At 45.4% G+C, this 99,611-nt stretch carries 83 protein-coding genes and 1 tRNA gene; 37 read left to right on the plus strand and 47 right to left on the minus strand.

Features of this window, described 5'->3' with window-relative positions:
* Window positions 1–103: 103 nt before the first annotated feature.
* From ABIX36_RS08455 to eat, 6 genes are all read right to left on the minus strand, one after another.
* A complete protein-coding gene (locus tag ABIX36_RS08455) occupies window positions 104–727 on the minus strand; it encodes a Crp/Fnr family transcriptional regulator (RefSeq protein WP_348081728.1) in 624 nt (207 codons plus the stop codon).
* Window positions 708–1,103, minus strand: a complete 396-nt coding sequence (locus ABIX36_RS08460; RefSeq protein ID WP_348081729.1) for a hypothetical protein — start codon at window positions 1,101–1,103, stop codon at window positions 708–710. Before ABIX36_RS08460 ends, ABIX36_RS08455 begins: the two co-directional genes overlap by 20 nt.
* A gap of 186 nt (window positions 1,104–1,289) precedes the next feature.
* A complete protein-coding gene (locus ABIX36_RS08465; protein ID WP_348081730.1) occupies window positions 1,290–1,793 on the minus strand; it encodes a hypothetical protein in 504 nt (167 codons plus the stop codon).
* A gap of 58 nt (window positions 1,794–1,851) precedes the next feature.
* Window positions 1,852–2,619: an ethanolamine ammonia-lyase subunit EutC gene (gene eutC, locus ABIX36_RS08470; RefSeq protein ID WP_348081731.1), complete on the minus strand. Its 768-nt coding sequence runs from the start codon at window positions 2,617–2,619 to the stop codon at window positions 1,852–1,854.
* Window positions 2,607–3,992 (minus strand): ethanolamine ammonia-lyase subunit EutB, encoded by a 1,386-nt coding sequence (locus tag ABIX36_RS08475; protein ID WP_348081732.1) that lies wholly within the window; start codon window positions 3,990–3,992, stop codon window positions 2,607–2,609. Before ABIX36_RS08475 ends, eutC begins: the two co-directional genes overlap by 13 nt.
* Window positions 3,993–4,095: 103 nt before the next feature.
* Window positions 4,096–5,442, minus strand: coding sequence for an ethanolamine permease (gene eat, locus ABIX36_RS08480; protein WP_348081733.1), 1,347 nt, complete (start codon window positions 5,440–5,442; stop codon window positions 4,096–4,098).
* A 174-nt stretch (window positions 5,443–5,616) separates the two neighbouring features.
* On the opposite strand from eat, the gene ABIX36_RS08485 reads away from it, so the two are divergent.
* Window positions 5,617–6,285 (plus strand): phosphatase PAP2-related protein, encoded by a 669-nt coding sequence (locus ABIX36_RS08485; protein ID WP_348081734.1) that lies wholly within the window; start codon window positions 5,617–5,619, stop codon window positions 6,283–6,285.
* Window positions 6,286–6,354: 69 nt separating this feature from the next.
* Complete coding sequence (treA, locus tag ABIX36_RS08490; protein WP_348081735.1) at window positions 6,355–7,929, plus strand: alpha,alpha-trehalase TreA; 1,575 nt, start codon at window positions 6,355–6,357, stop codon at window positions 7,927–7,929.
* 275 nt (window positions 7,930–8,204) lie between these two features.
* Here treA and ABIX36_RS08495 read toward each other — a convergent pair whose 3' ends face one another.
* Both ABIX36_RS08495 and ABIX36_RS08500 read right to left on the minus strand, forming a co-directional pair.
* Window positions 8,205–10,238 carry a glycoside hydrolase family 65 protein gene (locus tag ABIX36_RS08495; RefSeq protein ID WP_348081736.1) on the minus strand — a complete coding sequence of 678 codons (2,034 nt, stop codon included), beginning with the start codon at window positions 10,236–10,238 and terminating at the stop codon, window positions 8,205–8,207.
* A gap of 10 nt (window positions 10,239–10,248) precedes the next feature.
* Window positions 10,249–11,577, minus strand: a complete 1,329-nt coding sequence (locus ABIX36_RS08500; protein WP_348081737.1) for a vanadium-dependent haloperoxidase — start codon at window positions 11,575–11,577, stop codon at window positions 10,249–10,251.
* 204 nt (window positions 11,578–11,781) lie between these two features.
* On the opposite strand from ABIX36_RS08500, the gene ABIX36_RS08505 reads away from it, so the two are divergent.
* Window positions 11,782–12,720, plus strand: a complete 939-nt coding sequence (locus ABIX36_RS08505) for a GyrI-like domain-containing protein (RefSeq protein ID WP_348081738.1) — start codon at window positions 11,782–11,784, stop codon at window positions 12,718–12,720.
* Here ABIX36_RS08505 and ABIX36_RS08510 read toward each other — a convergent pair whose 3' ends face one another.
* The 9 genes from ABIX36_RS08510 to ABIX36_RS08550 all read right to left on the minus strand — a co-directional run bounded on the left by ABIX36_RS08510 (window position 12,721) and on the right by ABIX36_RS08550 (window position 30,826).
* Window positions 12,721–16,089 (minus strand): VCBS repeat-containing protein, encoded by a 3,369-nt coding sequence (locus ABIX36_RS08510; protein ID WP_348081739.1) that lies wholly within the window; start codon window positions 16,087–16,089, stop codon window positions 12,721–12,723.
* Between the two features lies 1 nt (window position 16,090).
* The gene (locus ABIX36_RS08515; protein ID WP_348081740.1) at window positions 16,091–16,456 is read right to left on the minus strand and encodes a cupin domain-containing protein; all 366 of its coding nucleotides are present in this window, start codon (window positions 16,454–16,456) and stop codon (window positions 16,091–16,093) included.
* A 16-nt stretch (window positions 16,457–16,472) separates the two neighbouring features.
* Complete coding sequence (locus ABIX36_RS08520; protein WP_348081741.1) at window positions 16,473–19,772, minus strand: FG-GAP-like repeat-containing protein; 3,300 nt, start codon at window positions 19,770–19,772, stop codon at window positions 16,473–16,475.
* A gap of 79 nt (window positions 19,773–19,851) precedes the next feature.
* Window positions 19,852–21,390, minus strand: a complete 1,539-nt coding sequence (locus ABIX36_RS08525; protein ID WP_348081742.1) for a RagB/SusD family nutrient uptake outer membrane protein — start codon at window positions 21,388–21,390, stop codon at window positions 19,852–19,854.
* A 13-nt stretch (window positions 21,391–21,403) separates the two neighbouring features.
* Complete coding sequence (locus ABIX36_RS08530) at window positions 21,404–24,430, minus strand: SusC/RagA family TonB-linked outer membrane protein (RefSeq protein ID WP_348081743.1); 3,027 nt, start codon at window positions 24,428–24,430, stop codon at window positions 21,404–21,406.
* Between the two features lie 450 nt (window positions 24,431–24,880).
* Complete coding sequence (locus ABIX36_RS08535; protein ID WP_348081744.1) at window positions 24,881–26,494, minus strand: DUF6377 domain-containing protein; 1,614 nt, start codon at window positions 26,492–26,494, stop codon at window positions 24,881–24,883.
* 244 nt (window positions 26,495–26,738) lie between these two features.
* Window positions 26,739–29,201 carry a glycoside hydrolase family 31 protein gene (locus tag ABIX36_RS08540; RefSeq protein WP_348081745.1) on the minus strand — a complete coding sequence of 821 codons (2,463 nt, stop codon included), beginning with the start codon at window positions 29,199–29,201 and terminating at the stop codon, window positions 26,739–26,741.
* Between the two features lie 252 nt (window positions 29,202–29,453).
* A complete protein-coding gene (locus ABIX36_RS08545; protein ID WP_348081746.1) occupies window positions 29,454–29,981 on the minus strand; it encodes an adenine phosphoribosyltransferase in 528 nt (175 codons plus the stop codon).
* A complete protein-coding gene (locus tag ABIX36_RS08550; protein ID WP_348081747.1) occupies window positions 29,978–30,826 on the minus strand; it encodes a helix-hairpin-helix domain-containing protein in 849 nt (282 codons plus the stop codon). The genes ABIX36_RS08545 and ABIX36_RS08550 overlap by 4 nt, the downstream gene beginning before the upstream one ends.
* A 60-nt stretch (window positions 30,827–30,886) precedes the next feature.
* On the opposite strand from ABIX36_RS08550, the gene ABIX36_RS08555 reads away from it, so the two are divergent.
* Window positions 30,887–32,641 (plus strand): lysophospholipid acyltransferase family protein, encoded by a 1,755-nt coding sequence (locus ABIX36_RS08555; RefSeq protein WP_348081748.1) that lies wholly within the window; start codon window positions 30,887–30,889, stop codon window positions 32,639–32,641.
* A 283-nt stretch (window positions 32,642–32,924) separates the two neighbouring features.
* Here the strand turns inward: ABIX36_RS08555 and ABIX36_RS08560 are convergent, their stop codons facing one another.
* From ABIX36_RS08560 to ABIX36_RS08610, 11 genes are all read right to left on the minus strand, one after another.
* Window positions 32,925–33,230 carry a GIY-YIG nuclease family protein gene (locus ABIX36_RS08560; protein ID WP_348081749.1) on the minus strand — a complete coding sequence of 102 codons (306 nt, stop codon included), beginning with the start codon at window positions 33,228–33,230 and terminating at the stop codon, window positions 32,925–32,927.
* A gap of 106 nt (window positions 33,231–33,336) precedes the next feature.
* The gene (locus ABIX36_RS08565; RefSeq protein WP_348081750.1) at window positions 33,337–33,840 is read right to left on the minus strand and encodes an Mpo1-like protein; all 504 of its coding nucleotides are present in this window, start codon (window positions 33,838–33,840) and stop codon (window positions 33,337–33,339) included.
* 83 nt (window positions 33,841–33,923) lie between these two features.
* Window positions 33,924–35,489: a ribonuclease Y gene (gene rny, locus ABIX36_RS08570; protein WP_348081751.1), complete on the minus strand. Its 1,566-nt coding sequence runs from the start codon at window positions 35,487–35,489 to the stop codon at window positions 33,924–33,926.
* Window positions 35,490–35,785: 296 nt separating this feature from the next.
* On the minus strand, window positions 35,786–36,079 hold the full coding sequence (locus ABIX36_RS08575; protein ID WP_128531644.1) for a cell division protein ZapA: 294 nt from the start codon (window positions 36,077–36,079) through the stop codon (window positions 35,786–35,788).
* Between the two features lie 21 nt (window positions 36,080–36,100).
* Window positions 36,101–36,391: a hypothetical protein gene (locus ABIX36_RS08580; protein ID WP_128531645.1), complete on the minus strand. Its 291-nt coding sequence runs from the start codon at window positions 36,389–36,391 to the stop codon at window positions 36,101–36,103.
* A 120-nt stretch (window positions 36,392–36,511) separates the two neighbouring features.
* Window positions 36,512–38,911 (minus strand): phenylalanine--tRNA ligase subunit beta, encoded by a 2,400-nt coding sequence (gene pheT, locus ABIX36_RS08585; protein ID WP_348081752.1) that lies wholly within the window; start codon window positions 38,909–38,911, stop codon window positions 36,512–36,514.
* Window positions 38,912–39,161: 250 nt separating this feature from the next.
* A complete protein-coding gene (locus ABIX36_RS08590) occupies window positions 39,162–40,217 on the minus strand; it encodes an acyltransferase (protein ID WP_348081753.1) in 1,056 nt (351 codons plus the stop codon).
* Window positions 40,218–40,360: 143 nt separating this feature from the next.
* Complete coding sequence (locus ABIX36_RS08595; RefSeq protein WP_348081754.1) at window positions 40,361–40,585, minus strand: hypothetical protein; 225 nt, start codon at window positions 40,583–40,585, stop codon at window positions 40,361–40,363.
* 597 nt (window positions 40,586–41,182) lie between these two features.
* Window positions 41,183–41,881: a DNA repair protein RadC gene (radC, locus tag ABIX36_RS08600; protein ID WP_128531648.1), complete on the minus strand. Its 699-nt coding sequence runs from the start codon at window positions 41,879–41,881 to the stop codon at window positions 41,183–41,185.
* A gap of 245 nt (window positions 41,882–42,126) precedes the next feature.
* Window positions 42,127–42,381: a 30S ribosomal protein S20 gene (gene rpsT / locus ABIX36_RS08605; protein WP_067190882.1), complete on the minus strand. Its 255-nt coding sequence runs from the start codon at window positions 42,379–42,381 to the stop codon at window positions 42,127–42,129.
* A 211-nt stretch (window positions 42,382–42,592) separates the two neighbouring features.
* Window positions 42,593–42,826, minus strand: coding sequence for a hypothetical protein (locus ABIX36_RS08610; RefSeq protein WP_348081755.1), 234 nt, complete (start codon window positions 42,824–42,826; stop codon window positions 42,593–42,595).
* Window positions 42,827–43,167: 341 nt separating this feature from the next.
* Between ABIX36_RS08610 and ABIX36_RS08615 the strand changes: the two genes are divergently transcribed.
* The 3 genes from ABIX36_RS08615 to ABIX36_RS08625 all read left to right on the plus strand — a co-directional run bounded on the left by ABIX36_RS08615 (window position 43,168) and on the right by ABIX36_RS08625 (window position 51,149).
* Window positions 43,168–44,133 carry a zinc dependent phospholipase C family protein gene (locus tag ABIX36_RS08615; RefSeq protein ID WP_348081756.1) on the plus strand — a complete coding sequence of 322 codons (966 nt, stop codon included), beginning with the start codon at window positions 43,168–43,170 and terminating at the stop codon, window positions 44,131–44,133.
* A 160-nt stretch (window positions 44,134–44,293) separates the two neighbouring features.
* Window positions 44,294–44,557 (plus strand): hypothetical protein, encoded by a 264-nt coding sequence (locus ABIX36_RS08620; protein WP_348081757.1) that lies wholly within the window; start codon window positions 44,294–44,296, stop codon window positions 44,555–44,557.
* 109 nt (window positions 44,558–44,666) lie between these two features.
* Entirely contained in the window at window positions 44,667–51,149 is a 6,483-nt protein-coding gene (locus tag ABIX36_RS08625) for an alpha-2-macroglobulin family protein (protein WP_348081758.1), read from the plus strand.
* A 58-nt stretch (window positions 51,150–51,207) separates the two neighbouring features.
* On the opposite strand, the gene ABIX36_RS08630 is transcribed toward ABIX36_RS08625, so the two are convergent.
* Entirely contained in the window at window positions 51,208–52,689 is a 1,482-nt protein-coding gene (locus tag ABIX36_RS08630; RefSeq protein WP_348081759.1) for a glycine--tRNA ligase, read from the minus strand.
* Window positions 52,690–53,047: 358 nt separating this feature from the next.
* Between ABIX36_RS08630 and ABIX36_RS08635 the strand changes: the two genes are divergently transcribed.
* From ABIX36_RS08635 to gldG, 5 genes are all read left to right on the plus strand, one after another.
* Entirely contained in the window at window positions 53,048–53,761 is a 714-nt protein-coding gene (locus ABIX36_RS08635; RefSeq protein ID WP_348081760.1) for an ATP-binding cassette domain-containing protein, read from the plus strand.
* Between the two features lie 162 nt (window positions 53,762–53,923).
* Complete coding sequence (locus tag ABIX36_RS08640) at window positions 53,924–54,418, plus strand: hypothetical protein (RefSeq protein WP_348081761.1); 495 nt, start codon at window positions 53,924–53,926, stop codon at window positions 54,416–54,418.
* Window positions 54,419–54,591: 173 nt separating this feature from the next.
* A complete protein-coding gene (locus tag ABIX36_RS08645) occupies window positions 54,592–55,077 on the plus strand; it encodes a hypothetical protein (RefSeq protein WP_348081762.1) in 486 nt (161 codons plus the stop codon).
* A 149-nt stretch (window positions 55,078–55,226) separates the two neighbouring features.
* Window positions 55,227–55,730 carry a hypothetical protein gene (locus ABIX36_RS08650; RefSeq protein WP_348081763.1) on the plus strand — a complete coding sequence of 168 codons (504 nt, stop codon included), beginning with the start codon at window positions 55,227–55,229 and terminating at the stop codon, window positions 55,728–55,730.
* 26 nt (window positions 55,731–55,756) lie between these two features.
* Window positions 55,757–58,159: a gliding motility-associated ABC transporter substrate-binding protein GldG gene (gene gldG, locus ABIX36_RS08655; RefSeq protein WP_348081764.1), complete on the plus strand. Its 2,403-nt coding sequence runs from the start codon at window positions 55,757–55,759 to the stop codon at window positions 58,157–58,159.
* 21 nt (window positions 58,160–58,180) lie between these two features.
* On the opposite strand, the gene ABIX36_RS08660 is transcribed toward gldG, so the two are convergent.
* Complete coding sequence (locus ABIX36_RS08660) at window positions 58,181–58,813, minus strand: hypothetical protein (protein ID WP_348081765.1); 633 nt, start codon at window positions 58,811–58,813, stop codon at window positions 58,181–58,183.
* Between the two features lie 152 nt (window positions 58,814–58,965).
* Between ABIX36_RS08660 and dnaN the strand changes: the two genes are divergently transcribed.
* The 6 genes from dnaN (at window position 58,966) to ABIX36_RS08690 (ending at window position 65,273) form a co-directional block, all read left to right on the plus strand.
* A complete protein-coding gene (gene dnaN / locus ABIX36_RS08665) occupies window positions 58,966–60,090 on the plus strand; it encodes a DNA polymerase III subunit beta (protein ID WP_348081766.1) in 1,125 nt (374 codons plus the stop codon).
* A 179-nt stretch (window positions 60,091–60,269) separates the two neighbouring features.
* The gene (locus ABIX36_RS08670; RefSeq protein ID WP_348081767.1) at window positions 60,270–60,941 is read left to right on the plus strand and encodes a DUF4397 domain-containing protein; all 672 of its coding nucleotides are present in this window, start codon (window positions 60,270–60,272) and stop codon (window positions 60,939–60,941) included.
* Between the two features lie 12 nt (window positions 60,942–60,953).
* Window positions 60,954–61,697: a DUF4397 domain-containing protein gene (locus tag ABIX36_RS08675; protein ID WP_348081768.1), complete on the plus strand. Its 744-nt coding sequence runs from the start codon at window positions 60,954–60,956 to the stop codon at window positions 61,695–61,697.
* Window positions 61,698–61,751: 54 nt separating this feature from the next.
* On the plus strand, window positions 61,752–62,408 hold the full coding sequence (locus ABIX36_RS08680) for a DedA family protein (RefSeq protein WP_348081769.1): 657 nt from the start codon (window positions 61,752–61,754) through the stop codon (window positions 62,406–62,408).
* A gap of 151 nt (window positions 62,409–62,559) precedes the next feature.
* A complete protein-coding gene (locus tag ABIX36_RS08685) occupies window positions 62,560–64,041 on the plus strand; it encodes a hypothetical protein (protein WP_348081770.1) in 1,482 nt (493 codons plus the stop codon).
* Window positions 64,042–64,157: 116 nt separating this feature from the next.
* Complete coding sequence (locus ABIX36_RS08690) at window positions 64,158–65,273, plus strand: AI-2E family transporter (RefSeq protein WP_348081771.1); 1,116 nt, start codon at window positions 64,158–64,160, stop codon at window positions 65,271–65,273.
* Between the two features lie 151 nt (window positions 65,274–65,424).
* Here the strand turns inward: ABIX36_RS08690 and ABIX36_RS08695 are convergent, their stop codons facing one another.
* From ABIX36_RS08695 to ABIX36_RS08720, 6 genes are all read right to left on the minus strand, one after another.
* Window positions 65,425–66,762, minus strand: coding sequence for a pitrilysin family protein (locus ABIX36_RS08695; RefSeq protein WP_348081772.1), 1,338 nt, complete (start codon window positions 66,760–66,762; stop codon window positions 65,425–65,427).
* 17 nt (window positions 66,763–66,779) lie between these two features.
* The gene (locus ABIX36_RS08700; protein ID WP_348081773.1) at window positions 66,780–68,162 is read right to left on the minus strand and encodes a pitrilysin family protein; all 1,383 of its coding nucleotides are present in this window, start codon (window positions 68,160–68,162) and stop codon (window positions 66,780–66,782) included.
* A gap of 64 nt (window positions 68,163–68,226) precedes the next feature.
* Window positions 68,227–68,808, minus strand: a complete 582-nt coding sequence (locus ABIX36_RS08705; RefSeq protein WP_348081774.1) for a DUF4230 domain-containing protein — start codon at window positions 68,806–68,808, stop codon at window positions 68,227–68,229.
* 78 nt (window positions 68,809–68,886) lie between these two features.
* Window positions 68,887–69,306 carry an OsmC family protein gene (locus tag ABIX36_RS08710; protein WP_128531669.1) on the minus strand — a complete coding sequence of 140 codons (420 nt, stop codon included), beginning with the start codon at window positions 69,304–69,306 and terminating at the stop codon, window positions 68,887–68,889.
* Window positions 69,307–69,616: 310 nt separating this feature from the next.
* The gene (locus tag ABIX36_RS08715) at window positions 69,617–70,684 is read right to left on the minus strand and encodes an NADH:flavin oxidoreductase/NADH oxidase (protein ID WP_348081775.1); all 1,068 of its coding nucleotides are present in this window, start codon (window positions 70,682–70,684) and stop codon (window positions 69,617–69,619) included.
* A gap of 135 nt (window positions 70,685–70,819) precedes the next feature.
* A complete protein-coding gene (locus ABIX36_RS08720) occupies window positions 70,820–71,203 on the minus strand; it encodes a hypothetical protein (protein ID WP_348081776.1) in 384 nt (127 codons plus the stop codon).
* A 145-nt stretch (window positions 71,204–71,348) separates the two neighbouring features.
* Here ABIX36_RS08720 and ssb point away from each other — a divergent pair, with 145 nt between their 5' ends.
* Window positions 71,349–71,687 (plus strand): single-stranded DNA-binding protein, encoded by a 339-nt coding sequence (gene ssb, locus ABIX36_RS08725; RefSeq protein ID WP_348081777.1) that lies wholly within the window; start codon window positions 71,349–71,351, stop codon window positions 71,685–71,687.
* A gap of 130 nt (window positions 71,688–71,817) precedes the next feature.
* Here ssb and ABIX36_RS08730 read toward each other — a convergent pair whose 3' ends face one another.
* The 4 genes from ABIX36_RS08730 to ABIX36_RS08745 form a co-directional block, all read right to left on the minus strand.
* Window positions 71,818–72,522 carry an SDR family oxidoreductase gene (locus ABIX36_RS08730; RefSeq protein WP_348081778.1) on the minus strand — a complete coding sequence of 235 codons (705 nt, stop codon included), beginning with the start codon at window positions 72,520–72,522 and terminating at the stop codon, window positions 71,818–71,820.
* Window positions 72,519–72,701 carry a hypothetical protein gene (locus tag ABIX36_RS08735; RefSeq protein WP_348081779.1) on the minus strand — a complete coding sequence of 61 codons (183 nt, stop codon included), beginning with the start codon at window positions 72,699–72,701 and terminating at the stop codon, window positions 72,519–72,521. Before ABIX36_RS08735 ends, ABIX36_RS08730 begins: the two co-directional genes overlap by 4 nt.
* 22 nt (window positions 72,702–72,723) lie before the next feature.
* Window positions 72,724–74,502, minus strand: coding sequence for an aromatic amino acid hydroxylase (locus tag ABIX36_RS08740; RefSeq protein ID WP_348081780.1), 1,779 nt, complete (start codon window positions 74,500–74,502; stop codon window positions 72,724–72,726).
* Between the two features lie 143 nt (window positions 74,503–74,645).
* A complete protein-coding gene (locus ABIX36_RS08745; protein WP_348081781.1) occupies window positions 74,646–75,599 on the minus strand; it encodes a lysylphosphatidylglycerol synthase transmembrane domain-containing protein in 954 nt (317 codons plus the stop codon).
* Between the two features lie 213 nt (window positions 75,600–75,812).
* On the opposite strand from ABIX36_RS08745, the gene ABIX36_RS08750 reads away from it, so the two are divergent.
* The 7 genes from ABIX36_RS08750 (at window position 75,813) to ABIX36_RS08780 (ending at window position 81,828) form a co-directional block, all read left to right on the plus strand.
* Window positions 75,813–76,682 (plus strand): carbon-nitrogen hydrolase, encoded by an 870-nt coding sequence (locus ABIX36_RS08750; protein ID WP_348081782.1) that lies wholly within the window; start codon window positions 75,813–75,815, stop codon window positions 76,680–76,682.
* 121 nt (window positions 76,683–76,803) lie between these two features.
* A complete protein-coding gene (locus ABIX36_RS08755; protein ID WP_348081783.1) occupies window positions 76,804–77,844 on the plus strand; it encodes an agmatine deiminase family protein in 1,041 nt (346 codons plus the stop codon).
* Window positions 77,845–78,018: 174 nt separating this feature from the next.
* The gene (locus ABIX36_RS08760; RefSeq protein WP_348081784.1) at window positions 78,019–78,852 is read left to right on the plus strand and encodes a LiaF domain-containing protein; all 834 of its coding nucleotides are present in this window, start codon (window positions 78,019–78,021) and stop codon (window positions 78,850–78,852) included.
* Between the two features lie 45 nt (window positions 78,853–78,897).
* The gene (locus ABIX36_RS08765) at window positions 78,898–79,233 is read left to right on the plus strand and encodes a DUF4288 domain-containing protein (protein WP_348081785.1); all 336 of its coding nucleotides are present in this window, start codon (window positions 78,898–78,900) and stop codon (window positions 79,231–79,233) included.
* Between the two features lie 20 nt (window positions 79,234–79,253).
* On the plus strand, window positions 79,254–80,288 hold the full coding sequence (locus ABIX36_RS08770) for a histidine kinase (protein ID WP_348081786.1): 1,035 nt from the start codon (window positions 79,254–79,256) through the stop codon (window positions 80,286–80,288).
* Window positions 80,285–81,031, plus strand: a complete 747-nt coding sequence (locus ABIX36_RS08775) for a LytTR family transcriptional regulator DNA-binding domain-containing protein (RefSeq protein ID WP_348081787.1) — start codon at window positions 80,285–80,287, stop codon at window positions 81,029–81,031. Before ABIX36_RS08770 ends, ABIX36_RS08775 begins: the two co-directional genes overlap by 4 nt.
* A 92-nt stretch (window positions 81,032–81,123) precedes the next feature.
* Window positions 81,124–81,828 carry a murein L,D-transpeptidase family protein gene (locus tag ABIX36_RS08780; RefSeq protein ID WP_348081788.1) on the plus strand — a complete coding sequence of 235 codons (705 nt, stop codon included), beginning with the start codon at window positions 81,124–81,126 and terminating at the stop codon, window positions 81,826–81,828.
* Window positions 81,829–81,955: 127 nt separating this feature from the next.
* Here the strand turns inward: ABIX36_RS08780 and ABIX36_RS08785 are convergent, their stop codons facing one another.
* From ABIX36_RS08785 to ABIX36_RS08800, 4 genes are read right to left on the minus strand one after another with little or no spacing between them, the layout of a single operon-like run.
* Window positions 81,956–82,843, minus strand: a complete 888-nt coding sequence (locus ABIX36_RS08785; RefSeq protein ID WP_348081789.1) for a flavin reductase family protein — start codon at window positions 82,841–82,843, stop codon at window positions 81,956–81,958.
* A 33-nt stretch (window positions 82,844–82,876) separates the two neighbouring features.
* The gene (locus tag ABIX36_RS08790) at window positions 82,877–83,263 is read right to left on the minus strand and encodes a four helix bundle protein (RefSeq protein WP_348081790.1); all 387 of its coding nucleotides are present in this window, start codon (window positions 83,261–83,263) and stop codon (window positions 82,877–82,879) included.
* A 38-nt stretch (window positions 83,264–83,301) separates the two neighbouring features.
* Complete coding sequence (locus ABIX36_RS08795; RefSeq protein ID WP_348081791.1) at window positions 83,302–84,300, minus strand: fumarylacetoacetate hydrolase family protein; 999 nt, start codon at window positions 84,298–84,300, stop codon at window positions 83,302–83,304.
* Window positions 84,297–84,587 carry a hypothetical protein gene (locus ABIX36_RS08800; RefSeq protein WP_348081792.1) on the minus strand — a complete coding sequence of 97 codons (291 nt, stop codon included), beginning with the start codon at window positions 84,585–84,587 and terminating at the stop codon, window positions 84,297–84,299. Before ABIX36_RS08800 ends, ABIX36_RS08795 begins: the two co-directional genes overlap by 4 nt.
* A 668-nt stretch (window positions 84,588–85,255) precedes the next feature.
* On the opposite strand from ABIX36_RS08800, the gene ABIX36_RS08805 reads away from it, so the two are divergent.
* From ABIX36_RS08805 to ABIX36_RS08825, 5 genes are all read left to right on the plus strand, one after another.
* Window positions 85,256–86,413: a homogentisate 1,2-dioxygenase gene (locus ABIX36_RS08805; RefSeq protein WP_348081793.1), complete on the plus strand. Its 1,158-nt coding sequence runs from the start codon at window positions 85,256–85,258 to the stop codon at window positions 86,411–86,413.
* A gap of 103 nt (window positions 86,414–86,516) precedes the next feature.
* Window positions 86,517–87,641: a 4-hydroxyphenylpyruvate dioxygenase gene (gene hppD, locus ABIX36_RS08810; protein ID WP_348081794.1), complete on the plus strand. Its 1,125-nt coding sequence runs from the start codon at window positions 86,517–86,519 to the stop codon at window positions 87,639–87,641.
* A gap of 129 nt (window positions 87,642–87,770) precedes the next feature.
* Window positions 87,771–88,232 (plus strand): YciI family protein, encoded by a 462-nt coding sequence (locus tag ABIX36_RS08815; RefSeq protein WP_348081795.1) that lies wholly within the window; start codon window positions 87,771–87,773, stop codon window positions 88,230–88,232.
* Window positions 88,233–88,355: 123 nt separating this feature from the next.
* Window positions 88,356–88,853: a TspO/MBR family protein gene (locus ABIX36_RS08820; RefSeq protein ID WP_348081796.1), complete on the plus strand. Its 498-nt coding sequence runs from the start codon at window positions 88,356–88,358 to the stop codon at window positions 88,851–88,853.
* 49 nt (window positions 88,854–88,902) lie between these two features.
* Window positions 88,903–89,442, plus strand: coding sequence for a hypothetical protein (locus ABIX36_RS08825; RefSeq protein WP_348081797.1), 540 nt, complete (start codon window positions 88,903–88,905; stop codon window positions 89,440–89,442).
* A 167-nt stretch (window positions 89,443–89,609) separates the two neighbouring features.
* Here the strand turns inward: ABIX36_RS08825 and ABIX36_RS08830 are convergent, their stop codons facing one another.
* Window positions 89,610–92,003, minus strand: a complete 2,394-nt coding sequence (locus tag ABIX36_RS08830) for a BamA/TamA family outer membrane protein (RefSeq protein ID WP_348081798.1) — start codon at window positions 92,001–92,003, stop codon at window positions 89,610–89,612.
* Here ABIX36_RS08830 and ABIX36_RS08835 point away from each other — a divergent pair.
* The 3 genes from ABIX36_RS08835 (at window position 91,994) to ABIX36_RS08845 (ending at window position 93,065) form a co-directional block, all read left to right on the plus strand.
* Window positions 91,994–92,743, plus strand: a complete 750-nt coding sequence (locus tag ABIX36_RS08835; RefSeq protein ID WP_348081799.1) for an RNA methyltransferase — start codon at window positions 91,994–91,996, stop codon at window positions 92,741–92,743. The genes ABIX36_RS08830 and ABIX36_RS08835 overlap by 10 nt on opposite strands.
* Window positions 92,744–92,789: 46 nt before the next feature.
* A tRNA-Cys gene (locus ABIX36_RS08840) sits at window positions 92,790–92,860 on the plus strand.
* A gap of 31 nt (window positions 92,861–92,891) precedes the next feature.
* Entirely contained in the window at window positions 92,892–93,065 is a 174-nt protein-coding gene (locus ABIX36_RS08845; RefSeq protein ID WP_348081800.1) for a spore protein, read from the plus strand.
* Between the two features lie 545 nt (window positions 93,066–93,610).
* On the opposite strand, the gene tnpA is transcribed toward ABIX36_RS08845, so the two are convergent.
* Both tnpA and ABIX36_RS08855 read right to left on the minus strand, forming a co-directional pair.
* Window positions 93,611–94,072, minus strand: coding sequence for an IS200/IS605 family transposase (tnpA, locus tag ABIX36_RS08850; RefSeq protein ID WP_348081801.1), 462 nt, complete (start codon window positions 94,070–94,072; stop codon window positions 93,611–93,613).
* A 2-nt stretch (window positions 94,073–94,074) separates the two neighbouring features.
* Entirely contained in the window at window positions 94,075–95,112 is a 1,038-nt protein-coding gene (locus ABIX36_RS08855) for a quinone-dependent dihydroorotate dehydrogenase (RefSeq protein WP_348081802.1), read from the minus strand.
* 94 nt (window positions 95,113–95,206) lie between these two features.
* On the opposite strand from ABIX36_RS08855, the gene ABIX36_RS08860 reads away from it, so the two are divergent.
* The 3 genes from ABIX36_RS08860 (at window position 95,207) to ABIX36_RS08870 (ending at window position 99,227) form a co-directional block, all read left to right on the plus strand.
* Window positions 95,207–95,974, plus strand: coding sequence for an SGNH/GDSL hydrolase family protein (locus tag ABIX36_RS08860; RefSeq protein WP_348081803.1), 768 nt, complete (start codon window positions 95,207–95,209; stop codon window positions 95,972–95,974).
* A 141-nt stretch (window positions 95,975–96,115) separates the two neighbouring features.
* On the plus strand, window positions 96,116–98,041 hold the full coding sequence (locus ABIX36_RS08865) for an ABC-F family ATP-binding cassette domain-containing protein (RefSeq protein ID WP_348081804.1): 1,926 nt from the start codon (window positions 96,116–96,118) through the stop codon (window positions 98,039–98,041).
* 451 nt (window positions 98,042–98,492) lie between these two features.
* Window positions 98,493–99,227, plus strand: a complete 735-nt coding sequence (locus tag ABIX36_RS08870) for a hypothetical protein (RefSeq protein WP_348081805.1) — start codon at window positions 98,493–98,495, stop codon at window positions 99,225–99,227.
* Window positions 99,228–99,611 lie beyond the last annotated feature (384 nt).

The following is a 99,611-nucleotide window of genomic DNA, read 5'->3' on the forward strand; positions in this document are numbered from 1 at the left end:
TAGAAAGGCCTGGAAAAATGAACTGAGTTTAAGAAAATGAATGAACACGAATTGAACGAATGGGGTGAATTACACGAATGGTAATATACTCCCAAATCTCCAATCACAAATCCTTAACCTCTTTCTTCGCCCTTAACCTGCTCAAAAACTGCGGCGTAAAGCCCAGGTACGATGCCAGCATATACTGCGGCACACGCTGCACAAACCCGGGGAAAAGTTTGGTAAAAAAACGATACCGCTCCTCATCGTTTTGGTTGAATATATACCCCACCCGGCGCTGTGCCGCTATAAACGATTTTTGCATCATAATGCGGAAATAGCCTTCCAAAGCGGGTATCATTTTAAACAACTCCACGCGGTCGCGCTCGTGCAAAAGCAGCACCTCCGTTTCTTCGATGGCTTGGATGTAGGTGGTAGCGGGGCTCTTGTTCAGCAGGCTGTCCTGATCGGCTATCCACCAGCTTTCCAGCGCAAACTGGACAATCTGTTCGTTCAGCTTTTTATTTACGATGTACTGCCTCAAAAGCCCTTTCAGCACAAAATAATTACCGGGGCAATGGTTGCCTGGCTCCAGTATCATCGCCTTCTTTTTAAATTTTTTCAACTCCATTCTGCCGCAAAACAGCTCTTCCTCTGCCGGGGTTAGCGTTACGTAGCGTTTAATATGGGCAAGCAATTCGGGATACATGGTGAACGAAGATACAAGATTAAGGCAGTTTATAGCCAAACCTGTACATCACCTTTTTGCCTGTTTGTACTTTCTCATCCACCACCACACCATCAATAGTTTGTACGGTAGTTAACTGGCTCGCCGGGTTGGTTTGCGGCAATTTTACATCTATCTTCAGCATTACCTCTTGTCCGGATGGCAGATCAACCACTTTTTCCCATTTGCCGGTCGCGCCTTTTACGGTTTGCATGGTATTGCCTTTATCGGTATAACTTATTTCGGCGGTGGTGCCAGCCGGGATTTCAGCTGAGTATTTTACGAGGTAAACTTCTTTTTTGGGGATCTTTAACAATCCCTTGTTCATGTCATAAACGGTATAGTTGCAGCCTGCCATCAAAAAAGCAAGCACACACAGGTAGATGGTGTTTTTCATACCAACTAAGATAAGCGCTCATCCCCTGCCATCAAAACTTATCGCAAAACATTACACCATGGATGGTGCCACGCCGAAAGCTTTTCTAAAGCGGTACGCAGCGGCCATAAAACAAATGTCGGGATAATTTAAGGGCAGCGTTTTGGCAGGAAGTTCAACTTTACTTTGGCATGAAGCTCAATTATTTTATTGCAGATACTCGTCGCGCCGATTAAAGGTTTGTTTTTCGGCGAATGTAAGTTCCAGTGTTTCTTCAATATTACCTTTTGTGGGCCTGATGTAGATAAAGTACCCTATCAGCACCACCGATATGAGCAGGAAAAAGAGTGAGCCGGTGAGAAAAAAGGCCACGATACCAAATAAGGAAGGCCCTTCAAGCAGGGCTAAACGTATGATCAGTGCGGTTTGGTACATCACCAATTTCCCCTTTAAAGTACTATCCGGCCTTATGCCGCCGCTCAATACTTTTTTATATAAAAACCCGCTGAGTATAAAGCATGTGATAGCAAGCGCGGGCACAGCATACACCAGGGGATCGCGCGTATCGCGGACGTTGATGATGATTCGCTTGTTTAACGACAGAACCACAATACCAAAAAGCACCTGTCCGGCAGCTAATGCCAGGTGTATGATAGTAATTGTGCGTAGATAGGTAGCAGGTGTTTGGGGCAAATTATTAGTAGAGGGCATGATAAGGTTATTGAAGCTGTAATATACAAATTTTATTCCCCATAGGATAGATACAAAGCTATTTATCCGAAAGCAGTCCCTCATTATCTTTTAAAGCTACGCCGGATATTTTCCTGGTTAATGCTTCCTGGATCAGGTAAAATAATTTATCCGCTGCAACGGTAACGGGTAGCCCTTCGGGGCGGATGTTAGAAATGCAATTACGGGAGTCATCCCGCAGGCCCGGTTTTGGGGCATAAGTAAGGTAAGCGCCCATGCTGTCAGCAGCACTAAGCCCGGGGCGTTCGCCTATGAGTATCACCGATAAGCTTGCTCCTAATTCGGCGGCTATACCATCGCCAATGGCTACCCGGCCCTGTTCTACCAGGCAAAGCGGCGCCAGTTTTACTTTGGCAGCGATGAGTTTGGGGATAAGCAGTTTTAACAGTTCGACAGCATTTTGATTGATGGCGGTTGCCGAAAGCCCGTCGGCCAGGATCAGCACTATGCCCTTGTTCTCTATCTGGTCGGCAAGGCGGTTTACGGATAACTCATCCAGCAGGCGACCCAGATCCGGCCGCTGCAGGTATTGCTCGCGGCTGCTTGCCTGGCTGTGCAAGTGCAGTACGGGTAGGTTAAACTGCATCAGCTCGTCTGCCAGAAATTCGCTATCCATCACCGAGTATACCGCGTCGCGCGCATGGGCATGCGCCAGTTTAAATGCCAACGATTGCCCCGTAGGGATACTGGTGCCTGTAGCTCCAATGGCTATTCGCGCCTGCGTAAACTCTTTTAAAAAGCTTAAAGGTTCGCCGGGACTTGGTTTATGCTTTATTATTTTAGCCACAGCGAATTGGTTTTGTTTAACAACGCTTCGGGGCCACCCTTTGCCGGATTGCCGTTCTCATCCATTATTCCCTGCCGCAGCAACCAGGCTTCAAACTCCGGCGCAGGCTTTAAACCCAACACCTTCCGCAGGTACAAAGCATCATGGAAGGAAGTGGACTGGTAATTCAGCATAATATCATCCGACCCCGGGATCCCCATAATAAAATTACAACCGGCCACACCTAAAAGGGTGAGCAGGTTATCCATATCGTCCTGGTCGGCCTCGGCGTGGTTGGTGTAGCAAATATCTACACCCATGGGCAAGCCAAGCAATTTGCCACAGAAATGATCTTCTAAAGCGGCCCGGGTAATCTGTTTGCCATCGTACAAATATTCGGGACCGATGAACCCTACCACCGAGTTTACCAGCAGTGGATTGAACTTCTTAGCCACCGCGTATGCCCTTGCCTCGCAGGTTTGCTGGTCTACCCCATAATGCGCGTTGGCCGATAAACAGCTGCCTTGCCCGGTTTCAAAATACATTACATTATTGCCCACCGAACCACGGTTAAGGGATAAAGTTGCCTGGTGAGCCTCTTCCAATAAAGCTAAACTGATGCCAAAACTTGTGTTGGCTTTTTGGGTACCGGCAATCGACTGGAAGCAGAGGTCGATAGGTGCGCTTTTGTTAACCAGTTCTAATGTGGTGGTGATATGGCTGAGCACACAGGATTGTGTGGGGATATCAAACTGCTGCCTTAGCTGATCTATCAGCATCACAATTTTCAGCACAGCTGCAGGGCTATCCGTTGCCGGGTTAATACCGATACAGGCATCGCCACTGCCATAAAGCAGGCCTTCAATCAAACTCGCGGCAATACCGCGCGGGTCGTCGGTTGGGTGATTGGGCTGCAGGCGGGTGGCAAAACGCCCCTTTAAGCCTATGGTATTACGGAATTTGGTAACCACCTCGCATTTTTTTGCTACCGCGATGAGGTCCTGGTTACGCATAATTTTGGATACCGCGGCGGCCATTTCGGGCGTTAAAGCATTTTCGATACTCTTAAGAATAAGGGTATCCGTTTCATCTAACAACAGCCAATCGCGCAGGCTACCAACAGTGAAGGAACTAATGAGTTTAAATGCTTCGGTATCGTGGGTATCTATGATGAGCCGGGTTACCTCATCCTCCTCGTAGGGGATAACCGCTTCGTTTAAAAAATCTGTCAGCAAAACATCCGCTAAGGTTATCTGCGCGGCAACTCGTTCTTCGTAACTCCCGGCACTTAACCCCGCCAACACATCACCCGTACGGTGCGGCGAGGCCTTCGCAAGCAGTTCCCGCAAGCTGTCAAACCTGTAAACTTTGCCGAGGATGGTGTGCTTGTACATTTTTAATGAGTGAGGGACTGAATTAGTGAATGAGTGATTTTTTCAGTAACAACTTTTGATTTTGATGACGGCAAACCGCGTACTGCCAACTGTAAACTGCCAACTAAATAACAATTGCCTGCGGTGCATTCAGCATTTCATCATCCATAATTTTGGTTTTGTGTTTGCCCATCAGCATAAAAATGCCGAGGGAAATGGCCAGGCCGGCATAAAATATCAGGCTCACCCAAAAATTGTAATACATAATGGCCAGCAGGCACACCGCCGATATCACCAGCGCTATTGCCGGGAAAACCGGGTAAAGTACAGCAGCAAAAGGGCGCTCCAAATTTGGTTCCTTTTTGCGGAGCCTGAACAAACTGATCATGCTCATCATATACATTACCACCGCCCCCATTACCGATAGGATGAGGATCTGGCTGGTGGTGCCAGTAAACAGCGCGATGAAGCTAATAACCCCGCCAACGATGATTGCCCAATGGGGTGTTTTAAATTTAGTGTTCACTTTTGCCAATCCTTTTGGCAAATAGCCGCTGCGCGCCATGGCAAATACCTGCCGCGATGAGGCCAGGATGGTGCCATGTATAGATGCTATCAACCCAAACAAACCAATACTGGCGAATAGCTGCGTTAGTCCGCTGCCTTTACCTAAAACTACGCTAATAGCCTCCGGCAAGGGGTAATCCAGTTTGCTGAGTTTGCGCCAGTCGGTAACGCCGCCGGTTAATATCATCACTCCCAAAGCCAAAAACACAAGAGTGGCCAATGCATAAATATAGCCGCGGGGGATGTTTCGTTTCGGGTCTTTTACTTCTTCGGCAACCATGGCTACCCCCTCTATCGCCAAATAAAACCAAACCGCAAAAGGCAGCGCTGCAAAAACGCCGCTCCAGCCAAAAGGCATGGGGTTACTTAAAAAATTATCCATTTTAAAATGCGGGCCAACCACGCCCATAAAAAGCAAGAGCTCGCCTACGGCTAAAATGGTGATGAAAACCGAGAACGTGGCTGACTCCTTCACCCCCGAGATATTCAACAGAATAAACACTACATTAAAAGTAAGCGCCGAAGGCAATACCCCAATGGCAGGGTGTAAAAAATGGACGTAGCTGCCCAAAGAAAATGCGATGGCTGGTGTAGCAAACAGGAAATCTATTAATGTAGCGTATCCGGCTATTAAACCGCCTATGGGGCCGATAGCGCGGTAAGCATAAGCAAATGCACCGCCCGCGTGGGGTATAGAAGTGGTAAGTTCGGTATAGCTAAAAATAAAGGTGATGTACATTAAGGTTACAATGAGCGTGGCTATCAGGAAACCAATAGTGCCGGATACTTCCCAACCCAAATTCCACCCGAAATACTCTCCGCTGATAACCAAACCCACGGCGATCGCCCATAAATGCACGGGTTTTAACACCCTTTTTAGTTGTGTCGAATCGATGTTTTCCACGGCGATAAGTTAATGTGCCTTTAAGGTACAGATTAAAAACGTGAGCTGAAAATTTTGCACTTCAAATAACCGAAACTGGCGCATCTGTTATCTTAATCTAATATTAAAATAACCATTATTTAATATTGAGCCGTTTTTTTAACTTTGCACCCCTAATTAATGTGATAAAAAATAGTGCCGCAAAATAATACCCGTACAATAAAGGAAATTTGGGTGGAAGCCCTCCAATCGCCCAAAACACGCTCAAAAATTTTGCTGGGTTCTGTTGTTACCATCGTTATGCTCTCCGGTATGCCATTCTTTTTTGGCCAAATCGAAAAAAGGAATGGTATTGTGTTAAACGATTGGGTGCTGGCCTATCTGCCTGCCTATAACGTATCCTTACTTATTTTCGCGCTCATCTGGGGCATGGCGATACTCATTGTTTACCGGGCGCTTTACAATCCTCATATCTACATTAAATACGCATGGACATTGTTTTTTGTGAATTTAAGCCGCATGATCACCATAATGGTTTTCGCACTTGACCCACCACGCGGTATGGTGCATTTGATCGACCCGATCACGGGCATTTTTTACGGTAACGCGGTAATCACCAAAGATCTTTTTTACAGCGGGCACACCTCCACCATGGTGCTCGTTTTCCTCTGCCTTGATAAACGCAACGACAAGATCATCGGCTTTATCGCCATCATTTGCGTAATGGTGCTACTGCTTATTCAGCATATCCATTACACCATTGATGTACTGGCCGCGCCGGTTTTTGTATACACTATCTATCTTATTACCAGCCATTTTCTAAAGCTGGATTCGCCCGACAAAATTACCGGCGACGAGGCTTAAAAAAGCTTGTGGTTAGCGCATAATATCTTAAATTTATAGTTCGTTATTACCACTATAAACGGCTATCCTATGCTCAAAAAACTCATCCTTATTGCTTTGGTATTTACTGCCACCTATACTAATGCCCAGCAAAAAACACCGCGCCAATTGTTCCCAGGCCTGTTCGAAGCGGTGCAGTCTTCTTATATCTTCCCCGATAATAAAACCTTTGTGGATTGTACGCCCAAGTATGAGCCGAGCCAAATCATGAAGTCGTTTAACGAGCAAAAAGGAAAAACCGGTTTCAACCTAAAAGAGTTTGTGCTTTTTAACTTTACGCCGCCAGCCTCGCCTACCCATGCCTTCCAAACCAATATAGAGGAGGGCATCCGCAAGCATATCGATACCCTTTGGCAAGTGCTGCAGCGCAAGCCCGATGCGGGTTCAAAGCTTTCCTCCCTCGCCGCTTTGCCCAACCCATATATCGTACCCGGCGGGCGTTTCCGAGAGATCTATTACTGGGACAGCTACTTTACCATGTTGGGCCTGCAGCAAAGCCACCAGGAAAAAGTGATTGGCAACATGATAGATAATTTTGCTTACCTCATAGATACTTACGGCTTTATCCCTAATGGTAACCGGGCTTATTACCTTACCCGCTCGCAGCCGCCTTTCTTCGCCATGATGGTGAACCTGCTGGCCAAAAGCGAAGGCAATGCCATCCTTTCCAAATACCAACCACAACTGATCAAAGAATATAACTACTGGATGCTGGGTGCTGCCACGCTTGCCAAAGGCAAAGCTACGCACCGCGCCGTGCGTATGCCCGATGGGACATTGCTTAACCGTTACTGGGATGAAAGCGACGAGCCGCGCGAGGAATCGTACATCAAAGATGTGGATGCCGCTAAAACCACCAAAAAGCCTTTGCCTGTTTTTTACCATCATGTTCGCGCGGCAGCAGCTTCGGGATGGGATTTTAGCAGCCGCTGGTTTACCGATCCGGCTAAAATTGGCACCATCCAAACTACCGACCTGGTGCCGGTAGACCTTAACTGCCTCATGTATAACATGGAGCTCACCATTGCCCGCAGCTACCAGGTAAAAGGCAATACCGCGCAATATAAACTATACACCGCCAAGGCCGCCACCCGTAAAAAGGCTATCCTTAAGTATTTTTGGGATGAAAAAAACGCCTGGTTTAACGATTACAACTGGACGAGCAGCCAGCGTAGTACCATACCAACCCTTGCAGCTGTTTTCCCGCTGGAGTTTAAAATTGCTACTGCCGCGCAGGCAAAAAAGGTTGCAGACGGCCTGAAAGCCAACTTCCTGAAACCGGGCGGCCTGGTTACTACCCTAAACTTTAGCGGCCAGCAATGGGATGCGCCAAACGGTTGGGCACCCCTGCAATATATGGCTATAGACGGTTTAGAAAACTACAACCACCACGAACTGGCCAAAGAAATAGCCATCCGTTGGATGAACCTCAACATCCGCGTTTTTAAACAAACCGGCAAACTGCTGGAAAAATACAACGTAGTAGATACCAGCCTCACCGCCGGCGGCGGCGAATACCCGCTGCAAGACGGCTTCGGCTGGACGAATGGGGTGTTATTAAAATTAATGAACCGGTATAATTTTGATGAGAAGAAGGGGGAGTAGGGATAGCGTAGTTGAAAGGGGTTGGAAGTTAAAGAGGAATGCTATTTCAGATGCCTTATTTTTAATTCTGTGAATTCTGATTCGGACAATGGCGATGCTTTCAGCCCGGGCTATGCACTGCAACTCCTCATTCCGCGCTGCTGATAGAAGCAGCACTCCATTCCGGGGTTTCCGCTTCTATCCCTATCGCCGCTTGGCGGTGAGGACACCGCCAACTGGGAAAGAAAATAAATAAAACTCCCCCGGTGCGGTGTCCTCACCGCAACCATATTGTCTTACTTCACTGTATAAGTCATCTTGCTAACGCCTACACCGGTTATTTTAAGCGATTTCCAATTAGCAGGCAGCTTGCTTTTTACCTGCACAATGCCGGTTGGTGTAATATCCAAACCGCCGAAACCCATTAGCATGGCCTGGATAATACCGCCTGCGCCGGTGGCAAAATATGGGTTGGTACCGCCTTTGGTTTCCGCAATCACGCGGAAGGGTGGGTTAAGATTTGGCTCGTAGGCATCTTTAAACCAATGGTAAGCTTTCTCTCCGTTGCCCAAGCGGGCGTAAATAAGAGCGAAAACGCCTTGCGTCATGGCCGGGGTGCCTTCATTGGGTACACGGGTTTCGTAGTATTCAAGGTCTTTTTTTATCTGTGCCGGGTCGGTGATGGTTTTTAGAGGGTATGCTAAAAGGTTTACGTCGGCTTGTTTAATGCCTTCGCCTTTATATTGCGCATGCTCCTGGGTTACACCATTGTCCATTTTGAGGATGGGGATGTTATTAGCCACGTTCATCCAATCGGGATTGGCAGTTATACCCAATATTTTAGCGGCAGCAGTGGCATTTTTTAAGTTAACCTGCGCTGCAGCGTTAGTGAAAGCGTTGTTATCGATATTCTCGGCCCATTCATCAGCTGCAACCACGTTTTTAATATCATAGTGCCCGGGGCCGTTGCGTTCTACACGGCTCGCCCAAAAATCGGCAGTGGCAGAGAGCACCGGCCAGCCTTTTTCGCGCAGCCATTCTTTATCCTGCGTTACACAGTAGTAGTTCCAGGCGGCGTTAGCCACATCGGCGGTAATGTGGTGCTCAAAGGGACCGCTTAGCGCCCAAACGGGTGTTTCCTCTACCCCGCTATCGGCACTTTCCCAGGGGAACATGGCACCTTTATAACCATGCGAGAAGGCATTTTTTCGGGCATTCTCCAGACGTTCAAACCGATATTCCACCATTGATTTCGCAATTTCGGGGTGCAGCACCAGCATGGCCGGGAACATCCAAAGGTCGGTATCCCAAAACACGTGGCCGTTATAACCCAAGCCTGAGAGACCCATCGGCGATGGCGATAAGGCCGTTCCTTCGCGTGAGAAAGAGTACAAATGATATAACATGCTGTGCACATCCTGTTGTGCCTGCGTGTCTCCTTCAATTTGGATATCGCTTTTCCAAAGTTCGTCCCATGCTTTGTTGTGGAATTGGATGAGCCTGTCCTTACCTTCCAGCAGGGCAAAAATGGTTAAACGCTCTGCTTCGTTCAAGGGATCGGCGTGGTGGGCGGAAGTAATGGACGAGCCCGTTACCCCATACGAATAGGTTTGCCCCGCGCCAATTTGATGACTGAACTTCATCAGGTGCATGTTGTTATCCCACATCTCATGGATCACGCGCGGCTCTTTGCCATGCTCTTCATTAAATAAAAACGAGGTGGAAGCGCAAAGCTGTAGCTTGCCGGTAGGGCTTTTCGCTGTAGAGGTTAACAGACTGATGGTTACGTGCGGTCGGTCTATCTCGTTGTAATAATTTTCCACCTGTTTTAAGGCATCCGGAGCTTCCATTACGCTGGCTGCGGTTATGTTGATAGGTTTTTTGGCGGTAACAGCTACATCCATCAATACGGTGTAAGGCAGTTGCCTCAGCGAATAATAAGTGTATTTAATACTCGCTTTATCTGCGTAATCAAACGTGGTGGTCATGGCTGCGTGCTGCATATCCAGCTCCTGCTTAAAGTTGCTCACCATTTTGGCATCCAGGCGTTTGCCATCAACCTCCAGGTACATATTCAGCAGGTTAAAGCTGTTTAAAAAATTGCTTACCCGGCCCCGGCCGTACAGGTCATACGCGCCGGCGAGCACCACATTTTTTACTTTAAATGGTTCGGGTGAGGATACGATACCGATCATCCCGTTGGCAACGGTGATGCCGTAATAATTTGCAGGATCAATTTTATCAGCCTTTATCACCCACGGGTTTTGTGCAAATGCCCCAACCGATGCAGACAGACTTACCAACAGGGTAAACAGCGTGATTTTTCTCATAAAATGCGGACTATTTTATCTTTAACTGCAATTTCTCGTTAACTAATTGCCCAATTTTACGGCCCTGAACGTTACCCACGTCGCAGGCAATTTTGTAGTGGATACCACCATAAACGCGCGACATCGCAGCCTCCTCGGCAGCAGCCCTGAATGAGGTAAACTTGCGCGGCGCAATGCCAAATTCAGATTCGGACGAATCTGTATAAGCAATATTATCTCCAAAATCATGCGTTAAAACTTCGGCGGCGGCAGCAGAAATAACGGCGTGCCCGCTAATATATTCGGGGAATGGGGGGGTTTGGATATACGGGCGCCATTCGGAATTGAGAACCTTGGTTATCACTGTCTCCGGGCGAACGCTGTTAGATTTATATTTCACATACCAGCAATTGATAAAGGCGTCAAATAAGGCGATAGAGGTTTCGGTGTAAGCGGCAACAGTTGTGCCGAAATCTGCTTTTTTGAGGGCCGAACCTACCCCGGCTATGTTCATCCAGTGGCCACCAGGTGAGAATTTCTTGGTAGCGAAGGACGCGTGGCCTATCACATTCAATTTAAAAGCGTTATCATCCCAAAAATCGGCCATGTGTTTTTGCTCGGCACTCAGACTGTCTACCAGCGTTTTAACTTCTATTACACTTTTGTAAAAAACACTGTTCTTATCGGTCATGTTATAAGGCGGTGGCTCGGGGGCAGCTATCTGCGAGGCAGAATCCAAAACCATCGGGCGGATCTCCCCCCAATGCGGCTCCAGCGCCTGGGCGTACATGGGCGGGGTGGGAATCCAGCGGCCATCTTTACGCGTAACGGTATATTTACTTGCCGATCGTGTTTGAGCGTAATGATCCTTCTTGCTCCATTTCATGATGTATTTGGCAACCGTATCCGAGTAGGCAACGGTATTCTCGAATACATCAGATGGCATACCGGCATCTTTGGCCTTTTGCTTCAGCTCATCTACATAGGTTGACATGCTGCCCTCAGGAAAAGTAACGGCATTGCCTACGAAGCAGAAAGATAATAACGATGCGAATTGAAAATCTATCACCTTGTCCTTTGGCGGGGCTGGCGCGGCGGGCAAGTGCTTTATCTGGCCGGATAAAGAGCGGAAATGTGCAGGGTCGCCGGCGGCAATTACCTGGTAGGCTGCAATATTTGCATAGACGTAGTTACGTGAACCAATAACGGGTGGAAAATTATTTTCGAGCACAATATCGTTCAGTTTTTTTACCGTGGCGCGGTACAATTCGGGGTCGTGGGTAACTTTTTGATAGTCAGCTTTCTTACAGGATGTAAAAGTTAAAATTGCACCGGCAAGTAATAACAGGAAACGGTTCATAATAGTGTATTGGTTTAAGAAAAACACCCGGCAAACACGTAGCGGATGTAATTGGTTTTTCTTTGTTTATAGGCTAATGTAGCGTTTTTATAGCAATTGGGAGGCATAAAAACTGTTTGATTTTAACTACCCGAATTAGTTACTTTTGCGTCACAAAAAAGCATATCCGCTTGTTGAATTTTATCTTTGGTTATTGATCTTTTTATGAAGAAACCGGCTCTGTTAGTACTCGGCATATTGTTGTTAGCCTTTATCAGTATCTATTTTATCATCCCGCAAAATATTACGGCAACAAGTACGGTTACGGTTGATGCTACCGATGGGAACGTGTTTAAGTTCCTGGTGAAAAAAGAGGCTTGGCCTAAATGGTGGCCCGGCGAACACGACCCGAAAGACAGCGACTTATTTGCATACAACGGCATGATGTACACTATCAAAAAGGATGCAAACAGCTATATAGAGGTAAATATTAATACCACCAAAGTAGAATTGGATAGCAAAATAAACTACCTGGCGGCAGACGACGGGGCCACAACAATAAGCTGGGAAGCCGTAAAACAAAGCAGCCTTAACCCATTTGAAAGAATATCAGAGTTTGTGCGGATAAAAGCCGAACAGACCGACATGGATAGCATCCTATCCCGCTTTAAACAGTTTATACAAAAGGACTCCAATGTTTACGGATTGGGTATAAAAATAAACAAGGTTAAAGACGGCATTATGCTGGCTACAAACGCGGTAACCAAAACCCCTCCTTCTGTAGAAATGGTGTATGGCATGGTAGCAGATCTGCGGAAACAAATAGCGGCCCAAAATGCCACCGAAACTAATAAGCCGATGCTGAATATCAATAAGGTTGATGATAGCGAATACCATGTTATGGTTGCGGTGCCTATTAATAAGGAGATAAAACCCGGTGCAAATTCGGTGGTTAACAAGATGGTAGTTGGGGGTAATATTCTTACCACAGAAGTAAAAGGCGGCAGGAATACCATAGACAATGCCATGGGGCAACTGCAAAACTTCCGCAAGGACTACAAGCTTACGGGTGTTGCCATGCCTTTTGAATTGATGATCACCGATAGAACCATGGAAAAAGATACCAGCAAATGGGTAACCCAATTATACTGGCCTATACTTTAGTTACCTGGTTACCAGCAGCACTTTCCCTTCGTAAGTAACTACAATATAACCTTCACCCGCAGCGGTTTTAACCGGTTGCGGGCCGGTCATCTCCTGGAAGTTGAACAGCGGGTTCACCCAGTATTCCGGCAGCGAGAGTTGTTTGCGCTGCTTATCGTAGTGCATGGTTACTATTCCCAAGGCATCATACTTGCCCTCGTAAGGCACCACACCCCAAAAATTCCCGTTCAACAAAACATCACCCTGTTTATTATTAAGCGGCAAGATAGAACGGATTGGCGCTTGTTGGTACAGGTACGGCAGCTCGGTTACGGCTTTAGCATGTAATACATCGCTGATAAAAACACTATTGAACTGGTTAGCAATCAAACGGTTATCGTCGCTTATATTGTCTTTAAAAATCTCGTCGGTTGTTTTATCAGCCATTTTTTGAAAGCTTAAAAACTCTTTCTTCAAATAAGGCAGCTCTTGCTCAAGGTCGTTCTTTGGCCGAAAGGGATAATATTTACCTTTATAAAAGTACGATAGCAAAAGATCGTTCTTGCCATCGTTATCCAGGTCCTGGTTGTAACCATAAAGTGGCTGCTTGGCCGCTACATTGTACTTATTGTTCTCACCCCAATTACCCGCTATCAGGTCAGCTTTACCATCACCATCCAAATCGGTAATGGCGGCAGATTGCCACCAGCCTTTTGCATCATCCAACACCGGCGATGAAAATTTCACCAGCTTTTTATTCTTGTTAAGGAAGATCTGTACCGGGCTCCACTCCGATGAAACGATGATATCATCAACACCATTATGGTCGATATCGCTTGCGGAAATACCTGTGATGTACGGGATGCCCGTGATTTGTGCGAAACTATTTTGGGATGCTATCGCGAAATTCCCGTTACCCTTGTTTAGCAGCACGCCGCCCTTTGCCGTTGTGGTATAATCTGTAAATGATACAGCTGCTGTAAAGAACAGGTCGTTTAGACCGTCGCCATCAAAATCATAAAGAAATATTTTCCCCGCCGAATTCTCGAGTTTTGGTAAGGCCTTGTAGTCAAACTTAAAGCCTCCCTTATTGATGTAGAGACGGGGTTGCACCCTTTTACCCGGATCGGCAAGCGGATGATTGGCGCTCATCACCAGCAGATCGGGCAGGCCATCGTTATTTACGTCGGCCCATTGCGCTTCGGTATCGCCATAATCTTTAAAAGCGGCAAAGGCGGCAACCGTAATTTTAGTAAAGCCGCCCGCTTTATTGCCGGCTAAAATGTATTTTTCGTCGCCTGCAATGCCGCCTAAGTAAATATCATCCAGGCCGTCCTTATCTATATCAGCAACTGCAACTGCGGGGGTATGTGGCAAATAAGTATGCGGCAACAAGTTATAATAATTAAAGTCGGGGGTATCGTATTGCTGCACGGTGGCCAGCACACGTGCTTTTACCTGTACGCTTGTAAATTGCGCGTCTCCTTTTATGTAGCCGGTGATCAAAGCCACCATATCTGTAGTGGATTGTGTTTGTGCTTTACTATAGATGATCAGCGTTTTTTTGTTAAGGCTGAAGTTCTTGATCACTTGATAGGAATTATCCGGCCAAACCACCAGCAGTTCCACGGGCTTATCGCCCGGTAAAAAGGTGAAGGTGAGATTGTTGTTTTGCGTGCTCTCGTAAGCGGTGCTGGTTTGGATCTCCTGGTGGTCGAGTTCTTTTGTAGAACGCAGGAAGAATTTTGTGCCGATACCATCCGGGTTTAAACCCGTGTATTTTACGCTAAAGTTGAGATACACTGGGGGCTTAGTTTCCTTTACCTTCTCCATGGTCATATTCTGATAAATGAAAGCAGGAGCATCCATATTGTTGGTCACCATATCCAAATCGCCATCGTTATCCAGGTCTATAGCCACCGCCCCGGCAGATACCGAAGTATCGCGCATATCGTTTCCTTCAGATATGTCGGTAAACTTTAGTTTGTCGCCGCCGTGGTACAGGTAGTTATGCACCTGCCCATCGGGCATCAGATTTATTTTCTCCTTATCAAAAAAGCGACTGGTCTTAAAATCTTTGATCACGTTAGGGTCGCCCAAATATTTAAGGTAATCCATATCGTTAAGGCGCTTTTTAATACCGTTGCTAAAAAACATGTCCTTGCGACCATCCATATCAAAATCCTGCACCAGCGGCGACCAGGTCCAATCCGTTGCCGACATGCCCGAATACAAGCTTACATCCACAAACTTATTGCCGTTCCCCACATTCAGTTGCAGGCTGTTTTTCGAGTACTGATAATAATACCCCGCGTTCACTTCCTGGTTGTAAATATCCAGTGGTTCATCATTGATGGTAGATTTCAGCACCTTCATCTCCTCGGGAAGCATATCTGTACTGATCACATCCAAATGCCCGTCCTTATTTACATCACTAATGGCGTTCCCCATCGAAAACAAGCTGGTGTGCCCAAAGGCGCTTTTCAGCTCCTCTTTAAACGTACCGTTACGCTGGTTTACATAATAGTAATCCTGCTCAAAAAAGTCGTTGCTTACGTAAATATCGTCCCAGCCATCGTTGTTCAGGTCGCCAATGCTTAGGCCAAGCCCGTAACCGATTGGTGCCGAATAGATGCCCGAACCCTGCGTTGCATCCACAAACTTCCCGTTATCATTCCTGAAAAGATGATCGCCGGCATCGTGGCTGTATTTAAAACGCTGGGTAGAATCACCGTAGGTATCGTTGCTGTGTACCGATGAGGTTAACAGGAACATATCCAGATCGCCATCTTTATCGTAGTCAAAAAAGCTTGCCTGGGTGGAGAAGCCCGAAAAATCGAGCCCGTATTTGGCCGCCGATTCGGTAAAGGTTAAGTCGCCGTTGTTAATGTATAGCTGGTTTTTACCTTTAAAGCCTTTAAAATTTGCTACTACGCAAACGTAAATATCTTTAAGGCCGTCGCCGTTGATATCTACTACGGTAACACCCGTTTTCCAGTTGCCGGTTCCCTTTAACCCGGCTTTTTTGGTAATATCTTCAAACTTTAGTCCGCCTTTGTTAAGGTATAGTTTGTTTTCGCCCTGGTTGCTGGTAAAATACAGGTCTTCCAGGCCATCGTTATTAAAATCGGCGGAGGCCACGCCGGCCCCGTTGTAGAAGTACAGGTAATCCAATATGTTAACCGAATCGCTTACAATGTTGTGGTTGATGAAATCGAGGTGGCTATCCTCTATCGCTACCAGTTTAAAAATACCGTCCCCGGCCTCTTTCTTCTCGCAGGAATTGAAAAAAGCCACGCATGCCAGTATAGCGCAGCAGATGGCCACGGTAGATTTTAATGCAATGCCCGAAGTATAAGGTAAGCGTTTCTTGCGCTTTGCTTTTTTCATTTTATAAATATTCCGGGGTTTCCACCGTTAGTTCACTCACTTTATCGCCTGTATTGAGCGTACCCGCGGGCTCAAACAACATTACATGCACCTCTTCTGCAGCTACCGGCTTATGCTCGGTACCTTTTGGGATGATAATAAAATCGCCTTGCTTTAGCTCTATAATCTTATCGCGCAGGTGCATTTCAAACGCCCCGTTCACCACCAAAAACATTTCATCCTCGTTATCGTGCTTATGCCAAACAAATTCACCGGCAAATTTCACAAGTTTAACGTGCTGACCATTAAGTTCCCCTACAATTTTGGGGCTCCAGTGTGTAGTAAATTGCGAAAGCTTATCGTTAATGTTTACCTTTTGTACGCTCATAACATGCCGCTAACACTTAATGCAATTTATATGCTTTAAGTTTATCATCGTTCAATCCAAATAAAAAGTATTTTTCGCCCCTGCTGTTTTTTATCATCAGCGATGAGCGTATTTGCCCGGTTAGGTTTATACCGCTTTGTGCAGGCGAAATATACACAAATCCGCTTTTAGTATACTTATAAATTTGCCCGTGGCTGGCATCTAATCGCCCTACCTCGGGTTTAAAGCCATAAAAGTTACCGCCTAAGATGATAGAAGGGGTGCCGCTATTGTCCAAATCATCGCATAAAATGGTGTTTACGTTTGATAGCTGTGCATTATAAGGCAATGCCTTCACCGTAAACTTGCCACCATCATTCATGAATACTGCCGAAGCAAGGTAATTCATCTCATGCGTCTCCGCTCCTTCCAATTGACCGTCGGGGAAGATCTCATTAAATGGTTTTCCGGCGTAATCGTCATACTTCAGGTATTTCTTTTTGAGGATCGGCATTTGGCCAACCAGGTCGGGCTTCATGTGGAATACGTACGGCACGTGGTCACTCTTGTACATAGAGGTAACACATTCCTTAGTGCCGTTCTTGTCAAAATCCTTCACGTATATTTTCATTGGCTCCTCAAACGTTGCCTTGAATTTTATATTGAGGCCAATGTTGCCTGCAATAATATCGGGTTTGCCGTCTCCATTTACATCAGCGATTTGCAGGCTGCTCCACCAACCTTTGTACCTATCCAGCTGCTTATCCTGGGCAAATTTGCCTTTATCGTTCTTAAATATTTTGATGCCCATCCAGTTGCCTGCTACCACCAGGTCGGGGTAGCCGTTGCCATCAATATCCGCCCATTGTGCAGCCGTAACCATACCAAGCCTGGTATCGGCGCCTAAAACCTGTGCCGATACATCGGTAAAATGCCCGTCACCATTATTATGGAACACATAGGATTTTGGCGACACTCCGTAAGTGCCGGGTACGCTCCTGCCACCTATAAACAGGTCGGGGTGCCCGTCTTTATCATAATCGCAGGTCATTACTACCGATGCGTTTACCGGGGCAGGGAGCGATTTTTGCGCATTGCGATGCAGGTTACCCTTACCATCATTTTCGTAGAAGCGCGGGAAGTAAACAGGCGTTTCGGCCTCATCTTCGTTACCCCCTACTCCTATGATAAGATCTTCGTCGCCGTCGCCATCAAAATCACCAAAGGCAGCGCCCGCGTTTTCCAGGTAGCTTTGCTTACCCAGATCCTCCGGCACGTATATATGGAAGCTTCCATTTTTTTGCTGGATGTAAATAGATGCCGGGTTATCTTTTGAAGCCCCGAAATAAAAATCTTCCAGCCCATCCTTATTAAGATCGCCTTTAGCCATATAGGGGTTATCGGTAGAGAGCATTTGCAGCATCAGCCGTTCGTTATCAAAATCGATAAAGCCGTTTTCGATGTGCGTGGGCACCGAATCGAAGAGCGTTTTAGCTACATCGGTAAACATGGGTTTCACCACCTTTTTGGCGAAATCATAAGTTAATTTGGCATCGGCAACTTTATAGATATAAACCTGGTTTACCTGCAGGTTTTTAGCTACCTGGTATTTACCACCCGGCCATATCACCTGTAAGGAGTCTACGCTGCTTTCCTTACCTAAGCCAATGGTGATCAAATTTGGCGATGTGCTGCTTTGGAAACCGCGGGTTGGCTGCTGGTAATAGGTCAGCGCCTCGCCCTTAGCAAATACTTTTATGGTACTGCCAACACCAAAACGGTTTTGTCCCTCGCCTTGCAGCTTGAGTTGTATAAAATTGTTCTTTAACGTTTCCGCATTGTTTTTGTAGATGAACAGCGGCGAGTTTACGTTATTTACAATAAGGTCGTTGTCGCCATCGCCATCCAGGTCGCCATATGCGGCACCGTTGCTGAACGATGGATCGTCCAAGCCAAACTCCTTTGCCTTATTGGTAAAAGTAAGGTTATGATTGTTGGAGAACGCGTAGTTGATAAGTGGTGTAGACACCATCTTATCGGTAAAATCTTTATAATCGAAACTTTTCTTTTGGGCAATCTTATCCATGTTTTCGCGATTGCCCAAAAATTCGATGTAGTCCTGGTCGGTAAGGTCCTTATATATGCCGTTGGATACAAAAATATCCTTCCAGCCGTCGTTATCCATATCAAAAAACAGGGTGCCCCAACTCCAGTCGGTTGCGCTTACGCCGGCATTAAACGCTACTTCAGAAAAAGTGCCGTCGCCATTATTTAGCTGCAGGCAATTTTGCATGTATTGGTTAAAATACCCATCGTGCTGTTTTAGTTTTATTACATCGAAAGATTCGAACGAGGTCATCTTTTTCAAACGCCTGTCGCCCTCGGGGAGCATCTCGGTAGTAAAAATATCCAGGTTGCCGTCGTTGTTTATATCCGCAATGTCCGACCCCATCGAAGCCAGGCTCAGGTGCCCGGTTTCGGCTTGTATGTCTTCTTTAAAGGTTCCGTCCTTTTGGTTGATGTAGAGGTAGTCGCGCTCAAAAAAATCGTTAGATACGTAAATGTCGGGGTAGCCATCGTTGTTTACATCGGCAACCGATACACCCAAACCAAAGCCAATATCGCTGCTGAAGATGCCTGCACCTTTGGTTACATTGGTAAAATGCCCGCCATCGTTGCGATACAGGCGTGCACCACCCAGTTCGTCCACCACCGCGCGCAGGTTTTTGCTAAAATCAAACGAGCCTATTGGCCTGAAGGAGTTGTTTAGGATAAAGCAATCCAGGTCGCCATCGTTATCATAATCAAAAAATATGGCCTGGGTAGACAATCCATTATCAACCAGGCCATATTTTGCGGCTTCTTCTTTAAAGGTGCCGTTGTGTTGGTTTATAAAAAGTTCGTTGCCTTTCCTATCTATAATATTACCACTATGGCAAACGTAAATATCCAGCCAGCCGTCGCCGTTGATATCAACCATGGTGATACCGGTGCTCCAGTATTTGGTGCCTTTTACGCCAGCCTTATCGGTAATATCTTCAAATTTCCAGTTACCCTTATTAAGGTATAGCTGATTGCCGCCCTGGTTTGATGACAGGTATACATCGTTTAGCCCATCGTTATTAATATCGCCAATGGCTACACCGCCGCCATTGTAATAATTACGAAACGTAAATACGTTGGTGCGATCCTGCTCATTTAACTTATTTACAAAGTTCACGCCTAAACTGCCATTGTCCTGCAGCGAAAAAAGCGGATTATCAACACCACTTTTGCGGCATGATAAAATAGATACAGTAATAAAAAGTAACAGTATCAGGGGTGTTTTTTTAACCATTGCGGGGCGCAGAAAAAACAAACGTAGCGAATTTCTTCGCTACGTTCAAAATCAAATATAAACCAAAAATCTATTTTAATTAATAACCCGGGTTCTGTTTCAAGTTAGGGTTGGTATCAACCGCACGCTGAGGGATTGGGTAAAGTGTTTTAGTTTTATCAGTGGCAGCAGGGCGCTGATCAACCGGATCGTTAAATTTCTCAAAACGGATCAGGTCATTCCTTCTCCAGCCTTCGTAATATAACTCGCGGCCGCGTTCTGCTAACATTACTTTGGCATCAACAGAACTTAAAGTACTTGCACCACGAGGGCTACGAACAGCATTAACAATGCTCAATGCAGTTTGACCAAGTGGATCGGTACCGCCACGCATAATTGCTTCTGCTTTTTCTAACAACACATCGCCATAACGTAACATTACATAATCATTATCCTCGCTGTTATCGGGCACGGTTCCATCTGTATTTGGATGTGGGAAGTATTTAAACACCCTGATACCTTGTGCTTCTGTAGAAAAGTTAAGGTTAACCGTCTCTGTAAATACCAATGGTTGACCACCACGTTGTTTTAGGGCAACGCCGCCCGGACCGTATTGCTGGCCAACTGCAAAACCTGCTCTTAAACCAACTTTATCAGTTAAGCCAGGGTAAGCAACGCCACGGCGCTCATCAGATGCTTCGAATGATTTATAGAAATCGGCAAGGGTAGTAAAGCCGTTCCAGCCATCCGGAGTTTGATTGTAGTGCAAGCCCATTTTCCAACGGTTTTTTGATGATCCCGGCACCCTTGACGGGATGTTGTAAATACCAAAAATGTTACCGTGAGATTGTTCTGAGTTATCCCATGCAAAATCCTGGAAGTATTTACCTGCAGGCTCTAATGTGTAACCAGCAGTGGTTATTTTGTTTGCGTATTCAATAACTTTATCCATATCTGCCTTAGCAAATGTGAATGGCCCACCCACCGTAGCAGAAGTATACACCGCTTTGTTTAGGTAGATCTTGGCTAACAATGCCTGTGCGGCAGCTTTGCTGGCAACACCAATGTTTGGCGCGGTACCCAATTTAGATTCTGCGAACTCAAGATCTTTGATCATGAAATTTGTAGCCTCTGTACGGGTCATTACGGTTGGGATAGAAGAGTTTGGCGCATCCGGATCGCGGAATGGTTGCTGGCCGTACAAATCTACCACCTGGAACATAAAGTAAGCACGTAAGAAACTTGCTTCTGCTTTAATTTGATCTGTAGTTGCCCTTGTAATAACCTGTGTTGCACGGAACACACCAATATTCAACTGATCCCAGGTATCGTTTATCTGGCCGTGTGATGCAGTCCAGGTGTGCGTGTGTAATTTACGCCATGCACCAAAATCTCCCCAGTCAGTACCACGGGTTGGGCCCATCATTTCATCTGTTGGGTGCTCTTGTAGAGCATACGTATTAGCCTGATCTGTTTGCCCGTTCAGTTGTGAATAAACGCCGTTCAAATCCGCCGCGCTGGCCACACCCCCTGCGTCTACGGATCTTGAGCCGTAGACCTTCTCATCTAATTTTGCACAACCTGTGGCAGCTAAAAATGCCATGCCACAAATTGTTGCCTTGAATGTTATATTTTTCATGCTCATATTTTTTTTAGAAACTTGCGTTTAAACCGAATGTGAATGTACGTGCGCTTGGGTATGATGTATAATCAATACCTCTTGAAGGCACTCCGTTTCTTTCTTTGTTTGTGTTAATTTCTGGGTCAAGGCCACTGTAACCGGTGATCAGTACAAGGTTTTGGCCGGTTACCGATACACGCAGTGTTTTAAACACGCTTCCTTTTACCGGGAATGTATAACCTATAACAGCATTTGATAACCTGATGAAATCACCTTTCTCAACAAAACGGCTTGATACCTCACCAGAGTTAAGCGCATTTTCATTTGTTACAGCTATATCCTGAGTTACGTTACGCCCGCTTACAAGGTTGCCTTTGTAGAAGAACGCGTTGGCAGTGTTATTATAGATATAAAAACCAGATGCTCCGTTTACGAAGAAACTCGCGTTCCAGTTTCCGTAAGTAAAGCTATTGCTTATACCTGCAAGGAAGGTTGGAAGCGGGCTGCCGTGCGGTGTTGCAGCATCAATACCATCAGGATAGATACCAAAACCATCTTTATCTAAGCCGTTATACTGAGATACGTTGAAGGTGTACAGTGGGTAGCCGTTTCCAATAAACTGTGAGTAAGCACCAGATAAACCCTGGCCATCAATGTTACCGGTGATTACGTTACGGTTACCAAAATTCTCGACACGGTTTTTAACAAAAGTCATGTTGTAATTGATATCCCAGGTAAAGCCTTTTGCGCTTGATGATTTCACAGCAGCAAAGTTTAAACCAAGCTCAACACCTGTATTTCTTACGTTACCAGGCAAGTTAACCCAGTACCTTGTATCGGCAGCCGGCTGCGCCAGATCCTGTAAGAACAGCAGGTCTTTTTGTGATTTATTAAAATAATCCAAAGTACCGCTTAAACGGCCACTAAGTATGGTGAAATCTAAACCTGCGCCATAAGCAGTTTGTGTTTCCCATTTCAGATCTGGGTTAGCTGCATTTAGCGGAGAACTTGAAGTACCGTAGTAGTTAAGTTGTTTTAACCTTAAAGAAGCATAAGACGGGTAATCCTGGTTACCTGTTTGGCCGTAGTTTAAACGTAAGCTCAAATCATCAAATACGCCTTTTGGAGCCCAGCTTTCGCTGCTGATACGCCATTTAGCTGCAACAGCAGGGAAGGTAGCGTACTGGTTGTTGGCACCAAAACGAGAAGAACCATCCCTACGTACAGTACCGGTTAAGATGTAACGATCTTTGTAAGAGTAGTTAACACGTGCAAAATATGATTGCAGTTTGTAGCTGCTACTATCACCCACAGGATAAGCTAAACGGTGGGTAAAGCCATCGTAATCGTAATAATCTTTAACGAATTCTTTTTTGTTGGCAGTACCCCATGCAAAATCATTGCGGTTGAAGCTTTTGTAAGAAGAGTAAGAGTAGCCAACCAATGCGGTAATTGTGCTGTTGTTAGCAAACTTCTTGTCGTAATTTAAGGTATGCTCCGTAGTGGTACTCCTTAATTCATTATGTTGTAAAATACCACGGCCATTGCCTGTTGCAGATGGGACGTTAAAATCCCTTATACCGGTTTGGTCAGTGAAACCAACAATAGTAGGATCGTAATAAGTTTGCCTCAAACCATCAGCTCTGTCAATACCAATGTTGCCTTTGTAAGATAATCCTTCAATCAACCTCAAAGTAAGACTTAAGTTGTTCAGGTAACGGTTAATGTTATCTGTGTCGTCAATCTGGTTCAATAACGAAACCGGGTTACGGAAACTGTTGCCATTTGGAAAACCGTTAGCATCGTAACCATTTAAGTTGTAATAACGGCCTTTATTATCGTATACTGGTATAGTTGGGTTAGTTTGCAATGCAGCACCTATTAAGCTACCATTAAAACCGGCGTTATTAGTGATAGGCGCAAACCTGTCTTTTACGTTTGAGAATAACGAAGTAAGGTCAAATTTAACCCTCTCGCCAAAAAACGATTGAGAAGCATTGATACGTGCGTTAAAACGACGAAGGTCTGTATTCTTAACAATACCTTCCTGCCTGTCGTAACCTGCAGATGCACGGTAGTTACCTGTATTGCTGGCACCACCAAAAGCTAAATTGTAGTTTTGAGATACAGCTGTTCTCAAAATTTCTTTTTGCCAATCGGTATTACCTCCGTAATCAACAGCGGCTGGGTCAGCACCCACGCTTGCAACGCCTTTCAAGAAATCTTCGCGGCCAAGCAGGTCGTAAGTTTTAGCCGCTTTTGATACACTTGTGCTTGCACCAAACTGGACGCCGGCGCCTTTACGGCCCTTACGTGTAGTAATTAAGATTACACCGTTAGCACCACGGGAACCGTAGATTGCTGAAGCAGATGCGTCTTTTAATACCGAGATATTTTCGATATCGGCAGGGTTGATAAATGCCAATGGGTTACGGGCAGATGCGCTACCTGCACCGCTATCATAACCACCTGCAGTACCGCCATTATCCAAAGGCACACCATCCACTACATATAGCGGGCTTGAACCAGAACGGATTGAGCTTGCACCACGGATGTTAATGGTAGCACCGGCACCGGGTTCGCCGCTTGCCGGGGTTACCTGCACACCTGCTATACGGCCTTGTAATAACTGCTCTGGCGTTGCAATAACACCTTTGTTGAAATCTTTAGGGCTTAATGATGCTACCGAACCGGTCGCATCCTTAACACGTGTACTACCGTAACCAATTACAACAACCTCGTTTAATGCCGTATTGGTAGACTCGAGGGTTACTGCCACGAATGTTTTACCATCCAGGCTTACAGTTGTTGATTTGTAGCCAATGTAGTTGAATACCAAAGAAGTAGTGTTTGCCGGTACAGACAACCTGAAAGTACCGTCGACATTTGTTTGGGTACCGATACCGCCACCGGCGCCTACGGTTACGCCTATGAGAGACGACCCGTCCTTTTTGTCGGTTACTTTACCTGTTATCACCTTATTTTGAGCAAACGCAGGCTCAAAAAAGAAGCAGGTTAAAGCAAAAAAACATAATGTGAGTAAGTGTTTAAATTGCATAGTTTGTGGTTTAATTAAAATTGGTTATATAAAAGTTCTTGTACATGGTTCCCGTTAAATTAAAAACGCACCGTTAAAAATATCGGCAGCTCCGCTTTAAAACAAATTGTGCTTACCGCACGGTACTCAAAAAAATTTAATACTAAATGGTTATACTGGCTTATTGGCTAAAAATGGGCCTGCGATAAATAAATATTTAAGCAATTAGCTTATTAAAACATTATTCATCTATACAAAGATGTGTGTCCTGAACCTCAATCCCTACTCATTTGGGGTATTAATAAAAAAATATAGACTAATTTTTTATTATACAATTGACTTTCAACTAATTAAGTGTTAAAAACAAGCGAAAAATATAAGTGTTTTTTACAGCTTTTAAGGTTATTTATGTTAAAATAGTACATTAAATAGTTTTTAAAGTGCCAGCGGTGGCAATAAAACTACCTCTTACTATTCAACCGAATCAACAGCCTTTATATCCATAATACGGTGTTCAAATTGCTCGGGATTTTTTGACTTTGCCTTTATACGCATTTTGTACACGTAAATGGTATTTACCGAGTATTCCAGTATTTTGGCGATAGTTTCGTTATCGTTTATACCCATCCGTATCAGTGCAAATATCCGGAGATCGGTATTCAGCACTTCATGTTCTTGCGGCCATATCTGGTCCTTCTCTTCAAATTGTGAATTAAATACCGATATGAAATTTGGGAAGATCTTTAAAAAGATATGATCGAAGCTGTGATACAGTACCTCCCGCTCTTTCTTTATATTTATATTATTGATTATCAATCTAATATCATCGTACTTTTTGATAGACAGTTTGGTATCTACCGACATTTTCAGCTTTTCGAGCTTTAATATATACCCCGAGATGATTTTAAAGAACTGCCCAATGTATTCTTCCTTAATATGTGCGTCCTCTATCAGCTTGTAGTTCACCTGCTTTAGCAGCACGTTCTTATCTTCAATAATGCGTTCCTTATGCTTAAGCTTGCCTAACTGCTTGTATATCATTATTAAAAATAATATTACCAGCGATGCCAGGGCGGTTATCGCCAGCAGAAACACCAGGATCCTGTTCTTTTCGCTTTCTGAGTGGTTAAGTTCTTCAGCAGCTACAAGCGGCAAAATGGCGCCTATTTGTATTTTTCGCTGGCGCGCGCCGTAAAAATCGGCATCGGCCTTGGCCAGTTGTACAAAACTGTAGGCATCTTTTATATTACCGGTTTTGTAAAGCTGCTCTGCCAGGGTAAAAAGTGCCACAGTTTCTTTGGTAGAGGACTTAATATCGGCAATTGCCGATTGAATTAACAGGCTTATCCCCTCGTCCTTCCTATCAGAATTTATATAGATCTGCCCCAGCGAGCAACTGATCATAGCACGCAGGTGCATAGAGATGGGCACACCGGGCTTTACTAATTTGCTTAATTCCTGCGAGCCATTGTAATTATCGTTAGCGCCCACGTGCCTAAGCCCCGAGTAATAGATGCGATCTACCGAACCTATTTTACTGAGTTTAATGGCCGAATCGATATAGGAGTTACTTGCGGTAAGGTAATCGGGCGAAAAGTATTTGTCGCTGTTGTATTTTGCCAGGTCGCTGTTGCAGCGATACATAATAAAGTAATACTCCACCTTCATGCTGTCGGTAAGCAATTGGGGGTTCACCCTTCTCATGCAATCAAAGGTCTCTTTAAACATGCCGGAGGACAGCAATATAAACCCGAGCTTTATTTGGCTGTAATACGCCCGCGACATATCATTCATACTGACGCTGAGGTTTTTAAGCTTATTTACGTATACGTAAGCCGAATCGTATTGGTACGACTTATACTCATCATACAGTTTAAGGCAAATATCATATTGGGTTGAATAGTCGGTTCTGGATGTTTTTTGATGAAGGCTGTTAAGATTTTTTATACGATCCTGCTTGGCGCTATCGTATGCGTCTTTTTTTGAAATTTCTGCTTTTAACTGGGTAAGCAAGCTGTCTTTATCCGCCGAAAAAGCAGAACCTACGCAAAACAACATGAAGAAGAACAGTAGAAATAGCCTCATAAATTGGTTTCAACAGCGGATTAAAGTTAATAACTAAAAATTAAACCCTAAACAAGTTCAAAGCCATTCTGGCTTTTTTGCTATAATGGTGGCTAATTTTAATTTTTATTAGCGAGTCCTTAACACCCCGTTGTTTAGAGTTAGGAATTTTACAATTAACTATAAATGTTTTGGGTACGGTAAACACAAAAAGCCCGCAGCTTTTTAAGCTGCAGGCTGGGTTTTTATAAGATCAGTATATTTCTTAGTAAGTAATAGCAAACTGGCCATCACTATTTTTAACCGTCAAGCTCTTTACGTTCTCTCCTTCAACCGGGTTCGACAGGCCGGTTGGGTCGAAACGTGAGATAGGCACCATCAGCGCGCTAAAATCGTCGGCAGCTTTAAATTGCTTGCCGTTTAGCTTAATTGCTGTGGCATTAAAACCGTGCAAAATAACTTTTATGTTGTTGAACTTAGATTTTGAAGAACCCTCCGCCTTGCCAAAAGTGATCGCTTTTTTACCGGCATCGTAAGTAATCGTCCGTTTGTAAAAATCACCCTTTTCGTAATCGTAGCTTTCGCCGTCATCCTCGTAATAAACAAATTTGTTGTTGATATCGCCTCTGTAAACGTGTATGGTTAAGGTGTCAGTCGGTTTTTCAGCTGTGGTTTGTATCAGCGACTGCATTGGGATAATGCTGCTTTCTTTTACATACACCGGCAGTTTGCTCATAACCAATTCAATACTAAGTTTTGTGTTACCCTGTTGCACCGCGCCGGTATACATATCGTACCATTTACCCGCCGGGAAGTATACCCTGCCAATAGCCGTCTGGCTGTCAAATGGCAGCACTAAAAATGCCTGGCCAAACATGTACTGGTTTTCGTAAGTACCACTATACACATTCTCATCGTGCGTATAATCAATAGCCAATGAACGCATTACAGGTTTGCCATTCTCTTTTGCTTCGTAGAAGGACGAATACAGGTATGGCAATAATTTATAACGCAGGTTGATGTAATTACGGGTGATCTCCAGCACTTCCTCACCATAGGCCCATGGCTCTGATGATTTGGTGTTGATCTGCGTATGGTTACGCATATACGGGTTAAACGCGCCTATCTGCATCCAACGTGCATACAAAGCGGGTGATGCACCACCTGTAAAACCGCCAACATCCATACCTGTGTAAGGTACACCACTTAGCCCAAGGCTGTTCATCAAACGGACACCCGCCATCATGTGGCTATCTTCGGCGCGGTTATCGCCTGTCCACATCGCGGCAAAGCGCTGTAAACCTGCGTAGCCAGAGCGGGTTAACACAAACGGGCGTTTGTTGCCACCCAGTGCCGCGCGGTAACCTTCGTAACTGCTACGGATCATCTCCAGCCCGTATACGTTATGAATTTGCAGGTGCGATGCGCCTTTGCCTTCGTAGTTGAAGAAGATATTATCCGGCGCTTTTTGGCCCCAGGTACTAAACTCGTTCATATCGTTCCAGATCCCGCTTACACCATCTGCTGCATAAGCCTTTAGCTCCTTTGCCCAAAATTCGCGCCCTTTAGGATTTGTAAAATCGGGGAAGTTGCACCAGCCCGGCCATACCTGCCCGGTATAGTTGGTACTGTCCGGGTATTTTGCAAAGATGTCTGCCGCAACACCGCGGTCGTAAACGCCGTAGCCTTTTTCTTCCTTAACACCCGGGTCAACAATAAGGGTTACTTTAAAACCCATATCCTTTAGCTTCCTGGTAAGACCCTGTGGATCCGGGAAACGGCTTTTATCCCAGGTAAACACTTTGTATTTATCCATATAGTGGATATCCAGCGTAATACCATCGGCGGGAATTTTTTTCTCGCGCAGGGTGTTGGCTACACGGTACACTTCGGTATCCGGGTAATAGCTGTAACGGTTTTGCTGGTAACCAAGGCTCCACAGCGGTGGCATTTTTATGCGGCCGGTAAGCCAGGTGTACGAGGCAATAACATCCGCCAGGTGCGAACTATACATAAAATAATAGTTCATCTCTCCGCCTTTTGCGGCAAAGGAAGAGAAGCGGTTATTGCTGGCGCCAAAGTTAAAATCAGACTGCCAGGTGTTATCCATAAATATGCCGTACTGCACATTGTGGTGCACGCCTATATAGAACGGAATGGTAGAATATAAAGGATCCTGCCCTGCAGAATAAGCGAATACATCGCTGTTCCAGTTGGTGTATGCGTTGCCGCGACGATCCAGCGGACCGGTTTTTTCGCCAAGGCCGATGAAGTGCTCGCCATCCTGCATGTGTTTGTAGGTGGTAACGTTTTCGCTCACCCACGAGGTGCTCAGGCCGGCCTCATCCTGGTTGATCACTTCGCCTGCTAACGTGGTAAAGGTGATGGCGTAAGGGTTTTTCCTGATGTTTACTTTAAGCGAATCGGTTGCGAGGTTGATCTCATTATCGTTTTGGGTAACGGTTACTTTGGTGGTTTGCGGCTTGGCAACAACAGCATAAGAGAAATCTTCGCCCAGTTGTTGTTTATCCATACGCACCCGGATAACGTTAGGGCTATACACGGCAACTTTTATAAAAGCATTCTCGGTTTTAATATCAACTTCCTGGTTATTTACAGTTGCCCCGGTAACCTTTCCCACTCTTTTTAAATGGGTTTGGGCAGAGCCGACCTGTATACAGGCGGCAGAAATAACGGCAAGGGCAACATAGCGATTCGCGATCTTCATTCTTTTCGGGAAATAGTTTATTATAATTGGATTCGGCAGGGTTTACTGCCGTTTTAAATGTATCGCAGGCAAACCAGCGGCAGCATTTATTGGATGAAATTATAATACATTTACGGGATGGCGCACCGATATTAATTTTTACTTTTTTTTTATAACCTAAAAACCCTCTAATTATTAAAATTAGAGGGTTTTTAGCGTCTAAATAACTTGAAAATATAAGATTAAATATAGATGGATTTTACCGAAAAAATATCAATAATTGGCCAGCACCATAATATTATCACTAATGGGGCTTATCTTTTCCAGTCCGTTTAAAAAGCCGAGGCCCACTACAAAGGTAAAACCGGCCACTACGCCGCCCATATCCTGGATCAGTTCGCTGGCTGCGGTTACTGTGCCGCCGGTGGCTAAAAGGTCGTCGTGAATAAGGATGCGGTCGCCGGGTTTAAAGGCATCTATGTGCAGTTCTATGGTGGCTGTACCGTATTCCAGTTCGTATACTTTTTGCTTAACGGTATGGGGCAGTTTACCTGCTTTGCGCACGGGTATAAAGGGTACGCCAAGCCTGGTTGCCAGCGTTAACCCGAATAAAAATCCACGGCTCTCCACACCTGCAATGGCATCTATCTTGGTATCTTTCAGGCCGGCTACAAAGGCATCAACAATGCTATCGCACAAACCCGGGTCTTTCAAAATGGGGGTAATATCCTTAAAAATAATCCCGGGTTTAGGGAAGTCAGGGATATCGCGGATGGCCGCCTTAATGTTTTGCTGTATCATTTATAGCTTAAATATGGTTCAATTTTACGCAAAATTCCTTCATCTATAATAGCAATGTGCTGCAAATCGGCAAGAGAACTGTAATCACCATGCTGGTTACGATATTCGATGATGGCGTTCACCTGTTTGTAATCGAGGTAGGGCATTAATCGTAGTTTGTCGAAAGTTATATTATTGATGTCTATCTTCCTGATCTTCGAGGCATCAACTTTTAGCTGGCTTTTTATCTCGGCGTACTTCAATTCATCCAGCCCATACACCTCTTTCAACTGTTCCTTATTTATAAAGCCACCCAGGCGCTCGCGGTAATATATAACGCGTTTTGCAAATGCGGGGCCGATGCCATCCAGCTTAGTTAGTTTTGCAGAATCGGCCGAATTAAGCTCAATAACCAAATTCTTAACCTCCATTCCGGGGATCTCAATGTATGGCTCCAGCGCTTTATAATCCGCCTCGGTGATGCCATATATTTTCTTCAGATCGGCCGACTTGTAAAATCTTCCTCCTTTTGCCTCGTAGTTTTTCAGGACGGCAATTTGCTTATCGCTTAGTCCCAGCATTTTCCACTTATCTGCCGGCAGGCTGTTGGGATTGAATTTAAAAAGCGTACGGCTTAGCGGCTTCTGCGTTGCCGGGCTGGTATAAGCTTGTGTGCCGCCCGGGTTGGCTTTATTGAGCTGCGCCAGCGCGGCATCAAATTCTTTAGCATTAATTGTATTATCTTTGCGATACCATTGATAAACGTAGGGCACAGCCAAAACTGCAATTATCAAAATAACCAGCACAAGCATACCGTTCCATTCTTTTTTTGTAAGGGATAGGTAATTTTTTAACTGCGCTTTCATAACAATGCTTTACAGCCGTTAAAGTAATAATTTTACAATCATTTAATCCGTTTAAAAAGGATGAAAGTTATAACCACCGAGGAATTTGCCAAAGCAACTAAACTGGACAAACTAAAAATGCCCGGCTTGGCCTCCCTGCTGATGGAACTGATGAAAATTAACCAGGTAAACGACCTGTTTGCCCAGGCCCAGCCCAAACAAGGACCTGAGTTTGTAGACGCTATATTAAAAGGCTGTGGCATCGAAATAGAATTTGACGAACGCGAATTACGCCACATCCCAAAAGACGGCGCTTTTATAGCCATTGCCAACCACCCCTACGGCGGTATCGAGGGCATGGTATTGCTGAAGATCCTTTGCATGGCCCGGCCCGATGCCAAGCTGATGGCTAACTTCCTGCTGAAAAAGATCCCAAACCTTGCCGACTACTTTGTAGCCGTTAATCCTTTTGAGAATGTGGAGCATTCCAGCAGCATCAGTGGTTTAAAAAACACGCTGGAATTACTGGCCAAAGGAACGCCTATAGGTATCTTTCCGGCCGGGGAGGTATCTACCTTTAAGATGGAGAAAAAAGAGGTTACCGACCGCCTTTGGCACCCTGTAGTGGGTAAGATCATCGCCAAAGCTAAAGTGCCAGTGGTGCCTATTTACTTCCACGGCAATAACGGACTGCTGTTTAACCTACTTAGCCTTATTCACCCAGCACTGCGTACCGCAAAACTCCCTTCGGAATTATTTAACAAGCAGGGGCATACCATTAAACTACGCATTGGCAAGCCTATTAAAGTTGCCGATATCCCCGATAGTAATAACAGCGCCAAGGTGCTTAATTACCTGCGGGCCAAAACCTACGCGCTTGGTGCAGGGTTGGAGGAGGAGAAAAAAATTTTTAACCCCCGAAACCTCTTCAAGATAAAAAAACTGCCGGAGGCTATTGTGCCTGAGACCCTGGCCGATAAACTCGAAGCCGAGATAGCCCCCCTCCGCGAGCATTACAAGGTATGGACCGAGAAGAACTACGAGGTGTTCATCGCCCCTACTTCCGAGATCCCATGCACTATCCGCGAGATTGGCCGGCTGCGCGAAGTTACTTTCCGCGAGGTTGGCGAGGGTACCAATAAGGCTACCGACCTGGACGAGTACGATATTTACTACCATCACCTGTTCATATGGGATATGGAAGCCAAGATGATCGTTGGCGCTTACCGTATTGGTTTGGGCGATGAGATCTTTTATAGCGTTGGCAAAAAGGGTTTTTATATCAATGAGCTGTTTAAGTTAAGGGAACAGTTTACACCGATATTGAAGAAGAGCCTGGAACTGGGCCGTTCGTGGATCCGTAAGGAGTACCAGTTAAAGCCTCTGCCCCTGTTTTTGCTTTGGAAAGGCATCCTGAAATACCTGATGGATAACCCGCGCTATCGCTACCTTATTGGCCCGGTGAGCATTAGTAACTCCTTCTCACAATTCTCCAAATCGCTTATTGTGGATTACATCAACCGCAACCATTTCGACCATGAACTGGCGCAGTATGTAAAACCCCGCAAAAAATTCAAGGTAAACTTTGAGAACATTGATACCGACCTGCTGATGAGCGGCGGCGACAGCTTTAAAGGCCTGGATAACCTGATCTCGGAAGTGGAAACTCATCACATGAAGGTGCCTGTACTGCTTCGCCAGTACATCCAACTCAACGCGAAGATCATCAGCTTCAACATCGACCCTAAATTTTCTGATTGTTTGGATGGGTTCCTCGTATTAGATCTGGAAAAAGTGCCGCAGGATATTTTGGAGAAATTGGGGAAGAATCTGTAACCGGGATTTAACCGATTTTTACGATTTAGGGATTTTGAATTGCAAGGGGGCGTATGTACTGTCCGTCCGTTCAACCGTCCGCATTTTTCACGCGTCATTGCGGACACGAAGCAATTGCAACTCCCCGCGCGTCATCGCTGTACGGTACGAAGCAATCTCCCAATAGACAGGTTCGGGATTTCAATACAGTAAAGCACACCCGTCCGTCCAACTTACCGCACGTCATTGCTGTGAGGAATGAAGCAATCTCCCGATAGAAAAGTAGCCGATAGGTATTGGCAAACTATTCTGCCAGCAAGCCATCATATAAGTCTTTCCATTCCGGATTCATAGCGTTGACCAGTTTTCTTTTGTATTCCCTGTTGCCACCTTTAATTGTTTTTTCTGCTGCAATCGCTTCTTCGATGTGTGAATAAAAGTAGTAATAAACGAGTTTGTGGCAATTGTGCTTGGAAGTGAAGCTGGTAGGATAAGTTTTGTTTTTGTGATCCCAGATGCGGCTGAGTAACTCCGAAGAAACGCCTGTATACAACACGGAATTGTACTTATTTGCGAGAATGTACACGCAGTCGCCTCTTTGAAAAACCATATGGCAAAATAATAATTATTCAGGAACGTTGGCTATCTTTCTATCGGGAGATTGCTTCGTACCTCGCAATGACGCTGTGGGAGGAAGTGGCGGGAAAAGGTCGTCCCTAATACTTCCACCCAAACCTTTTAAACAAGCTATACAGCACCCATATCGGTGTGATAAGCACCAATTGGGTATCATCCTTAAATGATGCTTCATTGCCTTCTTTTTTACCGCCTATGTACTGGCCAAGCCAGGCAAGGGCCAGGAACAAGGTTCCCATCCAAATCAATGGAATGCCGCCGGCCTGTTCCCATACTGCAAGCTGAGATACGCCGTAGCTTAACGCAAATAATACCAGCAACATGGTATACGATAGTATTGGCGAAAGTTTAAGCGTGTAGTAAACGCAAAAGGCTATCAGGAACGATGCCCAGTTGAACATCTCGTTATAAGTACCTAAAAAAGCCAGGTGCGGAAATGGTATAGCCCAGGCAATACCCAGCGCGCCGAACAGCATCAGCGGTACACATATAAAGTGCAGCAGGCGGTTGGTTGGGTTTCGGTGACTTGCGTTAAGCCGGTTAAAATAAACATCTACGGGGCGCTCGTCTTTTTTGGGGAGCATAGGTTTAATCGTATTTGGTTTTGGTTTCGCCATAAAATAAAAAAGCCCTCCCCGGTTAGGAGAGGGCTCAAATTTAAGCTTTATTATTTTGCAAATGCTACCGCGCGGGTTTCCCTTATTACGGTAACTTTTATCTGGCCCGGATAGGTCATTTCTGTTTGGATACGGTTAGATATATCTGCCGCCAGTATCTCGCTTTGGGCATCGCTTATCTTTTCGCTCTCTACTACAACGCGCAATTCGCGGCCTGCCTGTATAGCGAATGTTTTCTCTACGCCAGGGTACGATAATGCAAGCTCCTCAAGCTCTTTTAAGCGCTTGATGTAACTTTCTACCACTTCGCGGCGTGCGCCCGGCCTTGCGCCTGATATAGCGTCACAAACCTGTATTATAGGCGATAGCATCGAGGTCATTTCCACTTCATCGTGGTGGGCGCCAATAGCGTTACATACTTCCGGGTGTTCCTTATATTTTTCGGCTAACTGCATACCCAAAATAGCGTGTGGCAGTTCCGGGTTATCATCTGGTACCTTACCAATATCGTGCAGTAAACCCGCGCGTTTGGCCAGTTTTACGTTCAGGCCCAGCTCTGCTGCCATGGTAGCGCAGAAGTTGGCAACCTCGCGCGAGTGCTGCAACAGGTTTTGCCCGTACGATGAACGGTAACGCATCCTGCCTACCATCCTTATCAGTTCCGGGTGCAGGCCGGTGATACCTAAATCTATCACGGTACGCTCGCCTATCTCAACAATTTCTTCTTCTATCTGCTTGCGGGTTTTGGCAACTACCTCTTCAATACGCGCCGGGTGGATGCGTCCGTCCGTCACCAGGCGGTGCATTGCCAGACGGGCAATCTCCCTGCGGACAGGGTCGAAGCCTGAAAGGATAATCGCTTCCGGGGTATCATCCACAATAATTTCAATACCGGTTGCTGCTTCCAGCGCGCGGATGTTGCGGCCTTCCCTACCAATGATACGGCCTTTGATCTCGTCGTTCTCGATGTTGAAGATAGATACCGTGTTCTCGATAGCGCTTTCGGTAGCGGTACGCTGAATGGTTTGGATCACTATCTTTTTAGCCTCTTTGGTAGCGGTAAGCTTGGCTTCGTCTACAATGTCCTTTATCTGCGCCATCGCCTTGCTGCGGGCCTCTTCGCGCAGGTTATCAATCAGCTGGTTCTTGGCATCTTCGGCACTTAGGCCTGCAATAGTTTCCAGTTCTGATACGTGCTGATTTTTCAGGTGCTCAACTTCTTCCTGCTTTTTGGCAAGGCTATCGGTTTGGGCATCCAGTTTTTTACGCGCATTATCAAGCTCACTCTCCTTGCGGTTCATGTTCTCCAGCTTCTGGTTAAAAGATTGCTCTTTTTGTTTGATGCCGTTCTCGCGCTGGTTAAGCACATTGTTCTTGGTGTTTACCTCCTGCTCATGCTCGGCTTTTAATTGAAGGAATTTCTCCTTGGCCTCTAACTGGCGGTTCTTTTTAAGGATCTCGGCGTTATTCTCAGCTTCCTTTAATATCTTCTTTACTTTATTCTGGGCGTTTACTTCCTGGTCTTTAAACAGCTTCCTCAGCAGGAAGCGGCCTATGACGATGCCCGTCGGTACGCCTACAAGGAGCCCGATGATCAGGTACAAAAATGTGTTCATTTCTTAGGTTATATAAATAAAAAAAACCGCAACTAAACTTCTAAGTGTTCATGTATTGTTAAAACTTCTGGTCGGATGGCTCGGGATCACGGGTTACCGTAAATTACACGATCAACGCATGCCTCTTTGATCCGTAGATATTGAAGCGTTAAGTTTTTAATAGTGAAAACTTAAAATTTAACTGCGGTTAAATCTTAAATGGCTCGGGTAGAGTTTAAAGTCGAAAGTTTAAAGTAGAAAGTATTGTTTAACTTCTTACTTTGCACTCAGGGCTTCTTCTACTTATTTAAAGAACGTTATTGTTTAGAAAAAAAATCGGTCAGCAGGTGATCTAAATGATAAACCTTTTCCGTCACTTCAGAATCATCCGACGTAACTTTCTTATCCGCTTTTAATGAGGATGTTGCGTAATGCAGCACACACATCGAAAGCAGATCCTGTTTATCGCGAACCGCATAGTTCTCCTGGTACTCTTTTATGCGATCGTTAATCAGCTTAGCTGCCCTTCTTATTATCTCTTCTTCTTCCATGTTCACCTTTAAGGGGTAAACTCGGTCGGCAATATTTATTTTTATTGAGATTTCTCCCATTTGAGCTTTTCACTTTTCGTATTACTTTTTCAGCAATACAATACACTTATCTATTTCCTGCACAAAGTCGTTAATTTTTTGCTTAATGTCAACACTTTTTTCATTTGTTTCTGAAAAAGATTTTGCCAGTTTCAATACACGAAGCTTTTCTTCCAGGTCTTTCGTCTTGTTTTTACTGGCATCAAGCGCGGCGTTTAAGGCATCGCTTTCCAGTTTAAGCAGGTCGTTTTCTTCCTGTAGCGCAGCACAAAGCTCTATTAACCGCTCGGTTTTATATACAACTTTTGTTAATTGTTCTGCTACTGAAGGCATCGTTAGTTAAAAATGTTTAAAAAGGTTGTAAAAGTTGAAAGGGTTGTAGAGGTTGCAAACGTTAAAGAGATTAAAGGTCTAAATTTTCAAACCCTTCCAACTTTTACTAACCTTTCTAACCTATTTCCTGATCTCCGCTCCTGCTTCTTTGTCTAAATTATAAATTAATTTCTGCATCGTGGCATCAATTGCCTTATCGGTTAAAGTTTTTTCGGTGTCCTGCAAAATAAAGCTGAGGGCGTACGATTTTTTGCCCGCCGGGAGTTTATCGCCCATGTACACGTCAAACACATTCACCTCTTTCAGCAGCTTTTTGTCCGTCCGGCCGGCTATCTGCTTTAACTGTCCAAAGGTAACGCTCTTATCTACCAGCATACTCAGATCGCGCCTTACGGCAGGGAACTTGCTTACTTCCTGGTACACAATTACGTTCTTGCGAACCAGCTTCAACAACACGTCGAAATCAAAATCGGCATAAAAAACTTCCTTATCCACATCGGCCTTTTTTAGGGCCGCAGGCGCTACCGAGCCAAAGCTTACCAGCACTTTATTCCCGCGCAGGTATTGCAGCCCGTAGGCTAAGCCGTTGGCTGTAGCCTCTTCGGTGGTATAATCGGTAATGCTCAGTTTTTTGAGGATGCCATCAACAACCGCCTTTAAATTATAGAACGATGTACCTACGGCCTTGCCGTTCCATTGCTCGCTTTTGTAAGCGCCGGTAAGGAAGATAGAGAAGCGCTGGGCCTCTACATACTTCTCATCAACAAAACTGTAGATCTTACCAAACTCATACAGTTTCAGGTCCGCAGCCCGGTGATTTTGGTTGTAGGCGACAGATTCCAACCCCGAGTACAACATGCTCTGGCGCATTACATCCAGATCGCTGCTGAGCGGATTCAAGATCTTTACGGCGTGCTCCAGATCGTCAGAATAAGCCGATTTAGTTAACGAGTTGTTCATGATCTCGTTGAAGCCATTGGCGCTCAGCAGATCAGATATAGCGTTCTGCACGGTATCTTTCTCCGGGCGGATGGAGTTGTTTAACGATGCTCGGATCTGCGTTGGGATCTCGATATTGTTGTACCCGTAAATACGTAAAATCTCCTCCACAATATCCACATCGCGCGTTACATCCACACGGTAAGGGGCCACTTTTAAGCTTAAACCCTCTTCAGTTCCCGTTACAATGGTAATATCCAGCCCGGTAAGGATGGCCTTGATGGTATCGTGCCCAATGGCTTTGCCAATGAGCCTGTCGATGGTTTTGTAAGTAACTTCAATCTCGAAAGGTGCTACCGGGTTAGGGTAGTTATCAAACACTTCTGATGATACCACACCGCCTGCTACCTGCTGGATGAGCAAGGCCGCGCGCTTTAGGGCGAATACGGGCATATCAGGGTCGGTGCCACGCTCAAAACGGAAGGATGCATCGGTTTTTAAACCGTGCCTCTTGGCCGTTTTACGTACCGACACAGCGTTAAAGTATGCGCTCTCTAAAAAGATGCTGGTGGTAGCCGCGTTAACGCCGCTTTTTGCACCGCCAAATACACCGGCAATACACATCGGCTCTTCGGCGTTGCATATCATCAGGTCATCGGCAGATAGTTTCCTATCCACGTCATCCAATGTTTTAAACACAGTGCCTTCGGCTACGGTTTTTACTACAACCTTGTTGCCGGTAATGGCCGAGGCATCAAAGGCGTGCAGGGGCTGGCCAAGTTCGTGCAGTACATAGTTGGTAACATCTACCACATTGTTTATGCTGCGCACGCCAATCACCGCCAAACGCTCTTTAAGCCATTGTGGCGACTCTTTAACCGCTATGCCCGAGATGGTTACGCCGGCATACCTTGGTGCAGCCTGTTCGTTCTCTACCACCACCTCAATAGGGCTATCGGTGTTATCCACCTTGAAAGCGCTAACACCGGGTTTGGTGATGCCTATCTTGAGGAATGCGGCGATATCACGGGCGGTACCCAGGTGCGATACCGCATCCGCACGGTTTGGCGTAAGGCCAATCTCGTACATGTAATCGTCGTTCAGTTTAAAGTACGCTTTTGCCGGCGTGCCTACAGGGGCATCAGCATCAAGCACCATAATGCCCGCATGATTGCTGCCGAGGCCTATCTCATCTTCGGCGCAGATCATCCCTTCGGATACCTCGCCGCGTATTTTAGATTTGTTTATTTTGAATGGCTCGCCCACAGTTGGGTAAACCGAAGTACCAACAGTAGCCACCACTACCTTTTGCCCTGCCGCTACGTTAGCAGCGCCGCAAACAATGTTAAGCGGCTCTGCGCCACCAACATCAACCTTGGTAACGTGCAGGTGATCGCTGTTTGGGTGATCTACGCACTCCAGCACGTAACCAATAACCAGCCCTTCCAGCCCACCGGGTATAGCCTGTACCTTTTCGAGGCTCTCTACCTCCAAACCTGTACCGGTGAGTATCGTAGAGATCTCTTCGGGGGTTTTATCTGTATCAATAAATTCTTTAAGCCAGTTGTACGATATCTTCATTATAGCAGAATGATAATCGGCAAAGATACGAAGTGGAGAAGTGAAAAGTCAAAAGTAAAAAGTCAAAAGTAAAAATAGTTGCAGTAACGGTTGTTGTAGGGGGAGTGGCGGTAGCAGTTGCGGAGTGGCGCTGGCTCTTGTTGTCCGTCCGCTTTGGGAGGACTCACCCCGACGAGGCTACGCCTCGTCGACCCTGTCAATGCAGTCCGCTTTGTCCGCATGTATAGTCACTCCTGCAGACGGACAAAACCTAAACGGCTACCGCTTGCTTTTCCCCTGCTTTCTTCAGCTTTAAAAAAGGCTTCTCTACCAGCGTGTAACTTAAAAAGGCCGCGAGGCAGGTTAGCGCAAGGCTGATGAAAAGTATACCCCAAAAGCCCAGCGATGGGTAGTAGGCGGTAATAATTAGCTGTTGTATGGGGAAGGCGTAGATGTACAGCCCGTAAGAGATATCGTACTTTAAGTTGATGGTAAAGTTGGCGAAACCCTTTACCGCTATAAGAGCTATTAGCAAGGGTTCGGCAATTGCAAAGCCGCCGTTACGCAGCAACACTATCGCCAGCAGCAGCAAAAACACCTGCCCTTTAATATCTATCGTCAAATCGTTGCGGAATACGTACAGGGCGGCGCCACAGAGGTAAGCGGTATATAATTTAAGCGTGTTGCCAAGGGTTAAAACCGATGGCCCGAAGGTTTTTGAGGTATCGTATAGGTTTACCACGTAAACCGTATAAACCAGCGCCAGCAGTATTAAAAACGCCGCTTTGTTTTTATTAATGAGCGCAAACAAGCCAATAATAAGGGTAAGCAGATAACATTTTGCCTCGGGTAAGAGGCTCCACAGGCTGCCGTTTAGCGCTTGCTTAACAATGCCATGGCTAACTACATCGCCCAGGCTCCATTGGTTTATATGCAGCAGAGCGTTACTGTACACGTAAGATAAAGCCCCATCGTGCGCCCGGTAATTAAAGCCTGCCAGCGTGTGCCGGTTTAAATAATACAATGCCGGGGCAATAATAAAACCTGTTACCACCAGGCAAACCCAAAAGCCCGGCAATATGCGCAACGCCCTGTTCAGCAGAAAGCTGTACGCACTGGTGGCCCTATCAAAACTGGAGGTGATTAAAAAACCGCTAAGGGTAAAAAAGCCCATTACGCCAATATCTGCCAGGGTGGTTTGCCCCTTGGAGAAAACAAAGATGGGCTCGGCGGTATCGCGCCCGGTTAAAAAATACGAGTGAGATATAAATACAAACAGCGCGAATAATACGCGCAATGCATCAAAGGCATTTTTGTTGTGTGGCATTAGGCGGCTTTAGCAAGCATCTAATGTATACAATTTTAGCCAAGAAGCGTTAATTCAGCCTAAAAAGCAGAGGAGTTCCTTGTCCGCAACCCGTCCACCAAGGTTGGACACCCAAAAGCGGACAGACAGCGAAAAGGGGTTAATTATTCATCATCGTCTGCAGGTGCATCATCCAGGTTGAGAGTGTAGGCAGATTCGGCAGCATCATAAGCACGCTGCAGGGGGGCGCTTTCGTTTATTTCGCCGGTAGGTTCGTTGGTTTCGTCGAAACCGTTGGAGTGGATATCCTGCTGGCTTACCTGGTCTTCGTTCTCGGTTTGGCCAAGTTGGTCGTCTTGTGCTAATTGGTCGTCTTCGGGCTGTATCATGGTGTTTGGGTTTTAAAATTTGTTTAAGTAGAACGAGGGAGGGCTTGCGTTGTTTGCGGGAATTTAGGATTTCGAAATTCGAATGTTCAATTTCGAATTTATGGGTGAAATACAGAGCCCGACGAACCTAACGAAAGCCCTTCTAAATCGGCCTTGCCTTGTTCGGCAACCACAGGCACTGCTAAAGCACAACCTTTAATAGATCAGGGCGCAGCCGAGAGTTTTTTCTTTGGTTACTTTATTTTTTGCGGAAAAAAAGAAAGTAACATCCACTGACAATGATTACTTACAAAACGCTGCTAACAAGGCACTGATTATTTTAGTGCTCACTTTGAAAGGCGGCTCAATTATTTCAGTGCTCCGTTAGGTATGGCAGTGACTGCCGTTACGCCTGTGGATGTTCATTTCTTTTGACACCAAAAGAAACGAACCAAAGAAAAGTGCCGGCTTGGTTCCGCCCTATGTACGTTAGTGCTATTTCAGTGACAGTGCCACCCGTGCGTAATGCTATGCCGGTTTTTTAGGTTATCGTCCCGTTCGTCGGGCTCTTTGTTGGGTGAAATTATTTCGAATGTTCAAATCCCAAATCCGAAACCCCTAAAGCATCTCCTCATCGGCAAAGCTAAAATAACCCTGGTCGGATATGATCAAATGATCCAGCACGGTTATATCCAGCAGCCTGCCGGCCTCCACCATCTTTTTGGTGAGGAAAATATCCTCGCGACTCGGTTTCAGGTTGCCCGATGGGTGGTTGTGGATCAGCACAATGCTGCTGGCCTGGTGCTGTATGGCAACATGGTAAATAATCCGCGGGTCGGCAACGGTGCCGTTTAAGCCGCCCTTGCTAATGAGTTCCTTGCCTATCACCTTTGTTGCACGGCTTACCAGCACTATCCAAAATTCCTCGTGGTTAAGGTCCATCAGGTGGCGGCGCATTACGTTATAAATATCGCGGCTGCAGGTTAGGATTTCGGGCGCTTTTGATTCGGTTTCGCCACGGCGGCGGCCAATTTCCAGTGCCGCTATAATGCTGATGGCTTTGGCTTCGCCGATGCCTTTAAATTTAGATAGCTCGCTAATGCCGGCTTTACCCAGCTTGTTCAGGTCGTTATCGTAATGGTGCAGAATACGTTTGCTTAGCTCTACGGCGGTTTCGTTACGGCTGCCGCTACCAATGAGTATGGCTATGAGTTCGGCATCTGTAAGGGCACGGCGGCCCTGCCCGCTTAGCTTTTCGCGCGGTCGGTCTTCTTCGGCCCAGCTTTTTATGCTTAAATTATTACCGTATTCTTCCAAGGGTAGGTTTGGGTTTTGTAAGCCTAAAGTAGGAAATAAAAGGGAATGTATCTGAATCAGGATTTACAGAATTTTAAAATGAACAGAATTCAGGGCTTTACCTTGAAAGGATGGATAACTAACCCAACTCAGTATTTTTATTCTGAAAATTATTTAATCCTGTAAATCCTGATTCAGACAAACAACCCACAACAAAAAGGGATAACACTTTCGTATTATCCCTTTCAATATATCGTGTTAAGCGATTAGCTTAAAGCGTTTACAAATTTAGTAAGCTTAGATTTGTTGTTAGAAGCCTTGTTTTTGTGAATAACGTTCTTTTTAGCCAAACGATCTAACATAGAGATCACTTTAGATAATAAAGGAGTAGCATCAACCTTAGTTGTTGTACCTCTTAGTTTTTTAATAGCGTTCCTGGTGGTTTTTGCCTGGTACCTATTGCGCAGACGCTTCGCAGCGTTTGACCTGATTCTTTTTAAGGATGATTTATGATTTGCCATCGTACAGCTTGTTATTCTTTCTTTATTTTTAGAGGTGCAAATATAGGTTGATAAATTTTAATTTGCAAACACATTGTATATATTTTTTGACGAAGGCTAAAAGATGAAGGAGAAAGGAGGATTAACGTCCGCCCCGTCCGTAAAATTCCGCACTCGAAAACGGACGGACAGCAGATTATTCCTTCTTCTTATCAGGGGCAATCACAACCGGCTACTCTAACTTATAAAACCTCCCGAGGATGGCAAAATACCGTTGCCTGATATATCCTTCATTGGCGGTTATAAAGTCAGCCGAATAAATGCTGCACACAACATAATTTACTTTTCTGCCTTCGTCTTTAAACTCTTGTTCGTCCAAATAATTTCGGAAAGAAGTTTCGCCCGGGTTTGTCACAACAAAAAGCAATAATATGGCACCGAAAAAATAAACTATCTTCTTTTTCATTTGGTTTCGTTACCTCAAAGTTAGTAATTGGGGTTTATAATTACCCTTTTATAATGAGGCATATAACCTCGCCCTAACTCTACAAATTCGTTAAGTGCAAAAAACAGCTACAGATTTTATTCATGGCGTTGCCTTCGGCCCGGGCTATACGCTGCAACTCCTCATTCCACCCCCACCGATAGAAGTGGCGACTTCATTTCGGGGTTTCCGCTTCTATCCCTAACGCACTTTGTCCGAATCAGAATTTTCACGATTTGTGGAATCTTTCGAATTAATAACTACTCATTCTCCTAATTCTGTAAATTCGCCAATTCCTTAAAATTCGAGTTCAGACAATCTTAATGAAGCGCTCCCTCCTACTATCTATCGCCGCCATCACCATTATCATTTCCTGCAGCTCATGGGGTTTCTTTGCGCATTACCGCATCCACCGGCTGGCGGTTTTTACGCTCCCTAAGGGCATGGCCGGTTTTTATAGGGCCAATATCAATTATATTACCGAGCATGCTGTAAGCGCCGATAAAAAGCGCTATGTTGATTCGCTGGAAGCACCGCATCATTTCTTTGATGCTGACCATTACGGCAAACAGCCCTTTAAAGCCATGCCGCAGCACTGGATAGATGCCGCCGCAAAGTACTCAAGTGATACCCTTAACAAATACGGCACCGTTCCCTGGATCATCAACGCCAACTATTACTGGCTGGTGAAAGCCTTTAAACGGCACGATACCACCGCCATCCTCACCATATCTGCCAACCTGGGGCATTACATCTCAGACGCACATACGCCCCTGCACCTTACCGAAAATTATGATGGGCAGCTTACCAACCAGGCCGGCGTACATTCTCTTTGGGAAAGCCGCCTGCCCGAGCTTTACAGCAACCAATACAATTACCACGTGGGTAAAGCCCGCTACATCAGCAATCCGCTTGCCGAAGCCTTCAGCATTTGCCGCAGCAGCTTTAAAAGTGTGGATACCGTGCTGCGCTTCGAGCGGATCTTGAACAAGCGCTTTACCGATAGCACCAAATACGCCATGGAGCAGCGCGGCACGCGGATGGTAAAAGTGTATTCAGTAGCGTATAGCAAGGCTTACCACAAAATGCTGGCAGGCATGGTGCAGCGTAAAATGCGGCAGTCTATATTAAGTGTGGGTAGCTTCTGGTTTTCGGCATGGGTAGATGCCGGGCAACCCGATCTGAATAAGCTAATAGAGAAGCCTCTCACTTTAGAGGAAGGACGGAAGATAAAGGAAGAAGAAGTTTTGTACAGAGCGGGGAAAGTGTTAATTTTAGAGAAACCATAGCCCTCGTGAAAACCCTCGCCACCCTGCTTGTTTTATTGTATTGTTCTACTGTTTTCGGTCAGCCACCGGCAGATAAACTTGAGAAAAAGGTATTAGCCGTCGTGCGCACCGTACCCGAGGTAAGGGTTTTTACAATTACTCCAAAAAACAGCAACCCACCATGCTCTACAACGGCCGCCCTACTAAAGACCTTAATTATTACTGGGTACAAGTTGGCTACGGGAACGGCGGCATGATGCGGACCATCTTCCATTTTTACATCCAGCCAAAAACTTTCGAAGTATTTTATGTAGACCTCGCAACATCCCGTGGCGGCCTCGGCGTGTTATCCCTAAACAAATGGCGGCAGCTGCGCAATACACCCGGTTGGAATAAAGCCCACTACTATGAGTATGGGAAATTGGTGGTGGACCGGGGTGAATAATTAAACCGACGGGATTTTAAACTGACGGTTTTATGGAATTAGTACTCATACTGCATCATGCTAAATATCTCACTAATCTGTTATCTTTAGCACATTAAAACACCTAAACATGCCATCCACATTTTCCAAAACGCTCCGGTATATATTCCTTGCCTGTTTTTTGTTTGCCGGCGGTTCAGCATCGGCGCAAAAAAACTATCATAATATCCTGTTTAAGATAGATTCGCTGATAGATGTAGGATTGCCAAAATCGGCCCTTGCCGAAGTGGACATACTGGATGCGCTGGCACGGAAAGAAGATAACACCTCTCAAACTATCCGTGCGGTATTATACAGGTTAAAACTGCAAACCTACCTGGAAGATGATGCGCTGGTAAATGTTATCAACACGTTAAGAGTGGATATTGATGGTGCCGGCTACCCTGTAAAACCTATTTTACAATCTTTTCTGGCAGATATGTACTGGAGCTATTACCAACAGAACCGCTATAAATTTGCCAATCGCACCCGCCTCGAAAAACATGACGTAGATTTCCGCGACTGGGACCTCGCTTCCCTTATCAACGAAACGACCCGTCTTTATAACTTATCCTTACAAGATGCGGAAAAGGAACAACAAACCCCAGTTGATATTTTAGACGGCATCCTCACCGGAGAAAAAAACTTCCGGTATTTACGCCCCACGCTTTATGATATGCTATCACACCGCGCGTTTGAGTACTTCCTGGCGGATGAGCCGGCCATAACCCGGCCTAAAATGCCTTTTACTTTAAATGATACCCGCTTTTTTGGCGACAGCAAAAAGTTTATACAATTGCCCGTTACCACTACAGATACCAACTCTACCTGGTACCGGGGTATTAAATTTTTACAGCAGGGCATCGCTTTCCATTTGAAAGCGAATAACCCCAAAGCCCTTGCCAACCTCGACATGCAGCGGTTGAACTTTATATACGATAATAGCAACATTAGTAATAAGGATACTTTATACATAACCGCCCTTAAAGGCATCGCTGCAGATTCATCGGCCGGTAACTTACGAGCCGATGCGCTGTACACTATAGCCAGCCATTATAATAGTGAGCTTGCAAACGGAACTATGGCCATGGTTTATCTTAAACAGGCTATCGCTAATTATCCAAAAAGCTTTGGTGCGATAAACTCGTCCAATCTGATGAAAGACATCCTTCAAAAAAAGCTTGAAGCTACTTTGGAAGATATCAACTCTCCCGATAAACCAATTCTCTCGTTGTTAGAATATTGCAACATTACGGCCGCGCGCTACCGCATATATCGCTTAACATCCGCTCAGCTTGCCCTGCTCGGCAAAATGGATAAACATGATGGAGATATACTACCAGGCAATCAAACAGAAGCGTACCTTAAAAAATTAAACCCCGTGCAGGATAAGGTGTTGGAACTACCCGGCACTAACGACTATAATACACACAAAACCGAGTTTAAGATAGATGCACTTGCTAAAGGCACTTACGTGTTACTACTGCAACAGGCCACTACCCGGGATAGTTTAATGCAACTAACCAACTTTAGGGTAAGCGGGCTTGCCTACCTGGCGCGCACCTTGCCACATGGCAGTAGAGAGATAAGGGTTGTTAACCGCGAAACAGGCGCCCCTGTAAAGGGAGCGGCGGTAACCGCTGTCTACATTGGCGATCGTTATAGCCAGGCCAAAACAAAACCCATAATGGTAAAAGGGCTTACCGATGCCAGGGGCGCATTGATATTTACGGTTCCCGGTAACTATATCGATATTGATGTGCATTATAGTGGCGATCAGGTACACAGCAAAGAGAAAAGCATTTACAGCGCCACACTTAGCTACCGGGATACAATAACCCCGAAACCAAGAACGCTATTTTTTACCGACAGGCAAATTTATCGCCCCGGGCAAACCATCTATTTTAAAACACTGCAAGTGCAAACGCTAAACGGTAAAAGCAGCATTGTGCCCAATGCCAGCCTTGAGGTTAAAATGAAAGATATGAACTCAAGGCAATTGGCATCGGCAAAATTAATAACCAACGATTTTGGCTCCGCCGCATCGTCTTTTACTCTTCCTCAAAATATAATCAATGGTTCGGTTTACCTTTTTACCGAAACCGGCTCGATAACGGTTACCGTGAGCGAATACAAACGCCCAACCTTCAGCACTTTATTTGAGCCTTCTACAAAGAATTATAAGCTGAACGACAGCGTTATAGTTAAAGGAACAGTAACCGCATTTTCGGGCTACGGGCTATCAGAGGCGCGCATAGCTTACCGTGTCACCAGATCGCGCGATATGGGCATACCGTACAGTCATCGGGGTTTAAAAAAGAACTATTACAGCCGCGGCACTGATGAAATAGCCACAGACACCATAAAAACCGATGAGCAGGGGAAATTCGAACTTACATTTTTAGCCATACCGGGGGAAGAAAACGAGCCGGATATTTCGTACCTCTTTAACATCGCCGCAGATGTTACCGATGCCAATGGCGAAACGCAAAACGCGGGCACAAGCTTATCATTAAGCAATAAACCCATTCAACTGGAGTTCGCCTTGCCAGACATGGCAATGCCAAAAACAGCTATAGATGCTACACTGATGCTGTTTAACTCGGGCCACCAGCGTAAAAACGGGCAAGCTACTGTAGTGGTGTACGCGCTAAAAAGCCCGGGCGAGTTTTTTAAAACCCGCCTTACCGCCAACCCCGATAAATGGCTGTTGAGCCGCGAAGATTATCACAAAAACTTCCCTGGTTTTGCTTACAAGGGCGAAGACGATTACAAAAACTGGGAGCGCCTGCAAAAAACACAAAGCTTTGAATTTGACCTGAAGGATACCGATGCAGGAAGGGTTGACCTAAGCAAGTTGTTCAATTCACCGGTCGGGGTTTATGCTGTAGTGGTAAACGCCAAAAACGAAAGCGGCGACACTACCTCGGTGATTAAATACATCAATATTATTAAAGAGGAAGCGCCTATTCAAAAAAATGAGAACTGGGTGCTACCCATCAGCACCACTGTGCAGCCGGGACAGCCTGCCGAGTTTTTTGTAGGGATAAATAAAAGCTGCAGTGTATTGCTGGAAACTTACGACGAAGATAAACTGCTTAGTTCCCGATTGGTTGCTTTAAGCCCCGGGCCACCACAAAAAATAAGTATACCCGTCCCTGCAACAAAACGCAACACGTTCACCGTGCAGTTTGTCATGATAAACGGTAACCGGATTTACAAGTATTACGAGCGTGTTTTGGTTGCCGATACCATTAAACCGCTCAACATACGCTTTTTAACCATGCGTAATAAACTGCAACCCGGCGATAAGGAACAGTGGAAACTGGAAATTACCGGTAGCGAGGGCAAACAGGCTTCGGAGTTACTTGCAGGTATGTACGATGCCTCGTTAGATGATATTACCCCCCCTGCAAGTTGGCGATACCTGTTGGCCACCACCGGCATAAATGGTTGTTTTGAATGGAGGTCTGAACCAATCTCGGCGACTGTGAATACAATGAACGAGTATGAAAGCCCCGATTATGACCGCACCAACACCGATATTAAATATGAAACTATAGACATGCTTGGTTTTAACTATTTTGGTTATTATAACGATAACTACGAAAATTTCCGGCAGGCTGTGAGCGAATTACACCTTAGCACATTAAGCGATAAAAAAATTGCAGCAAAATACGCCCGGAACGCAACACTTGTAAACAACGGCTATGATGTGGTTGGCAAAGTTTTGGGGAACCGCTCGGGCTTGGCCGGTGTTACCGTGCGCATAAATAATTCCAATATCAGCACGGTTTCAAATTCGCTGGGCTACTTTAAAATAAAAGTGCCGGTAAATGCGATACTGGTTTTTAGCGCAAAAGATTGGGCAACAAAAAGGCTTAATCCCCCAAAGGGAATAAAACTTATTGTACAAATGAAATCTTTGGCACAAGTACTATATGAACGAGAATTAATGTTAGCGGATCCGGGTGTTAAATCACAAAAAGGTGACCCCAACGCCGATATACGTATTAATGAACCTGTGGGCAATTCTGATGTAACGCAGGTGGTGGAAGAAAACTCTTTGGGATTTTTCAACAATGCGCAGGTAAGCGGATATCTCGCTTTCGCACCTCCGGTAATTAAAGCTGATAAAGAGCCGGCGATGATGTATGACGAGCTATACGACCCCAAACTACGCCAGAAAGTTGCTGCATTTAAGACCGCACTTACCAACCGCAAACCAATAACCATCCGTAAAAACTTTAACGAAACAGCTTTCTTTTACCCGCAGTTGCGCACCGATGCAAAAGGACAGGTAACCATAAGCTTCACCATCCCGGAGGCTCTTACCAAATGGAAATTCCGGGGTGTAGCTTACAATCAAAAATTGCAAACGGGCTATATCGAGCAATTGGTTATCACCCAAAAGCAAGTGAGCATAAGCGCCAATATGCCGCGCTTTTTAAGGGAAGAGGATACGCTTGTAGTTTCGGCAAGGGTGGTAAACTTATCGCCAGGCAACTTAAAAGGCGAGGCGCAGTTGCTACTGTTTAACGCGCTTACCATGCAACCGGTAAACCTTTTTGCTAAAGGGGATAACGGTACGCAACGCTTTAGCGTGGATAGCGCAACAACCAAAACTGTATCGTTTAAACTCATTATTCCCGCCGGGTTGGAAGCGCTTACTTATCGTTTAACCGCCAACGCAGGGGACTATACCGATGGTGAAGAAAACACCCTACCTGTATTACCAAACCGAATGCCGGTTACCGAAACCATGCCCTTAATGGTACGTGCCGGGCAAACTAAAACCTTCAGTTTTGATAAACTGATAAACCAAAGCAGCAACACCTTACAAAACAAAACCCTCACACTGGAATACACGCAAAACCCGGCATGGGCTGCCGTGCAGGCATTGCCTTACATGATGGAGTTTCCTTACGGGTGTTCCGAGCAGATCTTTAGCCGGTTTTATGCCAACAGCTTTGCTGCCTATATTGTAAACAGCAACCCTAAAATTAAGCAGGTATTGGAGCGCTGGAAAGCAACAGATTCTAAAGAATTGCTTTCCAACCTGGAAAAAAACGCGGAGCTAAAATCTGTACTGTTGGAAGAAACGCCATGGTTACAGGATGCAGCAAATGAAACTGAACAGAGAAAGCGTATAGCCCAATTATTCGACCTGAATAAAACGAGTTACGAACTGAACGAGAACCTCCTTAAACTGCAAAAGAAACAGTTATCAAACGGGGCTTTCCCATGGTTTGGTGGAACATATGCCGACAGATACATCACCCAGCACATAGTTGCCGGTATTGGCCAGCTTAATAAAACAGGTATTACCGGTGAAGCCGCACCTACCCTGCAAGGCATTGGTAATCGGGCGCTGGCATACCTGGCTAAACAATTGGTTGAAGACGAAGCCGAACGAAAAAAATATGATAAAAAATATCAGAGCAGAAATTTAGATAACATAGAGATACATGCGTGGTACGCCTATAGTTATTTTAAAGAGACTAAAGTAGCCGGGGAACTGAAGGAAGTGCGAAAGAACTATCTTGCCCGCGCCGCCGCCCAGTGGACCAGCCGCAGCGAGTACGAAAAAGCGATGATCGCCCTTACACTGTATCGCATGGGTGATAAGGACGCTACCGCGGCAATTATCAAGTCGCTAAAAGAAACCGCCCGCCAGTCAGATGAGTTGGGGATGTATTGGGCGGCGAATACTTATGGCTATTATTGGTACGAATCGCCTGTGGAAACGCAGTCGTTGATTATTGAATTGTTTACCGAAGCGACCAATGACCCTGCTGCGGTTGCCGAAATGAAAATTTGGTTATTACGCAACAAACAAACCAATAATTGGCGCACTACCAAAGCTACGGCAGCGGCATGTTATGCTTTATTGATCAAAAGCGGCAACGTTTTATCAGATACCGCAAAAGTAAACATCAGCATAGGCGGCAAGCCATTAGCACAATTAAAGCCCGAAATTAAAGCTGAGGTGGGCACAGGTTATTTAAAAACCACCTGGGTTGATGAACAGATAAAACCTTCGTTTGGCAATGTAAGGGTGGCTAACATGGACAAAACCATCAACTGGGGAGCCCTATACTGGCAATACACCGAAAAACTGGATAAGGTTACACCATCCAATACCAATGTGCAGATGAAACGTAAATACTACATTAAAAAGCAAACCGACAGCGGGCCGATGCTGGTGGCAGTTGATGCAACTCATTTGCCAAAAACAGGGGAAGTATTAAAAGTAGTTCTCCATTTAAAAGCCGACCGCGATTTCGACTATATTCACCTGAAAGACATGCGCCCTGCCGGTACCGAACCGATCAACAGCCTGTCGGAATATAAATATCAGGATGGCCTATATTATTATCAGGCAACCAAAGATGTAGCAACCAACTTCTTTATTAGTCGCCTAAACAAAGGAACCTATGTATTCGAATACGAATTACGTGTGGTACAACCCGGCAACTATGCAACCGGTATTACCAGCCTGCAAAGTATGTATTCACCCGAGTTTAATGCGCATAGCGATGGTGGAAGGATAACGTTTATGCCGCAGAATTGAAATAAAAAAAGCCCTCCTTTTTGGGGAGGGCTCGAGATATATAGTAGGCTTACTATATTTATCCTAACAAATTCTTCCAGCTTACCAGGTCGCCTATTATCTTTTCTAACTGGTCGGCAGGTACGCGTTCCTGGGCCATGCTGTCGCGATGGCGAATGGTTACGGTATTGTCTTCCAAAGTCTGGTGATCTACCGTGATACAGAAAGGTGTACCAATGGCATCCTGGCGACGGTAACGCTTGCCAATAGCATCTTTCTCTTCGTATTGCAGGTTAAAGTTTAGTTTCAGGGCATCCATTATTTCGCGGGCCTTCTCGGGCAAACCGTCTTTTTTGGTCAGCGGGAAAATAGCCGCTTTAACAGGTGCCAAAGCAGGGTGCAGGCGCAGCACGGTGCGACTATCCTGTTTCTCTTCGGTGCTCAGGTCTTCTTCCTCGTAAGCGTTTATCATCGTCAGCAAGAACATCCGGTCGAGACCTATCGAAGTTTCGATAACGTATGGGATATAGTTACCAAAAGGCTTGCCGGTTTCCGGGTCAACCTCCGGGTCGAAGTACTGCATCTTTTTGCGCGAGAATTTCTCGTGCTGGCTTAAGTCGAAATCGGTACGGCTGTGGATGCCCTCTACCTCTTTAAAGCCGAACGGAAAATCAAACTCAATATCGTAAGCAGCATCGGCATAGTGCGCCAGCTTGGTATGCTCATGGTAGCGGTATTTAGCTTCGTCGGTGCCCAGGGCAAGGTGCCATTTTAAACGGGCAGCCTTCCATTTTTCAAACCATTCTTTTTGTGTGCCGGGGCGTACAAAATATTGCATCTCCATCTGCTCAAACTCGCGCATACGAATGATGAACTGGCGGGCAATAACCTCGTTACGGAAAGCTTTACCTATCTGCGCAATACCGAAAGGAATTTTCATCCTGCCCGATTTTTGAACGTTCAGGTAGTTCACAAAGATCCCCTGTGCTGTCTCCGGGCGCAGGTAAATGGTGTCAGATTCATCGGCAATAGCACCAACCTGCGTGCTAAACATCAGGTTAAACTGGCGAACATCGGTCCAGTTAGCAGTGCCACTTACCGGGCATTTTATATTTTGTTCGATGATCAGTTCTTTCAAACGCGGCAGGTCTTCAGCCTTCAGGGCGTTATCCATCTCCAGTTGCAGCTCTTCAGCTTCGCTGGTTTTGCCTTCTTCATCAAGCTTAGCTATACGGTCTTCCAGTAATTGATCTGCACGGTAGCGCTTGTTGCTGTCCTTATTATCAATCATCGGGTCGCTAAAGCCGTCTACGTGGCCGCTTGCTTTCCAAATGGTGGGGTGCATAAATATGGCAGAATCCAGGCCCACAATGTTATCATGCATTTGCACCATGGCTTTCCACCAGTAGGTTTTTAGGTTGTTCTTTAGTTCAACACCGGCCTGGCCGTAATCGTAAACGGCGCTAAGTCCGTCATAAATTTCGCTGGATTGAAAAACAAAGCCATACTCCTTGGCATGCGATATAACATTTTTAAAAAGTTCGTCGGTTGATTTGCTCATAATGGAGGCAAAGATAGTTTTTTTTAGAATTTCGGATTTGGGAATTTCGATTTCGGATTTAATGTTATGATTAGACAGATAGCTGGGGAGTTTAACTATTTAGACTTTAATATTTTAGAATTAACAACTATGGCGTTCCCTTCGGGCCGGGCTATCCGTTCCAACTCCTCATTCCGTCCCCACTGATAGAAGTGCGGACTCCATTCCGGGGTTTCCACTTCTATCCCTAACGCAAGTCAACAAAGCTGCCATCTATGAACACTTACAAACTTCCCCCTTTCCTTTTTCTTAAATCCGAAATCGAACATTCGAAATCCGAAATCAACAAAATCTCACATCTAAAATCTATTTTTACGCCATGAGCATTTCGGTACAGGCTTTATCAAAAACTTATGGGCAGCAAAAGGCTGTGGATGGCATCACCTTTAATGCCGGGCCGGGCGTATTGGGCTTTTTAGGGCCAAACGGCGCGGGCAAATCCACCACCATGAAAATGCTCACCTGTTTTATCCCCCAAACATCGGGCACGGCTACGGTTTGCGGTTTCGATATCAGTAAAGACCCTTTAGAAGTAAAGCGCAACATAGGCTACCTGCCCGAAAGCAACCCGCTGTATACCGAAATGTACGTAAAGGAAAGCATGGCCTTTGTTGCCGGCATCCATAAGCTGCACCAACCCCAAAAGCGTATTGCCGAAGTATTGGAGCAAACCGGCCTTGGCCCCGAACAGCATAAAAAGATAAACCAGCTCTCTAAAGGCTACCGCCAGCGCGTTGGCCTTGCGCAGGCCATCCTGCACAACCCGCAGGTACTGATACTGGACGAGCCCACCTCCGGCCTGGACCCCAATCAGCTCATCGGTATCCGCCAGCTCATTCTCGATCTGGGTAAAACAAAAACCATCGTACTCTCTACCCATATTATGCAGGAGGTGGAGGCTGTATGCAACCGGGTTATCATCATCAACAAAGGCAAAATAGCTGCCGACGATACCCTGCAAAACCTCCGCAAAAAAAATGGCGACAAAACGCTGGAAAACATTTTTATAGGCTTAACCAACAATAAGCTGTAAATTAATATACTAAATTTCAGCATCTTACATATCTTCCAACATTTTTCGCACACAATTGTTGTAACGTTGTGTTTAAAAGGGCGTCTACAAATCAGACAGCGGCAACGCGGAAGGTACCCTGCAATGCCGTGATTAAATGTTTACCACAATTTAAAAATTATCATGAAAAAAGTTCTATTAGTATTAACCGTTTTGTGCGGTTTATCAATCGGCGCATTCGCGCAATCAGAAGGCGGAAAATGGAGTATTGGTTTAGAGGGCGGCATACCGGTAGGCCATGCAAGCGATGCTTACAATGCAGTTGTTGGCGCATCTATTAAATACGATCACAACATTGCAACAAACACCTTCCTTACCGGTTCGGTAGGTTATAACGCGTTCCTTGTAAAATCTCAATACAAAAGCATTGCAGGTTCTACAGATGGCGCCATCCCGGTAAAAGCCGGCCTTAAATACTACTTCGGTAGCGGCTTTTATGGCGAAGGCCAGTTAGGTGCAGCGTTTTCTACCGAAAGCGGTGGCGGCACTGCATTTGTTTACTCACCTGGCATCGGTTACGATTTTGGCAGCGGTGTTGACTTAGGCGTACGTTACGAAGCATGGTCTAAAGACGGAACTATCGGCCAGATAGGCCTGCGTTTAGCTTTCAGTTTCTAAGCGAACATAGCTTTATATAAAGGCCCGGGGTTATGCCTCCGGGCCTTTTGTGTTTTTATTAAACTCATAAAAAACATGTATTATTTAAACTTTGTATTATAATATTTTGAAATAAGATATATTATTATTTAAATTAGCTAAAATAAACCCATAAACCAAATTTCTCACAAACAATGAAAAAAATCATTTTAGCGATCCTCTTCGTAGGAAGCACTGTGGCTACTTGTTTAGCTCAAAAAAGCAATGATGCATCTAAATTCAGTATTGGCCTCGAAGCGGGTATACCTACCGGCTCCTTCGGCGATTTTTACAACCTTGCTATCGGTGGATCATTGAAATATGATATCAACATCAGCGAAGGCACCTATTTTAATATATCGGCAGGCTATACAAGCTTCTCCGGCAAAAACGGCGTTCCATCTACCGGCTTTATACCAGTTAAGGTAGGTATCAAAAATTACTTTAGCGAAGGCTTTTATGGCGAGGCCCAGGTAGGTGCTGCAAAATCTACCGAAAGCGGTGGCGGTACAGCATTCGCTTACTCGCCTGGCATAGGTTATACTTTTACCGGTGGTTTCGATATCGGTTTAAGGTACGAGGCATGGTCAAAAAATGGCACCATAGGCCAGTTTGCTACCCGTATAGCTTACAGCTTCTAAACTCCAAAAAAATATTTTATAGCAAAAAAGTCCCGGGAGGTTTCCGGGACTTTTTTGTTTTGTTTTATTTGCAGCGCGGCAGATTTATAAATGGCGCATTATAATTGTAATTTCGGCGTTATTAGCCACAAGCAACACCGGCACATCCAATGAAGAAACTACTACCTTTATTATTCCTGTTTTTATATTGTGTAGCACATGGGCAAACCTCGCCTAAAAAAGCTTTCAGCGCAGGGCTCGATCTGGCTATCCCCACCAACAGCATCTATAGCATCGGCTTTGGCGGCTCGGGCAAAGCAGAGGTACCGATAGCCGGCCCCGTAAGCCTTACCGTGACGGCGGGCTATACCAGCCTGTATTTTAAACGTTCGCTGATTGGCAGCAACAAATCGCAGGACCCAAGCGGCTTTGTGCCTTTAAAAGCAGGCGTAAAATACTATTTAAGCGATGGTTTTTATGTGGAAGGCGAATTAGGTACAGCTATAGAAACCAATTATAATAAGGATAAGTTATTCGCTTTTGCCATAGGGCCCGGCTTTTTGCTACCCCTAAACAAAAGCTCAGCCATTGATCTCGGTTTCCGTTACGAAAACTGGGGCAGCGGAAGGATCCGCCAAACAGGTATCCGTGTAGCATATCGTTTTGATTGGTAACTTTGTAAATTCCGAACCAAACAACAATGTTTCCCATACTCAAGAAAGAAATAACAACTTACCTCAGTTCACTGGTGGCTTATGTTACCATTGGCGTGTTTTTACTGGTTTTAGGCCTGTTTTTATGGGTGTTCCCCGATACCAGCATACTGGCTTATGGTTACGCCGGGCTGGACAGCCTGTTTAGCACAGCGCCATACCTGTTTATGTTTTTAGTGCCGGCCATTACCATGCGCTCATTGGCCGAAGAACGCCGCGAAGGTACGTTCGAGCTTTTACTTACCCGCCCTTTAAGCCATCTGCAGATTGTATTAGGCAAATATTTTGCCGGGGTGGTTGTTGTGCTTTTCGCGCTGATACCCACATTGGTTTACTATTACAGCGTTTACACCCTCGGCGCACCGCAGGGCAATATAGATAGCGGCGCGGTCATCGGCTCATATATAGGGCTATTCCTGTTGGGTTCGGCATTTACGGCTATCGGCTTGTTTGCCTCATCGGTTAGTAAAAACCAGGTGATCGCCTTCACCATCGCGGTTTTCCTGTGCTTCTTTTTCTATAGCGGATTCGATTCTCTTGGTGGTTTGTTCTCGCTTCAAACCCTTGGCATCCAAAGTTTGGGCATCACCGAGCATTATAATTCGGTAAGCCGCGGCGTACTGGATACCCGCGACCTGGTTTACTTCCTCTTGTTAGATGCCCTGTTTATTTTGCTCACCCTTTTTGTATTGCACCGCCAGCAGCAAAAGAAATTCGTTAACACCGCATTTCTTAGCACACTCGGGATATTATTTGCTTTAACGCTGTTCACCCACCGGTTTTTCACCCGGTTCGATTTTACTAAGGAAAAACGTTTCACCATATCATCCGTTAGTCGTAAGGTTTTGGATAGCCTTCCCGCTCCCGTAAACATTACCGTTTATTTGCAGGGCGATGGTTTCCCTGGCGGCATAAAACGCTTACAAACCGCCACCAAAGATATGCTGAGCGACCTGCAAGCCTACAGCCACAGTAAACTCACCTTTGTGTTTATCGACCCTATTAAAGGGCTCTCGCAGGATCAGCAAAAACAGGCCTTTGAGAACCTGTCGGCGCAAGGCATAGAGGCACAAAACCTCAGCGTAAAAACCGACGATGGCGTACAATCTAAAGTGATGTTCCCGTTTGCGCTGGTTACTTACGGCGATAAGGCCATCCCGGTAAAGCTCCTCGAAAACCAGAGCAACCTCAACACCTCACCCGAAGAAAAGCTGAACAGCTCCATCCAAAACCTGGAGTACGCTTTTACATCGGCCATCAAAAAAATAACAACGGGTGGCAAACAGCGCATCGGCTTTACCGAAGGGCACCAAGAGTTAACCGACCTGCAGCTGAACGATGCCATGCGAAACCTGTCTGACGGTTACCTGGTTGGACGGATAGACCTGGCTACCATCCCTTTTGATAGCCTGCGTAAAGTTGGCCTGCTGGTGATTGCCAAGCCGGATAAAGCCTTTACCGAACTGGAGAAATTCAAGATAGACCAGTACCTCATGCGCGGCGGCCGCATACTTTGGGCCATAGACCAGGTGAGTGCCGAACTGGATAGCTTAAAAGGCAAAGGCAACCAGGCATTAGCCTTTAATAAAGAGCTGAACCTGGATGATCAGCTTTTCCGCTATGGCATCCGCATCAATTATAACCTCATCGCGGATATTAACAGCTCGCAGATCCCGGTTACCACCGGGGATGTTGGCGGCACACCGCAGATCCAACTGCTCAACTGGCTGTTTTACCCGGTGTATATCCCCCAATCTACCCACCCTATTGTAAAAAATCTGGATGGCATTACCAGCCAGTTTGCCAGCACCATTGATGTGTTGGATATTAAAAATGTAGAGAAAACGGTGCTGCTGAATACCTCGCCCTATAACAAAGAGATAAAAACACCGCACCTGTTATCGCTGATGGCGCTGCGCGATGAACCGAACCCGAAGGATTTTCAAAGTCCGCAGAAGATAACCGGGGTGCTGTTAGAAGGTAAGTTCATATCCGATTTCCGCAACAGGCCGGTACCCGATAGCCTGGGCGAAAAGATAGAAGTATTGGGCGAAAGCAAGCCCACCAAGATGATCGTACTGAGCGATGGCGACATTTTGCGCAACCAGGTTGGCGCCGATGGCTCGCCCTACCCGCTGGGTTATGACCGCTACACCAAGCAAAGCTATGGCAACCTAACCCTGCTGATGAATATTGCCGATTACATGGCCGACGACTCGGGACTGATCTCCCTCCGTAACAAAGAGATACAAATACGCCTGCTTGACAGGGCCCGCATCCGCAGTGAAAAACTGCAATGGCAATTAATAAATAACATAGTACCTATTGGCCTGGTGTTGATATTCGCAGTTTTACAGTTTTACATCCGCAAACGTAAATACGCCCGGTAATATTTATTGATGGTAAGCAAATCAATCATAGTCATCTACTCCTAAAATGACAACATCAGTTGTTCGAATAACAAAGAAACAAGTAAACCAACCTATATAATACTCGCCCCATGGTTGTGTGGCAACTATTATTCTATCATTGCCGGTCAGTAGGCTACCAATGAACTTGCTTATCATCACCTTGGAATAATTTTCCATTTTATCATAGCAAGATCCGAGCATGGCCATTAATAATAATCTGCGGCTAAAATCCTCCACATCAATCTCGTACAACCCGATTCCTCTAAACCGTTCTTTTGAATTATATTCTGAAGAAAATTCGGTGAAATAATCATCATCATTATATCGCCACTTTTTATCAATATCATGATGAGTAAGCAAATCAAAGATAAAATCATGAACCGCAATGTTAGCGCCATTTGCCTTTGTATAAACAGCCAATCCTCCAACCGCGTTATGGTCATGGATAACTATGTCTAAAACCTCCTTATCTATATTTTCTATTACTTCCGATAAAACAAATGCAGGCTGCGTGCCAATTCTTTTAAATATAATGCCGCGATTAAATGATAAGCTTGAAAACGCCAAATAAAACGCTGTATTTTCTAATGTCGAACTGTCGAGTTCTATAAAATGCAAATCCTTTAATTCCAATTTTTTTAATTTTATTTGTGAACAATCGCAGTTTCTTTGATTGAAGCCTAACCTATTGTTAATATTACAGCTTTTTATCAACATTACCTGCACATCGTAAAGTATGCACATTAAATTTTATACTTTTGATTTACTAAACGAACTAACCCATTATGAGATTCATAGTTTCCACATCAACCTTACTCAAGCAACTGCAGTCTGTAAGTGGCGCGTTAAGCAATAGCACCGTTTTACCTATACTGGAAAACTTCTTGTTCGAGATAAAAGACGGGAACTTAACCATTTCTGCTACCGACCTGCAAACCAGCATGACCACTTCTTTAGCTGTTGAAGCCAAAGAGAATGGCCGTATAGCTATACCATCGCGCATATTACTGGATACGCTGAAATCCCTACCGGAGCAGCCCGTATCTTTTTCTGTTGACGATAAAACCTTTGCTATAGAAATAAGCGCCGGCGACGGTAAATACAAGCTCAGCGGCGAAAACGGCGAAGACTTCCCAAAGATCCCTACCGTTGAAAACGCATCATCCGTAAACCTGCCTGCATCTGTATTGGGCGAGGCGATCAATAAAACCATATTCGCGGTAAGTAATGATGAATTAAGGCCGGCCATGACGGGCGTTTACTGCCAGCTGAGCAGCCAGCACCTTACCTTTGTAGCTACCGATGCCCACAAGCTGGTACGTTACCGCCGTAAGGATGCCAAAGCGGATAGCACCACTGCCTTCATCCTGCCAAAGAAAGCGTTAACGCTGCTAAAATCGGCCCTGCCGGATAGCGATGTTAATGTATCGGTAGAGTATAACAGCACCAGCGCGTTCTTCAAATTTGGTAACATCAACCTGGTGTGCCGCCTGATAGATGAGCGCTACCCGGATTATGAAGCCGTTATCCCGAAGGAAAACCCTAATAAAATGTCGATAGACCGCCTTTCATTATTAGGCACCCTAAGCCGTGTGGCTATCTACGCTAACAAAACCACCCACCAGGTAAGGTTAAAAATTAGCGGCAGTGAGTTGAATATATCATCAGAAGATATTGATTTTGCAAATGAGGCGCACGAGCGTTTAAGCTGCCAGTACGAAGGCGACGACCTGGAAATTGGTTTTAACGCCCGTTTCCTCATAGAGATGCTGAAGAACCTGAGCTGTGAAGAAGTATCCTTAGAAATGTCGACCCCTAACCGTGCAGGCTTATTACTGCCACAAGGCGGCGACGAGAACGAAGACGTATTGATGCTGGTAATGCCGGTAATGCTTAACAGCTACGCATAATATTGATTAGAGGATGGCATAAAGATCAATTGGTGGTTGCTTAACGGCAAAAACCTGGTAACTACTCCAACCTCTAATCAACCCAAAACAAAAAGTCCGGCCATTAAAAGCCGGACTTTTTTGTTCCACAGATAACAAAACCTGCCGTTATACAGTTATTATTGCATCTGCTTATTTGTATGAATTTTAAGTTACCTCTTTTAATTATAGTATTGTTCGCTCTGGCCATATCCTCCTGCAAGGTTGGCGATGATGCCGTACCAGCATCATCTACCTTAACCACTACCTTAAATGTAGTGAACGCGACTACCGATACGCTTAACTATTACCTCAACGGGAGCCGTGTAAATACCACGTCCTCGCTTTATCCATTTGGTTATACGGGCTACCTTGCTGTAAAATACGCCGACCAAAACTACCAGTTTAAGCGGCTGGGCAATTCCGATGTATTGTTTAACCTGTCATTGCAACTTGATACCAACAAAATTTACTCGGTGTATATTGCCGGGGAAGCGGCCGATGATACATTTACTACGCGCGATACACTGGTATCTGATACCAACGGGCGGGCAAAAATAAGGTTTGTAAACGCGTCCCCCGGCTCGGGTGACCTGGATGTAAAAATAGATTCCCTGAATTTTAAGCTGCGGGCGTATAAGTCAACTTCGGTGTTTGTGCCGATAGGCGTTGGTATAAAGCATGTACAGGTGTTTCGCGCGGGTACAACCGCCGCCATTGCCGATACCACGCGAACGCTGACAGCAGGCAGGATGTATACACTTTTTGCAAAAGGCACGTTAACGGGTACAGGCGGTTTAAAATTTGGCACCGGGCTGGTGATTAATAAGTAGTTTTGATAAACGATGATCAGTAATAACAAAAACGGCATACTAAAATACCTATGTTTGTTTATTTTGGGGGTGCTTATAGTGCCTCAGTTCCTCTCTTGCGGTAAGGATAATAACAATACCTCGCTGGGTACGGATAATGGCTACCTCAACATTGTAAACCTTAGCCCCAATATAAACCCGGTAAACTTATATGCTAATTTTATAAAACAGAGCGCAACCACCTACAGGTACCCAAATGCTTCCGGCTATTTTTTAATGAATATTAATGATACCCCGCTGCAAATACGCCCCGCTTTAAGCAATACCAGCAGCCAAAGCAACCTGCTTACACTGGATAGATCCTTAAAGGAGAACGTGCGCTACACCTGGTTCCTTACGGGTTTACGGTCAGATAGTTCGTTAACCTATGTCTTCACTGTAGATTCGGGCAGCGTACCTGCGGTCGGCCGCAGCAAAATAAGGCTGGTAAACGCCTCGCCGGGTACAGCAGGCTTAAATATCACCGCTAACGATTCGCTGGTTTTCTCCAATATAGCCTACAAGGGCGTGAGTACTTACAAGGAAGTTACCGCTGGCGGCTACAATTTTAAGATCAGCGCTACGGCTACGCCATCAACCATATTAACTACCTTAAAAAATGTTACCGTGCTTGATGGTAAGCTTTATACCATTTATGCCTACGGTTTACCCAACCGCACAGATACTTCCGCGTTTAGCGCCGGTGTTATATTAAATACCATTCCCGATAAAAAGTAATAATAAAGCGCTTTTTAGCTTTATCTTGCTATTTTTGGTCAAAATTAAAATGCTTTGGAAATAATACACAGCCTGATAGACTTCATCCTGCACATTGATAAGCACCTTGCCGAAATAACCAGCCAATACCAGGGCTGGACCTATCTTATCCTTTTTGTGATCATTTTTGCCGAGACTGGTTTTGTTGTTACCCCATTTTTACCGGGCGATTCCCTGCTGTTTGCAGCCGGCGCTTTAATAGCGGGCGGTACATCGGGTTTGGATATCCATCTACTGGCCGTTATTTTAATTATTGCAGCTTTTGCCGGTAACACAGTAAACTACATGCTGGGCAATTACCTGGGACCAAAGGTTTTTAAAGAAAAGAACAAAATACTGAAACTGAGCTACTACATACAAACCAAAGCGTTTTTTGATAAGCACGGCGGCAAAGCCGTAATATTTAGCCGGTTTATGCCTATTATACGCACCATAGCCCCATTTGTTGCCGGTGTTGGCCGGATGCCCATAGGGCGTTATAGCTTGTACAACATTATCGGCGGGATATCGTGGATAGTGCTTTTCCTATACGGCGGTTACCTGTTTGGCACTGTGCCCTTCTTTAAAAAGAACTTTTCGCTGGTAGCTATTGGCATTGTGCTGCTCTCTATCCTGCCCCCTATTTTCGCCATCATCAAAAGCAGGATGAACAAGGGTAAACAAACCGCGTAGTATTTTTTGTTCTCCCGTAGCAAGGTGCTTCCGTTTTAAACAAGTGACTGGGTTTACCTACGCATCTGTATTAACTTATTTGTCAAAAAAAATATCCCGATTCTCACTTTTTTTAACGTAATTCAAGCCAGAAACAAACCTGACTTATTACATGAAAAAAATCTTACTTATTACAGTATTAACCCTTTTTACAACCATTGCAGTACTGGCGCAGAACGACGACCCGCCCATTATGGAGGATTTTGCCAACGGTATTAAGGCCAGTAACGCCTTTGCTTTTAACGAGCACTTGAATGTAATGCAGATAAGTACGGGCGATGAAAGCTTCGACCTGGTTGCGGTAAACGATAAACTACAGGTAGTATGGCGTACCTCGCTGGCCGGCTTTGGCATTAAAACCGATAAATTTAAAGGGAAGATAGTGGCGCTTGCCTCAACCACCCACTCTAACTTTAAAGGCACCAACAATACTTTCGAGGCCTATGTTGTCGACCCGGATAACGGCAAGGTACTGTCAGATAAGATCGTTTATAAATCTGATGATGACTACGTGGAATACCCGCAAATGTATACCGGCGACGGTGCCTTTTTTAAACTGGCAGTAAGGCAAACCGGCTACAGGCGCAAAATACATATCGGCATCCCCTTTTACGATTGGTTTTCGGACAGATACGCCCGCGAATACAACGAAACCCGCAAACTGCAGGTTGTTGAATACAATGACAAACTCGATTCGGTAAGCTCCTTTAAGCCGGTGCGCTCCAACGGGCTGTTTGTATCGCTATCGTGGAATAAGCATGCCGATATGTTCATCAGCTGGCTTAACGGTCCCAGCATCGAGGTTTATAAGTATAATGCGGGTAAAACAACGCCATCTAACCAGTTAACGGTACCTGTTTCTTTCGAGATTAAAGATTCTGCTATCCCAAGCCGGATATTGTTTACCTGCCCGTCTGATAACAGCAACGTGCTTTACTATGGGCTAATTTACAGAAACCAGGATAAGGATGCAGAATTAGGTATAGGCAAGCTCGATTTTGAAAGCAGCAAGAAAGCATACGTTACCCAGGTGATAGATAAAGCCAGCCTGAAGGCCTTAAAAAAAGGCTTTGTACCCATCAATAAAAAAGTAGATGATATAGATATGGGGTACGCCGGCGGCATGAACATTAAATATATTACCGAGGCAGATGGGAAATTATTAGTGGCGCTATCATCAAATGCAACATACTCCAGCCAAGCTGGTTCCACTTTCTATATCGAATATTCTTTAATCGTTAACGCATATGATAAAGACCTGAATTTAAGATTTCAGCAGGTGTTCCCGGCAAGCAGTAACTACCCTAACCGCCAAGTAACTACCGGTTTCCATGTTGCCAAAAACAAACTATATCTGGTGGCCAATTCAAAAAAAGGCATGCGCTCTAACGTAGGCATTTTTGGTATTTTAGACCTTGGCAGCGGACAATGGCTAAAAACAGAAGAGCTTTCTAAAAAGCACATCAGCAACGGCGATTACTCTGAAGGCCCGTCCGTATTATGGTTTGGTGATAGCTATATTGTACCTTACTTTTCACAAAAGATGTTTTCGGCAGTAAAATCGGATGTTACACTGCAGTTGAACAATTATTAAAAGAACCAGCCGATATTACAAAACAGCCTGCCAAAAAGCAGGCTGTTTTTGTTTTAGCTTTGCTTAAAACAATTACCGCGTCAACTCCTTTTCTGTTAATATGATAACACAATTACATGGCCATAAAAATTAAAGACCAACCCTTTTACATCCAGGCAACTGCTGTGCTGTTCGGCCTTGTTTTGGTTGTTTATATTTTATCGGTACTTACCGATATACTGGTGCCGCTTGGTTTCGCGGCGTTTTTGGCCATACTGCTCAACCCGCTGGCCAACCGGCTGCAGCGGCACAAAGTGCCCAAAGCCTTATCCATTGCAATTGCTATGCTGATAGCCCTACTGGTGGTAGCCGGCGTGTTCTATTTCTTATCATCCCAAATTATCCAATTCGGCGATTCGTTGCCCATGCTCAAACAGAAATTTGGCGAAATAACCATAAACCTTAAACATTGGGTACAAGCTACCTTTGGCATAGCCGTTGCCAAACAGGACCAGATGGTGAAGGAAGCGCTAAGCAACAGCCAGTCGATGGTTGGCAAAACGCTGGGCGGCCTTTTAGGCACCCTGGGCATCATATTTTTGCTGCCGGTGTATATATTCTTCATGCTGCTGTACAAGCCGCTTATTCTTAACTTTTTGTACGAGGTGTTCGCCGAGGAAAATTCTAAAAAGGTAAGCGAGGTACTCAGTGAAACCAAAGGTGCCATACAAAGCTACATCGTAGGTTTGCTGATAGAGATGATCATTGTGGCCACCATGAACTCTGTGGCCTTATTGCTGCTTGGCGTTAAATACGGAATACTGATAGGCTGTATAGGAGCCATACTGAACCTTATCCCCTACCTGGGTGGTATCATAGCCATTGCCCTGCCGGTGTTGATGGCCACGGTAACCAAAGACGGCTACTCCACACAATTGGGCGTTATCATCGCCTATATCGTTATCCAGTTTATTGATAATAATGTGTTGGTACCGCGTATTGTATCCTCTAAGGTGCAGATAAACGCGCTGATGTCTATAGTAGTGGTGCTGCTTGGGAACCAGCTGTGGGGCCTCTCGGGCATGTTTCTGTCCATACCTTTTGTGGCGGTGCTCAAAATAATTTTCGACAGAATAGACGACCTTAAACCCTGGGGCAAGTTACTGGGCGATAACATCCCAACCCGCCACATGGGCGATATCCTTAGAAACCGGCGAAAGCGAAAAGCCGTAATGCCCGAAGCGGAGCAATAATTTTTGAGCTAAAGGACGAAGGATGAATAGATAAAAGACGAAAGAAAAAAGGACTAATACAATAAAAAAACGCCGCGGATATAACCGCGGCGTTTTACTTTTCAGAACAGTCGTCCTTTATCTTTTATCTCTCAGTCTTTCGTCCAAAAAATTAATGATTAGTAGGCGCGCCGCCTTTGTTTAAGGTACCGTTGGTGAACAACAGCGGGCTAACTTTTGTGGGGTCGCCCTGGTAAACCCAAACAATATTGCCAATGTATTTAAGGAATGCATTGCTTACGTCGTTCACGGTTAACTTCTTAACATCATCAACCAGGGTGATAGAGCGCATCCAGTTATTATGCAACACCTCGTTGTTTACCATTGCTGCTGCCTGTGCCTGGTTGGTTTCGTTTTTGTAGTAGAAACCGGTAAGATAGGTCACCTTCATATCGGCTACTTCATCTGCCTTAAAGCCTTCAGTTTTCACTTTGTCTACCAGTTTATCAAACACAGCAATGTATTTATCGGGCTGGGTGGTTGATACCGCAAACCTTGCCGTAGCCGTGTTGCCTGTATTAAACCAGGCCTGCGGCGCGTAAGATAAGCCATTGTTGGTGCGCACCTCTAAAAAGTGCCTGTTGGCAAACATGCGCATGGCTACGTTAAAAGCGTTATAATCTGGTGTTCCTGGCGCGGGGCCACTGGTTATACCTTCCACATAGTTGGTGGCGAGATCGCGTTTTTGAGAGGAAAACGTATTTTTATACACCTTGAAGAATGATTTTTTTGCTTCGAACGGCGCGCCCGCTTTTACGTTAGCCAGCATAGCTGCCACTTTAGCCTCAATATCTGCCTTCGGCAAATCAGCCACCACTACGATCACCATTCTCGATTTTGTTAAGATCTTATTGTAATAAGCCTTGGCTTCCGCAGCAGTAAGTTTAGACAGGATATCCACAGTACCATCAGGGTCCTTAGCATAATCCCTGCCAGCAAAAGCTACCCTATCGGCATATTTATCAATGGCCGCATCTGGTTGTGCATCGTTAGATTTCAGGTTGTTTATCGCGTCCTGTTTAATCCGCTCAAACTCTTTGGCATCAAAAGCCGGCTGGGTAATAGCTTCAGCGTACAGTGGCCAAACCACATCAAAATCAGATTTGATACAGTTCATCCTGATGAGCGCATACTCTTTGGTATCGAAACCCCAAAGCTCGGCGCTTACCTTGTCCAGAGCATTTTTAAAATCATTTTTCGAACGTTTCAGGGTTCCGCATTCGGTTAAGGCATTTATAGCCATCCCTTCAATACCCATTTTTTCGGCCGGGTAATTTTCTACACCGCCCCTAATTACGGTTTGTATCTCTACAATATCGTTCCCGCTTGGCTGTACAATCACCTTTACGCCGCTCACCATAGTTTCGTAAGGCTTGTTTTGGGCCGTCGCGGTGTTAGCAGTATATAAAGCTGCCATTACCAGCAGCACAAATAAGTTTCTCTTTTTCATCTTTAATGTGTTAAAGGTTATTTAGCAGCAACAAAAAATGTTTTAGCATTGGTTGTTTTGCTTGTTTCGGGGTTGATAATTAAACCAGCTACCGATGGCTTGCCGGTGATGTAGGTATTGATGTATTTGGCAATATCCGCGCGGGTTACTTTTTGATAATTATCGGTAATATCGGTACCATAATCAAACGAGGTGCTGCACCACCAAAAACTCAACTGGCTTGGCAAACCACTTGGTTTTTCCATATTACGAGCCTGGCTGCGAAGCAAAATACCTTTTGCATCGGCCATTTGCTCGTCGGTAAAATAATCTGGCTTGGCAAACTGGCTTATTTGGTTTATCGCTTCATCATAACACTCTTTCAGCTTATTGGGGTTTGGCACAATAAACAAAGTAACGGCGCCGGTATAGTAAGATGTAGTATAGCTTATACTGGCAGATGAAGCCAGGCCCTTATCAACCAAAGCCTGTTGCAATTTGCTGGAATTAAGCCCAACAATGTAAGAGAATACATCTGCTGCAACTGTGGCTGCCGAGTCGGTTTTGTAAGCCGGCCCCTGCCAAGCAAAGTTCATATACGGCGTTTGCGCAATGGTACTTTCTTTTACAAAAGCCTCGCTTTTGGCAAGAGGTTTAAATGGAGGTATAGGGTATTTTTCGTGCGGGTTGAAGCCACTGTTCGCCCAATCGCCATAAATAGCCTCAGCAAGCTTAAAAGCGTCCTCATGCTTTACATCGCCGCAAATGGTTAACAAGCTATTGTTGGGGAAGTAGTATTTATCTTTGATGATCATCATTTTCTCGGGCGTAGCCGTGTTGATGATCTCATGTACGCCTATAGGCATTTTGCGGGTGATTAAATCGCCCCAAAGCGCCTTGTTGGTTTCGTAGTATAACTGAAAATAAGGGCTGCTCTCTGCGCGCTGAAACTCACCATCAACTACCGGGCGCTCTTTGGCCATATCTTCGGCACGATAGATTGGGAAGCGGATAGCGGCGTTCATAAATTTGAGGCCTGCGCTAAGGCTGTCTCTATCAAATGTAAAGTAGTAGTTTACGCGTTCCACATTGGTTGTACCGTTCCAGATAGCGCCAAGTTCCTGTGTACGTTTCAGGAATTTCTCCTGATTGGGATAATCTTTATTCGCTTTAAAAAACATGTGCTCGAAAAGGTGCGAGAGGCCGCTGTACTCGGGGCCTTCGGTATAAGCACCATTCTTTACAGCAATTTCGATGGTGGCCAGGGGTACTTTGCTATTTTCGATAACAACAACTTCGAGTCCGTTTGGTAGTTTTTTCCAGAAATAGCCTTTTGGCAGGCGAGGCTGGGCCATAACGCAAAGCGAGCACAAAACTCCCGCAGCGCTAAGCGCAATTAGTTTAATCAATTTTGGAGTCATATATTCATGGTAATTGTGAACCATAAATATATCGTAAATAAATTTTAAACTGAATTTTTAGTTATTATTTAAAATTCAGCGTTACTTTTTTGCCCGAAACGTTTTGCAGGAAGGGTAAAAATATCAAACGGGCGTTTTCTTGTGCCTTCCCAAGCAAATTCATTTCGCCGGCAGTGGTAAGCATTTTCTTTTCGGCAATTTTGTAAACATCCTCTACCATCGTCTTCGCTTTATCCGGGAACCACACGCCCGATACATCGTACACACGCGACTTTTGATGGTCGAGCTTTACGTAACAGATCTCGGGTTTTGGCAGAACAAGCCAAATGCTGTCCTTATTTTGGGTGATGTCTTCCTTTTTTACTTTGGTAAGATCTATGCATGCGGTCACCTCGCCTACCGCCACAAACAGCACGCGGGCATCGGGCAGTATGGTGTGCAGTTCCTTTTTCTCTACCACATCCTTCATGGAATATTTTACCAGCTCCAGCTTACCCATAGCGGTGATCTTGGATACCATAATGTCCTGATTCACCTCGGTTTGGGTGGCAAATTGCTTTTTAAGGTAGAAAACAAGAAATATAATGGAAGTTATGATCACCAGGAAAAATACCATAGTAACAGAAACGCGGGACCGGAAAGCCATAATGTGTGATTTACCTAATGCTACAAAAAAAAGCAGCGATAGTTTGCCCACCGCTGCTTTAAATAAATAGGTTACTACTTACGCGTAAGTAACGTTTAAAGTGATGGGCACACTTAAAGCTTTTGATACGATACAGCCCGCTTTTGCGCCTTCGGCAACTTCTTTAAATTTGGCTTCGTCTACACCGTCAATTACAGATGCTTTCAGTTCCAGGTGGATACCCTTAATTTCGAGCGCCTGCATATCCAGATCAAGGATGGCATCGGTAGTCAGATCGCCCGGGGTGATGCCTGCCTGGGACAACGCCGCGCCAACCGCCATGGTAAAGCAGCCTGCATGTGCCGCAGCTATCAGTTCTTCGGGGTTGGTACCAATACCATCTGCAAAGCGGGTTTTAAAGGAATATTGTGTTTTGTTAAGAATGGTGCTCTGGGTAGTGATCTCGCCCTGGCCTGCCTGCAGGGTACCGTTCCAATGTGCATTTGCTGTACGTTTCATGATAGTGTTTGTTTTTGAGTTTTTACGAATGTAGTAATATGTTGTATTGATTTAAAATATTGGTTGTTATGATATTGTGAATGACAACTTCACCCGCCTCTCAAAACAGCAATAGGCTATGAGGTGGCATTGATTGTTAAATTTTTTTACCGTTTTATATAAAAGATTGATAGCACTGGTGGCACTAATTATGGAAAAATATGTTAACCCAGTATTTTTTTAATGCATTGATTATCAATTATATATAAAATAAATTTCGAAATTGTGTTAAGGTATGTTAACCCTGTTAGAAAGCCTTTATCGATTGTTCTTACCACTGTGCTCTATCGTACTGGTTCGGCCATTTTACGGTTACCCCCAACTCGTGAGCGGCACGCAGCGGGAAATGCGGATCGCGCAGTAGTTCGCGCGCCAGCAGCACCACATCGGCCTGCCCGGTTTCAATGATCTCGTTGGCTTGTTCGGCTTCGGTTATTAAACCTACGGCACCTGTAAGTATGCCCGTTTGTTGTTTAACAGCTTCGGCAAACTCAACCTGGTAACCCGGTTTTAGAGGGATGCGCGCGCCTGCAACGTTACCCCCGGTGGAGCAATCTATCAGGTCGATACCTCTATCTATTAATATTTTGGCTAATGTTATGGAGTCTTCTATCGTCCAGCCGCCTTCGGTCCAGTCGGTTGCCGAAATGCGTACAAACAGCGGATATTCTTCGGGCCAAACCTCTTTAATTGCTACAATGATCTCCAATAGTAAACGAGCTCGGTTCTCCAGAGAGCCGCCATACCCGTCGGTACGGAGGTTGCTTAGCGGCGATAAAAATTCGTGGATAAGGTAGCCGTGCGCGCCGTGCAGCTCTATTACCTTAAAGCCGGCAGCCAGGGCACGCACCGCAGCAGCCTGGAAATCGGCAATTACTTTAGCAATGCCTTCGCGGTCTAACGCCAGCGGTGCTTCTTCGGCCAGTGTAAAAGCCACAGGGCTTGGCGCAACAGATACCCAGCCATTTTCGGCGGTTGATGGTATTTGCTTACCGCCTGTCCAAGGCAAATCGTGACTGGCCTTGCGGCCCGCGTGCGCCAGTTGGATACCCGCAACCGCTCCTTGCTCGTCAATAAAATTGGTGATCTCTTTTAGCTTGGCAATGTGCTCGTCCTTCCAGATACCCAGGTCGCCATAGGAGATGCGTCCCTCGGCAGATACCGCGGCGGCTTCGGTAATAATAAGTGCGGCACCACCAACGGCGCGGGCACCCAAATGCACCAGGTGCCAATTATTTGCAAAACCATCAACGCTGGAATATTCGCACATCGGCGATACTACGATGCGGTTTTTTAACTCAATACTTTTTATTTTTAAGGGGGAGAATAGATGCGGCATAATGTTCCTGTTTTTACAAATATGGCAAGTTACTATTGCAGCTGTCTCATGGCTTTGTAAAATAGGAAGAGGGGTAGAGATATTACTCTCTGATGGAAATCCGGCGGGTTCCGTGTTAATTTTAATTTACGATACTTAATTACCCTCGCCCAATTTGGCCGTTTCCTTTTTGCTTTTCACCAACAATACCTCGTCGTTATCAAGTAGCAGGTAGCCTTGCTCATAACAGTAAAAGTAGCGGGCCCCCGCCTGGGTTTTGTAGCTGCTGGTAAAGTATTCAAAATCGAAGCCGTTCTTCAGCAATTTCTCGCGCGTGGTTTTTGTTTTGCCGCTTGGGTTCAGTTCTTCGATAATGCGGCGGTTGCGGCGCAATATATTGTTGATGTTACGCACCAGGTTATAGCTGCTGCTGTTGAGCTGGTTATTATAATTATTGCGGCACAGGTCGTTACAGAATTTCTTATCTGCACGCCCATGTAGTGGGGTTCCGCAATCTAAACAGTTTCTTTCTGTATTCACCGGATAAAGATAGCTGTTATTTATCCGTTTGCAAACGCTTACAAATGGATATTGTCGTTTATAAGCATTTATTACCCGACTAATATTTCCGTCCTACCGCAACTTTGTATCGTCAACCAAATAGATAATAATTAACTCAAATAAGATGACAGCATTAAAAAACAGCGTTAGGCTAATAGGCAACCTGGGCATGGACCCTGAAGTGAAAACATTTGATAATAACCGTAAACTGGCGCGCTTATCTATAGCCACCAACGAAAGCTATAAAAACGACAAGGGCGAAAAAGTAACCGAAACCCAGTGGCACCAGATCGTATTTTGGGGAGCACAAGCCAACATGGCCGAGAGCTATTTAAAAAAAGGAGATTCGGTGATCATCGAAGGCAAACTGGCCAGTCGTAACTATAATGATAAAGACGGCGTTAAGCGCTATGTAACCGAAGTAGTGGTGAATGAATTTGTAAAGATGGGGAGTAAAGCGTAAAAGGTATTGCTTGCTATTCCGTCGGTTGAAAACCGACAGTAATGAAGTGGGTTTGAGGAGATGTGAAGAGGTAATTTCATTGCTGTTCCATTTATGGGGCGGGATAGCAGGCAATAATTTATTAAAAGCCCTACGGCGTGGTAACCGCCACGGGCAATACTTTTCCGTTAAAAAATCGATGCCCGGTAACCGCGAAATCGGCAATGTATTTGCCCATTTCAAATGCCATTACCGGCGACTCGTACCCGGGGAAGGCCTGCTCCAGCATTTCCGTTTGTGCGGAACCCAGGGCCAGGCAGTTTACTTTGATGCCCTGCTCTATCAGTTCCTGCGCCAGGCATTCGGTTAGGGTATGCAGGGCCGCTTTGCTTGCCGAATAAGCCGCTAAGCCCGGGAACTTGGCGCTCCCCTGGAATGCCCCCATACTGCCTATGTTGAGGATATGCGAACCTTCGCCCATAAACCTCAGCAGATTTTGAGTAATGCGTACGTGGCCTATGTAATTGCTTTGCAGCATTTCTACAAAGTCGGTTTCTAAAAGCTGGGGAAAGGGTTTGTTAATAAGCACGCCGGCGTTGTTCACCAGCACATCTATCTTGTCATCAAAGTTTGCGGTGATGAATTGCTGCAGCCCGGCATAATCATCATGCACAATATCAAAGGCAATGGCATATAGCTCGCACTCGGGGTTAAGACCTTTTGCAATTTCGAGCAATTTCTCCAGCTTATCCTGCGAGCGGGCCAAAGCCATAACCTTATGCTTGCCAGATAATATAAGTTCTAATACAGCTTCAAATCCTACGCCGCTGCTGGCGCCTGTTATAATAATGTTCATGACCAGTCGCCCTTAATCGGAGGATCTAATTTACTAAAATCCCTATCCCATTCTTTTCTTATTTCCCGCTGCCATTCAACAGGGTCTATGTTAGCGAAAGGATTCAGATGCTTATTTTCGTCTAAAAATTTTTGAATGCGCTCAAGTTGTGATTCGCCCTCGTCTCCCTTGGTTGTCATACCCTAAATTACTACTTTTATATTAAACCACCAATTTCTGTTCCACGGGATGTTTAATGAGATACAACCCATCGGTGATGAGTTTTTTGTATTCGGGTTCTGTAGCGGCTTTATGTTCCAAAAACGCGCGGATCTCAGCAGCCAGGGCATGCTCTACATTTTCATGATCCAGCAGTTCCAGTATCTCCAACGCGCACAGCCAATCATCATGGTGGAATTTTTGCTGCATCAGCCATACGTTGCCCAGGTAGCCAAAATCCTGCCCCCTGTGCCTGCGGTTACGCACCTGCTGGTATAATTTGTGCAGTTGCCTGGTGTGTTCATCGTATTCGGGGTGATGGGTGCCGGTTGCCGATTTATAGGCAATCTCCAAAAAAGCGTCCTTATCCGCCGCGCCACAAAAAACCGAGGTGATTTTTTCACCCACCGCCATATCATAGACACCCCATGCCGGGTCGAACAAGATGTTACCGGCTTCATCCTTTGCTGTACAGCCGATAAAAGTGATCATCTGCACCCTGTTGTTTTCGGTGTGAATAGCTTTCACTTTGCCTGTAACCGTAATGCCGCTTTCAAATTGCAGGGTAGTGTTTTTGCCGATCTCAATGCCGACCACTTTTAGTTCCTGCAACGATAGTTCTTCAAGCGGTTTTTCCAAATCCTTTAGCCTGCCCACCGGGGAGCTAAAACCATCTTTATGATAATTTTTACCATGCCCTTTAAGCTGTTTATTACCTGCCGATATTGCCGCAGGCCCGGTAGTTTTCAGGAAGGAAACATTGCCATCGCTATCGGTGGCCAGTTCCGTAAACATACCCGAAACCTGCAGGCCCGAGCTATACACCGCCGTACAGGTATTTTTACTGTCGATGGCCTTTTGCAAGCCATACTCACCTCCCCGCCTGAACGACATCGTAGCGGCGAATTGCTCCAGCACATCAATCAGGTTCTGAAAATTGGGCGTTACAAAAAGCTGCGGTTGCGTTTTGGTAATATCGTAGCTGTATTTTACCGCATCAATGGTGTATGGTAGTTTGTTTACGTTCTTTGTCATACAACTGGCGCTCTCGCCGATGGAGGAGAGCAAGCCCGCGCCGTAAATTTTGGGCTCATCCAGGCTGCCTATCAGTCCGTATTCTACAGTCCACCAATGCAGGCGGCTCAGCAAAGCCATTTCAGATGGTTCGCCCATGTTATCCTGCCTAAAGGCAACCAGTTCTTCAGCTTTCTTTATTTCGGCCCCATCGGCATCGGGCATCTCTTTTAGGATAGACAGCGCCCTTATGGCTTCGTACAGTTCAAAATCCTGCGCGCTAAACATCGCTTTGGCACCTATCGAACCAAAATAACTCAGGTACTCATGGTAATCCTTATCGGCAATAATGGGCGCGTGCCCGGCAGATTCGTGTATAATATCCGGCGCAGGGGTATATTCAATATGCTTTAACTGGCGAATATCCGCGGCTATCACCAGCACGCGGTATGCCTGGTACTCCATAAACGCCGCAGGTGGTATAAAGCCATCAACGGTAACAGCACCCCAGCCAATTTTGGCCAAGGCATTGTTCATCTCCTGCAGATCGGGTATTTTTTCGATTGTAAGCCCAGCCTTTTGCAGCCCGGGAATGTACGGGTAGTAGGCAACATCTTTTAGGTAACTGTAGTTTTGCCGCATTACGTAACGCCACACGGCGTGGTCTACCGGGGTGTAATGCGCGTAGTTTTGATCTACAATAAATTGCTTTAAATGCGCGGGCAGTGCAGTAACCTGCGGGTTATTAAAATCATTAAATCGGCTCATTTGGAAGCAGGTTTTAAACTGGTTTCTGAAACAGAAACAGCAAATAACCGATTATGATTTGATAGATTTTTGTTTCGGAATATAATATTTTTTTAAGGCAGTGCACCCGAATTTAATTCCGCGCACTTGCCTCAATGGCCGGGCTATTCCTTAATTTCGATATCGCCTTTAGGCAAACCTTCCTCTAACCTGCTTGGTCGTAACACGTAATAAACGCCTAATAATGCTACCGTAATAGAGATGAGGTAAAACGAGATCGGCAGAAAAACCGCCAGGTCCACATCCATCGGAAACACACGGCTTAACTGCTGGAAAACTGTTTCGCGGATTCCCGCGCCGCCCACGCTGATGGGGATGATAGTGGCCAATGCTGATATGAGGAATGACAACAGGTAGGGCGAAAATTTACCGGTAAAATTCTGCCCGAAAAGGATGCAAATAATAGCGATAACCTGTAACGACTGTACACCCAGCGCCTTTAAATGCCCTTCGAAAAAATAGTGTGTATACTCCCTAAAAAACTTATACGCTACAAAGTAGTATATGATGGAGCCGATGGTAAAAATGCCCAGCGGGATGCCGATATGGATATCTATCTGCGGTATTAAAAATATCAGCGCCACGGTGATGAGCCCGATAGCCCAAAGGCCGCTAAGCCTGTCAAACATAATGGCCCAGAAAACTTTTTTGGCGGGCAGCTTATACGTTTTATTGAGCAGGTATATTTTGTAACCATCGCCACCGATACCGCCCGGCAGCAGAAAATTATAGAACAGGCCCAGCAGGTAAAGCCTAAAATTAAAGCGTGGATCGAGGTTTAATTTGATGGATTTGAAATAGCTGGACAAACGCCACGAGGAAATTACCATAGAAAAGAAGTAGCAAACAAGTGCAGCCAGCATCCACCAGTAATTGGCGTTTATCAACCTCATCTTTACTTTTTGTAAAGGCACTTTACTGAATACATAATACAGCAAAGCAAAGGTAACGGCAAATTTAAGCACCAGCTTGGTTGCACTCCATACGGTATCTTTCCACGTTTTAGGCTTAAGCGCCTTCTCCGTTTCATCTACTTCGGTTTCGATCAGATCCTTCATTCGGGTGCAAAGCTATGTTTTTTTTGGATTACACCGATTTTACAGGTTTGATTTCACAGATTTTAACAGTTAAGGTTTTGTAATCCCTACATCAAATTGGTGTAATCATTCGGTAAAACCAGTATAAGTGCTCCCCATAATCGGTGTAATCATTCCTTACAATCGGTGAAATCCTAATCATAAATAACTATTTTTGCGCAAATTTCTATCGTTATGGGTAAAGTACAAGTAGGGTTAGTGCAGATGACTTGCACTGCAAACAAACAGGAAAACCTGGATAAAGCTATTGTTAAAGTACGCGAAGCTGCCGCTAAAGGCGCGCAGATCATTTGCCTGCAGGAGCTTTTTACATCGCTTTATTTTTGTGATGTAGAGGATTACGACAACTTCGCACTGGCCGAATCAATACCCGGTCCCTCAACCGACGCGCTATCGGCTGTTGCCGGCGAATTGGGCGTGGTTATCATCGCTTCCCTTTTTGAGAAACGCGCGCAGGGTGTTTACCATAACACTACAGCAGTTTTAGATGCCGACGGCCAATACCTGGGCAAGTACCGCAAAATGCATATCCCGGATGACCCCGGCTTTTACGAGAAATTCTACTTCACCCCGGGCGACCTGGGTTACAAAGTTTTCAAAACCAAATTTGCTACAATAGGCGTGCTCATCTGCTGGGACCAGTGGTACCCGGAAGCAGCCCGTATCACCGCTTTAATGGGTGCCGAGATACTGTTTTACCCTACCGCAATAGGCTGGGCCACTACGCAGGACGAAGCAACCAACGTGGAGCAATATAACGCGTGGCAAACCATCCAACGCTCGCATGCGGTTGCAAACGGCGTATACGTGGTAAGCGTGAACCGTGTAGGCGAAGAAGCCGGCGTAAAATTCTGGGGCGGTTCGTTTTTTGCCAACCCATTCGGAGCCATCATGCACCAAACCACAACCGATGAGGAAGAAGTTGTAGTAATGGAACTGGATATGAACAAATCTGATTACTATAGAAGTCACTGGCCGTTTTTACGCGACAGAAGGATTGATAGCTACCAACCTATCACTAAACGCCTTTTAGATAACGATTAGTCAGCAGCAAACCCACCTCGTCATTGCGAGGCACGAAGCAATCTCCAGATAGGTATATTCGCTATGCATAGTTCAGAGATTGCTTCGTTCCTCGCAATGACGCTTTGAAATAAATACTTACATGAGCACATCCAACATACCAACCGGACTTCACTTCCCTGCAGAATGGGCTAAACAAACTGCCATGTGGTTAAGCTGGCCCCATAAAGAAGCATCTTGGCCGGGTAAGTTAAACCTTATCTATCCCAAATACTGTGAATTTATAAAGGTTGTAACTGAGGGCCAGTTAGTACGCATTAACGTTGCCGACGAACAGATGGAGAAGTTCGCCAAACAACAGTTGCTATTGGCCGGGGTTGATTTGCAAAAAATTGAGTTCTTCCACTTCCCTACCAACGATGCCTGGTGCCGGGATCATGGGCCTGCCTTTTTGGTGAATTACGAAACCAAGGAAAAGGCCATTGTAGACTGGGGCTACAACGCATGGGGCGATAAATACCCTCCGTACGACCTGGATGATGTTATCCCTACTAAAATTGCCAACCATTTTAATCTGCCGGTATATCACCCGGGTATTGTGATGGAAGGAGGCTCGGTAGATTTTAACGGCGCGGGCACGTTGCTCACCACAACCGCCTGCCTGCTAAACCCCAACCGCAACCCGCATTTAAACCAGCAGCAAATAGAAGGCTACCTGCAAAAATACTATGGTGTAGAACAAATTCTATGGCTGGGCGACGGCATCATAGGCGATGATACCGACGGGCATATAGACGATATTACCCGTTTTGTAAACACCGACACCGTGATTACAGTGGTAGAGGAAAATAAGCACGACGAAAATTATCACATTCTGCAGGAAAACCTGCAAACCCTTAAAACCATGCGCCTGCTCAACGGCAAACAGTTAAACATTGTGGAGCTGCCTATGCCCGATGCCGTAATTTACGACGACCAGCGTTTACCTGCCTCCTATGCCAACTTTTATATTGGCAACGCGGCAGTAGTGGTACCAACCTTCCGCAGCAAACACGATGATAGAGCGCTGGATATTATTCAAAACTGCTTCCCCGACAGGAAGGTGGTAGGCATCGATTCTACAGATATTATCTGGGGTTTGGGGAGCTTTCATTGCCTGAGCCAGCAGGAACCGGCGGTGTAAGAACAGCAGATATTTACAAAAAGTAAAGGCGGTTATCAAATTACGATAATCGCCTTTACTTTTTCACCGACAATTTATCCATACTTACCGACTTCTTCATTTAGATCGCCTATTAGGCATTTGCATATATCAAATGTTACATTAGTTTTGGGTAACAATAAAATTTAACATATCATGAACACCAATATAGACCAACAACCTAACAAAGCCAATGGCAAAGTTATGGCCGGCGGAATCCTGCTTCTTGTAGGCGCCTTCTTGCTGCTTAAGCAACTCAATCTGTTTTTCATACCCGATCATATCGACCTGTGGCCTTTATGGCTGGTATTCTCTGGCCTGTGGATCGGGTCGCGCAGCAACTTCCAAAAATCAAACTGGGTTGTTATAACCGCATTAGGAGTAATATTCCTGTTAACTTCAAATATTGATAATGCCGAAGGCTTTGTTTGGCCGGTAGCACTCATTGGCTTTGGTTTCTGGATCATCCTGCGGAAGAAAAAAACAGGCGACACTTTAGGCGACGCTGATTACTGGGATAAAAAATATAAAACAGGCGTGGCTGATACCGATAAACCACTTGCCGATTTTGGCGACACTACTTATAGCTCCGCTACAGGCGTGCCCCCAACAGATAGCAATACCACCGGTACTCCCCCCCCACTATCGCACGATGATATTTTAGATGCTACTGCCATATTTGGCGGCGTTAATAAAAGCATTTTTTCTAAAAGTTTCAGGGGTGGCGATATCACCAACATCTTTGGCGGCACCGAACTTGATTTTACGCATGCCGATATCAACGGCCGGGCCATTATAGATCTTACACAGGTATTCGGCGGCACAAAGATCATCGTGCCATCCAACTGGCAGGTAATTGTGGATACCAGCGCTATTTTTGCCGGTACAGATGATAAACGGATGAAAAGCATACAAGCCGCAAAAAGCGACAAGGTGCTGATCATCAAAGGCGTTTCAATATTCGCAGGGTTAGAGATCCGCAGCTATTAACACCCAACAGATAACACTATCCAATAACATATAAAACGTAATAACATGAATTGGTACGTAGCAAAATTGGTATTCAGGGTGATCAGCGGCAATGGTGACCATAACGCCCAATTCGACGAGCAACTGCGGTTAATAAACGCCGACACCGAGCACCAGGCTTTTCAAAAAGCAAGTAATATTGGCCATGCCAACCAGGATAGCTTTGTAAATGTTCAAAAGCAAACCGTAAAATGGCAGTTTATAGATGTTGCCGAACTGAATGTATTAACCGGCCTGGCCGACGGCACCGAATTATATTACAACATCCACGAGGCTACCGACCCGGACCTGTACATCGCCTGGGCGCATCATAAATCGGCGCTATTAGGTGTTAAAAATTAACCATATCTAAACCACCAGTTTTGGCATCAGAACAATTATCAGGAAAGAAGCTATTTGGGGCATTCGCTATTTGCGGGGCGGTTTGGGCTGCCCTGCAGGCGTACATCCTTCATAGCTTTGGTTTTGTGTGGATGGTTGCCCTTGGCGATGCCGGTATTAGCGCACTACTGCTTTCGCTGGCTTGCTGGCTCATTAACAATAACCTGCGCTACTACCAGCCAGACCGTGGCAGCTATATTTACCTGCTTGTATGGTGCGGCGCCCTCGCGGCCGGCTGTGCCGCTGCCTGCCGCTACTTGCTGCCCTATTTAGGTTTCGGTATAGCATACGATAACTTCCTAAAGCAATCATTTGCCATCCGCGTGTTTACCGATTTTTTGGCTATAGGGTGGATGGCGATGATCAGTGCCCTGTTCTACTCGCAGATAGACCATAAAAAAACCGAGCAACGCAAAACCGAAGCCGAAAAACTGGCCCGCGATGCCGAGCTTTATAACCTGCGCCAGCAATTGCAGCCGCACTTTTTGTTCAATAGCTTAAACTCCATTAACGCGCTTATCGGTTTTAAGCCAGATGAAGCACGCCGGATGATCCACCAGTTGTCCGATTTTTTACGTGGCACTCTTAAAAAGGACGATCAGCTATTGGTACCCCTGAGCGATGAGCTCACCCACCTGAATTTATATCTTGAGATAGAGAAGGTACGCTTTGGCCACCGCCTGCAAACCGAAATAACCTGTTACGAAAAATGCGCCAAAGCCTTGTTGCCATCAATGCTGCTGCAGCCTTTGGTAGAAAATGCCATAAAATTTGGCTTGTATGATACCACCGGCGATGTAACCATCAGCATCAGTGGCGAATTGGAGGACAACTACTTGGTTATGACCATACAGAACCCCTACGATTCGCAAACTTCCAGGCCCCGTAAGGGTACCGGTTTTGGGCTTAGCGGGGTACAACGCAGATTATATTTGATATTTGCACGCAACGATTTGATGGAAACCCATGCAAATGATAATATATTTACAACCATTATAAAAATACCGCAGTTATGACACGCGCTTTAATTATTGACGACGAGCCATTGGCACGTATGGTTGTATTAGAATATTTGCAGGCTTTTCCGCAGATAGAGGTTTTGCAGGAATGCGGCGACGGCTTTGAAGGCCTCAAAGCCATTCAGCAACACCAGCCCGACCTGATCTTCCTGGATGTACAAATGCCCAAGATAAACGGCTTCGAGATGCTGGAACTGGTGGACAACCCGCCCGCCGTAATATTTGCCACTGCTTTTGATGAGTTCGCCATAAAGGCTTTTGAAGCCCATGCCTTGGATTACCTGCTGAAGCCGTTTAGTAAAGAACGCTTTGTTAAAGCGATAGAGAAATTCCTATCGCACAGTAATGCCGCGCCTGCCGCTGCAAAAACCACCGAGACGCTGCTGGAAATAGCCGCTCAATCGCCCGCGCAAAACGAGCGTATTGTGGTAAAAACCGGCACCAAGGTGAAGATCATTTCTGTACAGGATGTAGAATACCTGCAAGCCGATGATGATTATGTAAGCGTTATAACCGCCGAAGGTGCCTTCCTCAAAAACAAAACGATGGCGTTCTTCGAAAAAACACTGGACCCACGGTACTTCGTTCGCGTACACCGCTCCTACATTATCGCCATACAGCAAATAACCCGCTTAGATCCTTACGAGAAAGACAGCCACCTGGCCATCCTCAAATCGGGCGCTAAAATACCGGTAAGCAAAACAGGCTATGTGAAGTTAAAACAGGTTTTGGGGATATAAAGTTCTGTTATTTTATATTTAACGAAATTAAATTCTAATAAAATACAATATTCAGGTATTTTTATCGTATCTACTGATAAAAATACCAATCCATGCCTAAGCCTATCTTTATTACGTTGTTGTCCTTTTTGGCGATAACAAAACCCGTCGACCTGCCCGATAGCAAACGAGCCAGCGATGTACGTACCACCCTCTGGCCCAGGTTACAGGCAGAACTAAGCGAGCGCGGTTTCGACAGCAACTACCATATTTACCTGCGCATATTTAAGCAGACGGACCAATTTGAAGTTTGGGCGAAACGGGGTGCTAAGTACGCCTTGTTTAAAAGCTACGATATTTGCTACTTCTCCGGCGGATTGGGCACCAAAACAAAACAGGGCGACGGCAAAAGTCCCGAGGGTTTTTATACCATCACCGCAAAACAGCTAAACCCGGCAAGCAATTACCACCTCGCCATAAACATTGGCTACCCAAATCAACTGGAACAGCAAAAAGGCTATACCGGCAGTGCCATTATGGTACATGGGCATTGCGCTTCCATAGGCTGCTACGCCATGACGGACGCGCGCATAGAAGAGATCTACACCCTCGTTTACAAAGCCCTTGCAGCCGGGCAGGAGAACATCAGCCTGGATATTTTCCCTTTTTATATGGACGATTACCACATGCAGGCAAACGCTTCATCACCCTCTCTGCAATTTTGGAGAACCATGAAACCGGGATATGATCTGTTTGAGAAAAACCGGATACCGGCGGTTGCGAGGGTGGTGGGTAAACAATATGCTTTTGCGAATTAAAACAAATTTGTCCTGAGCGACAGCGAAGGATCTGATATACGAGATGAATGTCGGCTACCTGCTTAGCGGCGAATAGATGCTTCACTATCGTTCAGCATGACAATGGGTTACACGACAAACGGGGGAATTACATCAGCAACACCTTCCAGGCCTCCTCAACCAGGCCACTATCCAGCAAATGTTTGGCACGTAAATGCAGTTGCACTTCGCGGGTTTGGCTATCGCCAATGGTGGCATCAAACAGTTCTTTGATCTCGTCGCTTTGGGCAAAGGCCTCTACTTCTTCATCTGTAGGCAAAAATTCTACGTTACCCAATTGCCCAAGGTTATTGCCGGTGAGCACTTTGGAGTTGCGGATGGCGTAAGGGATCGCATCAACCCCAATGCCGATGGTGCGCACGGGCTTGGCCACTTTAAACAGGTTATCGGCAGTAACGCGGCAGTACCAATCGCCACCGAGGCGTGCCACGAGGTCTATTTTCTCCTGATCTATTTTGCCGGTATCGTCCAGCACATCTTCGTTTATGTGGATCAGCTTTATTTCGGCGAGCACCAAATTACCCGCGCCGGGGCCATCGCCAAGGCTGATCACCTCGGTCACCACGCACTCAAACTGCACAGGCGATTCGGCCACGCGGGGCGGCTTAACCAATTCTGAAGGCAGCACTGTTAAGCCGGATTTAACAAATTCATCTACCCCCGCCGGATACTCCACGCTGGAGAGCGACACCTGCTGCACAATATCATAATTCACAATATTGATCACACACTCCGGCACCAGCTTTATGTTCTCCAGTGTATGCTTAGTGGTATTATCCCGCACCCTCCGCGCCGGCGAAAACACACAAATGGGTGGGTTGGTGCTAAACAAATTAAAAAAACTAAACGGACTTAAATTCACGTTCCCCTCCGCATCCACCGTTGAAGCGAGGCAAATGGGCCTTGGGGCAATGGCGTAATGCAGGTAGTTCTGCAATTCTAATGGAGATAGATCGGAGGTTTTGAGGGTTTTCAATGTTAAAAGTTGGAAAGTTTTAAGGTTGGAAGGTTATTTTTTACTCTTATCGGCTTCAAATTTCTTCAAGTAAGTAATCAGGCTTTGTGTTTTACTCGAAAAAAATACGCTTTTATTATAGAGTTCGTCAAAAACTACTTTTTCAACTTTCCCAGCGGAAAACAGTATCGTTAGTTTGTTCCTGAATTCTCCGGATGACCCTTTTGAATATCTTAGGAATCGAATAAAATCAGGGTTGTTATTATATTCAAACCCCTCGGCAATGTTATCAGACATTGAACATGCAGCCCTTCTGATTTGATCCTTCATTCCCCAATCAGACTTCAGGGGCTCGTTATCACAAAGCAGGTAAACACTTACGGCAATATCGACCGCGATTTTCCAAATTTCCAGGTCTTCAAATCTATCAGCTTTAGCCATTATGTTAATCTAACTTTTCAACCTTCAACCTTTCAACTTTACAACTTCTTTAATCCGAGTATGGAAAACTCGCTCTTGCTCTTTTTTATGATATTGCCCAGCATACCCAGGCCGGTTATCTCCATTTCTACCAAGTCGTTGGGTTGCAGCCATTGAGTTTGGTAATTGGGGTTGTTCAGCAGACCTGTACCGTTCAGTTCCAGGAAACAGCCTGTGCCAACCGTGCCCGAGCCTATTACATCGCCCGGCAGCACATCGCAACCATAGGCGCAGCGCTCTATGATCTCGGCGAAGGTCCAGTCCATGTCGGCCATATTGCCGCTGCTTACCTGTTTGCCGTTCACCAGGCATTTCATTTGCAGGCTGTAGGCGTTGCCTGTGTGACCGGGTTTTGGCTCGGTCTTATACTGTTCCAACTCATCCGGCGTAACCAGCCAAGGGCCTATCACGGTAGAAAAATCTTTCCCTTTTGCAGGCCCAAGGTTTAGCAGCATCTCCTCCATTTGCAGGGTGCGGGCGCTCATATCGTTCATAATCATGTAACCGGCAATATAGCTGTCGGCATCAGCAGCTTTTATGTTGCGGCCTTTTTTGTTCAGCACCACGGCAACTTCCAATTCAAAATCCAGTTTCTGGAAATGATCGGGCATGCACTCAATTTCTCCGGGGCCTTGTATGGCGTTGTGGTTGGTGAAATAAAATATGGGGTATTGGTCAAACTCGGCAATCATATCTACCTTGCGGTTGCGGCGGGCGGCGGCCACATGCTGGCGAAAAGCATACCCGTCGCGGCAGGAGGATGGGTGCGGTACCGGGGCTATCAATTCATAAAACAACTCCTCTTTACCCTGCATTTTGCCGCTGCGCAGGTCGTCATTAACCTTTTTGGCATGTTCCATTAGCTCATCTCCACCCCATAAAAACTCATTCATGTTATCGGGGATCAATTTATCGCAAGAGTTGAGGTTATAGATATGCCCTTTGATGTATACGCCCAAATGCTCGCGATCTTCGGTTTTATAGGATACTAATTTCATAGGTATGTTGGTTTATCAGGTTTAATTTTTTTGAGGCTGCGGGTAAGCAGCCTATTGACGATGTAAACAAGGCCGGCGAGGCAGCAAAGATCCCATATCAGATGGATAAAATCAAAACCCATCTGCTCGCCGCTGCCTAATATCATCTTGCCCCCGGCTTTAGTGTAGAAGTAAAATGGAAAGCCGTAGGCGGTTACCCCATCTGCTGCAGCGTCATTTTTTGAGAATAAGTACGTTAAAATAACCCAGGCGCCTATCCCAAACAATATAGCTTCTTTCCGTACCATGGTTGTTTAATTGGAAATCAAACATAGTATTTTTTGGTGAATGGTCAATAGGGAGTGGTGAGTGGTTTTTTGCGAATAGTGTTTTAGCGCCGACTTCTCCGCACCAGGGATTGAAAGGGGCAGCCACGCCGCGAAGGGCAAACGCGCAGGCAACGAGGCTGAAGCGAAGCGTAGCCCGGCAAAGCCCGGCCCAAAGGGGGTGCCATTGTTGGTGAGTATTTAGATTCCGGAATTCGGATGTTCGATTTCGGATTTATTTACCGCAGTACTCTATTCGTTAATTTAGTCCATCCGGTCAGCGTTCACCAAACACTCTCCGAATCAACCACTCACCACTCACTACCCACCATTCTCGACTCACCAAAATAACGCTTGCATCTTCAAATAAAACCCCTAATTTTACCTCACCAATCATGAGTATTAAAAAACAGTTTTACTTTTCCCTCGGGCTCACCTCTATGAGTGATGCTTCGTCCTTTAGGGATGCTGTGCTCGCTACTGCCGTTTTAGCGCAGTATTAGTTTTAAGTTGAAAGAGTTGTAAGGTTACAGTTGTTGAAAGGGTTGTTTGTTATACCGCCTTTCAACCTTTTTTAACCTTTTAACTTCTTCCAACACCTACAAACTTTTACATCAGTTAAAACGTTCTAAATAAACCAATTACTTACCATGCCTATTTACCATACTTTAGGGAGCATCCCGCCTAAGCGGCATACGCAGTTCCGTAAGCCCGATGGCACCTTATATGCCGAAGAACTGGTTTCTACCGAAGGGTTCTCCAGCCTGTACTCGCTGGTTTACCACGCTTACCCGCCAACTATTGTAAAGGCGCTGGGCGAGCCATATTCTGTTGAACCTAAAATAGCCCGCGAAAAACACCTTAAGCATACCAGCCTCATCGGTTTTAATATCGAACCTGCTGACGATTACCTGCAAAGCCGTAAACCGGTATTGGTAAACGCCGACCTGCACATCTCCCTCGCCGCGCCACGTAAAAGCATGACCGACTATTTTTACAAAAACAGCCAGGCCGACGAGGTAATATTTATCCACGTAGGCAGCGGCACGTTAAAAACCGGCTTCGGGAAAATAAGGTTTGAATACGGCGATTACCTGGTTGTACCCCGTGGAACCATTTACCAGTTGGAGTTTGATACGCCCGATAACCGCCTTTTTATTGTAGAAAGCTTTAGTCCGATACGCTCGCCAAAGCGCTACCGCAACGCCTACGGGCAGCTGATGGAACATTCGCCCTATTGCGAACGCGACATCAAGCGCCCAACCGACCTGGAAACGCACGACGAAAAAGGCGATTTTAAGATCCTCATTAAAAAACAAGGGCTTATTTACCCTTACATCTACGGCACCCACCCCTTCGATTTTATTGGCTGGGATGGCTTCCACTACCCATGGGCATTTTCCATCCACGATTTTGAACCGATAACCGGCCGCTTGCACCAACCGCCGCCGGTACATCAAACTTTCGAGGGCAATAACTTTGTCATCTGTTCTTTTGTGCCGAGGAAATTTGATTACCACCCGCTCTCCATCCCCGCCCCATATAACCACAGCAATGTAGACAGCGACGAGGTACTATATTACGTAGACGGCGATTTTATGAGCCGTAAAAGCGTAGTACAGGGGCAAATAACGCTCCACCCCGGCGGCATCCCACACGGCCCCGCGCCGGGTTCGGTAGAAAAATCCATCGGCAAGGAAAGCACAGACGAACTGGCCGTGATGATAGATCCCTTCCGCCCGCTAATGCTAACGGAAGACGCGGTAAGAATAGAAGATGAAAATTATTATAAAAGCTGGGTGGTTTAGAGACGAAGGACAAAAGAATAAAGAGACAAGAAGCAAGAAATAAGATTGAGCGCGAGTAACATAAATCACTCATTCACAACTCGCTCATTCACTAATTAACAACATGGAAACACTAACATTAGATACAAAACCAACCACAACAGATTTTTTGCCGCTTAACGGCACAGATCATGTTGAATTTTATGTGGGCAACGCCAAGCAGGCGGCCCATTATTATAAAACCGCTTTCGGTTTTCAGGACCTGGCTTACGCCGGACCGGAAACAGGCATCCGCGACCGCGCATCGTATGTTTTGCAGCAAGGTAAGATCCGCCTGGTGCTTACTACTCCCCTGCATTCGGACCACCCTATTGCCGAACATATTAAAAAGCATGGCGATGGTGTAAAGATCCTGGCCCTTTGGGTGGATGATGCCTTCGACGCGTTTAAGCAAACTGTAAAACGTGGTGCCGAGCCATACCAGGAGCCAAAATCTATCACCGATGAGCACGGCGAGGTACGCACCAGCGGTATTAAGCTTTATGGCGAGACCGTGCATTTATTTATCGAACGCACAAATTACAAGGGTCCGTTTTTACCGGGCTATAAAGCCATGCAAACCACCTACCAGCCAACCGATACCGGCCTGCTATATGTAGACCATTGCGTGGGCAACGTGGGCTGGCATAAAATGAACCATTGGGTTAATTTTTATGAGGACATTATGGGTTTCCGTAACATCTTAACCTTTGACGATAAGATGATCTCTACCGAATACTCTGCCCTGATGAGCAAGGTAATGAGCAACGGGAATGGTTACGTAAAGTTCCCGATAAACGAGCCAGCCGAAGGCAAAAAGAAAAGCCAAATAGAAGAATACCTGGAGTTTTACGAAGGCGAGGGTGTACAGCATCTTGCCCTGGCCACAGCCGATATTGTAAAAACCGTTACCGATCTGCAAAGCCGCGGTATAGAGTTTTTAACCGTGCCCACCACCTATTACGACGAACTGACCGACCGCGTTGGCCACATTGACGAGGACCTTGGCCCGTTAAAGGATCTCGGCATCCTGGTAGACCGCGATGACGAGGGTTACCTGCTGCAGATCTTCACCAAACCGGTGGAAGACAGGCCAACGCTATTCTTTGAGATCATCCAGCGTAAGGGGGCCAAATCCTTCGGGGCAGGTAACTTTAAGGCCTTGTTCGAAGCGATTGAACGGGAACAGGAATTGAGAGGAAACCTGTAAAAGGATTTTGAATTTCGAATGTTCAATTTCGGATTTAATTTGGAGCCGGGCATATTGCCCGCCTTTTTTTGTTTTGATAATAGCCAAACAGTTTTTCTATCTTTATTCATCATCCTAAAACCACATGCTATGTTACGATTAAAACTATTAATGCCCCTGCTGTTCATCGGCATGGCCTGCCTTGCGCAAACTGAAAAACCTGCCTATAACGCCGCGCTTGCCCAAAAACTGGGTGCCGACCAATACGGCATGAAAAAATACGTTATGGCTTTTTTGAAAGAAGGGCCCACAAAAATTGCCGACGCAAAAGCCGGCCAGGAATTACAGATGGCACACCTGCGTAATATTATGAAACTGGCTGCCGAAGGCAAATTGGTGTTAGCCGGCCCCTTTATGGACGATCAGCCTATTCGCGGGATCTTTATTTTTAATGTGGAAAGCATAGAGGAAGCCCAAAAACTTACCGCTACCGACCCGGCCATAAAAGCAGGCACCTTGGTGATGGAACTGCACCCCTGGTATGGTTCTGCCGCGTTGATGCAGGTGGTGCCTATCCATAACACATTAGAGAAAAAAAGCGTTGCCGACTAACATGCGAACGTATGCGGACAGTAGCATAAAACGCCATGGCAAAGCTTTTAAAACGGCCATGATCTCCATAAAAACCCAACCCGGCAACCTAAACATTTGCGTTGCAGCCGTGTTATTGTTATCATGAAAGCCGATTCATCCGTATCCAGGTTCCAGCTTATCCCGTTTGCCATCAGCTTTTTTATCACACTGGCCATTGGCGGTGTTGCCACGCTATTCACCCGCCCCGAGATCAGGGGCTGGTACCTTACCCTCAACAAGCCGGATTTCACGCCGCCAAACTGGTTATTCCCGGTGGCTTGGACAACGCTTTACATCCTCATTGCCACAGCGGCCTACCTGGTTTGGAAACGCCGCGACGGCACATCGGTTTACAGAACCACGGCCATTATTTATAGCATACAGCTGCTGCTTAATTTTTTATGGTCGATAGTGTTTTTTGGGCTGCACCAAATATTTGGCGGGCTGATCATTATCGTGCTTTTGCTGGTGTTCATCATCCTTAATATCGCCTGGTTTGGCAGATTCACAAAAACGGCCGCCTGGCTAATGGTGCCGTACCTTGTTTGGGTAAGCTATGCCACGTTGCTCAACATCGGTATTTATATACTAAACAAGTAATGGAAAAAACACTATTTTTATTGCAGGCTATATCCCCTCAAATACACTAATGAAAAAGATACTTTTTACCTGCTGCCTGTTTATCGTAGCATCGGGTTTTGCTTTTGCAGATACCGTTTCTATTAAACATTTTGTGGTGAAGGAAAACCCTTTCGCTAAAGACGAGATAGCTATTGTAGCGGTTGATACCGGCAAAAACATCCAGGAAAACGTAAACGGTACCTTCAGCTTTACCATTAATGGTTTTGTAGAGACGCTGAAGTTTGAAAAAGGCACCGCGTTTTTCCGCCATAAGCTGGAAAAATCGAGCTTTATATTTGCCCGCCACCAAAACGACGAAGGCACCACCTCTATGCTGTACTATGTTTACCGGCACGATAGTAAACTCACCCCGGTAAAAATAAGCTGGATCCTTTTGATAGCCATCCCCTTAGGCTTGGTTTTAATAGGCTACCTGTTTAAGCGGTTCATCATCATAGCGCTTATCATCTTCTGTATCTTCCTATACTTTAACTATCACAATGGCCTCAGCATCCCAACGTTTTTCCAAAGTGTACTGGATGGGTTAAAGGGGATATTTAGTAGTTAGAGTATCTTTATCGTCATTGCTGTAAGGCACGAAGCAATCTCCCGATAAGATGAGCGGATTTGCAAAGCGGTAATGCTTAGCGTAGAGATTGCTTCGTGCCTCGCAATGACGCAGTTAAAAAAATCTTGTAAAACCTTTAATCCCGTAAAAAACAGAGAAAATCGTGTTTAGAACGGCAGCCCTATACCAAAGTTCAACTGCATAAAGTTATAGCTGTCGCCTACGTAGTTGCCGTTGCCATCTACCCCGGTGCTGTTGGCCTTGAGGTATGCTTTTTTGAAATCGCCTGATTTAAATAATTCGTTGGCGTGGCGGAAGAGCACCCATTGATCGGCGCCGTTAAATTGCGGATCTTTAAATTTAAAGGCCGCATCCAGCCTGAAGATGAAGAAGCTAAGATCAAACCGCAGGCCGGTACCTATGCCGATAGCTGTAGAGTTGAAAAGATTATTTAGCCTGAATTCCCCGCTAGGGTTATCAGCCGTTTTATGCAGGCGCCACACGTTGCCCATATCCATAAACAAAGCACCTTTAAGTTTTGAGCCGAAGAAGTTATCAACCAGTTTATAGCGATACTCCAGGTTGGCTACCATTTTAATTTCGCCAAACTGGTCGAGGTATTTTAAGCGCGCCCTGGTGGTATCTGCAGCTCCGTTTACGCCATAACTGGCGCGGTTAAACTGCCCCGGGCCAAGCGTACGCGGCAGCCAGGCACGGATATCGTTGGCACCGCCGGTATAAAAGTTCTTTTCAAATATCAGCTGGTTACTGTTACCGTATGGAATGCCAATGCCGGGGCTGAAACGGAATATAAACTGCCGCTCGCCGCCAAGGCTTTTGTACAGGCGGTAATCTATTTCGGTTTTTACGTATTGCGAAAACGCGTTGCCAAAAAAGGTGCGCTGCCCAAGGGTGTCGCGCGGGGTATTAAAAGCACGGCTTAGTAAATTAAGCGTACCGCCGCCCAAATCCAAACTTCCGCGGAAATAATAGAAATTTTCGTACGTGTTTAGCTTGATGGTGTTATACTGGAATGTGTACTGGCTCCCCGATGTAAAGGTAGTGCGGCCGATAAGGTACACGTACGAGTAACGGTTTTGCTTTAGCAGCTCTGCCTTGGCAATAGGGTCGATAGTTCCGCTGGAGAACTCGATATTGATAGGCGTTATGGAGTGCTGTTTAGTACGTGTATCAAAGAAATCGTAGGTGATGGAGTTGATCCAGCTGCGGCGCTGCACCAGTCCTTTTTGATAAAACAAAGAGAAGTTGGTGGAGAATGTGGTATGCGGCACCCCAAATTTAGCCAGGTTAGGAAAATCAAACGGAGACACAATGCGCGGGTATATCAAACTCACCCCTGCTTTAAACTCCTGGTTTTGGATGCCTTTACTATCGCCTGCGTTCCGCCCGCTGTCGAACAAAATGCTCCAGTTCAGTTTCACCTGTAAGGCCGCAGCCTGTTTAAACAAATTACGGTTGGTAAAGGTATTGCCAATATTGTAACCATACCGCCCGCCGTTGAACAGAAACTCCGCTTCCACCCTATCACTCATGCGTTTGAGCGGCGTAATATCTATGCGGGTGTTCAGCCTGTTGGTGCTATCGGGCAGTTTTTCATAAATAGGGCTGGGTACATTCCTAAAAACGTTCAACTCCGATAAACGCGAGGTAGTAAGCGTTTGCATATCGATATCATATAGCCGCCCTTTTTTCTGAAAAATATAATCGGTTACCGTTTTCGGCTTAAACCTGCCCGAGTAATCTACATATCTAAACTGCGAATCTACCTGTATCGTATCGGGGTTACCTGTTTTGCGGCCGTTGCTTTGCGTTACGGTTATCAGTGTGTTATTAATGGTAAAGGTTGGATGCGCCGGTTTATCGGCAGGGTTATCAATGATCATTACCAGGTCTACAATACTTTGATTATAGCTGGAATCGGGCTCAAAGTTTACGTACTGGCGGTAAAAGTCAAAATAACCGTTCCGTTTCATCACCTGGAAGAACTGGTCGCGGTCGTACGCCAGGCTATCGGTATCAAAGCGACTGCCGGGGTTTACGTGCGAGTATTGAGCTTTGGTACGGCGGTAAAGTCCTTTTACATTCGGGTCGGCAATGCTATCTTTATAGTTACGAATGCGGAACATCGGCCCCTCCGTAGCGGTAAATATCAGTTCGGCCTTTTGCTTTTTGATGACGATGGAATCAGACACCTTTGCTTTGAGATAGCCTTTATTCTGCAAGTATTTCTGCAATTGCAGGCGCGAAAACTCCACCAGGTTGCTATCTAAAAGTCGTGGTGCCTCGCCAATATTGCGCTTGCCTTTTTTACTAAAAGTGTAGTAAAATTGCAGGTTTAGCCAGTTGTTGGGTTGCTGCTCTTTATCTACATAGTTAACGGCAGCGTCGGCAAATTCCTTGTCAATACCCTTTAAAGTGAGCGTGCGTACAATGGTCTCGTTTGGTTTTATTCCACGCGTAACGCTACAGCTGGAGATAATAATCACCAAAATACTTAATATTGCAATACGGTAATAGCCGGGTGTTAAATATGCTTTCAAAATCTCAGATCAGTTTACTAACGTCTTTACAACATAAAAAGTTTCGCCGGGAGAATGGTTTGTTTTTGGTGGAAGGTTACAAATCCATCATTGAATTTGTCAATTCCCCCTACCGCATCCAAACCATTTACCATACGCCTGGTATCGCCCCAAAATTGCTTAATTTATCCCGAAAAATAAACTTTCAGGAGATTTCGTTAAGCGAACTGCAAAAAATAAGCGCTTTAAAGAACCCCGCCGATGCAATTGCTGCCGTTAATATACCCGAATGGGCTGGCTTTAGCGATCAGGACCTGAAAAATAAATTCACCCTGGTGCTGGATGGTGTGCAGGATCCCGGCAATATGGGCACCATTATACGCACTGCCGACTGGTTTGGCATTACCAATTTGGTGTGCAGCGAGGATACGGTGGATGTTTATAACCCAAAAGTGGTGCAGGCCACCATGGGTAGTTTGGCCCGGATGAATATTAGTTATACCAATCTTAAAGAGTTTCTGCGGTCGGCAAAGCTGCCTGTTTATGGCGCCTTATTAAATGGTAAACGTATTTATAAAATCAATTTTGGCACTGAGGGACTGGTAGTTATGGGCAACGAAGGCAACGGCATCCGCCCGGAAATTGAAGCTTTGATAAGCAATGCAGTAACCATTCCGCGCATTGGCGGGGCCGAATCTTTAAACGTGGCGATAGCTACAGCGATATTTTGTTCAGAAGTTGCAGGAAAAAGCGCCAAATAAAATTGATTGGCAAATAATAATTACTATTTTTGCAGTCCTTAAAAAAGGTCGGATGGCCGAGTGGCTAGGCAGAGGTCTGCAAAACCTCCTACAGCGGTTCGAATCCGCTTCCGACCTCAGGGTTAAAACATTTATTAAATAAAAGATCATGGGCGTTACTCGTTTAAAAAGAAAAGATAGAAGAAACAAAACTTTCTCTCGTTTAGAAGTACAGTTTTTAAAATTAGCTACTAACATTGAGTTAGGCAGCCGTTCTGCAGAGAAAAAAGATAGCCAGATAGCAAAAAACAACGCTGTTTTAGCTATAGCTGCAGCTAAGTAATTCCTATCTACACAAAGAATTTGAAGGTGTATCAATTAATTGGTACGCCTTTTTTTGTTGGGGTAAATTTTGGGGTGTTTTTAAAGGAACGACTTTTAAGGAAGCACCTACGGAGCCTAATATCGCTTTGTGATTTTTTATAAACACGGTGCTCCTAACGGAGCTTTGAAAACGTTGCTATTAGATAGGCATTATCGTTAAGCAAGAACATGCGGGGTTAAGGAGGCACCTACAGAGCCAAAAATGCTCCATTTAATTTTCTATAAACACGGTACTCCTAACGGAGCGTAATTTACTGTTAGGTGGGCAATTATGGCTAAACAGGATATGCAAGTTAGGGGACATCCACAAAGCCCAAATCTTGCTTTTTGCATTTCTATAAACACGATGCTCCTGCCCGAGCATTTTTTATTCGCTGACAGCAAAAAAGAATCCGATTGTTGTTAATCCGACGCAATCGGCTCCAGCGGAGCCACGTGTTTATAGAAAAATGGATAATGCTTTTTGGCTCCGTAGGTGCCCCCTATCGCGAATACTTATCGTGTTTAATCGAAGAAATCAAACACATATCGCTCATCGTATTGCAATTCGAACCTCTTCAACAACTCTAAATATTCCTGTTTAAATGTTCTCTTTTGATGATGAGCTTCCTGATTAAGCACATATTTTACCACCTTATCGATGTGAGACTGCGAGTAAGAAAAAACACCATAGCCTTCCTGCCAACTAAACTTTCCTTTCACCCAATCCTTACCATTGATAAAATCATTGCTTTCTACTTTAATTTCTTTAACAAAATCCGATATCAAAATAGTCGGCCTAAATCCAACAAATAAATGGATATGGTCTGGCATGCAATTTATCGCCAGCATCTTTGCTTTTCTATGCTGAACCAGCGAGGTAATATATTTATGCAATTCCTCTTTATGCTCCTTAGCGATCACGCTTTGCCTGTTTTGAACTGCAAATACAAACTGCAAATAAATTTGGGAGAAGGTATTTGCCATAATTACACAGCCAATAATTTCTTATTAATTCTCGCTATCAGCCCCGGCCCCTCATAAATAAACCCGGTATACAATTGCACCAGCACCGCGCCCGCCGCAATTTTCTCCGCTGCAGCTTCTGCGGAATGGATGCCGCCCACCCCTATTATGGGGAACGAACCACCGGATACTTTATGTAAATAACTGATCACTTCTGTAGAGCGCTTGGCTAACGGCTTGCCGCTTAATCCACCCGTTTCATCTTTAAAGGCCGAGGTTAACCCTTCGCGACTGACGGTGGTATTGGTGGCTATGATGCCTGCTATGCCGGTTTGTTTTACAATATCGGCTATATCATCCAATTGTTCATTGGTGAGGTCTGGTGCTATTTTGAGGAGAATAGGCCTGCTGATACCGTTTTTGCTGTTGCGTTGCTGCAGGGTGTTCAGGATATGCATTAGCGGCTCCTTCTCCTGTAATGCGCGCAAGCCGGGAGTATTTGGCGAGCTTACGTTCACTACAAAATAATCTACTACATCAAAAAGCCTGTCGAAGCATTTGATGTAATCGTTCACCGCATCCCCATTGGGTGTTACTTTATTTTTACCGATGTTTCCACCTATGATGAGGGCGGTTTCGCCCGGTTTAAGGCTTCTGCGATAAGTAGCAATGCGCTCGGCTGCTACATCAACCCCTAAATTATTAAAGCCCATACGATTAATAAGCGCCTCATCTGCCGGCAGGCGAAACATGCGGGGCTTGTCGTTACCCGGTTGCGGCAACGGCGTAACGGTGCCAACTTCTATAAAACCGAACCCTAAAGCGCCCATTTCGGCGATCAGCTCGGCATTTTTATCGAAACCTGCGGCTAAACCTACGGCATTTTTAAACTTCAGGCCGAAAACTTCTTTCTCCAAACGCTTATCGTCCGATGCCCAGATGGCTTTGCTGATGGCTGTACCGCCTGGCATTTTGTTGAGGCGTTTTAGGTTGCGGGTTACAAAATAATGAATGTTCTCCGGGTCGAACTTGAACAGCAGGGGTTTAAGCAGTTGATACATGGTGCGAATTTACCGTTTTTAATATTTAAGGGTTAACATCTTGCAGAATATTGTAATTTAGTTGCTGTCTATTTTATCGGAACATCTATCTACAATGAAGAATTTTTTAATGAACTCGCGCCGTAATTTTATCAAAAACGCGGCTATTGGTACGGTCGCCACCTTGTCTATCCCGCAAATTGTATCTGCCGCTGTGGATAATTCATCAGCAAAAAAGGTGGAGCTGAACGATAATGATATTATCCTTTTCCAGGGGGATTCCATTACCGACTGGGGCCGCGACAAAAGTAAAACCGAGGCCAATAACCCAAGTTCGCTTGGTAATGGTTATGTGATACATACCACGGGCGCGCTGCTGGTAAAATACCCGCACAAAAACCTGCAGATCTTCAACAAAGGCATTAGCGGCAACAAGGTTTACCAATTAGCCGAGCGTTGGGATACCGACTGCATAGCCCTTAAACCAACCGTACTCAGCATCCATATCGGCGTAAACGATTTTTGGCATACACTTACCAGTGGCTACAAAGGCACCATTGAAACCTATATTGCCGATTATAAAAAGCTGATAGAGCGCACCCGCCAATCCCTACCCGGCATTAAAATTATTATTTGCGAACCCTTCGCGGTAAAAGGCGTACGAGCTGTAGATGATAAATGGTATCCGGCATTTGATGCCTACAGGCAAGCCGCACGCGATATAGCCACGCAATACGACCTCCCTTTTGTGCCATACCAGGCCGTTTACGATAAAGCTCTTGAGATTGCCCCGGGCAGTTACTGGACCACAGACGGCGTACACCCCAGCATTGGCGGCGCCAAACTAATGGCCGAAGCATGGGTACAGGCGGTGAAAGGATAGATTTTAAGACGAAGGATTAAGTACCAATAGACAAAAGAACGGCATAATTTCACATTGCGCTGACTTAGATACACATAGCGATAGGTCCTTAATCCTTTCGCCCTTTGTCTTTTGTCTCTCAAAAACGTATCTTTGCGGCAAATGATCGCTATAAATAACCTTACGTTTGAGATTGGTGCGCGGGCGCTGTACGATGAAGCCAACTGGCATATAAAACCGGGAGAAAAAATTGGCCTTATTGGTGCCAATGGTACCGGTAAAACAACCCTTTTAAAGATCATTGTGGGCGACTACAAGCCTACCTCGGGTACTATATCTATGGCTAAGGACCTTACTATGGGTTACCTTAACCAGGATTTGCTCTCCTACTCGTCTGACAAGAACATCGTACATGTTGCTATGGAAGCCTTTGAGCGCCAGAACCAGCTACACGATGAGATAGAAGCCCTGCTTAAAAAACTGGAAACAGATTACACCGAAGACCTTTTACATAAGCTAAGCGACAAGCAGCACGAATTTGAACTGCTTGATGGTTACAACATCGAATACAAAGCACACGAAATTTTAGCCGGTCTGGGGTTTAACGAGGCCGATTGCCAGCGTAAGCTAAGCACCTTTAGCGGGGGCTGGCGGATGCGCGTAATGCTTGCCAAGATCCTTTTACAAGCGCCGGACATCCTTTTACTGGATGAGCCTACCAACCACCTTGACTTACCATCTATCCAATGGCTGGAAGATTATTTGAAGGCCTTTAACGGCGCTATCATCATCGTATCGCACGATAGGTGGTTTTTAGATAAGTTGATCAACCGCACGGTAGAATCGCGTAAGGGTAAGCTAAACGTTTACGCAGGCAACTATACTTTTTACCTGGAAGAAAAAGCTTTACGTGCCGAAATTCAGCGTGGTGAGTTTAAAAACCAGCAATCGAAAATAAAACAAGAAGAGCGTTTAATTGAGCGTTTCCGTGCCAAGGCCTCCAAGGCGAAGATGGCACAGTCGCGTATTAAAATGCTTGATAAAATGGAGCGTGTTGACGATGTGGATGATGATAACCCAGAGGTTAACTTCAGCTTCCGTTTCAGCAGGCAATCCGGCCGCCACGTGGTTACCATGGAGCATATCACCAAAAAGTACCCGGCGATTGATATTTTAGATGATGCCGAGGCAATCATCGAAAAAGGCGACAAAATTGCATTGATAGGCGCCAACGGTAAAGGTAAATCTACCCTGTTAAGAATTGTCGCAGGTGCAGATACCGAGTTTGAAGGCACGGCCCAAACCGGGCATAACGTTACACAAACGTTTTTTGCGCAGCACCAGTTAGAATCGCTTCACCTGGAGCATCAGATCTTGCAGGAGTTGCAAGCCTTCGCACCGAAACATACCGATACGGAACTACGCTCGATATTAGGTTCGTTCCTGTTTACCGGTGATGATGTATTCAAGAAGATAAAAGTATTATCGGGTGGCGAGAAATCGCGCGTAGCGCTTGCCAAGGCTTTAACAGCCGATGCAAACTTCCTGGTACTGGATGAGCCTACCAATCACCTGGACATGGCATCCGTAAATATACTGATACAGGCGCTGCAACAGTACGAAGGTACGGTGATCGTTGTATCGCACGATAGGTACTTCCTGGATAACGTGGCCAATAAGATCTGGTTTATTGAGGACCAGAAGATAAAACAATACCCGGGCACTTACGCCGAGTACGACGTGTGGAACGATAAACGCAAACTGGAGCCAAAAGCCGCGGCACCTGCCCCTCAGCCAAAAAAGGAAGAGAAGAAGGAAACCGTCCCAGTTAAGCAACAAACAGGCGACAACAAACATCAGCAACTGAAGAAGCTTAATCAAGATTTGAGTAAACTGGAAGAGAACATTGCAGGCGTAGAAAAAGAAGTAAAAGCCATGGAAGCCCAGCTGGCAGATAACCAGATCTTCAACCAGGCCGAAAAGATGAAGCAGATAAACAACAGCTACCAGCTTAAAAAAATGGAGCTTGGCGGTTTACAGCAAAAATGGGAAGCATTAGCCGACCAGATAATGGAGCTGGAAGCTTAAAGCGAAGCCCCCCAGCGCCCTGAAAGGGGAGTTTTTGAAAATATTGAGCCCGTACTTATAAATTAGTACGGGCTTTTTTATTTTGTCATACTGACCAACAACGTCATCCCGAATTTATTTCGGGACCCCACGGGACAGGTCGCCACCGCGAAAGCTCACCGAAATAATTTCCCGCCATCAACGTTTTTCCACGTCCGGCGCAACTACATCTTTTGAGCGTCCGCGCTCGCTAAGCCTGAATGGGCGGAGTTTTCGCCATTTGGTTATAGCCGCATGGGATGTGGTCACAGCCTGCCACGAGTTTGAAACGTTGGGCAAGTGCAAGGCCTAATTATTTGCAAAGTAGCGGTTTATATTGGTTACCTTGCATACGGGGCACAAGTGAGGAACAATTGCGCCGACAAGGGGGCTAAGTTATCAAGCAATCTCACATTGGGGCTAAATTTATAATATGAACAAATATTACTTGGTTTTCATCTTGGCTTTTTTTTGCGCTTGTAAAAAACAACTTTCTCACTACAAAGAAATCGACCGCGATTATTATGTAAGTGCCGAAGTGTCTAACAGTAAAGATGGCTCATTAGACACTCTTTATACTTTTTTAGATCCTAAAAATCTGTCGACAGCCTTAAAAGTAGGATTTTATAAAAATGGCTTTATGAATGGGACTTGGACCTATAACGATAATACTGGGATTAAGGAGATAAAATGGGCGCACTATTATGACAAGCATTTGAAATTTGAAACAAATGTGTTTCCGTTCGTTGATTCGGTTAAGTATAAAAATAACGTTTCAAAATTTCTTTTTAAAAAAGGAGAAGGCTCCATTATATTAAGTGTTTCTTTAAATGGACCTATTAAGGATTCTTTACCTCAAAAAAAATACGACATAATAGCAAAAAATGAGCTATTGTTGATCGGTGCTAAAGTGAAGTTTTATAATTCTAAAGACATTTCAAACGAAGGCCGAAAGTTGCATTTAGTTAATTCGATGATAATTTTACCTAATGGAAAGATACGATATATCTATGCCATGTTTACTTACACCATTGGCGGAGAATTTATCGAAATTTCTTGTAACTCGAATATTGATAACCTTTTCTATGCTAAAGAACTATTTTATGCTGCAGTCACAAATTTTAAAATAAAAAAAAACTTTCTATACCCAATCCCGGTGCGAAAGTGACGAGTAGGGCCTAATGGCAAAGGCTTCTCCGCCGCGCCGGATAGCCACGCCTACGCAACTCTACATCTTTGAGCGCCCGCGCTCACGGAGCTAAGTCTGGATAAGCGGAGTTTCGACGTTGCGCCGCAGCCGCATGGGATGTTGGTCAAAGCTTACCACGCGTTTGAAGTATTGGGCTAAGCATGGCTTACTCACGTCTAATTATTGCGAAGTAGCTGTTCATATTGGTTACCTTGCATACCGGGCGCAAGTGAGGACGTGGCCGTTGCACAACGAGGACTTTGATAACCATAAACTGAGCTATACGGCCTAGGTATACGATTTTAAGAATAGTAAAATTCACCTGCTTTCAAAGGCTCCGATAGGCTTAAAAGTGCCCACCAA

Origin of the sequence: Mucilaginibacter sp. (assembly GCF_039925265.1) — a bacterium.
Classification (GTDB): domain Bacteria; phylum Bacteroidota; class Bacteroidia; order Sphingobacteriales; family Sphingobacteriaceae; genus Mucilaginibacter.

Excerpts from the sequence above, each read along its gene's own strand:
- ABIX36_RS08670 (WP_348081767.1), top strand. The coding sequence starts at position 60,270 with ATGAATTTTAAGTTACCTCTTTTAATTATAGTATTGTTCGCTCTGGCC.
- ABIX36_RS08535 (WP_348081744.1), bottom strand. The coding sequence starts at position 26,494 with ATGAGGCTATTTCTACTGTTCTTCTTCATGTTGTTTTGCGTAGGTTCT.
- ABIX36_RS08775 (WP_348081787.1), top strand. The coding sequence starts at position 80,285 with ATGACACGCGCTTTAATTATTGACGACGAGCCATTGGCACGTATGGTT.
- ABIX36_RS08825 (WP_348081797.1), top strand. The coding sequence starts at position 88,903 with ATGAAAAAGATACTTTTTACCTGCTGCCTGTTTATCGTAGCATCGGGT.
- ABIX36_RS08500 (WP_348081737.1), bottom strand. The coding sequence starts at position 11,577 with ATGAACCGTTTCCTGTTATTACTTGCCGGTGCAATTTTAACTTTTACA.
- ABIX36_RS08575 (WP_128531644.1), bottom strand. The coding sequence starts at position 36,079 with ATGGGAGAAATCTCAATAAAAATAAATATTGCCGACCGAGTTTACCCC.
- ABIX36_RS08625 (WP_348081758.1), top strand. The coding sequence starts at position 44,667 with ATGCCATCCACATTTTCCAAAACGCTCCGGTATATATTCCTTGCCTGT.
- ABIX36_RS08615 (WP_348081756.1), top strand. The coding sequence starts at position 43,168 with ATGAAGCGCTCCCTCCTACTATCTATCGCCGCCATCACCATTATCATT.
- ABIX36_RS08855 (WP_348081802.1), bottom strand. The coding sequence starts at position 95,112 with ATGTATCAACTGCTTAAACCCCTGCTGTTCAAGTTCGACCCGGAGAAC.
- ABIX36_RS08745 (WP_348081781.1), bottom strand. The coding sequence starts at position 75,599 with ATGAAGGATCTGATCGAAACCGAAGTAGATGAAACGGAGAAGGCGCTT.
- ABIX36_RS08735 (WP_348081779.1), bottom strand. The coding sequence starts at position 72,701 with ATGACAACCAAGGGAGACGAGGGCGAATCACAACTTGAGCGCATTCAA.
- ABIX36_RS08685 (WP_348081770.1), top strand. The coding sequence starts at position 62,560 with ATGAAAAAAATCTTACTTATTACAGTATTAACCCTTTTTACAACCATT.
- ABIX36_RS08545 (WP_348081746.1), bottom strand. The coding sequence starts at position 29,981 with ATGATACAGCAAAACATTAAGGCGGCCATCCGCGATATCCCTGACTTC.
- ABIX36_RS08505 (WP_348081738.1), top strand. The coding sequence starts at position 11,782 with ATGAAGAAACCGGCTCTGTTAGTACTCGGCATATTGTTGTTAGCCTTT.
- ABIX36_RS08860 (WP_348081803.1), top strand. The coding sequence starts at position 95,207 with ATGAAGAATTTTTTAATGAACTCGCGCCGTAATTTTATCAAAAACGCG.
- ABIX36_RS08800 (WP_348081792.1), bottom strand. The coding sequence starts at position 84,587 with ATGGTACGGAAAGAAGCTATATTGTTTGGGATAGGCGCCTGGGTTATT.
- ABIX36_RS08565 (WP_348081750.1), bottom strand. The coding sequence starts at position 33,840 with ATGCTCCCCAAAAAAGACGAGCGCCCCGTAGATGTTTATTTTAACCGG.
- dnaN (WP_348081766.1), top strand. The coding sequence starts at position 58,966 with ATGAGATTCATAGTTTCCACATCAACCTTACTCAAGCAACTGCAGTCT.
- gldG (WP_348081764.1), top strand. The coding sequence starts at position 55,757 with ATGTTTCCCATACTCAAGAAAGAAATAACAACTTACCTCAGTTCACTG.
- treA (WP_348081735.1), top strand. The coding sequence starts at position 6,355 with ATGCTCAAAAAACTCATCCTTATTGCTTTGGTATTTACTGCCACCTAT.
- ABIX36_RS08700 (WP_348081773.1), bottom strand. The coding sequence starts at position 68,162 with ATGACTCCAAAATTGATTAAACTAATTGCGCTTAGCGCTGCGGGAGTT.
- ABIX36_RS08495 (WP_348081736.1), bottom strand. The coding sequence starts at position 10,238 with ATGAGAAAAATCACGCTGTTTACCCTGTTGGTAAGTCTGTCTGCATCG.
- ABIX36_RS08710 (WP_128531669.1), bottom strand. The coding sequence starts at position 69,306 with ATGAAACGTACAGCAAATGCACATTGGAACGGTACCCTGCAGGCAGGC.
- ABIX36_RS08620 (WP_348081757.1), top strand. The coding sequence starts at position 44,294 with ATGCTCTACAACGGCCGCCCTACTAAAGACCTTAATTATTACTGGGTA.
- rpsT (WP_067190882.1), bottom strand. The coding sequence starts at position 42,381 with ATGGCAAATCATAAATCATCCTTAAAAAGAATCAGGTCAAACGCTGCG.
- ABIX36_RS08640 (WP_348081761.1), top strand. The coding sequence starts at position 53,924 with ATGAAAAAAGTTCTATTAGTATTAACCGTTTTGTGCGGTTTATCAATC.
- ABIX36_RS08580 (WP_128531645.1), bottom strand. The coding sequence starts at position 36,391 with ATGCCTTCAGTAGCAGAACAATTAACAAAAGTTGTATATAAAACCGAG.
- ssb (WP_348081777.1), top strand. The coding sequence starts at position 71,349 with ATGACAGCATTAAAAAACAGCGTTAGGCTAATAGGCAACCTGGGCATG.
- ABIX36_RS08560 (WP_348081749.1), bottom strand. The coding sequence starts at position 33,230 with ATGGTTTTTCAAAGAGGCGACTGCGTGTACATTCTCGCAAATAAGTAC.
- ABIX36_RS08555 (WP_348081748.1), top strand. The coding sequence starts at position 30,887 with ATGAAAGTTATAACCACCGAGGAATTTGCCAAAGCAACTAAACTGGAC.
- ABIX36_RS08750 (WP_348081782.1), top strand. The coding sequence starts at position 75,813 with ATGGGTAAAGTACAAGTAGGGTTAGTGCAGATGACTTGCACTGCAAAC.
- ABIX36_RS08650 (WP_348081763.1), top strand. The coding sequence starts at position 55,227 with ATGAAGAAACTACTACCTTTATTATTCCTGTTTTTATATTGTGTAGCA.
- ABIX36_RS08550 (WP_348081747.1), bottom strand. The coding sequence starts at position 30,826 with ATGAAAGCGCAGTTAAAAAATTACCTATCCCTTACAAAAAAAGAATGG.
- ABIX36_RS08865 (WP_348081804.1), top strand. The coding sequence starts at position 96,116 with ATGATCGCTATAAATAACCTTACGTTTGAGATTGGTGCGCGGGCGCTG.
- ABIX36_RS08755 (WP_348081783.1), top strand. The coding sequence starts at position 76,804 with ATGAGCACATCCAACATACCAACCGGACTTCACTTCCCTGCAGAATGG.
- ABIX36_RS08540 (WP_348081745.1), bottom strand. The coding sequence starts at position 29,201 with ATGAAGATCGCGAATCGCTATGTTGCCCTTGCCGTTATTTCTGCCGCC.
- ABIX36_RS08870 (WP_348081805.1), top strand. The coding sequence starts at position 98,493 with ATGAACAAATATTACTTGGTTTTCATCTTGGCTTTTTTTTGCGCTTGT.
- rny (WP_348081751.1), bottom strand. The coding sequence starts at position 35,489 with ATGAACACATTTTTGTACCTGATCATCGGGCTCCTTGTAGGCGTACCG.
- ABIX36_RS08525 (WP_348081742.1), bottom strand. The coding sequence starts at position 21,390 with ATGAAAAATATAACATTCAAGGCAACAATTTGTGGCATGGCATTTTTA.
- hppD (WP_348081794.1), top strand. The coding sequence starts at position 86,517 with ATGGAAACACTAACATTAGATACAAAACCAACCACAACAGATTTTTTG.
- ABIX36_RS08780 (WP_348081788.1), top strand. The coding sequence starts at position 81,124 with ATGCCTAAGCCTATCTTTATTACGTTGTTGTCCTTTTTGGCGATAACA.
- ABIX36_RS08805 (WP_348081793.1), top strand. The coding sequence starts at position 85,256 with ATGCCTATTTACCATACTTTAGGGAGCATCCCGCCTAAGCGGCATACG.
- ABIX36_RS08835 (WP_348081799.1), top strand. The coding sequence starts at position 91,994 with ATGCTTTCAAAATCTCAGATCAGTTTACTAACGTCTTTACAACATAAA.
- ABIX36_RS08515 (WP_348081740.1), bottom strand. The coding sequence starts at position 16,456 with ATGAGCGTACAAAAGGTAAACATTAACGATAAGCTTTCGCAATTTACT.
- ABIX36_RS08530 (WP_348081743.1), bottom strand. The coding sequence starts at position 24,430 with ATGCAATTTAAACACTTACTCACATTATGTTTTTTTGCTTTAACCTGC.
- ABIX36_RS08845 (WP_348081800.1), top strand. The coding sequence starts at position 92,892 with ATGGGCGTTACTCGTTTAAAAAGAAAAGATAGAAGAAACAAAACTTTC.
- ABIX36_RS08465 (WP_348081730.1), bottom strand. The coding sequence starts at position 1,793 with ATGCCCTCTACTAATAATTTGCCCCAAACACCTGCTACCTATCTACGC.
- ABIX36_RS08630 (WP_348081759.1), bottom strand. The coding sequence starts at position 52,689 with ATGAGCAAATCAACCGACGAACTTTTTAAAAATGTTATATCGCATGCC.
- ABIX36_RS08590 (WP_348081753.1), bottom strand. The coding sequence starts at position 40,217 with ATGCCACACAACAAAAATGCCTTTGATGCATTGCGCGTATTATTCGCG.
- ABIX36_RS08740 (WP_348081780.1), bottom strand. The coding sequence starts at position 74,502 with ATGAGCCGATTTAATGATTTTAATAACCCGCAGGTTACTGCACTGCCC.
- tnpA (WP_348081801.1), bottom strand. The coding sequence starts at position 94,072 with ATGGCAAATACCTTCTCCCAAATTTATTTGCAGTTTGTATTTGCAGTT.
- ABIX36_RS08460 (WP_348081729.1), bottom strand. The coding sequence starts at position 1,103 with ATGAAAAACACCATCTACCTGTGTGTGCTTGCTTTTTTGATGGCAGGC.
- ABIX36_RS08795 (WP_348081791.1), bottom strand. The coding sequence starts at position 84,300 with ATGAAATTAGTATCCTATAAAACCGAAGATCGCGAGCATTTGGGCGTA.
- pheT (WP_348081752.1), bottom strand. The coding sequence starts at position 38,911 with ATGAAGATATCGTACAACTGGCTTAAAGAATTTATTGATACAGATAAA.
- ABIX36_RS08730 (WP_348081778.1), bottom strand. The coding sequence starts at position 72,522 with ATGAACATTATTATAACAGGCGCCAGCAGCGGCGTAGGATTTGAAGCT.
- ABIX36_RS08815 (WP_348081795.1), top strand. The coding sequence starts at position 87,771 with ATGTTACGATTAAAACTATTAATGCCCCTGCTGTTCATCGGCATGGCC.
- ABIX36_RS08675 (WP_348081768.1), top strand. The coding sequence starts at position 60,954 with ATGATCAGTAATAACAAAAACGGCATACTAAAATACCTATGTTTGTTT.
- ABIX36_RS08705 (WP_348081774.1), bottom strand. The coding sequence starts at position 68,808 with ATGGCTTTCCGGTCCCGCGTTTCTGTTACTATGGTATTTTTCCTGGTG.
- ABIX36_RS08645 (WP_348081762.1), top strand. The coding sequence starts at position 54,592 with ATGAAAAAAATCATTTTAGCGATCCTCTTCGTAGGAAGCACTGTGGCT.
- ABIX36_RS08510 (WP_348081739.1), bottom strand. The coding sequence starts at position 16,089 with ATGAAAAAAGCAAAGCGCAAGAAACGCTTACCTTATACTTCGGGCATT.
- ABIX36_RS08595 (WP_348081754.1), bottom strand. The coding sequence starts at position 40,585 with ATGATACAGCCCGAAGACGACCAATTAGCACAAGACGACCAACTTGGC.
- ABIX36_RS08635 (WP_348081760.1), top strand. The coding sequence starts at position 53,048 with ATGAGCATTTCGGTACAGGCTTTATCAAAAACTTATGGGCAGCAAAAG.
- ABIX36_RS08715 (WP_348081775.1), bottom strand. The coding sequence starts at position 70,684 with ATGCCGCATCTATTCTCCCCCTTAAAAATAAAAAGTATTGAGTTAAAA.
- ABIX36_RS08765 (WP_348081785.1), top strand. The coding sequence starts at position 78,898 with ATGAATTGGTACGTAGCAAAATTGGTATTCAGGGTGATCAGCGGCAAT.
- ABIX36_RS08790 (WP_348081790.1), bottom strand. The coding sequence starts at position 83,263 with ATGGCTAAAGCTGATAGATTTGAAGACCTGGAAATTTGGAAAATCGCG.
- ABIX36_RS08695 (WP_348081772.1), bottom strand. The coding sequence starts at position 66,762 with ATGAAAAAGAGAAACTTATTTGTGCTGCTGGTAATGGCAGCTTTATAT.
- ABIX36_RS08820 (WP_348081796.1), top strand. The coding sequence starts at position 88,356 with ATGAAAGCCGATTCATCCGTATCCAGGTTCCAGCTTATCCCGTTTGCC.
- ABIX36_RS08760 (WP_348081784.1), top strand. The coding sequence starts at position 78,019 with ATGAACACCAATATAGACCAACAACCTAACAAAGCCAATGGCAAAGTT.
- ABIX36_RS08610 (WP_348081755.1), bottom strand. The coding sequence starts at position 42,826 with ATGAAAAAGAAGATAGTTTATTTTTTCGGTGCCATATTATTGCTTTTT.
- ABIX36_RS08690 (WP_348081771.1), top strand. The coding sequence starts at position 64,158 with ATGGCCATAAAAATTAAAGACCAACCCTTTTACATCCAGGCAACTGCT.
- ABIX36_RS08520 (WP_348081741.1), bottom strand. The coding sequence starts at position 19,772 with ATGGTTAAAAAAACACCCCTGATACTGTTACTTTTTATTACTGTATCT.
- ABIX36_RS08475 (WP_348081732.1), bottom strand. The coding sequence starts at position 3,992 with ATGTACAAGCACACCATCCTCGGCAAAGTTTACAGGTTTGACAGCTTG.